General features: G+C 58.0%; 99 protein-coding genes, 2 tRNA genes, 3 other RNA genes and 3 pseudogenes (1 of these 107 running past the window's edge). 32 read left to right on the forward strand and 75 right to left on the reverse strand.

Features of this window, described 5'->3' with window-relative positions:
- The first annotated feature begins 162 nt into the window (after positions 1-162).
- Positions 163-741, forward strand: coding sequence for a YceI family protein (locus FHW76_RS00825; protein WP_008804418.1), 579 nt, complete (start codon positions 163-165; stop codon positions 739-741).
- Between the two features lie 468 nt (positions 742-1,209).
- Here FHW76_RS00825 and FHW76_RS00830 read toward each other — a convergent pair whose 3' ends face one another.
- Positions 1,210-1,383: a YciY family protein gene (locus tag FHW76_RS00830; protein ID WP_023290120.1), complete on the reverse strand. Its 174-nt coding sequence runs from the start codon at positions 1,381-1,383 to the stop codon at positions 1,210-1,212.
- 143 nt (positions 1,384-1,526) lie between these two features.
- On the opposite strand from FHW76_RS00830, the gene cls reads away from it, so the two are divergent.
- Together cls and FHW76_RS00840 are read left to right on the forward strand one after the other, a co-directional pair.
- Positions 1,527-2,987 carry a cardiolipin synthase gene (gene cls, locus FHW76_RS00835; protein WP_008804416.1) on the forward strand — a complete coding sequence of 487 codons (1,461 nt, stop codon included), beginning with the start codon at positions 1,527-1,529 and terminating at the stop codon, positions 2,985-2,987.
- Between the two features lie 34 nt (positions 2,988-3,021).
- Positions 3,022-3,351, forward strand: a complete 330-nt coding sequence (locus tag FHW76_RS00840; RefSeq protein WP_002910079.1) for an HI1450 family dsDNA-mimic protein — start codon at positions 3,022-3,024, stop codon at positions 3,349-3,351.
- Positions 3,352-3,414: 63 nt separating this feature from the next.
- On the opposite strand, the gene FHW76_RS00845 is transcribed toward FHW76_RS00840, so the two are convergent.
- The 8 genes from FHW76_RS00845 to FHW76_RS00880 all read right to left on the reverse strand — a co-directional run bounded on the left by FHW76_RS00845 (position 3,415) and on the right by FHW76_RS00880 (position 11,679).
- A complete protein-coding gene (locus FHW76_RS00845) occupies positions 3,415-4,242 on the reverse strand; it encodes an ion transporter (RefSeq protein ID WP_032730668.1) in 828 nt (275 codons plus the stop codon).
- Between the two features lie 54 nt (positions 4,243-4,296).
- Positions 4,297-5,301, reverse strand: a complete 1,005-nt coding sequence (gene oppF / locus FHW76_RS00850; protein WP_008804414.1) for a murein tripeptide/oligopeptide ABC transporter ATP-binding protein OppF — start codon at positions 5,299-5,301, stop codon at positions 4,297-4,299.
- Positions 5,298-6,311 (reverse strand): ABC transporter ATP-binding protein, encoded by a 1,014-nt coding sequence (locus tag FHW76_RS00855; protein WP_004151853.1) that lies wholly within the window; start codon positions 6,309-6,311, stop codon positions 5,298-5,300. Before FHW76_RS00855 ends, oppF begins: the two co-directional genes overlap by 4 nt.
- An 11-nt stretch (positions 6,312-6,322) precedes the next feature.
- Positions 6,323-7,231, reverse strand: coding sequence for an oligopeptide ABC transporter permease OppC (oppC, locus tag FHW76_RS00860; protein WP_004145396.1), 909 nt, complete (start codon positions 7,229-7,231; stop codon positions 6,323-6,325).
- 14 nt (positions 7,232-7,245) lie between these two features.
- Positions 7,246-8,166, reverse strand: coding sequence for an oligopeptide ABC transporter permease OppB (oppB, locus tag FHW76_RS00865; RefSeq protein WP_002910089.1), 921 nt, complete (start codon positions 8,164-8,166; stop codon positions 7,246-7,248).
- An 85-nt stretch (positions 8,167-8,251) separates the two neighbouring features.
- A complete protein-coding gene (oppA, locus tag FHW76_RS00870; RefSeq protein WP_008804413.1) occupies positions 8,252-9,886 on the reverse strand; it encodes an oligopeptide ABC transporter substrate-binding protein OppA in 1,635 nt (544 codons plus the stop codon).
- Between the two features lie 746 nt (positions 9,887-10,632).
- Entirely contained in the window at positions 10,633-11,280 is a 648-nt protein-coding gene (locus FHW76_RS00875; protein WP_008804412.1) for a YchE family NAAT transporter, read from the reverse strand.
- A 183-nt stretch (positions 11,281-11,463) separates the two neighbouring features.
- Entirely contained in the window at positions 11,464-11,679 is a 216-nt protein-coding gene (locus FHW76_RS00880; RefSeq protein WP_012541357.1) for a hypothetical protein, read from the reverse strand.
- Between the two features lie 77 nt (positions 11,680-11,756).
- On the opposite strand from FHW76_RS00880, the gene adhE reads away from it, so the two are divergent.
- Entirely contained in the window at positions 11,757-14,432 is a 2,676-nt protein-coding gene (adhE, locus tag FHW76_RS00885; RefSeq protein ID WP_008804411.1) for a bifunctional acetaldehyde-CoA/alcohol dehydrogenase, read from the forward strand.
- Positions 14,433-14,569: 137 nt separating this feature from the next.
- On the opposite strand, the gene tdk is transcribed toward adhE, so the two are convergent.
- A complete protein-coding gene (tdk, locus tag FHW76_RS00890; RefSeq protein WP_008804410.1) occupies positions 14,570-15,187 on the reverse strand; it encodes a thymidine kinase in 618 nt (205 codons plus the stop codon).
- Positions 15,188-15,194: 7 nt separating this feature from the next.
- On the opposite strand from tdk, the gene FHW76_RS26555 reads away from it, so the two are divergent.
- Together FHW76_RS26555 and hns are read left to right on the forward strand one after the other, a co-directional pair.
- Positions 15,195-15,326, forward strand: a complete 132-nt coding sequence (locus tag FHW76_RS26555; protein ID WP_048271801.1) for a hypothetical protein — start codon at positions 15,195-15,197, stop codon at positions 15,324-15,326.
- Between the two features lie 421 nt (positions 15,327-15,747).
- Positions 15,748-16,155 (forward strand): histone-like nucleoid-structuring protein H-NS, encoded by a 408-nt coding sequence (hns, locus tag FHW76_RS00900; protein WP_002910103.1) that lies wholly within the window; start codon positions 15,748-15,750, stop codon positions 16,153-16,155.
- Positions 16,156-16,277: 122 nt separating this feature from the next.
- On the opposite strand, the gene galU is transcribed toward hns, so the two are convergent.
- The 3 genes from galU to rssA form a co-directional block, all read right to left on the reverse strand.
- Positions 16,278-17,180: a UTP--glucose-1-phosphate uridylyltransferase GalU gene (gene galU / locus FHW76_RS00905; protein ID WP_008804409.1), complete on the reverse strand. Its 903-nt coding sequence runs from the start codon at positions 17,178-17,180 to the stop codon at positions 16,278-16,280.
- A gap of 197 nt (positions 17,181-17,377) precedes the next feature.
- Complete coding sequence (gene rssB / locus FHW76_RS00910) at positions 17,378-18,391, reverse strand: two-component system response regulator RssB (protein WP_008804408.1); 1,014 nt, start codon at positions 18,389-18,391, stop codon at positions 17,378-17,380.
- A gap of 89 nt (positions 18,392-18,480) precedes the next feature.
- Positions 18,481-19,383 carry a patatin-like phospholipase RssA gene (rssA, locus tag FHW76_RS00915; RefSeq protein ID WP_008804407.1) on the reverse strand — a complete coding sequence of 301 codons (903 nt, stop codon included), beginning with the start codon at positions 19,381-19,383 and terminating at the stop codon, positions 18,481-18,483.
- Between the two features lie 112 nt (positions 19,384-19,495).
- On the opposite strand from rssA, the gene FHW76_RS00920 reads away from it, so the two are divergent.
- The 7 genes from FHW76_RS00920 (at position 19,496) to FHW76_RS00950 (ending at position 21,736) form a co-directional block, all read left to right on the forward strand.
- Positions 19,496-19,954, forward strand: coding sequence for a YchJ family protein (locus FHW76_RS00920; protein ID WP_008804406.1), 459 nt, complete (start codon positions 19,496-19,498; stop codon positions 19,952-19,954).
- Positions 19,955-19,996: 42 nt separating this feature from the next.
- A complete protein-coding gene (purU, locus tag FHW76_RS00925; protein WP_004203178.1) occupies positions 19,997-20,839 on the forward strand; it encodes a formyltetrahydrofolate deformylase in 843 nt (280 codons plus the stop codon).
- Between the two features lie 159 nt (positions 20,840-20,998).
- A tRNA-Tyr gene (locus FHW76_RS00930) sits at positions 20,999-21,083 on the forward strand.
- 43 nt (positions 21,084-21,126) lie between these two features.
- Positions 21,127-21,259: non-coding RNA, RtT sRNA (locus tag FHW76_RS00935), on the forward strand.
- A 39-nt stretch (positions 21,260-21,298) separates the two neighbouring features.
- Positions 21,299-21,383 (forward strand) — tRNA-Tyr (locus FHW76_RS00940).
- Between the two features lie 44 nt (positions 21,384-21,427).
- Positions 21,428-21,560, forward strand: a non-coding RNA gene (locus tag FHW76_RS00945) — RtT sRNA.
- Between the two features lie 43 nt (positions 21,561-21,603).
- Positions 21,604-21,736, forward strand: a non-coding RNA gene (locus tag FHW76_RS00950) — RtT sRNA.
- A 165-nt stretch (positions 21,737-21,901) separates the two neighbouring features.
- On the opposite strand, the gene FHW76_RS00955 is transcribed toward FHW76_RS00950, so the two are convergent.
- On the reverse strand, positions 21,902-22,345 hold the full coding sequence (locus tag FHW76_RS00955) for an Lrp/AsnC family transcriptional regulator (RefSeq protein WP_004152249.1): 444 nt from the start codon (positions 22,343-22,345) through the stop codon (positions 21,902-21,904).
- 107 nt (positions 22,346-22,452) lie between these two features.
- Between FHW76_RS00955 and FHW76_RS00960 the strand changes: the two genes are divergently transcribed.
- Positions 22,453-23,349: a DMT family transporter gene (locus tag FHW76_RS00960; RefSeq protein ID WP_012541354.1), complete on the forward strand. Its 897-nt coding sequence runs from the start codon at positions 22,453-22,455 to the stop codon at positions 23,347-23,349.
- Here FHW76_RS00960 and narI read toward each other — a convergent pair.
- From narI to FHW76_RS00985, 5 genes are all read right to left on the reverse strand, one after another.
- Entirely contained in the window at positions 23,346-24,023 is a 678-nt protein-coding gene (narI, locus tag FHW76_RS00965; RefSeq protein ID WP_002910189.1) for a respiratory nitrate reductase subunit gamma, read from the reverse strand. The genes FHW76_RS00960 and narI overlap by 4 nt on opposite strands.
- Entirely contained in the window at positions 24,023-24,733 is a 711-nt protein-coding gene (gene narJ, locus FHW76_RS00970) for a nitrate reductase molybdenum cofactor assembly chaperone (protein ID WP_012541353.1), read from the reverse strand. Before narJ ends, narI begins: the two co-directional genes overlap by 1 nt.
- Positions 24,730-26,265: a nitrate reductase subunit beta gene (gene narH / locus FHW76_RS00975; RefSeq protein WP_002910193.1), complete on the reverse strand. Its 1,536-nt coding sequence runs from the start codon at positions 26,263-26,265 to the stop codon at positions 24,730-24,732. Before narH ends, narJ begins: the two co-directional genes overlap by 4 nt.
- The gene (locus FHW76_RS00980) at positions 26,262-30,005 is read right to left on the reverse strand and encodes a nitrate reductase subunit alpha (RefSeq protein WP_012967818.1); all 3,744 of its coding nucleotides are present in this window, start codon (positions 30,003-30,005) and stop codon (positions 26,262-26,264) included. Before FHW76_RS00980 ends, narH begins: the two co-directional genes overlap by 4 nt.
- Positions 30,006-30,408: 403 nt before the next feature.
- The gene (locus FHW76_RS00985) at positions 30,409-31,797 is read right to left on the reverse strand and encodes a NarK family nitrate/nitrite MFS transporter (RefSeq protein ID WP_032733224.1); all 1,389 of its coding nucleotides are present in this window, start codon (positions 31,795-31,797) and stop codon (positions 30,409-30,411) included.
- A 311-nt stretch (positions 31,798-32,108) separates the two neighbouring features.
- Between FHW76_RS00985 and narX the strand changes: the two genes are divergently transcribed.
- Complete coding sequence (narX, locus tag FHW76_RS00990) at positions 32,109-33,887, forward strand: nitrate/nitrite two-component system sensor histidine kinase NarX (RefSeq protein WP_008804401.1); 1,779 nt, start codon at positions 32,109-32,111, stop codon at positions 33,885-33,887.
- Between the two features lie 10 nt (positions 33,888-33,897).
- Positions 33,898-34,548, forward strand: a complete 651-nt coding sequence (gene narL / locus FHW76_RS00995) for a two-component system response regulator NarL (RefSeq protein ID WP_002910198.1) — start codon at positions 33,898-33,900, stop codon at positions 34,546-34,548.
- On the opposite strand, the gene FHW76_RS01000 is transcribed toward narL, so the two are convergent.
- The 7 genes from FHW76_RS01000 to nasR form a co-directional block, all read right to left on the reverse strand.
- A complete protein-coding gene (locus FHW76_RS01000; RefSeq protein ID WP_183476142.1) occupies positions 34,545-35,927 on the reverse strand; it encodes a YchO/YchP family invasin in 1,383 nt (460 codons plus the stop codon). The two genes, narL and FHW76_RS01000, sit on opposite strands and share 4 nt — an antisense overlap.
- 151 nt (positions 35,928-36,078) lie before the next feature.
- On the reverse strand, positions 36,079-38,685 hold the full coding sequence (locus tag FHW76_RS01005) for a nitrate reductase (protein ID WP_032741177.1): 2,607 nt from the start codon (positions 38,683-38,685) through the stop codon (positions 36,079-36,081).
- Complete coding sequence (gene nirB / locus FHW76_RS01010; protein WP_110184951.1) at positions 38,685-42,752, reverse strand: nitrite reductase large subunit NirB; 4,068 nt, start codon at positions 42,750-42,752, stop codon at positions 38,685-38,687. The genes FHW76_RS01005 and nirB overlap by 1 nt, the downstream gene beginning before the upstream one ends.
- Before the next feature lie 10 nt (positions 42,753-42,762).
- Positions 42,763-43,551 carry an ABC transporter ATP-binding protein gene (locus FHW76_RS01015; protein WP_004145418.1) on the reverse strand — a complete coding sequence of 263 codons (789 nt, stop codon included), beginning with the start codon at positions 43,549-43,551 and terminating at the stop codon, positions 42,763-42,765.
- 9 nt (positions 43,552-43,560) lie between these two features.
- On the reverse strand, positions 43,561-44,445 hold the full coding sequence (gene ntrB, locus FHW76_RS01020) for a nitrate ABC transporter permease (RefSeq protein ID WP_008804396.1): 885 nt from the start codon (positions 44,443-44,445) through the stop codon (positions 43,561-43,563).
- Between the two features lies 1 nt (position 44,446).
- Positions 44,447-45,703, reverse strand: a complete 1,257-nt coding sequence (locus FHW76_RS01025; RefSeq protein WP_032432117.1) for a CmpA/NrtA family ABC transporter substrate-binding protein — start codon at positions 45,701-45,703, stop codon at positions 44,447-44,449.
- Positions 45,704-45,945: 242 nt separating this feature from the next.
- Positions 45,946-47,127 carry a nitrate regulatory protein NasR gene (gene nasR / locus FHW76_RS01030; RefSeq protein ID WP_012967812.1) on the reverse strand — a complete coding sequence of 394 codons (1,182 nt, stop codon included), beginning with the start codon at positions 47,125-47,127 and terminating at the stop codon, positions 45,946-45,948.
- A gap of 68 nt (positions 47,128-47,195) precedes the next feature.
- Between nasR and FHW76_RS01035 the strand changes: the two genes are divergently transcribed.
- Together FHW76_RS01035 and FHW76_RS01040 are read left to right on the forward strand one after the other, a co-directional pair.
- Positions 47,196-47,549, forward strand: coding sequence for a DsrE/DsrF/TusD sulfur relay family protein (locus FHW76_RS01035; protein ID WP_012541343.1), 354 nt, complete (start codon positions 47,196-47,198; stop codon positions 47,547-47,549).
- 238 nt (positions 47,550-47,787) lie between these two features.
- Positions 47,788-48,030, forward strand: a complete 243-nt coding sequence (locus FHW76_RS01040) for a DUF1883 domain-containing protein (RefSeq protein ID WP_002910387.1) — start codon at positions 47,788-47,790, stop codon at positions 48,028-48,030.
- A 218-nt stretch (positions 48,031-48,248) separates the two neighbouring features.
- Here FHW76_RS01040 and FHW76_RS01045 read toward each other — a convergent pair whose 3' ends face one another.
- Both FHW76_RS01045 and chaB read right to left on the reverse strand, forming a co-directional pair.
- Positions 48,249-48,929 carry a gamma-glutamylcyclotransferase gene (locus FHW76_RS01045; protein WP_004203203.1) on the reverse strand — a complete coding sequence of 227 codons (681 nt, stop codon included), beginning with the start codon at positions 48,927-48,929 and terminating at the stop codon, positions 48,249-48,251.
- 136 nt (positions 48,930-49,065) lie between these two features.
- Positions 49,066-49,296: a putative cation transport regulator ChaB gene (gene chaB, locus FHW76_RS01050; protein WP_008804392.1), complete on the reverse strand. Its 231-nt coding sequence runs from the start codon at positions 49,294-49,296 to the stop codon at positions 49,066-49,068.
- 263 nt (positions 49,297-49,559) lie between these two features.
- On the opposite strand from chaB, the gene chaA reads away from it, so the two are divergent.
- Positions 49,560-50,660: a sodium-potassium/proton antiporter ChaA gene (gene chaA, locus FHW76_RS01055; RefSeq protein WP_064170561.1), complete on the forward strand. Its 1,101-nt coding sequence runs from the start codon at positions 49,560-49,562 to the stop codon at positions 50,658-50,660.
- An 87-nt stretch (positions 50,661-50,747) separates the two neighbouring features.
- On the opposite strand, the gene kdsA is transcribed toward chaA, so the two are convergent.
- The 6 genes from kdsA to hemA are packed head-to-tail and all read right to left on the reverse strand — an operon-like array spanning position 50,748 to position 56,079.
- Entirely contained in the window at positions 50,748-51,602 is an 855-nt protein-coding gene (gene kdsA / locus FHW76_RS01060; protein ID WP_183476145.1) for a 3-deoxy-8-phosphooctulonate synthase, read from the reverse strand.
- 39 nt (positions 51,603-51,641) lie between these two features.
- On the reverse strand, positions 51,642-52,454 hold the full coding sequence (gene sirB1 / locus FHW76_RS01065) for an invasion regulator SirB1 (protein WP_008804390.1): 813 nt from the start codon (positions 52,452-52,454) through the stop codon (positions 51,642-51,644).
- 3 nt (positions 52,455-52,457) lie between these two features.
- Positions 52,458-52,850 carry an invasion regulator SirB2 gene (gene sirB2 / locus FHW76_RS01070; RefSeq protein ID WP_008804389.1) on the reverse strand — a complete coding sequence of 131 codons (393 nt, stop codon included), beginning with the start codon at positions 52,848-52,850 and terminating at the stop codon, positions 52,458-52,460.
- The gene (gene prmC / locus FHW76_RS01075) at positions 52,850-53,698 is read right to left on the reverse strand and encodes a peptide chain release factor N(5)-glutamine methyltransferase (protein ID WP_032735945.1); all 849 of its coding nucleotides are present in this window, start codon (positions 53,696-53,698) and stop codon (positions 52,850-52,852) included. The genes sirB2 and prmC overlap by 1 nt, the downstream gene beginning before the upstream one ends.
- The gene (gene prfA / locus FHW76_RS01080; RefSeq protein ID WP_008804387.1) at positions 53,698-54,780 is read right to left on the reverse strand and encodes a peptide chain release factor 1; all 1,083 of its coding nucleotides are present in this window, start codon (positions 54,778-54,780) and stop codon (positions 53,698-53,700) included. The genes prmC and prfA overlap by 1 nt, the downstream gene beginning before the upstream one ends.
- A gap of 42 nt (positions 54,781-54,822) precedes the next feature.
- Positions 54,823-56,079, reverse strand: a complete 1,257-nt coding sequence (gene hemA, locus FHW76_RS01085) for a glutamyl-tRNA reductase (RefSeq protein ID WP_012541339.1) — start codon at positions 56,077-56,079, stop codon at positions 54,823-54,825.
- 271 nt (positions 56,080-56,350) lie between these two features.
- Between hemA and lolB the strand changes: the two genes are divergently transcribed.
- From lolB to dauA, 4 genes are all read left to right on the forward strand, one after another.
- A complete protein-coding gene (gene lolB / locus FHW76_RS01090; RefSeq protein WP_023340365.1) occupies positions 56,351-56,962 on the forward strand; it encodes a lipoprotein insertase outer membrane protein LolB in 612 nt (203 codons plus the stop codon).
- Positions 56,962-57,810, forward strand: coding sequence for a 4-(cytidine 5'-diphospho)-2-C-methyl-D-erythritol kinase (gene ispE / locus FHW76_RS01095; RefSeq protein ID WP_012541338.1), 849 nt, complete (start codon positions 56,962-56,964; stop codon positions 57,808-57,810). The genes lolB and ispE overlap by 1 nt, the downstream gene beginning before the upstream one ends.
- Positions 57,811-57,993: 183 nt before the next feature.
- A complete protein-coding gene (prs, locus tag FHW76_RS01100; RefSeq protein WP_002910407.1) occupies positions 57,994-58,941 on the forward strand; it encodes a ribose-phosphate diphosphokinase in 948 nt (315 codons plus the stop codon).
- Positions 58,942-59,191: 250 nt separating this feature from the next.
- On the forward strand, positions 59,192-60,871 hold the full coding sequence (gene dauA, locus FHW76_RS01105; RefSeq protein ID WP_071582957.1) for a C4-dicarboxylic acid transporter DauA: 1,680 nt from the start codon (positions 59,192-59,194) through the stop codon (positions 60,869-60,871).
- Here the strand turns inward: dauA and FHW76_RS01110 are convergent, their stop codons facing one another.
- Positions 60,872-61,918 carry a MerR family transcriptional regulator gene (locus tag FHW76_RS01110; RefSeq protein WP_110209356.1) on the reverse strand — a complete coding sequence of 349 codons (1,047 nt, stop codon included), beginning with the start codon at positions 61,916-61,918 and terminating at the stop codon, positions 60,872-60,874.
- A 220-nt stretch (positions 61,919-62,138) separates the two neighbouring features.
- Positions 62,139-62,414 (reverse strand): stress-induced protein YchH, encoded by a 276-nt coding sequence (ychH, locus tag FHW76_RS01115; RefSeq protein ID WP_002910437.1) that lies wholly within the window; start codon positions 62,412-62,414, stop codon positions 62,139-62,141.
- Positions 62,415-62,686: 272 nt separating this feature from the next.
- On the opposite strand from ychH, the gene pth reads away from it, so the two are divergent.
- Positions 62,687-63,271: an aminoacyl-tRNA hydrolase gene (pth, locus tag FHW76_RS01120; protein ID WP_004180389.1), complete on the forward strand. Its 585-nt coding sequence runs from the start codon at positions 62,687-62,689 to the stop codon at positions 63,269-63,271.
- 117 nt (positions 63,272-63,388) lie between these two features.
- Positions 63,389-64,483, forward strand: coding sequence for a redox-regulated ATPase YchF (gene ychF, locus FHW76_RS01125; protein WP_008804380.1), 1,095 nt, complete (start codon positions 63,389-63,391; stop codon positions 64,481-64,483).
- An 82-nt stretch (positions 64,484-64,565) separates the two neighbouring features.
- On the opposite strand, the gene FHW76_RS01130 is transcribed toward ychF, so the two are convergent.
- The 22 genes and pseudogenes from FHW76_RS01130 to tssK all read right to left on the reverse strand — a co-directional run bounded on the left by FHW76_RS01130 (position 64,566) and on the right by tssK (position 91,874).
- Positions 64,566-64,895 (reverse strand): DUF1869 domain-containing protein, encoded by a 330-nt coding sequence (locus FHW76_RS01130; RefSeq protein ID WP_008804379.1) that lies wholly within the window; start codon positions 64,893-64,895, stop codon positions 64,566-64,568.
- 83 nt (positions 64,896-64,978) lie between these two features.
- Positions 64,979-65,893 carry a sugar ABC transporter substrate-binding protein gene (locus FHW76_RS01135; RefSeq protein WP_183476148.1) on the reverse strand — a complete coding sequence of 305 codons (915 nt, stop codon included), beginning with the start codon at positions 65,891-65,893 and terminating at the stop codon, positions 64,979-64,981.
- A 131-nt stretch (positions 65,894-66,024) separates the two neighbouring features.
- Positions 66,025-67,427: pseudogene (locus FHW76_RS01140) on the reverse strand (VasL domain-containing protein).
- Between the two features lie 19 nt (positions 67,428-67,446).
- The gene (gene tssE, locus FHW76_RS01145) at positions 67,447-67,890 is read right to left on the reverse strand and encodes a type VI secretion system baseplate subunit TssE (RefSeq protein WP_022066213.1); all 444 of its coding nucleotides are present in this window, start codon (positions 67,888-67,890) and stop codon (positions 67,447-67,449) included.
- 2 nt (positions 67,891-67,892) lie between these two features.
- The gene (gene tssJ / locus FHW76_RS01150) at positions 67,893-68,429 is read right to left on the reverse strand and encodes a type VI secretion system lipoprotein TssJ (protein WP_183476152.1); all 537 of its coding nucleotides are present in this window, start codon (positions 68,427-68,429) and stop codon (positions 67,893-67,895) included.
- On the reverse strand, positions 68,410-69,426 hold the full coding sequence (gene tssG / locus FHW76_RS01155; RefSeq protein WP_162993298.1) for a type VI secretion system baseplate subunit TssG: 1,017 nt from the start codon (positions 69,424-69,426) through the stop codon (positions 68,410-68,412). The genes tssJ and tssG overlap by 20 nt, the downstream gene beginning before the upstream one ends.
- A 29-nt stretch (positions 69,427-69,455) precedes the next feature.
- Complete coding sequence (tssF, locus tag FHW76_RS01160) at positions 69,456-71,219, reverse strand: type VI secretion system baseplate subunit TssF (protein ID WP_122533576.1); 1,764 nt, start codon at positions 71,217-71,219, stop codon at positions 69,456-69,458.
- Between the two features lie 134 nt (positions 71,220-71,353).
- Positions 71,354-74,749 (reverse strand): annotated as a pseudogene (locus tag FHW76_RS01165) (ImcF-related family protein).
- Between the two features lie 105 nt (positions 74,750-74,854).
- Complete coding sequence (locus FHW76_RS01170; RefSeq protein WP_040968635.1) at positions 74,855-76,000, reverse strand: hypothetical protein; 1,146 nt, start codon at positions 75,998-76,000, stop codon at positions 74,855-74,857.
- A 119-nt stretch (positions 76,001-76,119) separates the two neighbouring features.
- A complete protein-coding gene (locus FHW76_RS01175) occupies positions 76,120-76,383 on the reverse strand; it encodes a PAAR domain-containing protein (RefSeq protein WP_016532068.1) in 264 nt (87 codons plus the stop codon).
- A gap of 90 nt (positions 76,384-76,473) precedes the next feature.
- The gene (locus FHW76_RS26340) at positions 76,474-76,701 is read right to left on the reverse strand and encodes a hypothetical protein (RefSeq protein ID WP_224230839.1); all 228 of its coding nucleotides are present in this window, start codon (positions 76,699-76,701) and stop codon (positions 76,474-76,476) included.
- Positions 76,694-77,452, reverse strand: a complete 759-nt coding sequence (locus FHW76_RS01180; protein WP_224230838.1) for a hypothetical protein — start codon at positions 77,450-77,452, stop codon at positions 76,694-76,696. Before FHW76_RS01180 ends, FHW76_RS26340 begins: the two co-directional genes overlap by 8 nt.
- 214 nt (positions 77,453-77,666) lie before the next feature.
- The gene (locus FHW76_RS01185; protein WP_228705948.1) at positions 77,667-78,503 is read right to left on the reverse strand and encodes a sel1 repeat family protein; all 837 of its coding nucleotides are present in this window, start codon (positions 78,501-78,503) and stop codon (positions 77,667-77,669) included.
- 265 nt (positions 78,504-78,768) lie between these two features.
- On the reverse strand, positions 78,769-79,965 hold the full coding sequence (locus tag FHW76_RS01190) for a sel1 repeat family protein (RefSeq protein WP_260182180.1): 1,197 nt from the start codon (positions 79,963-79,965) through the stop codon (positions 78,769-78,771).
- 74 nt (positions 79,966-80,039) lie between these two features.
- Positions 80,040-81,911, reverse strand: a complete 1,872-nt coding sequence (locus FHW76_RS01195; RefSeq protein ID WP_040968640.1) for a phospholipase D-like domain-containing protein — start codon at positions 81,909-81,911, stop codon at positions 80,040-80,042.
- A 169-nt stretch (positions 81,912-82,080) separates the two neighbouring features.
- A complete protein-coding gene (locus FHW76_RS01200) occupies positions 82,081-83,145 on the reverse strand; it encodes a sel1 repeat family protein (RefSeq protein ID WP_040968641.1) in 1,065 nt (354 codons plus the stop codon).
- On the reverse strand, positions 83,145-85,025 hold the full coding sequence (locus tag FHW76_RS01205) for a phosphatidylserine/phosphatidylglycerophosphate/cardiolipin synthase family protein (protein WP_040968642.1): 1,881 nt from the start codon (positions 85,023-85,025) through the stop codon (positions 83,145-83,147). The genes FHW76_RS01200 and FHW76_RS01205 overlap by 1 nt, the downstream gene beginning before the upstream one ends.
- Complete coding sequence (locus FHW76_RS01210) at positions 85,022-87,721, reverse strand: type VI secretion system Vgr family protein (protein ID WP_110209359.1); 2,700 nt, start codon at positions 87,719-87,721, stop codon at positions 85,022-85,024. Before FHW76_RS01210 ends, FHW76_RS01205 begins: the two co-directional genes overlap by 4 nt.
- A 150-nt stretch (positions 87,722-87,871) precedes the next feature.
- Positions 87,872-87,996, reverse strand: a pseudogene (locus tag FHW76_RS01215) (hypothetical protein).
- 186 nt (positions 87,997-88,182) lie between these two features.
- A complete protein-coding gene (locus tag FHW76_RS01220; RefSeq protein WP_110209360.1) occupies positions 88,183-89,880 on the reverse strand; it encodes an OmpA family protein in 1,698 nt (565 codons plus the stop codon).
- Between the two features lie 3 nt (positions 89,881-89,883).
- Positions 89,884-90,537 (reverse strand): type VI secretion system protein TssL, short form, encoded by a 654-nt coding sequence (gene tssL, locus FHW76_RS01225; RefSeq protein WP_012541320.1) that lies wholly within the window; start codon positions 90,535-90,537, stop codon positions 89,884-89,886.
- Positions 90,534-91,874, reverse strand: a complete 1,341-nt coding sequence (gene tssK / locus FHW76_RS01230) for a type VI secretion system baseplate subunit TssK (protein WP_110209361.1) — start codon at positions 91,872-91,874, stop codon at positions 90,534-90,536. Before tssK ends, tssL begins: the two co-directional genes overlap by 4 nt.
- A 632-nt stretch (positions 91,875-92,506) precedes the next feature.
- On the opposite strand from tssK, the gene FHW76_RS01235 reads away from it, so the two are divergent.
- The gene (locus FHW76_RS01235; protein WP_183476158.1) at positions 92,507-92,836 is read left to right on the forward strand and encodes a gamma-glutamylcyclotransferase family protein; all 330 of its coding nucleotides are present in this window, start codon (positions 92,507-92,509) and stop codon (positions 92,834-92,836) included.
- Positions 92,837-92,893: 57 nt separating this feature from the next.
- Here the strand turns inward: FHW76_RS01235 and FHW76_RS01240 are convergent, their stop codons facing one another.
- The 6 genes from FHW76_RS01240 to dgoR form a co-directional block, all read right to left on the reverse strand.
- Positions 92,894-93,841 (reverse strand): 2-hydroxyacid dehydrogenase, encoded by a 948-nt coding sequence (locus FHW76_RS01240; protein WP_110209362.1) that lies wholly within the window; start codon positions 93,839-93,841, stop codon positions 92,894-92,896.
- Positions 93,838-95,151 (reverse strand): MFS transporter, encoded by a 1,314-nt coding sequence (locus FHW76_RS01245; RefSeq protein WP_043875087.1) that lies wholly within the window; start codon positions 95,149-95,151, stop codon positions 93,838-93,840. The genes FHW76_RS01240 and FHW76_RS01245 overlap by 4 nt, the downstream gene beginning before the upstream one ends.
- A gap of 94 nt (positions 95,152-95,245) precedes the next feature.
- The gene (gene dgoD, locus FHW76_RS01250; protein ID WP_110209363.1) at positions 95,246-96,394 is read right to left on the reverse strand and encodes a galactonate dehydratase; all 1,149 of its coding nucleotides are present in this window, start codon (positions 96,392-96,394) and stop codon (positions 95,246-95,248) included.
- A complete protein-coding gene (locus FHW76_RS01255) occupies positions 96,391-97,008 on the reverse strand; it encodes a 2-dehydro-3-deoxy-6-phosphogalactonate aldolase (protein WP_012967806.1) in 618 nt (205 codons plus the stop codon). Before FHW76_RS01255 ends, dgoD begins: the two co-directional genes overlap by 4 nt.
- Entirely contained in the window at positions 96,953-97,870 is a 918-nt protein-coding gene (locus FHW76_RS01260; RefSeq protein WP_183476161.1) for a 2-dehydro-3-deoxygalactonokinase, read from the reverse strand. The genes FHW76_RS01255 and FHW76_RS01260 overlap by 56 nt, the downstream gene beginning before the upstream one ends.
- A complete protein-coding gene (gene dgoR, locus FHW76_RS01265) occupies positions 97,867-98,556 on the reverse strand; it encodes a D-galactonate utilization transcriptional regulator DgoR (RefSeq protein WP_022066201.1) in 690 nt (229 codons plus the stop codon). The genes FHW76_RS01260 and dgoR overlap by 4 nt, the downstream gene beginning before the upstream one ends.
- Positions 98,557-98,924: 368 nt before the next feature.
- Between dgoR and FHW76_RS01270 the strand changes: the two genes are divergently transcribed.
- Entirely contained in the window at positions 98,925-99,464 is a 540-nt protein-coding gene (locus FHW76_RS01270; protein ID WP_044613699.1) for a DUF2058 domain-containing protein, read from the forward strand.
- 24 nt (positions 99,465-99,488) lie between these two features.
- On the opposite strand, the gene FHW76_RS01275 is transcribed toward FHW76_RS01270, so the two are convergent.
- Positions 99,489-100,187, reverse strand: coding sequence for an RluA family pseudouridine synthase (locus FHW76_RS01275; RefSeq protein ID WP_070612255.1), 699 nt, complete (start codon positions 100,185-100,187; stop codon positions 99,489-99,491).
- A 191-nt stretch (positions 100,188-100,378) separates the two neighbouring features.
- Between FHW76_RS01275 and FHW76_RS01280 the strand changes: the two genes are divergently transcribed.
- Both FHW76_RS01280 and FHW76_RS01285 read left to right on the forward strand, forming a co-directional pair.
- Positions 100,379-100,861, forward strand: a complete 483-nt coding sequence (locus tag FHW76_RS01280; RefSeq protein ID WP_012541308.1) for a cold-shock protein — start codon at positions 100,379-100,381, stop codon at positions 100,859-100,861.
- A gap of 112 nt (positions 100,862-100,973) precedes the next feature.
- On the forward strand, positions 100,974-101,873 hold the full coding sequence (locus FHW76_RS01285) for a LysR family transcriptional regulator (RefSeq protein WP_008804348.1): 900 nt from the start codon (positions 100,974-100,976) through the stop codon (positions 101,871-101,873).
- Here FHW76_RS01285 and FHW76_RS01290 read toward each other — a convergent pair.
- From FHW76_RS01290 to FHW76_RS01300, 3 genes are all read right to left on the reverse strand, one after another.
- Positions 101,848-102,657, reverse strand: coding sequence for a substrate-binding domain-containing protein (locus FHW76_RS01290; protein WP_008804347.1), 810 nt, complete (start codon positions 102,655-102,657; stop codon positions 101,848-101,850). The genes FHW76_RS01285 and FHW76_RS01290 overlap by 26 nt on opposite strands.
- An 11-nt stretch (positions 102,658-102,668) precedes the next feature.
- Entirely contained in the window at positions 102,669-103,964 is a 1,296-nt protein-coding gene (locus FHW76_RS01295) for an MFS transporter (RefSeq protein WP_032432118.1), read from the reverse strand.
- Positions 103,965-104,269: 305 nt separating this feature from the next.
- Positions 104,270-105,202, reverse strand: a complete 933-nt coding sequence (locus tag FHW76_RS01300) for a LysR family transcriptional regulator (RefSeq protein WP_110209364.1) — start codon at positions 105,200-105,202, stop codon at positions 104,270-104,272.
- Positions 105,203-105,300: 98 nt separating this feature from the next.
- On the opposite strand from FHW76_RS01300, the gene FHW76_RS01305 reads away from it, so the two are divergent.
- On the forward strand, positions 105,301-105,777 hold the full coding sequence (locus FHW76_RS01305) for a GNAT family N-acetyltransferase (RefSeq protein WP_012541306.1): 477 nt from the start codon (positions 105,301-105,303) through the stop codon (positions 105,775-105,777).
- A gap of 49 nt (positions 105,778-105,826) precedes the next feature.
- Here FHW76_RS01305 and pckA read toward each other — a convergent pair whose 3' ends face one another.
- On the reverse strand, positions 105,827-107,470 hold the full coding sequence (pckA, locus tag FHW76_RS01310; protein WP_044614093.1) for a phosphoenolpyruvate carboxykinase (ATP): 1,644 nt from the start codon (positions 107,468-107,470) through the stop codon (positions 105,827-105,829).
- Between the two features lie 283 nt (positions 107,471-107,753).
- Here pckA and FHW76_RS01315 point away from each other — a divergent pair, with 283 nt between their 5' ends.
- Positions 107,754-108,647: a LysR substrate-binding domain-containing protein gene (locus FHW76_RS01315; RefSeq protein ID WP_008804342.1), complete on the forward strand. Its 894-nt coding sequence runs from the start codon at positions 107,754-107,756 to the stop codon at positions 108,645-108,647.
- Positions 108,648-108,652: 5 nt separating this feature from the next.
- Here the strand turns inward: FHW76_RS01315 and FHW76_RS01320 are convergent, their stop codons facing one another.
- The 5 genes from FHW76_RS01320 to FHW76_RS01340 form a co-directional block, all read right to left on the reverse strand.
- On the reverse strand, positions 108,653-109,372 hold the full coding sequence (locus FHW76_RS01320) for an ABC transporter ATP-binding protein (RefSeq protein ID WP_008804341.1): 720 nt from the start codon (positions 109,370-109,372) through the stop codon (positions 108,653-108,655).
- Positions 109,369-110,244, reverse strand: a complete 876-nt coding sequence (locus tag FHW76_RS01325; protein WP_004148803.1) for an ABC transporter ATP-binding protein — start codon at positions 110,242-110,244, stop codon at positions 109,369-109,371. The genes FHW76_RS01320 and FHW76_RS01325 overlap by 4 nt, the downstream gene beginning before the upstream one ends.
- On the reverse strand, positions 110,241-111,527 hold the full coding sequence (gene livM / locus FHW76_RS01330; protein WP_012967797.1) for a high-affinity branched-chain amino acid ABC transporter permease LivM: 1,287 nt from the start codon (positions 111,525-111,527) through the stop codon (positions 110,241-110,243). Before livM ends, FHW76_RS01325 begins: the two co-directional genes overlap by 4 nt.
- 9 nt (positions 111,528-111,536) lie before the next feature.
- Positions 111,537-112,451, reverse strand: a complete 915-nt coding sequence (locus tag FHW76_RS01335; RefSeq protein ID WP_008804338.1) for an ABC transporter permease subunit — start codon at positions 112,449-112,451, stop codon at positions 111,537-111,539.
- Positions 112,452-112,560: 109 nt separating this feature from the next.
- Positions 112,561-113,619, reverse strand: a complete 1,059-nt coding sequence (locus FHW76_RS01340) for a branched-chain amino acid ABC transporter substrate-binding protein (protein ID WP_162493310.1) — start codon at positions 113,617-113,619, stop codon at positions 112,561-112,563.
- A gap of 289 nt (positions 113,620-113,908) precedes the next feature.
- Here FHW76_RS01340 and FHW76_RS01345 point away from each other — a divergent pair, with 289 nt between their 5' ends.
- The gene (locus tag FHW76_RS01345) at positions 113,909-114,055 is read left to right on the forward strand and encodes a hypothetical protein (RefSeq protein ID WP_032431965.1); all 147 of its coding nucleotides are present in this window, start codon (positions 113,909-113,911) and stop codon (positions 114,053-114,055) included.
- A gap of 51 nt (positions 114,056-114,106) precedes the next feature.
- Here the strand turns inward: FHW76_RS01345 and pflB are convergent, their stop codons facing one another.
- A protein-coding gene (gene pflB, locus FHW76_RS01350) for a formate C-acetyltransferase (RefSeq protein WP_012541300.1) crosses the window boundary here: on the reverse strand, positions 114,107-115,343 show its 3' portion. It continues 1,058 nt past the right edge of the window; the window shows 1,237 of its 2,295 coding nt (coding positions 1,059-2,295); its start codon lies off the right edge, out of view; the stop codon is at positions 114,107-114,109.

Here is a 115,343-nt window from a genome sequence, read left to right on the forward strand (position 1 = left end):
TTTTAACTTCTATTAATTGCCTTGCGTAAAGTTCACGCCGCGTTACTGTAGGGTTATTCGTGCTTGATTAAAAATTTTGAAAGGGAATAACAAATGTTTTCAATAAGACTTCCCTCTTTTTAAGCTACCCTTTGTGTACTTGCCCATTTTGAGGAATTTTTTGTGAACGTTCTGAAAAAAACAGCATTTCTTTCTCTGCTTGCCTTATATATCCCTGTATCACAAGCTGCGGCGACGGAATATAACCTGGATCCGCAGCACACGTCGGTGGTTATTGCCTGGAACCATTTCGGTTTCTCTAACCCTACCGCCTATATCTCTGATGTTTCAGGGAAATTATCTTTTGACAAAGAAAATCCTGAAAAATCTTCTGTTAGCGTTACTCTGCCGGTAAAAACCATTGACACGCATGTCAAAGCGTTAACCGATGAATTTTTAGGCAAAGAATACTTTGATGTCAAAACGTTTCCCGAGGCTACTTTCCGGAGTACCAAAGTGGAAAGCAAGGGCGACAATAAATATGATGTCGAAGGTAACCTGACCATTAAAGGCATCACCAAACCGGTAGTTCTGCATGCAACCCTCAATAAGCAGGACATGCATCCAATGGTGAAAAAAGAGGCGATTGGATTTGATGCAACAGGGGTAATCAAACGTTCAGACTTCAAGCTTGATAAGTATGTGCCCGCGGTAAGTGATAACGTGACCATCACTTTATCCACTGAAGCCTATGCAAAATAAAGTAATGCACGCGTAATAGCGTGCATTTTATTCAGGCGCGTTATCCAGACAACCGTTCTGAAAGGCAAACAAACAGGCGCAGATTATTTAAGACCAGGAGCGGCACGCTTAGCCTCATGCGCCATGATCTGACTGCGCCTGTTTCATCATTCTTCTCAACTTACTTCAGGCTGCATCTGCTGGCCAGTGTGGGCATGCATTCGACAGCGCCGCACCTGTCTGGGTAACAATAAATACTGCATGGCAATTAATTCCTGTGGCGGCAGGAATAGGTTCTGCCTGAAACAAACCGCCCGGAATAACGTGACATGCCTATTTTAATGAGACGTGAAAGCAAGCCAGGCGCAAACTGTCGTTGCACCGCAGTCGAGCAAAATAATGATGTCAAGATGGCAATGATAACGATAATTCAGCGCAGGGCTGAGAAAACGACAACGGCACCGCGTACGGTGCCGTTAGCCTGCTCGCTTAACAGTCGGGAAAAATAAACAGCAGAGCATGACGCTGCCGTTTCACCAGTCCCTTCCTGATAGCAAGGATCCGCATATTGCGGCGCGATTGGGCTTCCAGCCAGCGCGCTTTACGGCGATTCACCTGTCTCAGCATGCGCCAGCGCCCTACTTCCGTTCTACTACGCTTCATTGCAACGACTCTACGAGTGAAAACAGCCTCCATTATAAACCTCTGCCAGCAACTGACTACCGCTTTCGCTGCGTTTTTATTTGCCAGAAAAATACTGATGCGTAAACTCATCACATAACGTCATTCAAAAGGATTTTACATCTATGACAACCTTTTACACGGTGGTGAACTGGCTGGTCATTCTGGGGTACTGGCTGTTGATCGCCGGTGTAACATTACGAATTCTAATGAAACGCCGCGCTGTCCCGTCCGCCATGGCATGGTTGCTGATCATTTATATCCTGCCGCTGGTGGGGATTATCGCCTATCTCTCCTTTGGCGAACTGCATCTCGGCAAACGCCGGGCGGAACGCGCCAGGGCGATGTGGCCCTCGACGGCCAAGTGGTTAAACGACCTCAAAGCCTGCAAACATATCTTCGCGGAAGATAACAGCCCGGTGGCAGAATCCCTGTTCAAGCTGTGTGAACGGCGTCAGGGCATTGGTGGCGTAAAAGGCAACCAGCTGCAGCTGCTGACGGAATCTGACGACGTGATGCAGGCTCTGATCCGCGATATTCAACTGGCCCGCCACAATATCGAGATGGTCTTTTATATCTGGCAGCCAGGCGGTATGGCCGACAGCGTCGCCGAATCGCTGATGGCCGCCGCGCGTCGTGGGGTTCACTGTCGGCTAATGCTCGATTCTGCGGGCAGCGTGGCCTTTTTCCGCAGCCCATGGGCGGCGATGATGCGTAACGCCGGTATTGAAGTCGTCGAGGCCCTCAAAGTTAACCTGATGCGTGTGTTCCTGCGCCGGATGGATTTGCGTCAACATCGCAAGATGGTGATGATCGATAACTATATTGCCTATACCGGCAGCATGAATATGGTCGATCCGCGCTACTTTAAGCAGGACTCGGGGGTCGGCCAGTGGATTGACCTGATGGCGCGGATGGAAGGCCCGGTGGCGACCTCGATGGGCATCGTCTACTCCTGCGACTGGGAAATCGAAACCGGAAAGCGCATTCTGCCGCCACCACCGGACGTCAATATCATGCCGTTCGAAGAGGCCAGCGGGCATACCATCCACACGATCGCCTCCGGCCCGGGCTTTCCGGAAGATCTGATCCATCAGGCGCTCCTCACCGCCGCCTACGCGGCGAAAGAGCATCTGATCATGACGACACCTTACTTCGTGCCCAGCGACGACCTGCTGCACGCAATCTGTACCGCCGCCCAGCGCGGTGTCGACGTGAGTATTATTTTACCGCGCAAGAACGATTCACTGCTGGTGGGCTGGGCCAGCCGGGCCTTTTTCACCGAGCTGCTGGCGGCCGGGGTCAAAATTTATCAGTTTGAAGGCGGATTGTTGCATACCAAGAGCGTGCTGGTGGATGGCGAACTGAGCCTGGTGGGGACGGTGAATCTGGATATGCGCAGCCTGTGGCTCAATTTTGAGATTACGCTGGTCATTGATGACGCCGGTTTTGGCAGCGATCTGGCGGCGGTCCAGGATGACTATATCTCGCGTTCGCGCCTGCTTGACGCCCGTCGTTGGCTAAAACGACCGCTCTGGCAGCGGATCGTCGAGCGACTGTTTTACTTCTTCAGCCCGTTGCTGTAAAACGTGCCCATCAGATACCGAATGAGTAGCAATCATGGATATGGATTTAAACAACCGCCTGACCGAAGACGAAACGCTTGAGCAGGCTTACGATATCTTCCTCGAGCTGGCGGCCGACAACCTCGACCCGGCGGACATCATTCTGTTTAACCTGCAGTTTGAAGAGCGCGGGGGCGCCGAACTGTTCGACCCGTCCGCAGACTGGGAAGAGCATGTGGATTACGATCTGAATCCGGATTTCTTCGCCGAAGTGGTGATTGGCCTGGCGGATACCGATGGCGGGGAAATTAATGACATTTTCGCCCGTGTTCTGCTGTGCCGCGAAAAAGATCATAAGCTGTGTCATATTTTGTGGCGTGAATAACGCTCACTATCCAGTGAAAAGCCTGCCGCGGTTCACCCGGCAGGCTTTTTTTATGCTGGCAGCTTATTTCGGCAACGCATGGCCGCAGGCGTGACAAAAACGGGCGTTATCGTCATGGTCGCCCTGCTGACACTGCGGACACAGGCGACGCTGACGCCGACGGTTCAGGGCGCTGGTCATATGGGTAGTGATAAGCCCGGTCGGTATCGCAATAATGGAGTAGCCGATCAGGATGAGGATCGACGCCAGAATGCGGCCCAGTGGGGTATGCGGGGTGATATCGCCATAGCCAACGGTGGTGATGGTCACGATGGCCCAATAGACCGAGGCGTTGAGCGTTGTAAAGCCGTACTCCGGCCCCTCGATCAAATACATTAGCGAACCGAAAATCACCATCACAATGGCGATAAACGAATAGAACAGAATCAGCTGGTGACGCGCACTGACGATTGCTCGCCAGAACACGTTGAGCGAAGGCATAAAGCGCAACAGTTTGAGAATACGCAGCGCGCGGATCGCTCGCATTGCTCGCCAGGCAAAGACATAATTCAGGCTAATCTCCGGCCACAGCCACATCACATACAGCGGCAAAATCGTCGCCAGGTCAATCAGTCCCCAAAAGCTAAAAATATAGTGGAGCGGATTGGGCCAGGTGGCGATACGCAGCAGGTACTCCACGGTAAAAACCGCGGTCACCAGCAGCTCCAGCCAGACGAAAACATGCCATTCATCTAATGTCAGATGATATTGCGTGCCCAGCCCCGACTCGATAAAAATCACCAGCACGCTGAGCAAGGCGAAAAGTCCGCACAGCCCTTCGAAGCGGCGGCCGGAACGTCGGTTCTGATCGAAAAGTAAATGATAAAGCCGCAGACGAGCGGCAGAAAGCATACCCACTTCGTTAACCTCGCAAAAAAAAGGGCTGACCTGCGTCAGCCCCTGAGATTATAACGGGTCTACCTTAAGGCAGGAAACCGCATGGCGGAAACTGCCCTCCAGTACGGGGCGGGTTTTCGCACACTCTGGCCCGGCGAGCGGGCAGCGGGTGCGGAACACGCAGCCCGACGGAGGGTTAATTGGCGAGGGTAATTCGCCCTCCAGCAACTGAATAGTTTTCGCTTTCTCGAGATCAGGATCGGGGATCGGTACCGCCGACATCAGCGCTTTGGTATAGGGATGCAGCGGATTATGATACACCTCGTCGTAGGTGCCCAGCTCCACCGCATGGCCCAGATACATCACCAGGACGCGGTCGGAGATATGTTTAACCACCGCCAGATCGTGGGCGATAAATATCAGCGACAGCCCCATCTCACGCTGCAGCTGCTGCAGCAGATTGACCACCTGAGCCTGAATCGACACGTCAAGCGCAGATACTGGCTCATCGCAGATAATCAGCTTCGGCTCAAGGATCAACGCCCGCGCGATGCCGATACGCTGGCACTGACCGCCGGAGAACTCATGCGGATAGCGGTTAATCAGATTAGGCAGCAACCCGACCTTCATCATCATCGCTTTGACGCGATCACGAACTTCCTGACGCGACATCTTCGGATGATAGGTGCGCAGCGGTTCAGCGATAATCTCCCCGATGGTCATGCGCGGATTCAGCGAGGCCAGCGGATCCTGGAAGATCATCTGGATATCGCTGCGCACATCGCGCCACTCTTCCTGCTTCATACCCAGCAGATCTTTCCCAAGCCAGGCCACTTTGCCATCGGTCGCTTTCACCAGGCCAATAATGGCGCGGGCGAAGGTCGATTTGCCGCAGCCTGACTCCCCTACCACACCGAGGGTTTCCCCCTCATAGAGGCGCAACGTCACGCCATCCACTGCTTTCAGCGTTTTCGACGGCTGCCAGAACCACTGCTTGCCATCTTTGATATCGAAGTGCACCTTCAGGTCGGCAATTTCAAGCAGGACTTTTCGTTGTTCAGTTACGGCGTTCATAGCAGATCCCCCACCGGTTTAAAGCAGGCGCGCAGGCGGCCTGGCGCGAACGACTCCAGCGGCGGTGCGCTGCTACACTGCTCCATGGCGTGCGGGCAGCGCGGCTGGAATGGACAGCCTTTCGGCAATCGCAGCAGGTTTGGCGGGTTGCCAGGGATGGTTAACAACGCATCGCCCTCGGCATCCAGACGAGGAACTGCATTCAACAGGCCAATAGAGTATGGATGTGACGGTTGATAGAAGACATCGCGCGCCTGACCGTACTCCATGGTGCGCCCGGCGTACATCACCAGCACTTTATCGCAGATCCCGGCCACCACCCCGAGGTCGTGGGTGATCATGATGATTGCCGTATTGAATTCGCGTTTAAGCTCATTCAACAGCGTCATGATCTGCGCCTGCACGGTGACGTCCAGCGCGGTGGTGGGTTCATCCGCAATCAGCAGCCGCGGCCGACACAGCAGCGCCATGGCAATCATCACGCGCTGGCGCATCCCGCCGGAAAACTCGTGCGGAAACATCTTCATGCGCTTGCGCGCTTCCGGCATTTTTACCGCATCGAGCATCTTCACCGACTCTTCAAACGCTTCGGCTTTGCTCAGTCCTTTATGCAACATCAGGACTTCCATTAACTGCTCGCCCACCCGCATATACGGGTTAAGAGAGGTCATCGGATCCTGGAAAATCATCGAGATTTGCTCGGCGCGCAGTTTGTTCAGTTCACGCTCGGGCAAATTGAGGATCTGCCGACCGTTAAAGGTGGCGGATCCTCCGATGCGGCCGTTGGCCGCCAGCAGCCCCATCAGAGCGAAGGCGGTTTGCGATTTACCGGAGCCAGATTCGCCCACAATGCCGAGCGTCTCGCCCGCCTGCAGGGTGAAGTTCAGGTCATTGACGGCAGTGACATCGCCATCCGGCGTTTTAAAGGTGACGCGGAGATCTTTCACGTCCAGCAGCAGGCCGCTGTGACTCTGCGCTTGCGGCGCCTTTGCCGTTTCAATCATGGTCATGGCAGCGCTCCTTAGCGGTCTTTCGGGTCGAGGGCATCACGCAGACCATCGCCGATAAAGTTGAAACAGAACAGGGTCACCACCAGGAAACCCGCCGGGAACAGCAGCAGCCAGGGCGAGACTTCCATTGAGTTGGCGCCATCGCTGAGCAATGCTCCCCAACTGCTGAGCGGCTCCTGGGTTCCCAGCCCGAGGAAGCTAAGGAAGGATTCGAAGAGGATCATGCTGGGGACCAGCAGCGAGGCGTACACTACCACCACCCCCAGTACGTTGGGGACGATATGGCGCAGCACGATGCTGGCCGTGGAGACCCCACCGACCTGCGCGGCTTCGATAAACTCTTTACGCTTCAGGCTCAAGGTCTGTCCGCGCACGATACGCGCCATATCCAGCCAGGAAACCATGCCGATGGCAACAAAGATCAGCAGGATATTCTGACCAAAAAAGGTCACCAGCAGGATGACGAAGAACATAAACGGGAAGGAGTTGAGGATCTCCAGCAGACGCATCATCACCGAGTCCACTTTGCCGCCGAGATAACCGGAAAGCGAACCGTACAGCGTGCCGAGGATCACCGCCACCAGCGCCGCTGCCACCCCGACCATCAGCGAAATACGCCCGCCGATCGCCACGCGCACCAGCAGGTCGCGCCCGGAGGAGTCGGTTCCGAAGTAGTGCCCTGAAGCCATATCCGGGGCATTGGACATCATGCCCCAGTCGGTATCGAAGTAGGAGAACGACGACACCATCGGCGCAAAGGTGACAAACAGCGCAATAAGCACCAGCATGATCAGGCTGGTCACCGCGGCGCGGTTGTGCATAAAGCGGCGACGCGCATCCTGCCAGAGGCTACGCCCCTCCACTTCCAGCTTCTCACTGAAGTTTTCCAGCGCCTCGCTATTTTTCTTACTTAACATCATGGCGAACTCCGGCTTCAGTAGCGAATCTTCGGATCGATAACGGCGTACAGCACGTCAACGATGGCGTTGAACAGGATAGTCAGGGCGCCAACGAGGATCGTCAGGCTCAGCACCAGCGAGTAGTCGCGGTTAAGCGCCCCGTTAACGAACAGCTGGCCGATCCCCGGCAGGCCGTAAATGGTTTCAATGACCATTGAGCCGGTGATGATGCCCACGAAAGCTGGCCCCATATAGGAGAGCACCGGCAGCAGCGCCGGCTTCAGCGCATGGCGCAAAATAATGCGGCGCATCGGCAGCCCTTTTGCCCGCGCGGTGCGGATAAAGTTAGAGTGCAACACTTCTATCATCGAGCCGCGGGTGATACGGGCGATACTGGCGATATAGGCCAGGGAAAGCGCCACCATCGGCAGGATCATAAATTTCAGCGCTCCGCCGTTCCAGCCGCCGCCCGGCAGCCAGTGCAGGGTAATGGCAAAAATCATCACCAGCAGCGGCGCCACCACAAAGCTCGGAATAACCACGCCGGTCATGGCTACCCCCATCACCGCGTAGTCCCATCGGGTGTTTTGCTTCAGAGCGGCTATCACCCCGGCGGCTACGCCGATCACCACCGCGAGTAAAAAGGCGGCGAAGCCCAGTTTCGCAGAAACCGGGAAGCTGGCGGCCACCAGATCGTTGACCGAATAATCTTTGTATTTAAAGGAGGGACCAAAATCGCCATGCGCCAGTTGCTTCAGATAATTGAAGTACTGCGTCATGATAGGGTCGTTTAAATGGTATTTTGCTTCAATATTCGCCATGACTTCCGGCGGCAGGGTGCGCTCCCCGGTAAAAGGACTTCCCGGTGCCAGACGCATCATGAAGAATGAGATGGTAATAAGAATAAATAGCGTCGGAATCGCTTCCAGACAGCGACGTAAGATAAATTTTAACATTGCCCGTACCTTCTGGCGTGTGCCTTTGCACTGCTCTCAAATAAGACACGATGGAGCGAGCACAGGCCCGCCCCACGTATTGCCATTAATGTTTGATAACGTAGAGATCTTTGGTATAGACGTTATCCATCGGGTCTTTACCGGTATAGCCCCCAACCCACGGTTTCACCAGGCGGGCGTTGACGTAGTAATAGACCGGTACGATCGCGCTGTCTTTGTCCAGCTGCTGTTCCGCTTTCGCATAGGCTGCCGTACGCTGCGCTTCATCAGACGCTTTTACGGATTCAGCCATAATCTTGTCGAACGCCGGGCTCTTATAGTGCGCAGTGTTCATTGAGCTGTCAGAGAGCATGGTATTCAGGAAGGAAGTTGGCTCGTTATAGTCGGCGCACCAGCCTGCGCGTGCCACGTCATAGGTGCCCTGGTGACGGGTATCGAGGAACGTTTTCCACTCCTGGTTAACCAGCTTCACGTCAATGCCCAGGTTTTTACGCCACAGCGAGGCGGCGGCAATCGCCAGCTTCTTGTGCAAATCGGAGGTGTTATACAGCAGGTTAAAGGTCAACGGTTTATCCGCGGTATAGCCGGCTTCGGCCAGCAGTTTCTTCGCTTCTTCGTTGCGTTTTTCCTGCGACCACGTAAACCATTCCGGCTCGCTCAGCTTCGCGCCATCGGTGTACGGCGGCGTGTAGCCGTAGGCCGGCAGATCGCCCTGTCCTTTCACTTTATTAGCAATAATGTCGCGATCCAAACCCAGCTTCAGCGCGGTACGGACGCGTACGTCGGTAAACGGCGCTTTCTGGTTGTTGATTTCGTAATAATAGGTACACAGATACGGGTCGACGTGCAGCTCGTTGGGGATCTCTTTTTTCAGCTTCTGGAAGAGTTCGATCGGCAGCTGGTTATAGGTCATGTCCAGTTCACCGCTGCGATAGCGGTTAACATAGGTCACTTCGGAAGAGGTCGGCAGCCAGGTAACGGTGTTAATGACGGTTTTAGCATTATCCCAGTAGTGCGGGTTGCGCTCCATCACGATACGTTCGTTGACCACCCAGTCTTTCAGAGTATACGCCCCGTTGGTGACGATGTTGCCAGGCTGTGTCCATTTCTCGCCAAATTTTTCAATAGCCGGTTTGTAGACAGGAGACATCGCCGGGTTAACCAGCAGCTTATAAAAATAAGGGACTGGCTCGCTGAGGGTAACTTCCAGCGTGTGGTCGTCAATGGCTTTTACGCCCAGTTCGCTCGGCGCTTTCTTGCCATCAATGATGTCGTCGACGTTAACGATATGACCATATTGCGGATAGCTGGCATAAGGAGAAGCGGTTTTCGGATCCACCAGACGCTGCCAGCTGTAGACGAAGTCCTGAGCAGTAACCGGCTCGCCGTTAGACCATTTCGCATCTTTACGCAGATGGAAGGTCCAGACTTTAAAATCTTTATTATCCCAGCTCTCTGCTACGCCAGGGATCGGGTGGCCATCTTTCGGCGAAGTATTCAGCAAGCCTTCGAAGAGGTCGCGGCTAATATTGGCCTCGGGTACCCCTTCAATTTTATTCGGGTCCAGCGATTGCGGCTCAGCGCCGCTATTTCGCACCAGCGTTTGCTTATCCGACAACTGCACACCGGCCGGGACATCCGCTGCCATAGCCATATTGCCGGCAAGCAGTGCGGATAGCACTCCCGCGGCGATCAAACGTTTTTTAGTGATGATGGTCATTGTGTTGTAACTCCAGTCATTATAATTACTGGTTTTTTAACCAGCCTGTTTTTTTCCCGTTTGCGGGGATCTGTCCAACGCAGGAGCGTTTGCGATTGGCAGATTGCTATCACCGACTTATTTATTACGACCGCTCGAACGGCAGCCTTAACGTCGATTCTTTGCCCCCTCGCTGGAGGGCAGTTCCGGCGCAGTGAGATTATTAATAATAATTCTCATTTACGCATATAATTCAGCAGACGATAACGGCGGAAATTACCAAAAGGTAAACACCTCCGCCAATGCAATTTGCAAATATGTTACCGGATTCTCTTTTATCGCCGATATTGCCCGCGATGCTCAAGATCTTCGCGGACTACCGACAAAAAAATATCATTGTTAATCATAGTGATATGATTTTTTAATCGCGTTGAGAATCGAGTATCGGCTAAAAGATGCTTTTTTGTACAAAAATTTAACAACAGGTTACTTTTTAGCACATTCATCTACTGCCTTGTTAAAATTACTAATATCATTTCGATGATCCGACAGCAAGTGCCAGAGAATGATGTGAAGAAAATAACATCGCAGGCAGGAAGAGCGTGAGGGGAAAACAATGAACAAAAACAGATATCTTAATGAAAAATATGGATTTAAAGATATTATCGCAAAACGTTATCTCAACAGCCGATCTCGCGCTGGTTAATAGGTTTTGCTAATAATCGCGCAAGCGCGAAGTGAAGCCTCCACGCTTGCATGGTGTTCCACTAATTAAGCAGTCCGGGGAACAGCGCTTTAATACCGGTTACGATAAACTCGATCCCCAGGGCCATCAGCAGCAACCCCATGATACGGGTGATGACGTTGATTCCCGTCTGTCCCAGCAGACGAACCAGCCACGGCGCCATTCGGAAAATGCCCCAGCAGCAAAGAGCGAATACCGCTATCGCCAGTGAGAACCCGACCAGGTGCACCCAGGAATGATATCGGGTGCCCCAGACAATAGTTGAACTGATTGCCCCCGGTCCGGCCATTAAGGGGAGCGCGAGAGGCACGACGCCGATGCTCTCCCGGACCGCCGTCTCCGATTTCTCCTGCTTGTTCTGCTTATCTTCGCCGAGCTTGCCGCTGATCATCGACATCGCAATGGTCACCACCAGGATGCCGCCGGCAATGCGGAAGGAATCAATCGAGATGCCAAAAATCTGCAGAATGCCATCGCCGAGAAACAACGACGTCAGGAGGATGATCGCCACCGACAGGTTTGCGGTCAGGTTGGTCTTGTTGCGCACCGCTGCCGGTTGGTAGCTGGTCATACTGATAAACACCGGAATGATGCCGACCGGGTTGACCAGGGCAAATAAGCCAATGAAAAACTTGAAATAGGTAGCAAAATCGAACAGTGGTTGAGTCACAATGGGCTCCGCAGCATCATCAAAATTGGCGGTTGACTATTAACAGCATAAAATAACTGCGCGAAACATACGCTTTTTGCATGCAATATTCATTATAAATATGCATAACCCGGTGATATGTATCGAATGTTAGTTATTTGTAGCTTTAATGCTAATCGTTTTTTTAATTTCAAAACCCTTCCATTACACTTGATCGAATCGGTTAAAAAGCAGCCAGCTGAAAGGTATCAGCCACGCCAATACTTGATCTAAATCACGTATTTTGTACTCAGAAGTGAGTAATCTTGATGACACCAACAGAGTGGAAGGCAGCATGACCTGAAAGTTAAAGTAATAGAGCTTTTTTAGTAAATCGGTAAAACAGTGTCCTGATTTTTCTACATAAACATTTACATGCAAGCTGTTAACAGCCTGTCTATAATGTCGAATCGAGCGACTGATTTACTAAAAAAGTTTAACATTATCAGGAGAGCATTATGGCTGTTACTAATATCGCTGAACTGAACGCGCTTGTTGAGCGTGTCAAGAAAGCCCAGCGTGAATATGCCAGTTTCACTCAAGAACAAGTCGATAAAATCTTCCGCGCTGCCGCTCTGGCCGCTGCAGATGCTCGAATCCCTCTCGCTAAAATGGCCGTTGCCGAATCCGGCATGGGCATCGTTGAAGACAAAGTGATCAAAAACCACTTCGCTTCCGAATACATTTACAACGCATATAAAGATGAAAAAACCTGTGGCGTCCTGTCAGAAGACGACACCTTTGGTACCATCACTATCGCTGAACCGATCGGCATCATCTGCGGTATCGTACCGACCACTAACCCGACTTCAACAGCCATCTTCAAATCGCTCATCAGCCTGAAGACACGTAACGCCATCATTTTCTCTCCGCACCCGCGTGCAAAAGAAGCCACCAACAAAGCGGCTGATATCGTACTGCAGGCTGCCATCGCGGCTGGCGCGCCGAAAGACCTGATCGGCTGGATCGATCAGCCGTCCGTAGAACTGTCTAACGCGCTGATGCATCACCCGGACATCAACCTGATCCTTGCGACCGGTGGTCCAGGTATGGTGAAAGCGGCGTACAGCTCCGGTAAACCAGCTATCGGCGTTGGTGCCGGTAACACCCCGGTGGTCATTGATGAAACGGCTGATATCAAACGTGCTGTTGCTTCCGTTCTGATGTCTAAAACCTTCGATAACGGCGTTATCTGTGCTTCTGAGCAGTCTGTTGTCGTCGTTGATTCAGTGTATGACGCGGTTCGCGAACGTTTCGCCAGCCACGGCGGCTATCTGCTGCAGGGTAAAGAGCTGAAAGCGGTTCAGGACATCATCCTGAAAAATGGCGCGCTGAACGCTGCTATCGTTGGTCAGCCAGCGGCAAAAATCGCGGAACTCGCAGGCTTCACCGTTCCGGCTACGACTAAGATCCTGATTGGCGAAGTGACCAACGTTGACGAAAGTGAACCGTTTGCTCACGAAAAACTGTCTCCGACGCTGGCGATGTATCGTGCGAAAGATTTCGAAGACGCGGTCACCAAAGCAGAAAAACTGGTTGCCATGGGCGGTATCGGTCACACCTCTTGCCTGTACACCGACCAGGACAACCAGCCGGCTCGCGTGGCTTACTTCGGCCAGATGATGAAAACCGCACGTATCCTGATCAACACCCCGGCTTCTCAGGGTGGTATCGGTGACCTGTACAACTTCAAACTCGCGCCTTCCCTGACTCTGGGTTGTGGTTCCTGGGGTGGTAACTCCATCTCTGAAAACGTTGGTCCGAAACACCTGATCAACAAGAAAACCGTTGCTAAGCGAGCTGAAAACATGTTGTGGCACAAACTTCCGAAATCTATCTACTTCCGTCGTGGCTCCCTGCCAATCGCACTGGATGAAGTGATTACTGATGGTCACAAACGCGCGCTGATCGTGACTGACCGCTTCCTGTTCAACAACGGCTATGCCGATCAGATCACTTCCGTACTGAAAGCAGCGGGCGTTGAAACCGAAGTCTTCTTCGAAGTTGAAGCTGACCCGACTCTGACCATCGTACGTAAAGGTGCCGATCTGGCGAACTCCTTCAAACCAGACGTCATCATCGCGCTGGGCGGCGGTTCCCCGATGGATGCGGCGAAAATCATGTGGGTCATGTACGAACATCCGGAAACCCACTTCGAAGAACTGGCGCTGCGCTTTATGGATATCCGTAAACGTATCTACAAGTTCCCGAAAATGGGCGTCAAAGCCAAGATGGTCGCCATCACCACCACCTCCGGTACCGGTTCTGAAGTGACGCCGTTCGCCGTAGTGACCGATGACGCAACTGGTCAGAAATATCCGCTGGCAGACTACGCGCTGACCCCAGATATGGCCATCGTCGATGCCAACCTGGTGATGGATATGCCGAAATCGCTGTGTGCGTTCGGTGGTCTGGATGCGGTGACTCACGCCCTGGAAGCTTACGTTTCCGTGCTGGCTTCCGAGTTCTCTGACGGCCAGGCTCTGCAGGCGTTGAAACTGCTGAAAGAGTACCTGCCGGCTTCCTACCACGAAGGTTCCAAGAACCCGGTTGCCCGTGAGCGCGTACACAGTGCTGCGACTATCGCCGGTATCGCGTTTGCGAACGCCTTCCTCGGGGTGTGTCACTCCATGGCGCACAAACTGGGCTCTCAGTTCCATATTCCGCACGGTCTGGCCAACGCCCTGCTGATCTGCAACGTTATTCGCTACAACGCGAATGACAACCCGACCAAGCAGACTGCGTTCAGCCAGTACGACCGTCCGCAGGCTCGTCGTCGCTACGCTGAAATCGCCGATCACCTGGGTCTCTCTGCACCGGGCGACCGCACCGCAGCGAAGATCGAGAAACTGCTGGCATGGCTGGAAAGCATCAAAGCTGAGCTGGGAATTCCGAAATCTATCCGCGAAGCTGGCGTTCAGGAAGCTGACTTCCTGGCTAACGTTGATAAGCTGTCTGAAGATGCCTTCGATGACCAGTGCACCGGCGCTAACCCGCGCTACCCGCTGATCTCCGAACTGAAACAGATTCTGCTGGATACCTACTACGGCCGCGAGTTCGTCGAAGGCGAAACTGCTGCGAAAACCGACGCGGCTCCGGTGAAAGCTGAGAAAAAAGCGAAGAAATCCGCTTAATCAACAACGGTAAACATACTGCAAGCCCCGTCAGATGACGGGGCTTTTTTATGCCTGCTTGTCAGCCAATCCCGAGCTCCAGCCTTCCAGAGTATAAAAAAGGCGCCCACAGGCGCCTGTATGAGCTTCTGAGCAACTCAGCAGGAATAACGCTGGTTTTGTACCTGGGTTAAAGAACCCACGCTCAGCGCCTCTTTATAATGCTTACGACAGACGGACACATACCGCTCATTGCCGCCGATGACAACCTGCTCGCCTTCATTATAAGGTCGCCCCTCTTGATCGAGACGTAGCACCATGCTCGCCTTACGGCCGCAGAAGCAAATGGTTTTCAGCTCCACCAGTTTATCGGACCATGCCAGCAAATACTGGCTACCGGTAAAGAGCTCGCCGCGAAAATCCGTCCGCAGTCCATAGCACAGCACCGGAATATCCAGTGTATCGACAACTTCGGACAGCTCATGAACCTGTTCGCGCGTCAGAAACTGGCTTTCATCCACCAGCACGCAGTGAATCGGCTTAAGCTTGTGCTCTGCCGCAATATCGTTAAATAGCGACGTCTGCGGATTATACAACCGGGCCGGCGAGGAGAGGCCGATACGCGAGCTGACTTTTCCAGCACCGAAGCGGTCATCTATCTCAGCGGTATAAACGATGGTACGCATCCCCCGCTCCTGGTAATTGTACGAAGATTGCAACAGAGCGGTCGACTTACCTGCATTCATTGCAGAGTAGTAGAAATAAAGTTGTGCCATCGGCTGCGTGACCCCAATCAAAGTGTTTTATCGCGGCGGCGATTGTACCATATTTTATGCGTACAGCCGCCCTTTCCGCAGGGGTATTGTCGCAGCGCTGAAGGGCATGGAAACGGAAAGGGTGACGTGGATGAATTGAATTTACAGGGCCATTATTTGTACGCCCCGTTACGCTATCGGTGAGGTAACCATTGTCTTTTCGTGCTTATAGGACCAGTATCCATGCACTATAAGCGGGCTTGCGGGTTGTTTTATATTAAGGCGCGTAACCAAAAATGCGCTAATACTGACGAGGGTTATTTACCCATGCAACGGATAATTTTTCTCACTGGACCTCAGAAAAAGCATATGGTCTCAGTGTTTTAGCTGGCCCCCTGCTCATGGCTATAAGGAGCAAAGATGTGAAGCGGCACGAGAATTTTAACTTAAATTAATTAATTCCCGCGACAAATAACCAGTAATTTTGAATTCCTTACATTCTCCCCTATTGCACAACGCATTTTATCGCTCTATTATTAGTTCAACAAACCACCCCACAATATAAGTTTGAGATTACTACAATGAGCGAAGCACTTAAAATTTTGAACAACATCCGTACTCTTCGTGCGCAGGCAAGAGAATGCACCCTTGAAACGCTCGAAGAAATGCTGGAAAAATTAGAAGTCGTTGTTAACGAGCGCCGTGAAGAAGAAAACGCCGCCGCAGCAGAAATTGAAGAGCGTACGCGTAAGCTGCAGCAATACCGTGAAATGCTGATTGCTGACGGTATTGACCCGAATGAACTGCTGAGCACTATGGCTGCCGTTAAAGCCGGTACCAAAACTAAGCGTGCTGCACGTCCGGCTAAATATAGCTATGTAGACGAAAACGGCGAAACCAAAACCTGGACTGGCCAGGGCCGTACTCCTGCGGTGATCAAAAAAGCAATGGACGAACAAGGTAAATCACTGGACGATTTCCTGATCTAATCTCCGTTGTCGCAATATTAAAAATCCCGCTCCGGCGGGATTTTTTTTGCCCTCAGGCTCGATAAACAAAACCGGGAGTCGCTGACGCGCTCCCGGTTTCTGGCTTTTAATCGCGCTGCGGATTACTTCGTCACCGCGGTTTCCAGCCAGGCTTTAAAATCGTCACCAAGCGTCTTGTGACGAATACCATATTCGACAAACGCCTGCATGTAGCCAAGCTTATTGCCGCAGTCATGGCTCTTGCCCTTCATATGATAAGCTTCAACCGTTTCTTTCTCGATCAGCATATCAATCGCGTCAGTCAGCTGAATTTCATCACCGGCGCCCGGAGGGGTCTTCGCCAGCAGCGGCCAAATATCTGCGCTGAGGACATAGCGCCCGACTACCGCCAGGTTGGACGGCGCAACGTCAGCTTTTGGCTTCTCGACCACGCCCACCATCGGCACGCTTTCGCCCGGCTTCAGGGATTCGCCTTTGCAATCGACCACGCCATACGCGGTCACATCCTCGACAGGCTCAACCATAATCTGGCTGGCGCCAGTCTCATCAAAACGAGAGATCATCTCCGCAAGGTTATCACGGCTCAGATCGGACTCAAATTCATCCAGAATAACGTCTGGCAGAATAACCGCTACCGGCTCATCACCCACTACCGGATGGGCGCACAGCACGGCGTGACCAAGGCCTTTCGCCAGGCCCTGACGAACTTGCATAATTGTCACGTGCGGCGGGCAAATAGACTGCACTTCTTCCAGAAGCTGGCGTTTTACACGTTTTTCCAGCATCGCTTCCAGCTCAAAACTGGTATCGAAATGGTTTTCGATAGAGTTTTTCGATGAGTGCGTTACCAGAACAATTTCAGTAATTCCTGCAGCGATACATTCATTAACAACGTACTGAATTAACGGCTTATCTACCAGCGGCAGCATTTCTTTTGGAATTGCTTTGGTGGCAGGCAGCATCCTGGTGCCTAATCCCGCTACCGGGATAACCGCTTTTCTGACTTTAGAATTAAGGGCAGCCATTGAAATCTCCTGGACTGTTTGTTTTTTAAACTTCTCGTTACAAATAACGTGTCGAGTATATCAGTCAACCGCGTATTCACTGGTCTGAAAAGGTTCCGATAGCCTCGAATTAGGACTTTTACGCATAAAACTGCTCGATGGTACCACCAGTATAGGGCTGCAGGTAATGCCGTCTGCTTAGATATAAACGCAATTGCTCATTCCGCAGACAACATTAAGCGTAAACGCCCCCCGGCCCCCCAAATTTGGCACTGCCATGAGGCGCAGCGCTGGCTAATTTGGTTAAGATAGGCATCGCCCAGCGTCCCTAAAGGAACGCCATTACTTATCTGAATTTGATGCTCACCGGTATTCAACGTGCCATTGAGCCCTGCGGACACCAGAATTAAATTTTTCAGTCCACTGTGGTAATAACCCACCAGCAAAGGGAACTGACCGGGAAGATTCGCCTGGCGGAGTAACTGATTGACCTGTTTTAACAGACTCCCCATTTCAGGTAGCCGTTGCCCCTGATGCGCCAGTTGCTCTTGCAGCAGGCTATTGAATAGCGCGCGCAGTAATAATGCCGCCAGCACGCCATTATCCCCTGCTCGTGTGACATCCAGACAATAGAAAGCCAAATCATTTTCCGAGAGCGGCGCAATATCGAGCACCAGCCCCGGCTTATCCGCCGATACCAGCTGTCGATAATGAATACGGCAATGTGACATTTCCTGTTGCACCGGAGGCTGTAGCTCCTGCAGCAGTCTCGATGCGGCGGTCGGATTACTGACCAGCGCGTCCCAGTCCTCAAATAAACGCTCTTCCTCTTCCACACGTGAACTAAACATCGCGGGATACAGGCAGGCATAAACGGTCTCACGCAGGCGATCGAAATCTTTCACCGGTTTTAACAGCACATCCTGGACGCCCAGCCGTAACGCTTTGGCAATATCCGCCATGTTTTCGGTGGCGGAAATCATCAGTATCGGTAGCTGCTCGCCGCGGTTACGCAGCGTCTCGACCAGTTCCAGACCGTTCATTCTCGGCATTGAAATGTCGCAAATCATCAGGTCCGGACGCACCTCAGTCATTTTATGCAGGGCATCCATGCCATCTTCCGCCAGCCAGGTCGTTGCTCCCAGCGAGGCCAGCCATCCATGCAAGAGTGAGCGGAAAACGGGTTCGTCTTCAACTATCAGAATCTGTTTTCCCGCCAATGGCTGCGTCATGATATCTCCCCTGGCTGACGATAATTCAATAGTGGCACGCTATTCTCACTATCGCCTGTCAGATTTTACTTAAGTCAGGTACTTGTACGTCAAACCGCTGTACGCACTAAGGGTAATAGTTCATCCATTTTCTTTTCCACGGCCAATTGGCCCGCGGCAATCGCCTCTCCTGCGCGATGGAAGTCGAGCGTCGACACTTGCGGACAGTATGGCTGCAGCAGGATATCCGGCGGGTCACCCGCCATGCGGTTGCGTTTAAGACGGTTCTCCAGAACCTGGATAGACGTGGTCATGATCTCCATCGCCGTCGGCGTCACGGCCGTACGACGGGAGCTCATTTGCGTCAATCGCGCGCGCAGACGAGTATGCCATGGGCCCTCCTTCTCTTCAGCTTCCGGCCGCGGCGTTTCGAGGGAAAATAAATCTTGCTGCATGAGATGGGCATCATGTTGCAGGTCAACGGCAATCACGATATCGGCCCCCATTGCCCGCGTCAGCGACACGGGAACCGGGTTGACCACTGCGCCATCGACCAGCCAGTAACCATTATGCCTCACCGGCGCCATCAGTCCAGGCATGCTGCAGGAGGCTCGAACGGCTAAATGCAGATCGCCTTCAGTAAACCACAGTTCCCGGCCGGTACTTAAATTGGTCGCGACGGCAGCAAACCGACGCTCGCAGCGTTCGATATCGGTCACCGGCATAATACGACGGTAATGATTGAATACCTTTTCACCGCGCAGCAGGCCCCCACGTCGCCAGGAGAGGTCCATCAGCTTCAGGACATCCCAGTTGCTGAATGAGCAGATCCATGACTCGAGCGCCGGGAGCCGGTTGCAGGCATACGCCGCCCCTACCAGCGAACCGATAGAACACCCCGCGACGATATCAATCTCGATACCAGCCCGACGGAGGGCGTTGATGACGCCAATGTGCGACCATCCTCGGGCAGCTCCCGCCCCTAACGCCAGACCAATTTTAAGCTTTCTCATTATTACTGATAACTATCCTTCCACTCTGAGCGTGGCAACATTGTCACGGCTCAGTTAACATAAACACCTTTGGCGTTGAAGCGCCGTAATTCTTTCTTCCATGGAGGCAGTTTTGTCGCAATTATGCCCCTGTGGCAGCGCACTGGAGTATAGCTCATGTTGCCAGCGATATCTGTCCGGCGCAGAGCTTGCGCCAGGCCCGTCACAGCTTATGCGCTCCCGCTATAGCGCGTTCGTCATGAAAGATGCCGACTATCTGATCAAAACCTGGCATCCGTCCTGTCAGGCGCAGACGTTTCGCGCCGAGCTGGAGAAGGGGTTCAGCCAGACCGAGTGGCTGGGTTTAACCCTGTTCGCCAGTGATGAAGGGCGAGTCCCAAATGAAGGCTTTGTCAGCTTTGTCGCCCGCTTTAATGACAATAACCGTCCGGGCGCCATTATTGAACGTTCCAGATTCTTAAAAGAAAATGGACAGTGGTACTATATCGACGGGACACGACCGCTGATTGGTCGTAATGACCCCTGCCCTTGCGGCTCAGGTAAAAAATTTAAAAAATGCTGCGGCCAGTAACGCTGCCGTAGCGCTTGCAAACACTACAGGATTTTCCTCGCGATGCATTCATTACAACGTAAAGTACTACGCACTATTTGCCCTGATCAGAAAGGCCTCATCGCGCGTATCACCAATATCTGCTACAAACACGAACTTAACATTGTGCAGAACAATGAATTTGTTGACCACCGTACCGGGCGTTTCTTTATGCGCACCGAACTGGAGGGCATTTTTAACGACGCTATTCTGCTGGCCGATCTGGATAGCGCCCTGCCGGAAGGTTCCATCCGCGAACTGAATCCGGCAGGCCGTCGCCGGGTGGTCATTCTGGTGACCAAAGAGGCGCACTGCCTCGGCGATCTGCTGATGAAAGCCAACTACGGCGGACTGGATGTCGATATCGCCGCGGTTATCGGCAACCATGACACGCTGCGCCCGCTGGTGGAGCGTTTTGGTATTCCGTTTGAGCTGGTCAGTCACGAAGGGTTAAGCCGCGAAGAACACGACAAGCAGATGGGGGATGCCATTGCGGCACATGAGCCGGATTACGTGGTACTGGCCAAGTATATGCGCGTCCTCACCCCGGAGTTTGTCGCCCGCTTCCCGAACAAAATCATCAATATTCACCATTCATTTTTGCCGGCGTTTATCGGCGCCCGTCCTTATCATCAGGCCTATGAGCGCGGCGTAAAGATCATTGGCGCCACCGCCCACTATGTGAATGACAATCTTGATGAAGGCCCAATCATCATGCAGGACGTGATTCATGTCGATCATACCTATACTGCAGAAGATATGATGCGCGCTGGCCGCGATGTCGAAAAAAACGTCTTGAGCCGGGCGCTGTATCAGGTACTGGCGCAGCGCGTCTTCGTTTACGGTAACCGGACGATTATTCTTTAATCGACTGAGAAATGAATTGGTTAGCTTTACGGCGTTACGCGTAAAAATCAGGCAACCAGTTTATTTTTGTCAAACGAATGCTTTACAGGGGCGCATCATTTGGTATGATGCGCCCCGCTTCCCGAGAAGGAAGCAGGCCAGTACCAAGCATTACCCCGTGGTGGGGTTCCCGAGCGGCCAAAGGGAGCAGACTGTAAATCTGCCGTCATCGACTTCGAAGGTTCGAATCCTTCCCCCACCACCATTATTCACTACAGTGATATGGTTTCCCCGACAAGCGTAAACGATGTTTGCACTTAGCGGGAAGGGTAAGAACCTTCGACTAAGGTTCGACTCGAGCGCCAGCGAGAGAGCGTTGCCACAGGCAACGGCCCGAAGGGCGAGGAGCGATAGCGACGAGTTATCCTTCCCCCACCACCATTCATTTTGCTGAATAGCCTACAATGTGATTTTACCCCTGGTGGGGTTCCCGAGCGGCCAAAGGGAGCAGACTGTAAATCTGCCGTCATCGACTTCGAAGGTTCGAATCCTTCCCCCACCACCATCCTCTTAAAAAACACCGCAATCCAATTACTCTACGATATTCTATATTCTACCCTACGGGGAAGGATGAGAAGCTTCGACTAAGGTTCGACTCGATCGCCAGCGAGAGAACGTTGCCAAGGGCAACGGCCCGAAGGGCGAGGAGCGATAGCGACGAGTTATCCTTCCCCCACCACCATCCTCTTAAAAACACCGCAATCCAATTACTCTACGATATTCTAGATTCTGCCCTACGGGGAAGGATGAGAAGCTTCGACTAAGGTTCGACTCGAGCGCCAGCGAGAGAACGTTGCCGCAGGCAATGGCCCGAAGGGCGAGGAGCGATAGCGACGAGTTATCCTTCCCCCTCTATTCTCGCGCTCTCTGCAACCACCTGTACTGCTACCTCCTCGCTCGCGCTTCGCTTAGCGAGGCTACAAGCACTGTTTTGCTACCCCCTCGCTCGCGCTTCGCTTAGCGAGGCTACAGGTGGCGCCGTCTGGTAGCCCGGACAGGTGCGCAGCACCGCCTCCGGGAAACTCACAGCGGTGGCAAACGCCTTTTTACCGGCGAGCTTTTCACCACCGAGGTGTTACACTGCGCATACTCGGCCAGACCGTCCAGCAGGGTATCCAGCTGGGCAATATCGCGCACCACGAGGCGCATCACGAAACAATCTTCCCCGGTCACTTTGTCACTTTCAATGCATTCCGGCATCGCCTGGATATATTTATCCACTTTCTGCAGCAGCCCAGGCAGCGGCCGGACCCGCACCAGCGCCTGGAGGCTGTAGCCCAGCGCGGCGAGATTCACCCGCGCACCATAGCCCTGAATGACGCCCCGCTCCTCCAGGCGCTTCACCCGCTCGGCCGTGCTCGGCGAGGTCAGCCCTACTCGCGCGCTCAATACCTTTAGCGAGACTCTGGCATCCTGAGTCAGGCAAGTGAGGATGGCCCGGTCAATTTCATCAAGTACGTCATTCATGTTTTTCACCTAATTATAAAAGGCATTCGCGTCTTTCTACCTTAATTCAGCCATATCACCCTGTCAGGGTTTTTCGCACAATAACTGAAAAATGATGGAGGTGAAAAATGCAACTTACCCGCGGCGTCTGGCAAATGAGCCTGGCAATGATAATCTCCGGCTCGATCGGCGCGTTCGTGCTGCTCTCTGGTTTGCCGGTGATGGATGTGGTGTTCTGGCGCTGCCTGATTGGCGCGCTAACCTTACTGGTGTTTATCGTGTTAAGCGGCCAGCCCTTCAGCCGGCTAACGCGTTTCACTCTCGCTCTGGCAGTAATTGGCGGCGCGGCGCTGGTCGTCAACTGGCTGCTGCTGTTTGCCGCCTATTCGCGGATCTCAATCGGTATGGCCACCGTGGTCTATAACACCCAGCCGTTTATGCTGGTACTGATGGGGATGGTGCTGGGGGAACGGGTCAGCGCCGTGAAATGGGGATGGCTACTGCTGGCCTTTGGCGGCGTAGTGATCCTGTTGTCAAGCGAGCTGACGTCTGCGCATGGAGAGGGGCTTACCACCGGCGTTTTGCTGGCGCTGGGCGCGGCATTCTTCTATGCCCTGACCGCCATTATCGCGCGCAAATTGCATCCGCTCCCCGCGCAGCATATCGCCTTTATTCAGGTGCTCGTTGGCGTCGTGATGCTGCTGCCGCTGGTGCATGCCCCCGAATGGACGGCCAGCTTCCCCTGGCGCTATCTGCTGATCCTCGGCATCGTCCATACCGGGATCATGTATCAGCTTTTATATAGCGCGATACAGAAACTGCCGACGCCCATTACCGGTTCGCTCTCCTTTATTTATCCGCTGGTGGCAATGGTGGTCGACTATCTGGTCTTCCACCATGCGTTGACCCCTGTGCAGTTGATTGGCGGGATGCTTATTCTGTTTGCCGCCGCAGGGAATAACCTCGGCTGGGGCGAAAAAAAACCCCGCCGCGGCGGGGTCAGTGAGCAATCGCGGGCCAGTTAGCGACGGGCGCGGACAATCTGGTATTTGCGCGTCAGGTATTCGACCGGCGCGCTCCAGATATGAACCAGACGGGAGAACGGGAACAGCAGGAACAGGGTCATGCCCAGCACCAGATGAACGCGGAAAATAAATGCCACGCCATCCAGATGCTGTGACGCGCCGCCGTGGAACGTCACCACCGACTGCGCCCAGCCAACCAGCTTCATCATTTCACTGCCGTCCATATGCTGGGCTGAGAATGGGATCGTCAGCAGGCCGAGCGCACACTGCACCATCAGCAAGGAGAGGATCAGAATATCCGCTCCGGTGGTGGTGGCGCGAACGCGCGGGCTGAGCAGACGACGCTTGAGCAGCAGTAACCCGCCCACCAGGGTCATCACGCCGCAGGCGCCGCCGGCGATCATCGCCATCTTCTGCTTGACGTCGATCGGCAGAAAGGACTCATACATCCAGTGCGGGGTCAGCATGCCGAGGAAGTGGCCGGCGAAAATACCCAGGATGCCGATATGGAACAGGTTCGACGCCAGGTTCATCCCCTTACGGTCCAGCATCTGGCTGGAGGCGGCGCGCCAGGTGTACTGGCCATAGTCATAGCGCAGCCAGCTGCCGATCAGAAACACCGAGCCCGCAATGTACGGATAAATGTCAAAGAAGAACATATTCAGGAAGTGCATTATTGCTGTCCTCCGTTAGAGATATTCAGATATTGCGGGGCTACGGCTCCGGCAAAACGACGCTGGTGAGCGGAAATTTCCGACTCGCCGCAGCCCTGGTCGGCAAAGAATTTGACCTGTTCTTCTTCCCAGACCGCGTCCAGCGCCTGCGGCGTATCGTCGCGCGCCTCGTCGGCAATCTTCTCCGCCACCTTCTGACTGTCGACCTGGGTATTGGCCAGCTTCAGCAACAGCTCGAACAGCACCGCATAGCGACTTTCGCGCTGCTGCAGGCGCGCGCTGAGCAGGCCAAGGATCGGCGCGACGTCCCGCAGGCCGCCGAGCGCTTCCTCTTCCGGCAGTTGCGCCAGATACTCAAGGTACAGCGGCAGGTGATCCGGCAGCTCATGGCTATCAAGCAGCAGACCGTGGCGCTCATACTGCGCCATCAGATCCACCATCGCCTGCCCGCGATCGCGGGATTCGCCGTGGACATGTTCAAACAGCAGCAGCGAGGTGGCGCGGCCGCGGTCAAACAGTTCGCTATAGGCCGCCTGGGCGTCCAGCGGATCCTGAGCCACTAAATCGCGCAGGAAAACGCCCAGCGCGTGGGCATCCTCTTTGCTGAGTTTCTCTGATGACGCGAGCGCCTCGAACATCTCCTGCTGATGCTGCCATAAGGCAGCGTCAGGGTATTCGAGCAGACGCGACATAATCACGAGTTCAATCATGCGTGCGGCTCCGTTTTGCTGGTCACGTCGATAGCGTCGATGCGACGGCTGTTGAACAGGTTGAACTGGCTGTCCGAGCCGTGGCAGCCATCGCCAAAGCTGAAGCCGCAGCCGTTTTTCTCCGGAAACGCTTCTCGCGCCTGTTCACGGTGGCTGCTCGGCACCACGAAACGATCTTCGTAGTTAGCGATCGCCAGATAGCGGTACATCTCCTGGGCCTGCGCTTCGCTCAGCCCCACCTCTTCCAGCGCGCGGGTATCGACGACGCCGTCAACGGTTTCCGCACGTTTATAGTGGCGCATCGCCAGCATGCGTTTCAGGGCCAGCAGGACCGGCTGGGTATCGCCCGCGGTCAGCAGGTTCGCCAGGTATTGCACCGGAATACGCAGGCTTTCCACGTCCGGCAGAATACCGTTGCTACCCAATTCGCCAGCGTCCGCAGCCGACTGAATTGGCGACAGAGGCGGCACGTACCAGACCATTGGCAGGGTGCGATATTCCGGGTGCAGCGGCAGGGCCAGCTTCCAGTCCATCGCCATTTTGTAGACCGGCGACTGCTGCGCAGCCTCAATGACCCCCTGCGGTACGCCATCTTTTAACGCCTGTTCAATCACTTTTGGATCGTTTGGATCGAGGAACACATCCAGCTGGCGCTGATACAGATCTTTCTCGTTCTCGGTGCTGGCGGCGTTTTCAATCGCATCTGCGTCATACAGCAGTACGCCAAGGTAGCGGATACGGCCCACGCAGGTTTCGGAGCACACCGTCGGCATTCCGGATTCAATACGCGGGTAGCAGAAGATGCATTTCTCGGATTTCCCGCTCTTCCAGTTGAAATAGATCTTCTTGTACGGACAGCCGGTGATACACATCCGCCAGCCGCGGCACTTGTCCTGGTCGATCAGTACGATGCCGTCTTCTTCACGCTTATAGATAGCGCCGCTCGGGCAGGTCGCGACGCAGGCCGGGTTCAGGCAGTGCTCGCACAAGCGCGGCAGATACATCATGAAGGTGTTTTCGAACTGACCGTACATCGCCTTCTGCATGTTGTCGAAGTTCTGATCTTTGGCGCGTTTTTCGAACTCGCCGCCGAGGATCTCTTCCCAGTTCGGACCGCTGGTGATCTTGTCCATCCGCTGGCCGGTGATCAGCGAGCGCGGGCGGGCGATCGGCTGATGTTTGCTTTCCGGCGCGTTATGCAGATTCTGGTAGTCATAATCAAACGGCTCGTAGTAATCATCGATCCCCGGCAGATGCGGGTTGGCGAAGATTTTACCCAGCAGCATCGCGCGGTTGCCCATGCGCGGCTGCAGTTTACCGTTGATTTTGCGGATCCAGCCGCCCTTCCATTTTTCCTGGTTTTCCCAGTCGTTCGGAAAGCCAACGCCAGGTTTGCTCTCCACGTTGTTGAACCAGGCGTATTCCATCCCTTCCCGGCTGGTCCAGACGTTTTTACAGGTCACCGAACAGGTATGGCAGCCGATGCACTTATCGAGATTCAGCACCATGCCGACTTGTGAACGAATTTTCATTTTACGCTCTCCTGTACCTGGTCGTTGCCTTCGCCGTCTAACCAGTTAATGTTCTTCATCTTACGTACCACTACAAACTCATCGCGGTTGGAGCCGACGGTACCGTAGTAGTTAAAGCCATAGGCCAGGTGGCCGTAGCCGCCGATCATGTGGGTCGGTTTTGGCGTAATACGGGTGACGGAGTTGTGGATCCCCCCGCGCTGACCGGTGATTTCAGATCCCGGCAGGTTCACGATGCGTTCCTGCGCGTGATACATCATGGTCATCCCGGCCGGTACACGCTGGCTCACCACCGCACGCGCCGTCAGGGCGCCGTTGGCGTTAAACACTTCGATCCAGTCGTTATCTTCGATACCCAGATCTTTCGCATCCGCTTCGCTCATCCAGACGATCGGCCCGCCGCGCGACAGGGTCAGCATCAGCAGGTTATCGCTGTAGGTCGAGTGGATACCCCATTTCTGGTGCGGGGTCAGGAAGTTCAGCGCCTTCTCCGGGTTGCCGTTGGACTTCTCGCCCATCACCGCTTTCACCGAACGGGTGTCGATCGGCGGACGATAGACCAGCAGGCTTTCACCAAAGTCGCGCATCCACTGATGATCCTGATACAGCGATTGACGGCCGGACAGCGTCCGCCACGGGATCAGCTCGTGAACGTTGGTATACCCAGCGTTATAGGAGACATGTTCATCTTCCAGGCCAGACCAGGTCGGGCTGGAGATAATCTTCCGCGGCTGCGCCTGAATATCGCGGAAGCGGATCTTCTCGTCTTCTTTGTTCAGCGCCAGGTGCGCGTGCTCGCGACCGGTGATCTCGCTCAGCGCTTTCCACGCCTTCACCGCCACCTGACCGTTGGTCTCCGGCGCCAGGGTGAGGATCATTTCCGCGGCGTCGATGGCCGTTTCCAGCTTCGGCTGGCCTTTCGCCGGGCCTTCCGCCTTGGTGTAGTTGAGCTTACGCAGCAGGTCCATCTCGCTCTGGGTGTTCCAGGCGATGCCTTTTCCGCCGTTGCCGATGGTTTCCAGCAGCGGACCGATCGAGGTGAAACGTTCGTAAGTCGCCGGGTAATCACGCTCAACCGGAATAATATGCGGCGCGGTTTTCCCCGGGATGAGATCGCATTCGCCTTTTTTCCAGTCTTTGACATCCAGCGGCTGCGCCATTTCCGCGGCGGAGTCGTGCTGGATCGGCAGCGTGACGACGTCGGTTTCTTTGCCGAGGTGGCCCACGCAGACTTCAGAGAATTTCTTCGCGATACCTTTATAGATATCCCAGTCGCTCTTCGATTCCCAGGCCGGGTCAACGGCGGCCGACAGCGGGTGAATAAACGGATGCATATCCGAGGTATTCATGTCGTCTTTTTCGTACCAGGTGGCGGTCGGCAGCACGATGTCGGAGTAGAGACAGGTGCTCGACAGACGGAAATCGAGGGTCACCACCAGATCCAGTTTGCCGTCGAGGCCGTTATCCCGCCATTCGACTTCTTCCGGCTTCACGCCGCCCTGCTTGCCGAGGTCTTTGCCCTGAATGCCGTTCTCGGTACCCAGCAGGTACTTGAGCATATACTCATGGCCTTTACCGGAGGAGCCCAGCAGGTTGGAGCGCCAGATAAACAGGTTACGCGGGTGGTTTTTACCATTTTCCGGCTGCTCGGCCGCAAAGCGAATCGAGCCCTCTTTCAACGACTTCACGGTGTAATCCACCGGGGTCATGCCGGCTTTTTTCGCTTCATCAGCGATACGCAGCGGGTTCACCCCTAACTGCGGCGCAGACGGCAGCCAGCCCATGCGCTCTGCGCGCACGTTAAAGTCGATCAGGTGGCCGCTGTAACGGGATTTATCCGCCATCGGCGACAGCAGTTCCTGCGCGGTCACGGTTTCATAACGCCACTGGCTGGAGTGGTTATAGAAGTACGAGGTACTGTTCATGTGACGTGCCGGACGCTGCCAGTCAAGGGCGAATGCCAGCGGCTGCCAGCCGGTCTGCGGACGCAGTTTTTCCTGGCCCACATAGTGCGCCCAACCGCCGCCGCTCTGACCGACGCAGCCGCAGAAGACCAGCATATTGATCAGGCCGCGGTAGTTCATGTCGAGGTGGAACCAGTGGTTGAGGCCCGCCCCGACGATAATCATCGAGCGACCATGGGTCTTATCGGCGTTATCGGCAAATTCGCGTGCAGTGCGGATAATGTGCGCGCGGGAGACGCCGGTGATCTTCTCCGCCCAGGCCGGGGTGTAGGCTTTCATGTCATCGTAGCCGGTGGCGCAGTTTTCATCGTTCAGACCGCGTTCCAGGCCATAGTTGGCCATGGTCAGATCGTAAACGGTGGTCACCAGAGCGGTGGAGCCGTCGGCCAACTGCAGGCGTTTGGCCGGCAGTTTGTGCAGCAGAATATTTTCGAGGTCGACTTTGTTGAAGTGCTCAGAACCTTCGCCGCCGAAGTACGGGAAGCCGACGTTCGCCACTTCATCATGGCTGCCCAGCAGGCTCAGACGCAGCTCAATCTCTTCGCCAGTTTTACCGTCGCGCTGTTCGAGGTTCCATTTGCCTTTGTCGCCCCAGCGGAATCCGAGGGAACCGTTCGGTACGGTCATGTCGCCCTTCTCGTCAAAGGCGACGGTTTTCCATTCCGGATTGTTCTCCTGACCAAGGGAATCAACGAGGTCGGAGGCGCGCAGCGTACGGCCAGCGGCATAATAACCGTCGCGCTCCTCGAGCATCACCAGCATCGGCATATCGGTATAGCGGCGCACATAATCGGTGAAGTACTGGCTCGGTTTATCGAGATGGAACTCGCGCAGCATCACATGGCCCATCGCCAGCGCCATCGCAGCATCGGTACCCTGCTTCGGCGCCAGCCACAGATCGCAGAGTTTGGCGATTTCGGCGTAGTCTGGGGTGATCGCCACGGTTTTGGTGCCTTTGTAGCGGACTTCGGTAAAGAAGTGGGCATCCGGGGTACGGGTCTGCGGCACGTTGGAGCCCCAGGCGATAATGTAGCTGGAGTTATACCAATCCGCCGATTCGGGGACGTCGGTCTGTTCGCCCCAGGTCATCGGCGAAGCTGGCGGCAGGTCGCAGTACCAGTCGTAGAAGCTCAGGCAGGTGCCGCCGATCAGCGACAGATAACGGGCGCCGGAGGCGTAGGAAACCATCGACATCGCCGGGATCGGCGAGAAACCGGCCACGCGGTCCGGACCGTAAGTTTTGACGGTATAGACGTTGGAGGCGGCAATCAGCTCATTCACTTCCTGCCAGGAGGAGCGGACAAACCCGCCGCGACCGCGAGCCTGTTTGAAGCTTTTGGCTTTGTCGGCGTCTTCAATAATCGAGGCCCATGCCTCAACCGGATCGCTATGCTGAACTTTCGCTTCCCGCCACATCTTCATCAGACGTTTACGCATCAGCGGGTATTTCAGGCGGTTCGCGCTGTACAAATACCAGGAGTAGCTGGCGCCGCGCGGGCAACCGCGTGGTTCGTGGTTCGGCAGGTCCGGACGGGTGCGCGGGTAGTCAGTCTGCTGCGTTTCCCAGGTCACCAGACCGTTTTTCACATAAATCTTCCAGCTGCATGAGCCGGTGCAGTTGACACCGTGAGTGGAACGCACAATTTTGTCATGCTGCCAACGTTGACGGTATCCATCCTCCCAGTCCCGGTTGGTGTTTAGAAGCTGGCCGTGCCCATCGGCAAAGGTTTCACCCTTCTGTTTGAAGTAGCGAAACCGGTCCAGGAATTTACTCATCGGGTTTCTCCTGATATGGAGCCTGACGGCTCTCTGATAAATCGACATTGCTGGATTTGCAGCGAAGGTAACGCTATGAAAGAGGGCGAGAATTGATGGCGATCAATCCGGACTGGCTTGCTAAAGCGGAGGGAAACTGCAATTACCACCAAGGTGGTATGAGATACTATTTTTTAATTTTATGTTTTATAAGCTCTTTTTCCTAAAAAGCCGTCATCATGGAAGGATTTGTTAACAAAGGAGGTATTAAGGGGTAGAGCCGTTTCGCTGGCAAGCCGTCCCTTCCCGGCTCTGTGGCCAATATGAATCAAATCATCCATTAGTATGTTGTAACTAACGAGTAATGTAAAAAAAGGCGCCGCCCTGGAAGCGCGCCTTTTCACGTCATGATGAACGCGGCGGATTACTGACGCTTACGGCCGTATACCGCCCAGGTGATGATCACGCAGGCGATATAGAAGATCAGGAAGATTTTCATCGCGCCGGCCGGCGAACCGGTCAGATCCAGCGAGATACCGAATGCTTTTGGAATAAAGAAGCCGCCGATGGCGCCAATGGCGGAGATAAAGCCCAGCGCCGCCGCAGTATCGGTCGCCGCCTCGCGCATCGCCTGCGCTTCGCTGCCGCCCTGGGCCTTCACGCGGTCCATGGTCAGCTTACGGAAGATCACGGAGATCATCTGGAAGGTGGAGGCGCTCCCCAGCCCGGCGGTCAGGAACAGCACCATGAACACCGCGAAGAAGGCGATGAAGTTGCCGCCCTGGCCGTTAGTCGGCAGGGTCAGGAACAGCAGCGCGCAGAAGACAGCCATCACCACGAAGTTGACCAGCGTCACGCGAGTCCCGCCGAGACGATCGGAGATCGCCCCGCCCATCGAACGCGCCAGCGCGCCAATAAAGGGGCCGAAGAAGGCGTAGTGCAGGATCTGCACGTCCGGGAACTGGGTTTTCGACAGCATGGCGAAGCCGGCGGAGAATCCGATGAAGGAGCCGAAGGTGGCCAGATAGAGCAGCGCCATGATCCACAGGTGCAGGCGTTTGAGCACCGGCAGCTGTTCGCTCAGCGAGGCTTTAGAAGCCGACAGGTCGTTCATAAAGAACCACGCCGCCAGGGTGAAAATAATCAGGAAAGGTACCCAGATCCACGCGGCGTTTTCCAGATACAGCATTGAGCCGTCCGGCTGCTCGCTGCCGGTCCCGCCAAAAAAGGCAAACACTGAGACCGACACCACCAGCGGCGCGACCAGCTGCATCACGCTGACGCCCATATTACCAAGGCCGCCATTGACGCCGAGCGCCCCGCCCTGCTTCGCTTTCGGGAAGAAGAAGCTGATGTTAGCCATACTGGAGGCAAAGTTGGCCCCGGCGAAGCCGCACAGCAGCGAGATAATCACGAAGACGCTAAACGGCGTGGAAGTATCCTGGACCGCAAAGCCCAGCCAGACGCACGGAATAATCATGATCCCGGTGCTGAATGCCGTCCAGCGACGGCCGCCGAACAGCGGCACCATGAAAGCGTAAGGCACGCGCAATAAGGCGCCAGACAGCGCCGGCAGCGCGGTCAGCATAAACAGCTGATCGGTCGTAAACTGAAAGCCCACTTTGTTGAGATTAACGGCGACGGCGCTGAACAACATCCATACGCAGAACGCCAGTAACAGACAGGGAACGGAGATCCATAGATTACGGCTCGCCACACGGTGACCGCGCTGTTGCCAGAATTCAGGATCTTCAGGGCGCCAGTCGGTAATGACCGAGCGGTTAGCCTTCTCCGGGAGGGAAGATTGACTCATAGATACCTCTGATTATTCATATTTCCTGCCGCTACCTTAGGGGTTGCCCGGGGCGGTAAGTTGATATAAATCAAAGGAAAAGCGCGCACTAATTTGTGCAAAAATAAACCATGCTCCGAAGTGAGTAGAGAAAGGTGAGGAAAAAAGTGTGGTTTTTCACGCGGCTGCCGGGTTGCGTATAACCCCACCCCCAATAGCGCCTACCACCGACAATTAAGGAGTAACTCTTTAGGGGTATGGGTATACTCCAGGGGATAGCCGAGAATAAGCGCCACTCCCGGAGAGATCACCGGTCAGGAGCCACGCATTCCATGTTAAAACGTCTTTTTACTCCGCTGACGCTGGTCAATCAACTGGCGTTAATCGTGCTGCTCGCCACCATTATTGGCGTCGCCGGCATGGCGATCTCCGCGCGTCTGGTGAACGGCGTCCAGGGCAGCGCCCACGCGATTAACAAGGCCGGTTCATTGCGTATGCAAAGCTACCGGCTGCTGGCGGCGATCCCGCTGAATGAAAACGATCAAAAGCTGGTGGCGGACATGACCGCCACCGTCTTCAGCCCCGAGCTGCAGAATTCCGCCCGCCGCGACGGCCAGGAACAACAGTTAAAAGCGCTGCAGCAATACTGGCAGCAGGCGCTGGCCCCCGGCATGCAGCGTGCGGTTAACCAGGCTGAAGTGGCCCAGGATGTCGCCGACTTTGTCGATCGTATCGACCAGCTGGTCACCGCATTCGACCACACCACCGAGCAGCGTATCGAGCGGGTAGTCTGGATCCATCGCATTCTCGCCATTGGTATGGCACTGCTGCTGATTTTTACCATCATCTGGTTACGCGCGCGCCTGCTGCGGCCGTGGAAACAGCTGCTGGGCATGGCGCGGGCGGTCAGCCAGCGCGATTTCACCCAGCGGGCGCACATCAGCGGGCGTAACGAAATGGCGACCCTCGGCATGGCGCTGAATAACATGTCGGAAGAGCTGGCGGAAAGCTACGCGGTGCTCGAGCGGCGGGTGCAGGAGAAGACCGCCGGGCTGGAACAGAAGAACGAGATCCTTGCTTTCTTATGGCAGGCCAATCGCCGGCTGCATGCCAGCGCCCCGCTCTGCGAGCGGATTTCACCGGTACTGAATGGCCTGCAGGGGCTGACGCTGCTGCGCGATATCGAGGTACGGGTTTACGACCTGGAAGACGAAGATAATCACCAGGAGTTTACCTGCCACTCGGATGATGAGTGTGATGATAAAGGCTGCTACCTCTGTCCACGCAATCTGCCGCCGCTGCCGGATGGCGGAACAACGCTGAAGTGGCGGCTATCGGATGCGCATAATCAGTACGGCATTCTGCTGGCGACGCTGCCGGTTGGCCGCCATCTCAGCCACGACCAGCAGCAGCTGGTGGACACTCTGGTGGAACAACTGACCAGTACCCTGGCGCTGGACCGCCATCAGGAGAAACAGCAGCAGCTGATCGTCATGGAAGAGCGGGCCACTATCGCCCGCGAGCTGCACGACTCCATCGCCCAGTCGCTGTCCTGTATGAAGATGCAGGTCAGCTGTCTGCAGATGCAGGGCGACGCCTTACCGGCGGAGAGCCGCCAGCTGCTGGGGCAGATACGCAACGAGCTGAATACCTCCTGGGCCCAGCTGCGCGAGCTGTTAACCACCTTCCGCCTGCAGCTGACCGAGCCGGGACTGCGCCCGGCGCTGGAGGCCAGCTGTCAGGAGTACAGCGCCCACTTCGGCTTTACGGTACAGCTTGATTATCAGCTTCCGCCGCGCTTTGTACCGTCGCATCAGGCCATTCACCTGCTGCAGATCGCCCGCGAAGCGTTAAGCAACGCCCTGAAGCATGCCAGCGCGACGGAAGTGACCGTGACGGTGTCACAACGCGATAATCAGGTCCGTCTGGTGGTGGCGGATAACGGCCGCGGCGTGCCGGATCACGCCGAGCGGAGTAACCATTACGGTTTAATTATTATGCGGGATCGCGCCCAGAGCTTGCGCGGTGACTGTCAGGTACGACGCCGGGAAACCGGCGGAACCGAAGTGATCGTCACGTTTATCCCGGAAAAAACGTTTTCCATCCAATAAGGAGACCCCCATGAGTCAACAGGAACGGGCAACCATCCTTCTCATTGACGACCATCCGATGCTGCGCACCGGCGTGAAACAGTTGATCAGCATGGCGCCGGACATCCAGGTGATTGGCGAGGCCAGCAATGGCGCGCAAGGTATCGAGCTGGCGGAATCGCTGGATCCGGACCTGATCCTGCTCGACCTCAATATGCCGGGCATGAATGGCCTGGAAACGCTGGACAAACTGCGTGAGAAATCCCTTTCTGGCCGGGTGGTGGTCTTTAGCGTCTCCAACCATGAAGAGGACGTTGTCACCGCCCTGAAGCGCGGCGCCGATGGCTATCTGCTGAAAGATATGGAGCCGGAAGATCTGCTGAAAGCGCTGCAGCAGGCCGCCGCCGGAGAGATGGTATTAAGCGAAGCGTTAACCCCGGTGCTGGCCGCCAGCCTGCGCGCCAACCGCGCCACCTCCGATCGCGACATCAGCCAGTTGACCCCGCGCGAGCGCGACATCCTCAAGCTGATCGCCCAGGGACTACCGAACAAAATGATCGCCCGTCGCCTGGATATCACCGAAAGCACCGTCAAAGTACACGTGAAGCACATGCTGAAGAAAATGAAGCTCAAATCCCGGGTGGAAGCCGCGGTATGGGTCCACCAGGAGCGAATTTTCTAAGGCGAGTCCGTCCAGGAGACGCCAGGCGTGGTGAACTTGACCAGCGGCTCGGTCAGCGCCAGAGCGATCTCATTGGAGGAGACGCGCTGCCCCTGTTTATCCTCCACCACCACCGACAGGCGCCAGCGGTTCGCGGCGCCCGGTTCACTGTTCCACACCGGCATGATCACGCTCCAGCCATCCGCGCTGCTGGCATCCACCGGCGGCGTCAGGCTGAGGGCCAGGGTGTCACCCTGCCAGTGCAGCGCCTTGATGCCATGCAGACTATGGATCTGCAGCTTCAACTGCACCGTCTCCCCGGACTGCAGATCCCAGGGCGGCGTGGCCAGATAGACCGTCAGATTTTTGCGCTGACGATACTCCACCACCGGCAGATTATCCCGCTCCGGACTATCGAAGCGGCTCCCGCGCAGCGAATTGCTGATCGCTACCTCGTCTGCGGCCAGCTGCTGCTTAAGGGGGACGCCAAAGCGATAGTTTAGCTTCAGGCCCACATTGTTCTGGCTGACACCATTTTCCCCCTGCTTATGCTTAGCGGTAACGGTGACCAGCGGGACCGGGGTGTAATTGAGCCCAACGGAGACGGCTACCGGGTTATGGTAGCCGGTACCGGTGTGAAAAAGATCGACGCTATCGCCGAAGTACTGTTCGACGCTGACGCTGGTATTAATGTGCTGGTAGAACGGTAGCCGCGCCTGGGCGGTGACGTCATACCCCGCGGCCATCCGCTGCTCCTGAGTCTGATTATCGCGCAGTTGCCAGTCGCCCAGCGGATGGTAATAGTTTGCCGACAGGCGAAGATATTCTCCCCACGCCTCCGCGCCGACGCTGCCGCGCGCCAGGCTTTCGCTCAACACTTTGTCGTAAAACGAGTTATAGCCCAGCAGCCAGCCGCCGACCCGCCAGCGCTGACCAAGCCCGATGTTGCCCACCAGATCGTTCTCGCGCCGGGTCACCGAATACTGGTTCCACGTCAGGTAACGGTCGTTATCCTGCAACGGCACGAACCAGCTCCCTTTACTGCCGGTGAATTTGCCCTCTTTATCGACCAGCAGGTCGACATTGGCGTTGCCCCACGGCGAGAGCCAGCTCTCCAGCTGATGGCTCACTTCATTGCCGATTTTACTGATGGCGAACAGCTGCGCCTGCTCGCCCGCCGTCAGGCCGTTATCGCTCATGCTGGCCTCGCCAAACTTCTTCGCCACCTCAGCAAAGTGCCGGGCGTCGTCATCGACCTGGGGAGCAATCCCCATATCGGGCAGCGGATCTTGCGCTGGCGTGGGGCGAGTGGTGTCGCTGGCGGTCAGCGCCCAGACGGGAACGCCCGGCAGCAGCAGGAGAAAGGTCAACGTTGGCAACAAACGGAAGGACACAGGCATCAACAGATTTTGAGCAGGCTCACAAAAATGGGAAGAAATGATAGTTTATCGTTTTTTCCCTGCTCCCGCAGCCCTGTGGGCAATTCCAGGAATATACTGAGACCGGTTGGGCAAGGTGTCGCCCAACCGGAGCCGTCGCTGCGCGCCACCGTTACGCCTGGGTTCGGGTTCGTTGCGCCGCCAGCAGCGCGTTGAGTTCCGGCACGCAGGAGCCGCAGTTGGTCCCGCATTTCAGCTTTCCACCCAGCGCCCCGACGCTGGCGCAGCCGCTGGCGATAGCCTCGTTAATTGACCGTTCCCCCACGCCAAAGCAGCTACAGACGATCCGCCCCCGCGGGGCGACGGCGGCGCCCGGTCGGCCGCTAAGCAACGCATGTCGCTGGACGGCATCGGACGGCGGCGCGGCAAAGGCGGCGCTTATCCATACGCTATCCACCGCCGGCTCGCGCGCATCGCTCCACCAGCCGAGCATCAGACTCCCCTGATGCCAGGCCAGCAGGTTCCATACCGCGCCGCCGTCAGCCACCTGTAGCTGCCAGCCGCGCCGGGCGCACCACGCGCTGATCCACTGTCGGGCAGACGCCTCCCCGGCCAGCGAATAGTGCAGCACGCCAGGCGCTGCCCGCCGCCGCCAGTGCCAGGCCGCTGGAAACGGCAGCGGTTCGCGACAAAGCAGCTCGCTGTGCCAGGCCGGTTGCCAGGCGGCGATGGCCACCGCCGCCTGTTTACTTTCCGGCTGGCCGGAATACGGGTCGGTGACGGCGGCCAGCAGGTTATTCACCCGCCCCTGACGGGCAAACTGATTGTTCCAGTGCATCGGAACAAACAGCGAGCCGGGGCGCTGCCCTTCACTGATCGTCACTTTCGCCACCATCACCCCATGCCGCGACCAGATCCGCGCCAGCCCGTCGGCGGGAAGCTGGTAGCGAACGGCATCCTGCGGCGCCACCTCCACCACCGGCTCCGCGATGTGCTGCATCAGCCGCGGCACCGTGCCGGTACGGGTCATGGTGTGCCACTGATCGCGGATCCGCCCGCTGTTGAGGATCAGCGGATAAAAGACATCGGTTGTCGCCCGGGTCGGTTGAGGCGTCACCGGCACCATCCGCAGCCTGCCATCGCCATGCCAGCCGCGCGCGATATCCCAGGCGGCCTCGCTGCGGCTGACCGGCCAGCGCACCGGCGCCATGGCGTCCCACGCCTCACGGCTGAGATCCGCCAGCGCGCCGATATCAAAGGCCCGCTGACCGTCGTTTTCGAAACCGGACAGCGCCGCATGCTCGCGGAAGACGTCATGCGGATGCTGCCAGGCAAACGCCTCGCGATACCCCAGCGCCTGCCCCACTCTGGCGATGATCCACCAGTCCGCTTTCGCCTCTCCCGGCGGCGGCAGAAAGCTGCGCTGACGGGAGATCCGCCGCTCCGAGTTGGTGACCGTGCCATTCTTCTCGCCCCAGGCCAGCGCCGGAAAGCGGATGTGGGCGAAATGTCCGGTATCGGTCTGGGCGGCGACATCCGAGACGATCACCAGCGGACAGGCGGCCAGCGCCTGGCTCACCGCGTGGCTGTCAGGGAGCGACACCACCGGGTTGGTGCCCATGATCCACACCGCTTTCACCTCGCCGCGGCCAATGGCGGCAAACAGCTCCACGGCGGTCAGTCCCGGGGTCTGCGCCAGCCGTTCCGTGCCCCAGAAGCGGGCCAGCCGCTGCAGATCGTCTGGCACAAAATCCATGTGCGCCGCCAGCATCGTCGCCAGCCCGCCGACTTCGCGGCCGCCCATGGCGTTGGGTTGACCGGTCAGCGAAAAGGGGCCGCAGCCGGGGCGGCCATACTTCCCGCTGGCCAGATGGACGTTGATGATGGCGTTACATTTGTCGCTGCCGCTGGCGGATTGATTGATTCCCATGGTGTAGAGGGTGATCGCCCGCGGGGCGGCGATAAACTCGCGATAGAAGGCCGCCACCTCATCGACAGTCAGGCCGCAAAAATCCGCTACCGTCGCCACGTCCCAGCCTCTCGCCTCGGCCAGCGCCTGTGAGCCATCGCGAAAGCCGTCGATGCAGGCTCCGGCCTGCGCCACGGCGTTAAGCAGCCCCACGAACAGCCCACCGTCGCTCCCCGGGGCCAGCGCCAGATGGCGGTCGGCGATCTCGCAGGTGGCGGTGCGCCGGGGGTCGATCACCACGATCCGCAGTCGGGGATTATCCCGCTTCGCCTGCGCCAGCCGCTGGAACAGCACCGGGTGCGCCCAGGCGGCGTTCGAGCCGACCAGCACCACCAGATCGCTGTTTTCCACATCCTCATAGCTACAGGGCACCACATCGGCGCCAAAGGCCCGTTTGTAGCCGGTCACCGCCGACGACATGCACAGCCGCGAATTGGTGTCGATGTTCGCCGCGCCGATAAATCCCTTCATCAGCTTGTTGGCGGCATAGTAATCCTCGGTTAACAGCTGGCCAGAGGCGTAGAAGGCCACCGCCTGCGGGCCGTGCTGGTCGATAACCTGTTGCAGGCGCGCAGCGGTCTCCGCCAGCGCCTGAGGCCAGGCTACCTGCTGGCCGTCCACCTCCGGCGCCAGCAGCCGCCCCGCCAGGCCCGTGGTCTCCCCGAGGGCCGCCCCTTTGACGCACAGGCGGCCGAGGTTGGCCGGGTGCTGATCGTCGCCGCGCACGCTCACCTGCCCCGCATCGTCCACGCTCGCCAGCACCCCGCAGCCTACGCCGCAGTAGGGGCAGGTCGTTCGGATGGTCTGCATCAGGAGGCCTCCGCTCGGGCCAGCAGCTGCTGGCTGCCCACCCACACTTTGCCGTTTTCCACTTTCACCGGCCAGGCGCGTACCGCCTGTTCACTGCCGTCGCACGGCCAGCCGTCGCGCAGGCGGATCCGCTGTTTGTACAGCGGGGAGATCACCACCGGCTCGCCGCCGACGTCCCCTAACAGCCCGCGTGACAGCACGTTGGCCGCGCTGCCCGGCTCGCGGTTGTCCAGGGCGTAGACCCGATCGCCAAAGCGGAACAGGGCAATCTGCCGCTCCCCTAAGCGGGCGCCGATCCCCGCCTGCGCCGGGATGGCGTCAAGGTCGCATACCGCCTGCCACGGCCGGGATGGGAGTTCGCCCTCGGGCAACGTCTCAGTCAGCAACAGCTGCGGCTGACCACGCAGCTCGTGGCGCTGCACCGCCTCGTCCGGCTGGTCGCTGTTCACGAAGGAGCGGAACAGCGCCAGACGCTGCGGATCGTTGAGGGTGGTCTGCCACTCGCACTGGTAGCTGTCGACGATCCGGGCCATCTCCTGCTCCAGCTCCTCGCCAATGCCGAGACTATCCTCCAGCACCACCTGCCGCAGATAGGCGACGCCGCCCTCCAGGTTATCCATCCAGGTGCTGGTCCGCTGCAGGCGATCGGCGGTACGGATATAGAACATCAGCAGACGATCGATGCTGCGGATCAGCGTCGCTTCGTCGAGATCGCTGGCAAACAGGTCGGCGTGACGCGGTTTCATCCCGCCGTTGCCGCAGACGTACAGATTCCAGCCTTTATCGGTGGCAATCACTCCGATATCTTTTCCCTGGGCTTCGGCACATTCGCGGGTGCAGCCGGAGACCGCCATCTTGATTTTGTGCGGGGCGCGCAGCCCTTTATAGCGATGCTCGAGCCGCACGGCGAGCCCGGTGGAGTCCTGCACGCCGTAGCGACACCAGGTTGAGCCGACGCAGGATTTCACCGTGCGCAGCGACTTGCCGTAGGCGTGGCCGGTTTCAAACCCGGCGTCGGCCAGCTCGCGCCAGATAGCCGGCAGCTGTTCCAGCCGCGCGCCAAACAGATCGATACGCTGGCCGCCGGTCACTTTGCTGTAGAGCTGGTAACGTTTGGCGATCTGCCCGATAGCGATCAGCCCGTCCGGCGTCACTTCCCCCGCCGCCATCCGCGGCACCACCGAATAGGTTCCGTCCTTCTGAATGTTGGCGAAATAGCGGTCGTTGGTATCCTGCAGCGGCAGGTGCGCCGGCTTCAGCAGGTACTCGTTCCAGCAGGAAGCCAGCACCGAGGCCACCAGCGGTTTGCAGACATCACAGCCGTGCCCCTGGCCGTAGCGGCTAATCAGCTGCTCGAAGGTATGGATATGATTGACCCGTACCAGGTGGTAGATCTCCTGGCGCGACCACGGGAAATGCTCGCAGACGTCTTTTTTCACTTCGACGCCCTGCTCCGCCAGCTGGTACTCCATCACCTGTTTCACCAGCGCGCTGCAGCCGCCGCAGCCGGTGGCCGCTCTGGTGCAGCTTTTTATCGCCGCCATATCCCCCGCCCCATTGTTCACCGCCTGGCAGATATCGCCTTTGCTGACATTATGGCAGGAGCAGATCGGCGCGCTATCGGGCAGCGCCGCGACGCCGAGCGCCTTCGGCGCGGCGCCCTCCAGCGCGGGCAGGATCAGGCTCTCCGGACGCGGCGGCAGCGCCATGCCGTTCAGCATCATCTGCAGCAGCGTGGCATAGTCGCTGGCCTCCCCCACCAGCACGCCGCCAAGCAGGGTTTTGCCGTCCTGACTGACGACGATTTTTTTGTACACCTGCTGCGGACCATCGGTCCATTGATAGCTCTGGCAGCCCGGCGTACGCCCCTGCGCATCGCCAAATGAGGCGACGTCCACCCCCAGCAGCTTCAGTTTGGTACTCATGTCGGCGCCGCTAAAGCAGGCGTCTTCTCCCGCGAGGGTGGCCGCGGCGATACGCGCCATCTGATAGCCCGGCGCCACCAGACCGTAAATTTTATTGTCCCACAGGGCGCATTCGCCTATCGCCAGCACGTCCGGGTCAGAGGTGCGGCACTGGCCGTCGATGTGAATGCCCCCGCGTTCGCCCACCTGCAGCATGCAACCGCGGGCCAGCGCGTCCTGCGGACGGATCCCCGCCGAGAAGACCACCATGTCGGTCCGCAGCGCGCCGCCGTCGGCAAAGTTCAGCCGCAGGCCGTCGGCCTCGCGCACGATGGCGGTGGTCGCTTTGCTGGTATGCACCCCCACGCCGAGGGCGACGATCTTCTCCCGCAGCATCGCCGCCCCGCCGTTATCCAGCTGGACGGCCATCAGGTTCGGGGCAAACTCCACTACGTGCGTGTCCAGCCCCAGCTGTTTCAGGGCGTTAGCCGCCTCCAGCCCGAGCAGGCCGCCGCCGATAACCACTCCGGTCTTCGCCGCGGCGGCATGGGCGGCGATACGGTCGAGATCGTCAAGAGTGCGGTAGACAAAGCACCCGTCGAGATCGTTGCCAGGGATCGGCGGAACAAAGGGATAGGAGCCGGTCGCCAGCACCAGTTTATCCCAGTGGGTTTCATGTCCCTCGGCGTCTCGCACCAGCCGCGCGTCGCGGTCGATCGTCGCCACCGCCTCGCCGAGGCGGAGTTCGATGCCGTGCTGGTGAAAGAAATCATCGGCCACCAGCGACAGCGATTGAGCGCTGCGCCCGGCGAAATATTCGGAGAGATGGACCCGGTCGTAGGCGGCGTAACGCTCTTCGCCAAACACCACGATTCGATATTGCTGATGCAGGTTGCGGCTCACGCATTGTTCGAGAAAATGGTGGCCGACCATGCCATGTCCCACCAGCACTAATACAGGTTTCGTCATCGTCATTATTCCTGCAGCCTGCGGCTGCGTTGAAGAGGGGTCAAAAAGCCAGTCCGCGGTGGCGGGCTCGTCGCTTTCCAGGCGCGCGGTGAGCGCGGCGGCGGCGGTGCAGTCGCCCATCAGCAGCACGCCGCGCAGGCGGCCGTCGCGCAGCAGCAGGCGACGGTAGTGGCGATCGATGGGGTCCCAGCTGGTATAGATGTCATCCTGTTCGCCGGCCTGCTGCTCCCCGACGCTAAAGAGTTCAATGCCGGTAACCTTCAGGCGGGTCCCGGCGTCCTGCCAGACAAAGCCCTCACCGGGGGCGCCGCACAGGCGATCCGCCAGTACCTCGGCCTGGCGCAGGCAGGGAGCCACCAGCCCCCAGGTCTGGCCGTCAATTTCGCAACATTCCCCGACGGCGCTGATCCCCGGCAGCGAGGCGGCCATCTGGCGGTCAACCACGATCCCCCGCTGACACAGCACGCCGCTCTGCGCCGCCAGACGGCTGTTAGGCTGCACGCCGGCGGCCAGCACCACTCTGGCGGCACGGAAAGCGCGCCCGTCCGCCAGCCGCACGCCATCCTCTTCGATGGCGGCGATCCGGCATTCCAGCACACAGCGGATGCCGCGCGCTTCAAGCTGCTGCCTGAGCTCATCGGCGGCAAAAGCGTCGGTCAGCGGCGCCATTAATCCGCTGCCGCGATGCAGAAGAGTGACCTCCCCGCCGTGGCGACGCAGCGCCGCCGCCGCTTCCACACCCAGAACCCCACCGCCAATCACCACCGCCGGCCCGGGTATCGCCAAAATACGTTCCACGTCCGCCAGGGTGCGGAAGGGGATAACCTGCGGACGATCACGGCCCGGCAGCGGCGGGATAAAGGGCCGCGAACCGGTGGCGAACACCAGCTCGTCCCACGGTAGCCAGGTTTCCGCGATGCGCAGCCGCCGTTGCTCAACATCGACTTCATCGACCGCCTCGCCGGACCGCAGGCACACCCCGTGCCGGGTGTACCACTCCGCCGGCAACAATGGGAGCTGCGCCGCCGTTTTTTCGCCAGCCAGCAGCGGCGAGAGCTGAATGCGGTTATAGGCCGGATGCGGCTCGTCGCCGACGACAGTAATGGCAAACTGCGCGGGGTCGCGCTCAACCAGTCGCTGCACCAGTCGGGTGGCCGCCATGCCGTTACCGATCACCACCAGTCGCCGCGTCATGACCGCCTCCTCACGCCGCTTTCGGCTGTTTTTCATACAAAAAATGCAGGATCTGCTGGCGCAGATGGTGATACCGGCTGTCGTCCGCCAGCTGAACGCGGTGACGCGGACGCGGCAGATCGACCGCGAGGATCTCGCCGACCGTCGCCGCCGGACCGTTGGTCATCATCAGCACCCGATCCGAGAGCAGCACCGCTTCATCAACGTCGTGGGTGATCATGACGATGGTGGTATTAAGCTCCTGCTGGATATGCATCACCGTGTCCTGAAGGTGAGCGCGGGTCAGCGCGTCCAGGGCGCCGAAGGGCTCATCAAGCAACAGCACCTTCGGCTTCATCGCCAGCGCCCGGGCGATACCTACCCGCTGCTTCATACCGCCGGAGATCTCCCCGGGCCGTTTGTGCAGCGCATGCCCCATCTGCACGCGCGCCAGGTTGTGTTCGATCCACTCCCGGCGCTCACTCTTGCTCATGGTGCGACGGAACACCTGATCCACCGCCAGCGCCACATTATCGAAACAGCTCAGCCACGGCAGTAGCGAGTGGTTCTGGAAAACCACCGCCCGCTCCGGCCCGGGCCCGGCGATTTCCCGGTTATCGCACAGCAGTCCGCCCTCGGTGGGCGTCGTGATCCCGGCGATCAGATTCAGCAGGGTCGATTTTCCGCAGCCCGAGTGGCCGATCAGACTGATGGTCTCCCCTTCGACGATATCGAAGGAAACATTCTGCAGCGCCAGGAACTCGCCGCTGGCGGTGTTAAAGCGCTGGCTGACGGCCTGCACCTGAATTAATGGTTTCATGTTGGCTCCTTATTTGTCCTGCCAGCTAAAGCGGCGGGCGAGCAGCATCAGACCCTGCTCCAGCAGCAGGCCGACGACGCCGATAATGACGATGGCGATGATGATGTTTTCCACATTGAGGTTGTTCCACTCGTTCCAGATCCAGAAGCCGATCCCCAGCCCGCCGGTGAGCATTTCCGCCGCCACGATCACCAGCCAGGCGATGCCGATGGAGAGACGCACGCCGGTGAGCACCGCCGGCAGCACTGCCGGAAAGAGAATTTTGCGCATCACCGTCCACTCCGAGAGCTGGAGGACGCGGGCGACATTGAGATAGTCCTGCGGGATCCGCCGCACGCCTTCCGCGGTGTTGATCACCATCGGCCAGATGGAGCAGATAAAAATGGTCCAGCTGGAGGCCGGCTCCGCCTTCTGGAACAGCAGCAGGCCAATCGGCAGCCAGGCCAGCGGGCTGACCGGGCGCAGCAGGGCAATCAGCGGATTAAACATGCGGGCGAAGAACAGCGAACGGCCGATCAAAAACCCCAGCGGAATGCCCGCCAGCGCCGCCAGGCCGAAGCCCACCGCCACGCGCTGCAGGGAGGCCAGCACGTTCCAGCCGATGCCCATGTCATTGGGCCCGTCCTGATAGAACGGATCGGCAAACAGTGTCAGCGCCGAGTCCAGCGTGCTCAGCGGCGTGGGAAAACCTTTGCTGTGCATCGCCGCCAGCTGCCAGGCCAGCAGCAGCACCCCCAACCCCAACAGCGGGGGCAGCAGGCGCTGAATGAGCTCACGCAGCCAGCGCGTGACGGTTGGCGTGGTGCGCCGGACCTGCACCGGCGGCAGGATAATCACTTCGCCAGGCGCGTTCTCCACGCTGACGACCGGTTGCTTACGTTGTGCCTGCTTCATCTCATGCCCCCTTACGTTGAATGGCAAAATGGCGGGCGTAGCCTTCCGGGTCAGACCCGTTCCAGACCGTACCGTCCATCAGTGTGCTGTTACGCATCGTGGCTGCCGGGGTGCTGATCCCGCCGACCGCCTGGGCGGCAGCCTGCCAGACGTCGATGCGGTTAATGCGCGACGCCACCGCGAGGTAATCCGGAGCCTGCTTCAGCAACCCCCAGCGGCGGAACTGGGTGAGGAACCACATTCCGTCCGACAGCCAGGGGAAACTCACCTCGCCCCCGGCCCAGAAGCGCATCGGATGGGCATCCTGCCAGCGGCGGCCGAGACCGTTGTCATACTCCCCCAGCATCCGGCCGGTGAGGTACTGTTCCTTGGTATTGAGCCAGCCGCGTCTGGCGAGCAGGCGGGCCGTCTCCTGAGTGTTCTCCGGCGAGGCGGCGATCCAGCGCTGCGCCTCCATCAGGGCCGCCACCAGTGCGCGGGCGGTGTTCGGGTTACGTTCCACCCAGTCGCGACGGGTGCCCAGCACCTTTTCCGGATGCTCGGGCCAGATATCCTGGGAAGTGGCCGCGGTGAAGCCAATGCGGTCGTTAATGGCGCGCGCGTTCCACGGCTCGCCGACGCAAAAGCCGCTCATATTGCCGATGCGCATGTTCATCACCATCTGCGGCGGCGGCACCACGACGGTGCGCACATCGTTAAAGGGATCGATGCCGGCGCTCGCCAGCCAGTAGTAGAGCCACATGGCATGGGTGCCGGTGGGAAAGGTATGGGCGAAGGTGTAGCTGCCCGGCGCGCTGCGGTCGATCAGCCGTTTCAGCCCGCCGAGGTCGGTTACCCCTTTCTCCTGCAATTCACCGGAGAGGGTGATGGCCTGACCATTGCGGTTGAGGGTCATCAGATTAGCCATCGCCTGCGGCTTGCTGGCGATCCCCAGTTCAAGACCGTACAGCAGGCCGTAGAGAATATGCGCCGCGTCCAGCTCGCCGGCCACCAGCTTGTCGCGCACCGCCGCCCAGCTGGCTTCCTTACTCGCCACCAGGGTGATGCCATACTTTTTGTCAAACCCCTTCGCCGCGGCGATAGCCAGCGGCGCGCAATCGGTCAGCGGAATAAATCCGACCCGCACGCGGGTTTGCTCCGGTTTGTCCGATCCGCCGGCCCATGCGGCCTGCATCACCCCCGGCAGCAGCATCGCGCCGCCCAGCGCGGCCCCTGCCTGCAGCAAGCGCCGCCGGGAAATTGAAAACTTGTCGCTCATATCCGCTCCACCACGCGCAAAAAAAAAGCGTCCGACAGTGCATACGCACTGCAGGACGCCTTTATCCACGGACACCCGAACCGCCATTGGTTCGTTGTCCGGACTTTTATTCACTCAATAAGTAATGCAAACGGGATGCCAGCTTTGGCAATGGCGCGCTGGCAGGCTTTTTCCCAACGTTGGCCGGTTTTTCACGTAAAAGTGCACCGCCGGCAGGCAAAGAATGCCCATCGATTGTGCATCTACTCCTTTGGTGTTAGCGGCCAAATCGCCTTCACCATCAGCAGCGCGCGGGCTATCTCAACCATGCGCTGGTTTTTGTCCATGGCCATCTTGCGCAGCGTCTGCCAGGCCTGCTCCTCCTGCATTCCCTGGTGCGTCATCAGCAGGCTTTTCGCTTTTTCTATCAGCTTGCGTTCTTCGAGCGCGTCTTTCAGCGAGGCCAGCTGGCTGGAGAGCTGCTGTAGCTCATAGGCCTGCTGGCGCACCAGCGGCAGCAGCTGTTTATCCAGATGCGGCGTCAGGGTATCGACTTCCTCGCCGGGCAGCCAGCCAGGCGCGTCGTCCACTAACAGCGTGTCGGTGGCGTTCAGTAGATCGTCGATCAATTGCTCTTCCACTTCGCGCAGGTGTTCAAGCCGCTGGGTTTGCAGGCCAAACCAGCGCAGCGCCGTTTCCCCGCCGTCGGCGGCCGGCTGGCGGGTGCAGGCGATCCGCCGCAGCTGCTCAATGTCCAGGCCGGCCTGGCATTGGGTGATAAACAGCTGGACGGTCGCCGGGCTGCCCAGCGCCTGAAAGCTGTCGAAGCAGGGCTGCTGACCGTCAATACGGTCCACCAGCTGCTGGCGCAGGCTGTCGCTGAACTCGCCGCGGGTAAAGCCCAGAGCGCCCAGCGCGCGCTCCTGACCCACCAGCTCTTTACCCTGCATAAAGCTGTACAGCGCGACCATGCGGCCGGCCACCGGCGGATCGTCAATGCTGTCATTGAGCTGCGGGACGATATTCAGCAGATGGCGGATGACACGGCTGAACTGCTCCGTCGCGGCTTCCGCGGCAATCTGCCGGCGGGCGATCTGCTCACGCAGCGCCGGAAGCTGCAGCAGATCGCCAACCGCCCTGGCAATGCGCCAGCACAGCGCGCTGCCGGCGACCGTACGTGCCCGTTCGAGGCTGGCATAGAACAGCGCTAACCGCTCATCAACCAGCGCCCCGCCCGCCCGACACTCCGCCGCATACAGTTGGCCGCCCGAGCAAAGAAAAATATTCGATGCCCCGCGCTCACACTGCAGCATATGCACCAGCGCGCTGAGCTGGCTGGCCAGTTCTCCCAGTTGGCTAAGCTGCTGAAGCTGTTGTTTTTGCAGGCGACGCGCCAGCTGCAGCCAGGCCGTCTCATCGTGCGCGTGACCAGTCGTATTATTCATACCCCTCCTCCGGGTTAACGCTTTATACTGCGGTAAAGCAATAACCGTGCCTTTAAGAAGGAGTTTGTATGCAACGTATTGTGATTATCGCCAACGGCGCCGCCTATGGCAGCGAATCCCTGTTCAACAGCCTGCGCCTGGCCATTGCCCTGCGCGAGCAACAGTCCGACCTCGATCTCAAGCTGTTTCTGATGTCCGACGCCGTCACCGCCGGGCTGCGCGGGCAGAAGCCGGCGGAAGGATACAATGTGCAGCAGATGCTGGAGATCCTCACCGCCCAGCAGGTGCCGGTGAAGTTGTGCAAAACCTGCGCGGACGGCCGCGGCGTCAGCGCGCTACCGCTGATTGACGGCGTGGAGGTCGGTACTCTGGTTGAGCTGGCCCAGTGGACGCTGGCGGCAGATAAAGTGCTGACCTTCTGAATGTAGGCCGTCGAACGGGATGAAATGTCACGTATTGGCGCTTGAAGAGACAAAAAAAACGTTAGCTGAATGCTTTCAGGAACAACGTCATTTTTGTTTAATCTTTATCCCTTTTTTTGATCAAAATCAGCATCCCGGCCCGCGCCGTTTGGTGTGATGCACAGAGCAAAGTGTGAACAATATCACGCGAGGACTGGGTGGGCAGGATGCTGTAGCGGGACAGAAACGGGGTACAAAAATGGCGATGGTTAAAGCAAGTTTGACGTTATTTGGTGGTGACACACTGGTGGTGCGATGTTCAGAGCGCTGCCATATTCATCTAATGAGCGCGAAGGTCCCGGGCGATAGCCATGCGGATATTCTGAGCGTGCAGGATCGGGACAGCGCCTATCTGACGGTGCCCTACAGCGGCACCTGGAACGTGCTTATCGACAGTCACAGCCAGTCACTGGAGCACTCCATCAGCTACGTGCCAGCCTGACAGTTACTATCAGAACACACGCCCGGCCGTGCCGGGCGTGAGATTCATGACAAACCTCATGCAATCATTGTGCTTGCAGATTGCACCAGAAAAATAACAGGGAAAATCAATTTATTGATTTTCGGCTGATAGCCACCAGTAAGGAAAAACCACGCTTTTTCCTTACTGGTCAGCAATCGGACGCCCGGCCGTGCCGGGCGTTTTTCTTTTCCGCGCGCTCAGGCCAGGCCCGGCGTCGGACTCTCGCCCAACAGCGCGCGTACGCTGGCCACCAGGTCATCGAGACTGGCGTCGTGCATCCCCAACTTGCTTAGCGCCTGCTCGAGCGAAAACAGATACTGGGCGTTGGTGCCGAGCGGCCCGCTGGCCCGGGCGATCAGCGGGGCGATAACCTGGGCGCTGGTATCCGGTTCAAACAGTGGGTGGCGCGGATCCATAATAAACACCAGGGCATTCACCGTCCGTCCGTCATCCAGCTCCAGCTTGCACCAGGTAGGCAGATAGCAGCCGGTGATCATCTCCCGCTTCCACAGCAGGGTCAGTTCTTCTTCCAGCGTGTCGTCAGGCAAACGATAGGCGACGCCGGTGGTTCGGCCGCCCTCTTTGAGAGCCAGCATGCGTCCCGGCTGGCAGGCGCTACCGCGCCCGGCGGTCAACCGCAGGCAAAACGCACGATGCCAGCCCGGCAGCGTCCCGGTGCAGGACTCGCGATAATTGAGCGCCGGGTTCCAGATAAGCGAACCGTAGCCAAAGATCCACACTGAGCCATCATCCGGGCGGCAGGCCAGCGTCGCCGCCAGCGAGGCTGCACGTTGTTCTGCCGACCAGAGTAGCGATTCCTCAATAGCGCCAAACGCTGTCTTACAATCCGCATTCATTAAGAAATCACGAGTTAACACTGTTTACTACCTCCGCCACTGCCCGCTTCCCGGCGTTCGTCTCATGCATCCGTCAATATTGCTGAAATATTATCCAGCTTTATCCTTCAATAAGCAATCAGCGGGGCGCTGGCAAGCATAAAAGCGGCGTCAGCAATTATTTTTTCTTATGCCACTTATCATCATCGCCTTTCTCGTAGCTATTCTTCACCGCCGCCCAGGCGACTTTGTGCGCCGTCTCTTCGCGGCTGGCGTCATCGCGCCGCTCATCTTTATCTTTATATTGATCCCAGGCGCTGTTAAACGCTTCTTTATAAATTTCCTGCGCATGAGCAGGCAGAACATGCTGAACGCTGTCGGGGAGTTCTTGTTTATTGCGATAGGGCATACTGACCTCCTGTTTGAGCATTAAATTTAAGTCTGGTACGCAAGCGGCTGGCTATCAAGGTCAAAATGAGTAGAAAAATTATTTTAGTAATTATCTGAATAGTAAGAACTAAATAGTGGTAAACATAAATTATAATAAACTAATCAAGATATCACTCGATACCCGTAAATTTAAGTAAAAAACCAGCGGTAATTTATCAAAATCTGTTACTTTACCGCCCTACGTTTTTATAATTATAACACCTGCATAAATGGAGATGGTTCATGACCCATGCACATGAGGCGGTAAAAACCCGCCATAAGGAGTCTTCCCTCGTCTTTCCGGTGCTGGCGCTGGCGGTGCTGTTTTTCTGGGGCAGCAGCCAGTCACTGCCAGTGGTTATCGCAATTAATATCCTCGCGCTGGTCGGTATTTTAAGCAGCGCCTTCAGCGTGGTCCGCCACGCCGACGTCCTCGCCCACCGCCTGGGCGAACCCTATGGCTCCCTGATTCTCAGTCTGTCGGTGGTTATCCTTGAGGTCAGTCTGATCTCCGCCTTAATGGCCACCGGCGACGCCGCGCCGACCCTGATGCGTGATACGCTCTACTCCATTATTATGATCGTCACCGGCGGTCTGGTCGGTTTCTCTCTGCTGCTGGGCGGGCGTAAATTTGCCACCCAATATATGAATCTGTTCGGCATTAAGCAGTATCTTATCGCCCTGTTTCCGCTGGCGATTATCGTGCTGGTCTTTCCGATGGCGCTGCCGGGCGCAAACTTCAGCACCGGGCAATCGCTGCTGGTGGCGGTGATCTCGGCGGCCATGTACGGCGTTTTCCTGCTGATTCAAACCAAAACCCATCAGAGTCTGTTTGTTTATGAGCATGAAGACGACAGCGACGATGACGACCCGCACCACGGTAAACCGTCTGCCCACAGCAGCGGGTGGCATACCGCCTGGCTGCTGGTGCACCTGATGGCAGTGATCGCAGTCACCAAAATGAACGCCAATCCGCTGGAAACGCTGTTGACCAGCATGAACGCCCCGGTGGCCTTTACCGGCTTCCTGGTGGCCCTGCTGATCCTGTCGCCGGAAGGCCTTGGCGCCCTCAAAGCGGTGCTCAACAATCAGGTACAGCGGGCGATGAACCTGTTTTTCGGCTCCGTACTGGCCACCATCTCGCTGACGGTCCCGGTGGTCACCCTCATCGCCTTCCTGACCGGCAATGAGCTGCGCTTTGGCCTTGGCGCCCCGGAGATGGTGGTGATGGTCGCTTCGCTGGTGCTGTGCCATATCTCCTTCTCCACCGGGCGCACCAATGTGCTGAACGGCGCGGCCCACCTGGCGCTGTTCGCCGCCTATCTGATGACCATTTTCGCCTGACCCCGCTTACCCGCCCGGCGGAGTCCGGGCGAAAAAAAAGCCTGCCGGTGTTAACACCGGCAGGCTTTTTCTGTGATGCGGTCAGGCTTACTTGCTGGTATCCAGCTCGTCGAAGCTTTTCACCAGATCGTCAATCGCTTTCATCTGCTTGAGGAACGGCTCCAGTTTATCCAGCGGCAGCGCGGACGGGCCGTCGCATTTCGCGTGGTCCGGATCCGGATGCGCTTCGATAAACAGACCGGCGATACCTACCGCCATACCGGCGCGGGCCAGCTCGCTCACCTGCGCGCGGCGACCGCCGGAGGCAGCGCCAAACGGGTCGCGGCACTGCAGCGCGTGGGTGACGTCGAAGATAACCGGCGAGTTGTTGGAGGCTTTCTTCATCACGCCGAAGCCGAGCATATCCACGACCAGGTTGTCGTAACCGAAGTTAGCGCCGCGGTCGCAGAGGATCACTTTGTCGTTACCGCCTTCGATAAACTTATCGACGATATTGCCCATCTGACCCGGGCTGACGAACTGCGGCTTCTTGACGTTGATCACCGCCCCGGTTTTGGCCATCGCTTCCACCAGGTCAGTCTGGCGCGCGAGGAAGGCCGGAAGCTGGATCACGTCCACCACGTCAGCCACCGGCTGCGCCTGGCTGGCTTCATGAACGTCGGTGATGATTTTCACGCCAAAGGTCTGCTTCAGCTCCTGGAAAATCTTCATCCCTTCTTCCAGACCCGGACCACGATAGGAGTGGATGGAGGAACGGTTGGCTTTATCAAAGGAGGCTTTGAAGACGTAGGGGATGCCAAGCTTCTGCGTAACGGTGACGTAATATTCGCAGATGCGCATCGCCAGGTCGCGCGACTCCAGCACGTTCATCCCGCCGAACAGCACGAACGGCAGGTCGTTTGCTACGTTGATATCACCAATGCTAACCACTTTTTGTTTCATAAGTTCGCCTTATCAGGGTGTAACCGGAATGGTTCCAGACTAATGCAATGTAATTTGTTTGTGCGAAATCGTGTTGATCTGCGCGCGGATCATCTCACTGATCGGATCCTCCGGGCACTGCTCAACGAAATAGCTCAGATCCAACAGCGCCACGTGATCGCAGTCCAACTGGGCGTATATCAGCCCGCGGTCGCGGATCTCATACGGATCTTCCGGGTTAAACTGCAGCAGCGCTTCGCTGGCGCGCAGAGCCAGCTCCATCTGCCGCTCTTCCATCAGCGCCGACTTCAGGGTGTCCAGCAGCTTGCGGATCACCTCGGCGTTATCCGCTTCGTCGAGATCTTCATTAAACAGTTCCGCCACCGGCCCGATGTTGCCCTTCAGCCATACCTCCAGGGTATGTTCGTCGAGGGTCTCGCCGTTAAACGGATTAATCAGCCACATCTCTTCGCTGGTTTCCGGATCCGCACGCAACAGCATTTGGGTCGGGAAGATCACCGGCACCACCGGCAGCGCCAGGCGCTGGGCGATCCACAGCAGGATCGCGCCTAACGACACCGCGCTCCCCTGACGGTTGACCAGCACTTTATCCAGCCATAACGCGTCGGAAAGACGATAAATGCCCTGCGACGCGCCAAAGCCCCACTCGTCGTAAAACAGCGCCAGCAGGCGTTCTATCTGGCGCTCCTGGTCCCACGACGGCGCAATCTCCTCCTGCGCGAGGCGCAGCAGCCGCTGCAGCTCTTCCTCGACAAAACGCGACGGAAAATCGTCGCGGACCTGTTCAGAAATGAGGACCATGCCATCACACAATGGCGCTTTGTTAAATTCGAAATCCGCTAATGACCCCATGCCCTACCCCAGTATCGGTATTCTTGTGATGGCGAGTTGAATGATAATAAACAACACCACCAGCGCCAGCAGGAACGCGATAAAACGGCTCTGCTGGCTGCGCGGACGACGGCGGCCCAGCGCGATAAAACCTAATGCGATGTAAATGATAACGCCAAACAGCTTTTCAGTCAGCCATGCGCCGTCTTCGGTGAACGGCAGGTAGTGCGTTATCGCCATTAAACCCGCACCGCTGAGAAACAGCAGCGTATCGCTGCAGTGCGGCGCAATTCGCACCCACCGCTGGTTCAGCAGCGGGCTCTGATGATACATCCACCAGTAACGTAAAACGAACAATCCTACCGACACCACCACGCTGGCGATGTGCAGGTAGAGGACAGCCGTGAATAAGTTCATCAGCCAACGTTCTCCATGTCGGGTAAACGTCCGAGAGTCAGACGTTCATTGTCGCCATAGTCGCGACAGGTCGCGACGTCGAGATAGCCCGCTTCGCGGAACAGGGCGCGAACCGCCTCGCCCTGGGTCCAGCCATGCTCCAGCAGCATCCAGCCGCCGGGCAGCAGATACTGCCGTCCCTCGCGGATAATCTGCGCCAGATCCGCCAGCCCCTGATCGGCAGCAACCAGCGCCGTCAACGGCTCAAAGCGCACATCGCCCTCGGCGAGATGCGGGTCGGCGGCGTCGATATAGGGTGGATTACTGACGATCATGGCAAAACGCTGCCCGGCCAGCGCGCTAAACCAGTCGCTTTGCCGTATCGTCACGTTAGCGATGTCCAGATGAGCGGCATTGCGCAGTGCCAGCGCCACGGCGTCCGGCATCACATCCACCGCGGTGACCTCGCAATCCGGACGCTCGCTGGCCAGCGCCAGAGCAATGGCGCCGGTCCCGGTGCCGAGGTCGAGAATACGGCACGGCGCGGCAGGCAGTCGCGCCAGCGCCTGCTCCACCAGACACTCGGTATCCGGTCGGGGGATCAGCGTCGCCGGGGAGACGAACAGCGGCAGCGACCAGAACTCACGCTGCCCAACCAGGTGGGCAATGGGTTCTCCGCGCTGACGTCGCTGCAGGAGCGCCTCCAGCGTCGTCGCCTCGTCAGCGGACAGCGTCGTTTCGCCGAAGGCCAAAATCCAGGTGCGCGCCCGGCCGGTAACATGTCCCAGCAGGATCTCGGCATCGCGTCGCGGGCTGTCGCTTTCACGCAGGCGGGCGATCGCCTGCTGCAGCCAGGCCTGAAAGGTCATCATTCCTGCTCGGACAGCGCCGCCAGCTGATCGGCCTGATATTCCTGAACAATTGGCTCAATCAGCATATCGAGTTTGCCTTCCATGGTTTCATCCAGACGATAAAGCGTCAGGTTGATGCGGTGGTCGGTCACGCGCCCCTGTGGGAAATTGTAAGTGCGGTTACGGTCGCTACGATCGCCGCTGCCCAGCAGGTTACGGCGCGTGGAGGCTTCCGCCTGCTGACGCTTGGCCACTTCGGCGGCGCGGATACGCGCCCCCAGCACTGACAACGCCTTGGCTTTGTTTTTATGTTGGGAACGTTCGTCCTGACACTCCACCACGATGCCGGTCGGCAGGTGAGTAATACGGATAGCCGAGTCGGTGGTGTTGACGTGCTGACCGCCCGCGCCGGAGGAGCGGAAAGTATCGATGCGCAGATCCGCCGGGTTAATGTCCGGCATTTCGGCTTCCGGCAGCTCCGGCATCACCGCCACGGTGCAGGCGGAGGTATGAATACGCCCCTGCGATTCGGTGGCCGGCACACGCTGCACGCGATGGCCGCCGGATTCAAATTTCAGCCGACCGTAAACGCCGTCGCCGCTGAATTTGGCGATCACCTCTTTGAAACCGCCGTGTTCACCTTCGTTGGCGCTGAGGATCTCCACCTGCCAGCGACGCGATTCCGCATAGCGGCTGTACATGCGGAACAGATCGCCGGCAAACAGCGCCGCTTCGTCACCGCCGGTTCCGGCGCGCACTTCCACGAAAGCGTTACGCTCGTCATCGGGATCTTTCGGCAACAGCAGCACCTGCAGCTGTTGCTCCAGCTGGTCGCCTTTTTCTTTGGCGTCACGCAGCTCTTCCTGCGCCATTTCGCGCATCTCCGGATCGTCGAGCATCATCTGCGCAGTTTCGATATCCTCCTGCACCTGACGCCAGTCGGTATAGCAGCGCGCCACATCGCTCAGTTGAGCATATTCCCGCGACAGCGCGCGGAATTTATCCTGATCGGCAATCGTCGCGGCATCGCCGAGCAGCGCCTGCACTTCTTCATGGCGCTCGTACAACGCTTCCAGTTTGGCAACAATAGAAGACTTCATAGGCGTGAATTCACCCTGTCCTGAAAATAAGAGAAAGGTGCGCTATTCCAGCCCGAGGCTGTTGCGCAGAATATGCAGGCGTTCGTCGTCCCCGTCACGGGCGGCCTGCTGAAGAGATTTGGTTGGCGCGTGGATCAGGCGGTTGGTCAGCTTGCGGGCCAGATCCTGCATAATTTCCTGGGCATCACCGCCCTGCTCCAGCGCGGCCAGCGCCTTCGCGGTCAGCTCCTCACGGACCTGCTCAGACTGAGAACGGTATTCGCGAATCGTCTCGCTGGCGCTCTGCGCGCGCAGCCAGGCCATAAATTCGCTGGTCTCCTGCTCGACGATCGATTCCGCCTGCACCGCCGCGGCTTTACGCTGCGCCAGGTTATGCTGAATGATGTTTTGCAGATCGTCGACGCTGTAAAGGTAGGCGTTGGCCAGTTTGCCGACCTCCGGTTCGACATCGCGCGGAACGGCGATATCCACCAGCAGCATCGGCTGGTTACGCCGCGCCTTAAGCGCGCGCTCCACCATGCCTTTGCCGATGATCGGCAGCGGGCTGGCGGTGGAGCTGATAATAATGTCGGCCTCTTTCAGCCGTTCGTCGATATCGCTGAGGGCAATCACCTCGGCGCCCACTTCGTCCGCCAGCGCCTGGGCGCGTTCGCGGGTGCGGTTGGCAATCACCATTTTGCGCACGTGATGTTCGCGAAGATGGCGCGCCACCAGTTCGATGGTTTCACCGGCGCCGACCAGTAACACGGTGACGCTGGAGAGCGATTCAAAGATTTGCCGCGCCAGGGTACAGGCGGCGAACGCGACGGAAACGGCGCTGGCGCCGATATCGGTTTCGGTACGCACACGCTTTGCCACCGAGAACGATTTCTGGAACATCCGCTCCAGTTCGCTGACGTTAAGATGACCGCGGCTGGAATCAGCAAACGCTTTTTTCACCTGGCCGAGGATCTGCGGCTCGCCCAGCACCAGCGAATCGAGGCCGCTGGCGACGCGCATCAGATGGCTGACGGCGTCATTATCCTGGTGCCAGTAGAGGCTCTTACGCAGGTCTTCTTCGTTGAGGCCGTGATAGTTGCACAGCCAGCGGATCAGCGCTTCCTGCAGATTGTCCTGCTCTTCGACGCTGAGATAGAGTTCCGTGCGGTTGCAGGTCGACAGCACTACCCCACCCTGCACCATCGGCTGAGCCAGCAAGCTCTCCAGCGCCTGATCGAGCGTTTCCGGCGAAAACGTCACGCGTTCTCGCAGGTCGACCGGCGCTGTTTTGTGATTGATGCCAAGAGCTAAAAGGGTCATTGTGAGGGAGTAGTACCAGCGTTGCTAAGGTTAGTCTGAGTGCATCATACAGGATGCGCGTAATCAATAAAAGAGAGGCTCCCCTTTTGGAGTAATAGCCAAAGCAAGACCGCCATTAACGTTAATTTTTTGATTTCAGACAACTTGAACGTAGACGCTATCGCCCGGCGACGCTAGCATTAAGGGTTATAAATGTAACCTGCTACACAAATCGGCCCGCTATTCCCCTGCCGCCGTTTTTCCCTGTAGACATCAAGGATTTGTCATCATTATGAATCGACTGTTCCGCTTGCTGCCGCTGGCCAGCCTCGTCCTCACCGCCTGTTCTCTTCATACGCCGCAAGGGCCTGGCAAAAGCCCGGATTCGCCGCAGTGGCGTCAGCACCAGCAGGCTGTTCGCAGCCTCAACCAGTTCCAGACTCGCGGGGCGTTTGCCTATCTTTCCGATGAGCAAAAAGTCTATGCTCGCTTCTTCTGGCAACAGACCGGCCAGGACCGCTATCGCCTGCTGCTGACCAACCCGCTGGGCAGCACCGAGCTGTCGCTGACCGCGCAGCCAGGCAGCGTGCAGCTGATCGATAACAAAGGCCAGACCTACACCGCCTCCGATGCCGAAGAGATGATCGGCCGCCTGACCGGGATGCCGATCCCGCTGAACAGCCTGCGCCAGTGGATCATCGGCCTGCCGGGCGACGCCACCGACTATTCGCTGGACGATCAGTACCGTCTGCGTGAACTTAACTACACGCAAAATGGCAAAACCTGGCACGTCACCTACGGCGGCTACACCAGCGATACCCAGCCAGCCCTGCCGTCTAATGTCGAGCTGAACAATGGCGCTCAGCGCATCAAGCTGAAGATGGATAACTGGATCGTGAAATGATGAGCCGCTGGCCCTCTCCTGCAAAACTGAATCTGTTTTTATATATCACCGGCCAGCGGGCCGATGGTTACCATACCCTGCAGACGCTGTTTCAGTTTCTCGACTATGGCGACACCTTGACCATCGAACCGCGAACTGACGGTCAACTGCGCCTGCTGACGCCGGTGGCCGGCGTGCCGGACGAGGAGAACCTGATCGTTCGCGCCGCGCGTCTGCTGATGCGTGCCGCCAGCGAAAGCGACCGCCTGCCGGCGGGTAGCGGCGCCGATATCAGTGTCGACAAGCGCCTGCCGATGGGCGGCGGCCTGGGCGGCGGCTCATCCAATGCCGCCACCGTGCTGGTGGCGCTCAACCATCTCTGGGGCTGCGGTCTCTCGGAAGAGGAGCTGGCGACCCTGGGCCTTCAGCTGGGGGCCGATGTGCCGGTCTTCGTGCGCGGTCATGCCGCCTTTGCCGAAGGGGTCGGCGAAATTCTGACGCCGGTGGAGCCCGAGGAAAAATGGTACCTGGTGGCGCACCCGGGGGTCAGTATTCCGACGCCAGTCATTTTTCGCGATCCGGAGCTACCACGAAATACCCCGCGCCGGTCAATTAATACGTTATTAAATTGTGAATTCAGCAACGATTGCGAGCTTATCGCAAGAAAACGTTTTCGCGAGGTTGATGCAGCGCTTTCCTGGCTGTTAGAATATGCGCCGTCACGCCTGACCGGCACAGGGGCCTGTGTGTTTGCTGAATTTAACACCGAATCCGCTGCCCGTCAGGTGCTGGACACTGCCCCGGCATGGCTAAACGGCTTTGTGGCGCGCGGAGTTAACCTCTCGCCGCTCAAGCAGGCCCTGCTCTGAATCCTGCGCCGTGATGGCGCAACGATAACGAGTCAACCGGGGAAATTGAGTTACGGTGACAACGTCACCCTGTTCCAGACGTTGCATCGTGCTCTTTAAATACACCGACTGGATCGAATGGCGCCAGCCCGCACATTATTGGCCCACTCATCCACCACTGGACGCATGCCTGAGGTTCTTCTCGTGCCTGATATGAAGCTTTTTGCTGGTAACGCCACCCCGGAACTAGCACAACGTATTGCCAACCGCCTGTACACTTCTCTTGGCGACGCCGCTGTAGGTCGTTTTAGCGACGGCGAAGTCAGCGTACAAATCAATGAAAACGTACGCGGTGGTGATATTTTCATCATCCAGTCCACTTGTGCTCCCACCAATGACAACCTGATGGAACTGGTTGTTATGGTTGATGCTCTGCGTCGTGCTTCGGCAGGTCGTATCACCGCCGTTATCCCTTACTTCGGTTATGCTCGCCAGGACCGTCGTGTTCGTTCTGCTCGTGTGCCAATCACCGCGAAAGTGGTGGCAGATTTCCTGTCCAGCGTCGGCGTTGACCGCGTGCTGACCGTTGACCTGCACGCAGAACAGATCCAGGGCTTCTTCGATGTGCCAGTTGATAACGTGTTCGGCAGCCCAATCCTGCTGGAAGATATGCTGCAGCTGAACCTGGACAACCCGATTGTGGTTTCTCCGGACATCGGCGGCGTCGTGCGTGCCCGCGCTATCGCTAAACTGCTGAATGATACCGATATGGCTATCATCGACAAGCGCCGTCCGCGCGCCAACGTCTCCCAGGTGATGCATATCATCGGCGACGTGGCTGGTCGTGACTGCGTGATGGTCGACGATATGATCGACACCGGCGGCACCCTGTGTAAAGCGGCAGAAGCGCTGAAAGAGCGTGGCGCGAAACGCGTATTCGCTTACGCCACGCACCCGATCTTCTCCGGTAACGCTATCCAGAACATCAAAAACTCTGTGATTGATGAATTTGTCGTTTGCGATACCATTCCGCTGGCACCCGAAATTAAAGCGCTGGATAAAGTGCGTACTCTGACGCTCTCCGGTATGCTGGCTGAAGCTATTCGCCGTATCAGCAATGAAGAATCTATCTCTGCTATGTTCGAACATTAATCGAGCCGAGCATAAAAACCCGCTGCGGCGGGTTTTTTTGTCTCTGAATTTTTAATTCTTCCACAAAATCATTCGGCATGCGTCAAGGCGGCAAGTGAATGAATCCCCGGGAGCGTACAGGCAGTACGTGACCGGGGTAAATGAACGCAGCCAACACAGAGGCATCCCGAAGGATGACGTGGAAATGACCAATGCCTCCTTCACCTGCCATTTAGTTGACAGATGATGCGCTCATGGATGAAACATTATTGTGAACAGATTATTTTCCTCACATGTGATGCCTTTCCGCGCCCTCATCGACGCTTGTTGGAAAGAAAAGTACACCACCGCCCGCTTTACCCGCGACCTGATCGCCGGGATCACCGTCGGGATCATTGCGATTCCGCTGGCGATGGCGCTGGCGATTGGCAGCGGTGTGCCGCCGCAGTACGGCCTCTATACCTCAGCGGTGGCAGGGATTGTGATCGCCATAACCGGCGGGTCGCGCTTTAGCGTTTCCGGCCCGACCGCCGCCTTTGTGGTGATCCTCTATCCGGTTTCCCAGCAGTTTGGTCTGGCGGGGCTACTGGTGGCGACGCTGATGTCGGGGATCTTTTTAATTCTCTTTGGTCTGGCGCGCTTTGGCCGTCTGATCGAATATATCCCGCTGTCGGTGACTCTCGGTTTCACCTCCGGGATCGGTATCACCATCGGTACCATGCAGATTAAAGACTTCCTCGGCCTGCAGATGCCCCATGTGCCGGAGCATTACCTGCAGAAAGTGGCAGCGCTGGCGATGGCCCTGCCAACGATTAACCCCGGCGATGCCGCCATCGGCGTCGTCACTCTCGGCACTCTGATCCTCTGGCCGCGGCTGGGTATCCGTCTGCCGGGCCACCTTCCGGCGCTGCTGGCCGGCTGCGCGGTGATGCTGGTGGTTAATTTGCTCGGCGGCGATGTCGCCACAATTGGCTCGCAGTTCCACTATCAGCTGGCAGACGGCACTCAGGGCAACGGCATTCCACAGCTGCTGCCGCAGCTGGTACTCCCCTGGGATATGCCGGGTTCAAACTTTACCCTGAGCTGGGCCTCGCTGCAGGCTCTGCTGCCTGCCGCCTTCTCCATGGCGATGCTCGGCGCCATTGAGTCTCTGCTGTGCGCGGTGGTGCTTGATGGCATGACCGGTACCAAGCATAAAGCCAATAGCGAGCTGATTGGCCAGGGGCTGGGCAACATCGTTGCGCCGTTCTTCGGCGGGATCACTGCCACCGCGGCGATTGCCCGCTCGGCGGCGAACGTCCGCGCCGGCGCCACATCGCCGGTTGCCGCCGTGATCCACGCCCTGCTGGTGATCCTGGCGCTGCTGATCCTCGCCCCGCTGCTCTCCTGGCTGCCGCTGTCGGCGATGGCCGCCCTGCTGCTGATGGTGGCATGGAACATGAGCGAGGCGCATAAAGTGATCAACCTGCTGCGCCACGCGCCGAAAGACGACATCGTGGTGATGCTGATGTGCATGTCGCTGACGGTGCTGTTTGATATGGTGATTGCCATCAGCGTCGGGATCGTGCTGGCCTCGCTGTTGTTTATGCGCCGTATCGCGCGCATGACCCATCTGGCGCCGGTCAACGTCGAGGTGCCAGACGATGTGCTGGTGCTGCGGGTGATTGGGCCGCTGTTCTTTGCCGCCGCCGAAGGCTTGTTCAACGACCTGGAGACCCGGATCGCCGGCAAGCGCATCGTGGTGCTGAAATGGGACGCGGTGCCGGTTCTCGACGCCGGTGGTCTGGATGCCTTCCAGCGCTTTGTGAACAAGCTGCCGGAAGGCTGTGAATTGCGCGTATCTAACCTCGAGTTTCAGCCGCTGCGCACGTTAGCGCGCGCCGGCGTCAAGCCGCTGCCCGGACGCCTGAGCTTCTACCCCGATCGTCAGGCCGCGCTGGCTGACCTGTGATCACCCGGCGGCAGGCCCCTGCGCCTGCCGCATCAAGGCTCCGGTCGCCTGCTGCAGCCAGCTCAGCACCGCCAGCGTCATCCAGGTGCCCTTCATCAAATGCGGCTCCTGCTCCATTGCCCGACGAAACTTCTGCAACGTCTGCGGCCGGGTACCGGCATAGGACTGAAACAGTTCAAGCCACGCCCGGGCCAGCGCCTGACCCGACGCCGAGTCCGGCGCTACGCCCTCCCGGCACGCCTGATGCAGCTTCGCCACCAGCGCAGGCCACTCCTGTAGCCGGTCGAAATAGTGCCGGCGGGTGAACGCCATCTCCTCGTCGTCGAGGTAACGCGCCCAGATGGCCAGTTTGCTTTCGGCAAAGGCCTCGGTGATAAAGGCGATGATGGCCGGGGTGACGCCGGTCTGTTCAACCATTTGCGGCTCGGCGGCATGCATCTCGTTCAGGCGGGTCAGAAACTCCGGGCGCCCTGCCGTATCCTGCTCCAGGCGCTCCATCCAGCGCGTCGCCAGACTCATCGCCTGCGGACTGTCCGTCGGGCAGCCGCTCGCCATCAGCGTCTGCACCTCCTCTGTTAGCTCGCGCCACGCCTGCGCGCGCTGTTCATCCTGTGCCGCAAACGGCAGCGCGGCTAACTCCTGTTGACTAAACCAACGATCGTACATTTTCATTAACTCCAGCGTCTGTAGCCAGGACTCCAGATCGGGTTCATTGCCGCCCGCCAGCGCCTCGCGCAGCACCAACAGCCGGTCGCGCAGCCTGCCGACATCGCGCAATTGGGCGTTGAGCGTCTCTATCTGCTGCGTCAGCAGCTCGGGTAGCGACAGCGTTTGCCGATCGAGATAGTCCTTGATGGTGGCGAGCGTCAGCCCGGCCTGCGCCAGCGCCTTTATCATATGCAGGCGCTGAACCGCGGACAGGTTATAGAGCCGATAGCCCGCCTCGCTTCTGGCCGAAGGCGTTAACAGCCCCGTCTGTTCATAATGATGCAGCGTACGCACCGTCATTCCGGCGCGCTTCGCCAGCTCTCCCACCTGAATTAACATGACTGCTCCTCTCTGTGGCCAGGTCCGCTACTCTGCTGCCTGACGTAACGTCAGGGTCAAGCGAAAACCTCATTTGCTATTCATTTTGGCAGCAACCTTAGCAGCACGGAGGTCAGGACGGAATGGGGTCGTATGGTGATGGGGAAAAGAGGAGGAAATAACGAGAGTCACAGGAAAACGCATCGGCCTTCAGGGGCCGATGCGGGAAATCATGCTACGGTTAGCTGTGGCGATGCTGATTACGACGGCAGCGTTTATCATAGTGGCGCACCCACCAGTAGCGGTCGCTGACCTGCTCGTGGCCGCCAATACGGGCACCGGCCAGCCAGAGCACGGCGCCAACGAAGATGCTTAAGATTGCGCCATGTGCAAAGAATTGCGGCAGGTTAAGCTGCGGAAGCTGGTTCAGAATGGAGTAACCTACCCCCACAACCATCACCACCAACCCTAACCCCATGAGTACGTTACCGAGTAACGAAGCGTTTTTGCGTTTCATGTGTCACCTCCGGACTTTGGGTTGCCAGGGAATATCCCCAAATCTTATAGGTGTAGTATAGACAGGGTCCCTGCCCTGGAGTGCGCCCACGATCACATTAGTGAACACCGATTAGACAAATATTTACAAATAAGCCTCTGAACAATATCAAATTCTAATGATTCAGGTGGGTAATCATCAATGCTGGTATTGTCTCGTGGGCAGAACTTTGTCAAGCGCGCCCGCAGACAGTACACTACGCGGCAGAGAATGCCCCATGCAGGAAAGAAAACGTGACCATTAAACTGATTGTCGGCCTGGCCAACCCCGGTGCGGAATATGCCGCCACCCGGCACAACGCTGGCGCCTGGTATGTAGATTTACTGGCGGATCGCCATCGTGCGCCGCTGCGCGAAGAGAGCAAGTTCTTCGGCTACACCTCGCGCATCAATCTGGCGGGCGAAGACGTTCGCCTGCTGGTTCCTACGACGTTTATGAACCTCAGCGGTAAAGCAGTGGCTGCAATGGCGACCTTTTATCGCATTAACCCGGATGAAATTCTGGTCGCCCATGATGAGCTGGATTTGCCGCCCGGGGTGGCGAAATTCAAGCTTGGCGGTGGCCATGGCGGCCACAACGGCCTAAAGGACATCATCAGTAAGCTCGGCAATAACCCGAACTTTCACCGCTTACGCGTCGGGATCGGCCATCCGGGTGACAAAAACAAGGTTGTCGGCTTTGTACTCGGCAAACCGCCGGCCAGCGAGCAGAAACTGATTGATGATGCTGTCGACGAAGCGGCGCGCTGCACCGAAATCTGGTTAAAGGACGGGCTGACCAAAGCCACCAACCGCTTACATGCCTTTAAGGCGCAATAAGCCGTTGTCGTGCGGCATTTTTGCCGCGCACCGTGTATAATAGGCAAAGCTATTCAATTTTCTGCAATCTGTTGCTTATAACAGATTGATTATCCAAAGATTAAGGTGATTTAAATCATGGGATTCAAATGCGGTATCGTCGGTTTGCCCAACGTCGGCAAATCCACCCTGTTCAATGCGCTCACCAAAGCGGGTATTGAAGCGGCCAACTTCCCCTTCTGTACCATTGAGCCGAACACCGGTGTCGTACCGATGCCCGATCCGCGTCTGGACAAGCTGGCTGAAATCGTCAAACCGCAGCGCATCCTGCCGACGACGATGGAATTCGTTGATATCGCGGGCCTGGTGAAAGGCGCGTCCAAAGGTGAAGGTCTCGGCAACCAGTTTCTGACCAACATTCGTGAAACCGAAGCTATCGGCCACGTGGTTCGCTGCTTTGAAAATGACAACATTATCCACGTTAACAACAAAGTGGATCCGGCTGACGACATCGACGTTATCAACACCGAGCTGGCACTTTCCGATCTGGACACCTGCGAGCGCGCTATCCACCGTGTGCAGAAGAAAGCTAAAGGCGGCGATAAAGACGCTAAAGCTGAGCTGGCGGCGCTGGAAAAATGCCTGCCGCAGCTGGAAAATGCCGGCATGCTGCGTTCACTGAAAAACCTGACCGACGAAGACAAAGCAGCGATTAAATACCTCAGCTTCCTGACGCTGAAGCCGACCATGTATATCGCCAACGTCAATGAAGACGGCTTTGAGAATAACCCTTATCTCGATAAAGTCCGTGAAATTGCCGCCGCCGAAGGTTCTGTGGTCGTCGCCGTTTGCGCCGCCGTTGAGTCCGATATTGCCGAGCTGGACGACGCTGACCGCGACGAGTTTATGGCCGAGCTGGGTCTCGAAGAGCCAGGCCTCAATCGCGTGATCCGCGCCGGTTACGAGCTGCTGAATCTGCAGACCTACTTCACCGCAGGGGTGAAGGAAGTTCGCGCATGGACCATCCCGGTCGGGGCAACCGCGCCGCAGGCAGCCGGTAAGATCCACACCGACTTCGAAAAAGGTTTTATCCGCGCGCAGACCATCGCCTATGAAGACTTTATTACCTACAAAGGCGAACAGGGTGCAAAAGAAGCCGGTAAAATGCGTGCAGAAGGCAAAGACTACATCGTGAAAGATGGCGATGTGATGAACTTCCTGTTCAACGTCTGATCCCGCTGGCTGGCGTTTTCGCCACCACCACGCCATAAAAAATCCACGCTCCGGCGTGGATTTTTTTTACCCGGACGACACGCTACTCCACAATATGGGTCTCTTCAGCCGCCTCATAGCCATCAACGATCTGCACAATTTTCTTTAATTCGCCCTCGATGAAAGCCGGGGTGGCGCTTTCCCCTGAGGCCGGGTGATGAAGCTCGACCGAGATGCCGCTGGCGGCATTGGTCAGTGACAAGCTGATCTCCTGCTGGCTCGCTGCGGACGATGGTCGCCCGATTTGCTGCACGATGGCCGCCGCCGCCGCGCGCGTATCAACGTCTGCGAGATGCCCCCACCTCATTTCAACATGTCCCTGCTGCCCTGCCTTTATCACCTGCAGCGTATAGCCGCTTCTTGCCGTTGCCATGTCTTTTCCTCCGGTTTCGTTGCCCGGGCGTCACATTATCAGCCCGGTTCTATCAGCAAAGTTCGTTCACGTGCGCCTTGCCGTTAATGACTCTTTTCCACATAGGTCTGCATGTTTTCTTTGGTCACTAACTCAAACGGGATCCAGACATGAGACTCGACCTTTTCTCCTTTAATCAGCTTCAGCGCTACCGCTAAGGCCGTTTTGCCCTGACCGACGGCGTCCTGGAAGACCGTCACCTGGATCTTATCGCTGGCCAGGGCTTTCAGCCCGTCCGGCGTGGCGTCGATCCCACCGATCAACAGCTTCTTCTGGCTCTTCTCCAGCGCCATCGCCGCGCCAATCGCCATCTCATCGTTGTTCGCCGCCACAATATCAATCGCTTCCCCGTTGCCTGTCCAGTTCTGCATCAGATCCATTCCCTCGCTGCGGGAATAGTTGGCCGGCTGTTTCTGCACCACTTTCATTGCCGGATATTTGGCCACCACCTGCTCGACGTCTTTGGTGCGCTGCAGCGCGCCGGCGTCAGTGAGATTGCCGATCATGATGGCGACATTGCCTTTGTAGTTCGCCAGCTTCGCCAGCGCCTCCATCTGCAATGTGCCGGACTCCCGCTCGTCCGAACCGACAAACACCACGCCAGGCGGTAACGTTTTATCCCCCGGCGTCCGGTTCACATACACCAGCGGCATTTTGGCCTGCTGCGCCATCTTCGTCAGCTGCGGGGTGCTGGCGGAGTCCACCGGGTCGACGATGATCGCGTCCACGCCGGAGGCGATAAAGCTCTGCACCTGATCGGCCTGGCGTCCGGTGTCGCCGCGGGCGTCTTCAAACTGCACGTCGACATGACGGGCGCGGGCCTCTTTCTCAATGGACTGGCGGATAATGGTGAGAAAGTTTTGATCGAAGTAGGCCATTGAGACGCCGATCTTCTCCGCCAAAGCCGAGGTGGAACTGGCCAGTAACCCCACTAACAGGATGATTTTACAGTGCTTCATAGCATGCCCTCAGAGGTCGAAATGAAATTTTCAATATAAACACAAATGGTATATTTAAATCATTTTCAGACTACGAAGGGCGTTCGGTTCTTGCAATAAGGATGTAAAGAAAATGTTGCCATGCGCACACTTTATTTCACCGCCTCACTCACCGAGGGCTTACCGGTAGGGGGATCTCAGCGGGCGGCGACTGCTTTCGCTTCAGCAGGGCATACTCCACGATCAGTTGTTGCAGATGCAGCTCCGCGAGGCTTCCCCGGGCGGCAGGCCAGGGTTGCTCAACGGGAAGCACGGCCAGCTGGCGTAGCTCCTCCTCCAGCGGAACGGCGCGGTTAAACGACTGCATGATGGCAAACACTGCGGTTTTCAGTTCGCTCACCGTGAGGTATCTCCCCTTCTGCTCGTCGAGGGCATTGAGCTGGCCGGCGAGCCGCTGCAGCTGCTGCATTCCCTCGGACCAGCCGGTGAGGTTTTCCGCGGGCAATGCGGCAGCGCTCAACTGCTGCCGCCACTGCTGCGCCAGCGGTTGTGCTTGATCCGGCCAGCGACTCAGGGCCTGCCGGACCAGCTGGTCGCCGTAGCTTACCGCCCAGTCCGGCGCCAGGCGGGCGAGCTCGCCAAGCTGGCGCTGCGTCTGAGGCAGATCCACCGGCATCAGGGGAGATGCCCCCGGCAGGCCCGGTATCACATTTTGGGTCACCGAAATGGGCGGTAAATCGAACTGACGCAACGCCAGCCATCCACCGACGGCGATGCCCGTCACCGCCAGCATGGTGACCATCCCGGCGACAAACGGCTTCCAGCGCGGCGCGGTTGCCGGAGAAGACGCCACCACTGGCGCGGGCCGCTTTGCAGGTAAAGGCGGCGCAAGCGGCTCAGCCTTTGGTCTACGTTTTAGTTCTGGCACTGGTTCAACCTTCGCCGCATCCTCTTCGCTGACCAGAGCGCCGGGAAGTTCCGCGTCAGACACCGCCACCGGCGGCGCGGTGGGGAGCGCTGGCGCAGGGTCGAGATTCTCGAAGCGGCTTACCGTGCTGTGCAACAGCGCCCGCAGGTCGCTCAGCGAGTTTTCAGGCGCGATCTCAAGGCGCTGGAGCACTGCGTCGAAGCTTTGCAGCGAACGTTCAGCCTGACCAAGCGACTCGAGATCCGCCGGGGCGAGACTGAGAGTGCGGAGCACCTGCCGCAGCCGCTTGCTCAGGGTGCGGAAGATCTCTGTCCGGGCCGGGAGCGCCTGCGGCCACAGGTTTTTCCCCTGGTGGGCCAGCAGCGACTCCATTAGCGACAGCCCCTCGTGGATCCCTGCCAGCCCGCCCAGCCTGGCGCGGGCCAGCGTATACCAGGCGACAGTCTGCAGATCCGCGCCGTGATGCTCCAGCAGCGAGCGGGCAAGCTGCTCGGCATACGGCCAGTTAATATCCGGCCGCGCCGGGTGGCTGAGCTTGTTCATTTCCGCACGCAGGGCAATAAAATCAGCCAGCGTGCGCGGGTCGCCACCGGTTTTATAGTGGCGTTCGTCGTGTGTTGTCATCATGATGTCTTTCAGCGAGAGATTAGAGGGCGGAGCGGGCGTCAAGATACTGCTGGCGTTTGAGGTGGCGGATCAACACCCTGCCCTCGGGCATAAACTCTGTGCCGTAACGCACCAGGCCAATATTTTTCAGCTCCGCATCAATGGCATAGCGCAGTTCGCCGGGCGCATGCTGATCGAGCATCACCACCGCGATCCGCTGCAGGCGCGGTTCGTACTTCAGCAATACCGCCGACAACGTGCTCATCAGCTGATGCGCCGACGCCGGCATCCCCTGGAGGATAGCGGTCATATCCGGCAGGCCGTAGTCCGGCAGATGCGCCAGCGTTCCGGCCCGACAGTTAAGGATGCGCTGCATGTTATCGAGCACCGACAGGATGACCTGATCCGTTTCGCTGACAGTATTCAGGTCAAGCCCGCCGGCGAAATTGCCGTACAGGATGTCATACAGGGAGGGACGAGGCATTTTCACTTCTCCTTAAGCGGGTGCAGCGTCAGTTGATTTTGGCTGGCTTCGATAATGCGCGGCCTCGCCGGGTCAAGATCGTCCCGGGTGAGTACCAGCCGCCAGCTGTTTTGCGTCAGGTCTGGATCGATAAACATGGCCGCCACCGCCACAAACTGCGCGCTGGTTTCCATAGGCATATCGACGGTCACCGATTCGCCCGGACGCAGGCGAACATCTTTTTCCGCCATCCGGTCCGCCTGCAGCGCCTGGCCATCGCCAGCAAATAGCGACGGGTAGTCAGTATTGTCGAACGCCTGCCGGTCCTTAAGCTGGTAAATACGCACCACCGTCGCCAGGGAGGCGCCTTTGGCGTTGTTATTTACCCCTTCCCGGGCGCGAAGATCCAGATGCAGGGTTTTCACCTGGGGGTAAAAAATGGACTGGGTCACGGAAACGGCGCCGTCTTTTACGGTCTGCGTCAGGCCGCAGCCGGTTAAGACGGTAACCATAAGGAATGCCAGCAACCTGGCGGAGGGTTTAACTGCGGTAATCGCCATCTTCATCGCTCTCCCTGCGGTGGATATTTTCCCGGACGCGCTGATAGCGCCCCAGATAAATCGTGATCCTGTCGTCAGCCTGTTTTTGCGCATCCAGCGGACGCAGCACAGCGGTACGGCCAAGCTGGACGGCATGCGCCTGCTGGCAGCAAAGTTGCGCATCCGGCAGTAAATGGCGGGCGACGCAAAGCTGCAGCCGCACGTCGAGATGAGATCCGAGCCAGACGTGCAGGAGCGCCATCAGGTCGCTGAACAGTTCGCCGCCGGGCAGCCAGCCGCGAACCTCATCAGGATTCTCCGTGGCCAGCTGCAGCAACACCTGACTGTTCACATCCGTGGCGTGAGTTCCCATCACTGGCCTGTGTTGCAGGCTAACCGGCTGGCGGATGCTCATCGTTAACGGCTGCGACAAGGGGATCCGGGAGGGATCGTGGTGGTACACCGTCGCCCGGGTCCCCGGGGCCAGGAGCGCCACCAGCGCCTCCATGCCTTCCCCGGATCTCCCCGGCAGCATCATCACCGGCAGCAACGCCAGAAATCGCGACAGCGGCGCTGCGGCAACGGCGGCACATCCCGGTATGCCCAGCCCCGCCAGGCCCAGCAGATACTGCGAGGTGTTGTCCGTGCCACCCGCCCGAAAGGTTGCCGGGTAGGAATATTTGCGCCAGATACGGTAATACTGGGCGATCAGCCGATGGTTAAAGATATCGAGAAAATCCTCGGTCGCCTCGACGCCTTCCCGCCGTTGCGCAATGTCATCGCTATAGTGGGTCGGCAGCGGGGATTCCACGCCGTAGAGTCCCATAAAAGCAACGCGCACCGTCGGCAGCCGGGACGGTTCAGGATCGTCCATTCCACGGATTTCGCCAGCCGGGAAACCCATCCCCGGATGCGGGCGAAAGCGTATGGGTTCATCACCTAATAGCCAGCCGCTGCCGATGATCGGCGCCTTCGGCTGGATCTCCTCCAGCAACTGGCAGAAGCGGTAAAAATTCATGTACGGCAACTGAGGCCGGAGCTGCGCCATCAGCCGGGCAGGCGCAGACTGTGATTCTCTTTCCACCGGATACATTTCCCTTCAGGTTGAACAATGAGCGTTAGCTGGTTGAACTGATTCATATCGGCATACAGCGCGAAAAAGCGGTTGAGCATGTCGCCAAACAGGTGGACATCGCCCGCGCCGGTAAATCCGCTACCGTCGAGCGTCACTTCGATATCCAGCCCGCGCAGCAGGAATCCCTGTTCGAAACGCTGAATTCGGTGATGGCTGACCGCCAGAATAGCGTCCAGACGACGGTTATTGAGCTCATCCTCCCGCCAGTTGTAGAGCGACAGCGTACCGCGCAGTACCTCGGCGCTGCTCATCATGTTGAGAAAACGGGTGCCCAGATGGCTCATGACCCGCCAGTGGTAGCGGTCTTCCGCCGGGGGATATACTGGCAATGTGGGCTTACAGAGATTGCGGACGGTAAGCGGCGTGGCTGATATCGACTCACAGCGATCCAGCAGCGTGCTCTGTAGCGCCCGGCGCGGCAGCTGGCCGTTAGTGCCGGTGATGCGCAAGGAGACCGTTTCCCGCGCCAGCGCCCGGTCGGCCTCCCATTGCTGTCCGCCGAGGATAAGCCAGGTGTCGTGCATACCGGTAACGCCCCGCTTGACGCGGGTGTGGTAGTAGCGCTCCGGCGCATGGCGACGCATCATTCCCCCCTGGTGACGAAAGCGGGTGAAAGGCACATAGCGCGCCTCCCCGGTGCGCCCGGAGCCGGTCACGCTGTCGACAGAATAGATTTCGGTATGCCCGTCCTGCAGGCGCTTCGGACGCAGGAGGTATTCGCTCTCCAGCCCGCTGATGGTCAACGGATCGGCCTCAAGGGTAAACAGGTTAATCACTGGCACACAGTGCAGGCGCAGGCTGCTTGCGCTGACGGGTAAATCGCTTTGCCAGACCTCGCTGAACACCACCTCAAGCGTGAAATGCGATATCCCCGCCGGCAGGGTGATGTTTTCCAGGCCATTTAGCTGCACGAACATAAATTTTTCGCGAAAGGTGAAATACTCGAGCAGCAACTGATAGCCGCTGAAAGCGCTCTCCCCCTTCGGCCATAAACGATCCTCCTCGCTGAATCCCCCCGGGGAAAAATAGCCGTCGAGGCTTATCCGCTCTGTCTGACCCGGCAGGCGCAGGTACAGCGCGGCCTGGCGTCGGGTCAGCCACAGATGGAGGGCGCTGCCGGTAACGGCGTCTTCCCCCAGGTACAGCGGCAGGCGGCGGAGATCGGTCTGCGACCAGTCCGCCAGCTCGCTACAGGTGAAGCGTAGCCGCAGGACCGAACGTCCGTCCGGCTCCGCCGTCATCACCGCCTCCTCTATCGCCAGCGGATTAAGCGTCAGATCGCGGGTGGTTCGGTACCGGCACACGGTATTTTTCGGCCCCAGTGGGCGGGAGCTAATCTCAAACCCGGCGGGCACCGTTTCCGCCATCTTCATCGCCGGCAGCGTTGGGGTCAGCGCCACGATCGATAGCGATGGAATGGTGCGCAAATAGTGCGGCCACAGCATGCTGACCAGCCCCTCGGTCAGCTCCGGCAGATCATCATCAATTTTTTCGCGCAAGCGACCTACGGAAAAGGCAAAGCCTTCAAACAGGCGCTCAACGTAAGGGTCCGGCGTACCGGCTTTATCGAGATCCAACATCGCCGCCCGATCGGGGTGAGCCTGCGCGAACGCTTTTGCCGCCTCGCGCAGGTAGCGCATTTCAGCGTCAAAATATCGCAGGGTTAAATCGTCCATTATGAATATTCCATTATTCGTCTACAGGGAGACACGCAGCATGGCTGCGCGGTCAGATTAGTTGGCCGTCGGGCGACCATGAGCGAAGGAGGCCTGGCGTTGCAGGTCAACGCCAATCAGTCTGGGAGGCGGTTTCAGTATCCCTCTTCTCCGGGTATATCGTCGGTCAGCGGAACACGCTCAGCAGGCGCGCGCGCGCTGAATATCGTCTCCGGTAGCGTAAAGTTTCGCAGAGACAGCAGCGCCAGCGGTCCTTCCCCCGCCTCGGTACGCAGCGTGTAGTTCAGCAACAGACCATCCGGCGCTTTCCAGCTCAGGCTCCAGCTGCTGCTCGTTCCGGGATAAGCGCTGACTACCGCCTTATCCAGCAGTCGGATCCACCCCCAGGCGCCCGGGAAATCGCCATACTGGCGGGTGCCCGCCCGGGTACTGATCCAGCTCAGACTGGCGCCCGGCGCTTCGGTGTCGGCGGGCCAGCTGAACCGCCGCCAGGTCGGCATCTGGTTCATATAGACAAGTTTCTGACTGTCGATGACCAGCTCCGTCTGCATCACGCCGTCCGCCGTGCCGGGGCGAAGCGCAAAATGCAATCCCGCTTCGCCGTTGGCGAACGCGACGTCGGAGAGATGGCTCAGGGTATTCATCGCCTGCAGAAAGGCCGGGTTAAATGTCAGTCCCTGAGCATTGATACTGTCCGCCATCCAGCGGCTCCCCTCTTTATGCAGCACACCGTTCAGCCGGGTCTGCAGAAAGCGGGCGATGCGCCCGGTCTCGCTATTAAGATATTTTGCCAGCAGCGGCAGAGAGACTTCACTGCTGGTATTTTTAAAGGGGTAGCGACCGCCAAAAGCGCTATTCCAGTCCTCCACCACCGCACTGCGCCACTGGGCGTTGAGACTTTCCGCCGCCGGGGTCAATACCTGCTGCCAGGCCTGCTCCATCGGGTGAACAAACAGCGTCTGCCCAAATCCACTCCACTCCTGGCCCAGTCCCGCCGCCACCAGGCTGCCGTAGTCGCGCGTTTCGGTTAGATCCACAGCCTTGCCCTAGAACACCGTCTGCGCAAGCAGGCGGGTCATCGCCTGCGGGTCGGTGGCGTTGGTGACCTGCTGCAGGCGCAGACGCACCTGAGTGACGCGGGTCAGGAAGGTCTGCAGGCTAAGGCGGCTGGTGGGCGTCCCGCCGTCGCGATTGTCCAGCAGCGCCAGCACGGGCCCGAAGGTGGCATCCAGAGGACCGCGCGCGCCGGACCGTTGATCGATGACGGGCGAGTTATCACGGTTAAACAGCTGCCTGGCCGATTTGACCAGCGAATCGGCGATGGCTTCCCCGGTCTGGCCGGTTCGCCCCTGCACGCTCAGGGTGTTCATCAGCGCCACCAGCGGCGACTGGCGCACATCGGCCATCAGGGTCAGCTGGTCAATGGCATCGGAGAGGGTCGCCGCGCGCTGCCAGCGCAAGCTGTTGAGAAAATCCAGCCAGGCGCCGCTAAAATCAGCGAAATAACGCTCCGCCAGCCGGGCTCGCAAGGCTTCCGGCGACGTCGACTGTGCGGCAGGTTGCTTCGTGTCGCTCAGCACCCAGTCCATTTCATCGCGGCGCTCCGCGACCACTTTCTCAATGGCCGGCTGCACGGCCTGCTCCCAGGCCTGACGGGTAAACATTCCCGGCACCACCTCATCAGTGCTGAACAGACGCGAAGCATCGGTGTCCGCAGTCATATCCGCCAGGCGCATATCGGCATACTGATTCGCCACCTGCGCGAGCATCTTCTGGTAAAGCGTGGACTCACTGTTGCGCTGGCCCAGTTGGCGAATTAACCGTGTGCGCACCTGACTGACCAGCACGTCGTCGGTATGCAGACGCCACTGCGGATGCGATGCCAGGCTGGCGGCATAAAATGCCAGCAGCGAAGGGCCGCTGCCCTGCCAGACGGCGTCGGCGATGCCTGAGCGCTGCGACCAGTCCTGCATTAGCGTGGTAGCGAACCACGCGGCGTCCATTTTTTCCGGGCGGGTCAACATCAGATATTGTTTCAGTTGTCCGTAAGCGGTCTTCGTCATCTTCTCACGCAGCGGGCTGTCCGGCGGCAGCTGTACGAAGGCGTTCAATTGCCGCTGAAGATGTTCAGCCGCCGCATCGCGCAGCAGCGGCTGCGCCCTCTCTCCGTAGCGCGGGAACAGCGCCGCCAGCAGGTCATCATTCTGGCTGAGACCACCGCGGGCATACCACGGCGCGCCGTGCTGTGAGCGGTATTCCAGTTTAGAAAGCGTTTTCTGTAACGCGGAGAGCGCATGCAGGCGTACGGCCAGCGGCTGTTTCTCCGCTGAGGCCTGCTGCACCTGCTGCTGTGCGGTCGCCACCAGCTCGCGGTTGGCGATAAAAGAGACTGTCATTGAGGCGGCCCAGAGTAACATCAGGGCGGCAGCGGAGGCAGAGACAGCTCTTCGCCAGGGAAAGCCGATCTTTCGTGCTTTTAAGCCGGATGCCCTGAGAGATTCCAGTAGCACGTCCCAGCGTTTATCGTGGCGCCAATGATGCTTCAGGCTGTGCGACGCCTGCGGCGATGACGGGCTGAACACAACGCCGGCTAACGGTAACGCACGATGAGGTTCCAGAAACGTCGACAGGGGAACACTAATCCGCTCCGGCTGCCGCGTGAGTTGGTCCGCCAGGCCCAGAAGAAAATGATGCTGCGGGTTACCCGCGACCTGTTGTACTCCACTCTCTAACAGTCTTGAAGGCAACGCCGACAGTAACTGGCGCATCTGCGACGACTGACAGTCTGGCGGGAAGAGACTGCCGACAGATTGCACGATGCGCCCGGCTTGGTCATCCGCCTGGGGATGCAGCGACCAGACGTACAGTGGTACAGCCCACCCTAGCAGTGAGAAACGTTCAGCCAGATCATGGGCAATGTTATCCATATCCTCCATGGACAACAAAGCGGGGTATGCGTGCTGATTGGCTGCGGGCAGATGATCAAACGCAGAAGTGACCCACACCAGCCCATTCACAGGGGGGCGAAAGCGTTTACGCAAAGCAAAAAGCCAGTCATTATCCGACGCGCTCTGGGGTTCCCCACCCCAAAGCAATAATGTGTCTCCATTCTCCTGCCAGTACTGGCTACTCAGTCCCGGCGCAAGGCGTTCAACATCCGCCACGCTTCCCGTGAGCATCAGAATGGTCATTTTGCCAGCCCCAAAGCGACCATACTGGCGACGCAATGTCTGCCTCATCTCAATAACAGCGCGATGACTCGGGGAAGCCGGCTTCAGATGCTGACCACTTGTCAATGGCGCCCCCTGCCCCTTCAGATGGCGGCCGAGTATGAACTGCACAATACGGCCGCCATAACGAAAAAGCAGAATAAGGATCCCTAAGCCCAGGCAGAAATAGAGTTTCGTTTGCAGCGTATTCAATCCAATCTTGTCGCCATAGTGATATATCCCCCACAACATTGCGCCAGCTATCAGCATCAGCACCCCAAAACGGCTACCTAAGCGCAATATGCTATCCGTTGCATTCATCCTTATTTCCTGCAGTAAGAAGATTCGAGAAAGATTCAGACCCACCACAAGGGGCTGATATGACCGTCTGATGAGATAGTGTGTAGTCACGAGGCTTGCCGCCTCTCAGGCAGCGCGAACGGGCCTGGCCTGGTGAAGCTCTGATGATAGTGGTAATGGGGTGATCACCGTGGCCCATAATGGTTGGTCGGCAAAACCGTCGCCACTCACAATGAGTTGAGATTTATCGTCACCGCACCGCACGATTGCTCCAGCGATCGCGACCCAGGGTGCTGCGACGCCTGGATAACCCAGGCTACTGTCCAGGTTGTAGAAATCACGACCGATATTGATCGGGCTCGACAACGCGATCAATCCCGTTGCGATGGGCTGATGATAGTTCATCTTGATACCCACCAACCAACCGGCAGGCACGGCCTCCGCGGGTAACGCGGCCCAGTCAAACGCGCGCGCAAAGGCATAATGAAACGCCTCGTGGCTTATCCCCTTCACCTGCTCTGGTCGGTGGAGACGCGCCAGTGGCATGAGATCCGCCGCGAACTGAGGGCTGGCAAGCAACAGGCTAACCACCGTTTCTGCCGTCCCCTCAACCTGCTTGGGAGCAACCTGTAGTGCCACAATCAGCATCAGGGATGGCTCAGTCATCGGCTGATCCAGCCAGTGGTCTATCATCTGCAGCCCTTTGCCTTCCAGATACGTCACCGGTTGCCGGATGTGACTGCTCGCCAAACACTGACGCCAGATCGACTGTATCTCGCTGACGGACAGACTGCTGTCGCTCTCTATGATTAATGACAGCGGTATCTCTGCAGGAACAGATGCCAGTACAGAAGTCAGCTCATTCAACGTATTGCTCATGATGCGCCTAACCAACTGTTCGGGCGTTTCGTCGCCGATACGTATCAGCCGACTATGTCGTATACCTTCGTCACTCCACCAGGAAGGCTGCGTTTTTAAAGCAGGAGTATTGTTTCGTAACGCCTCTCGCTGCCCCTTACCATCTCGATCATCCGGGAGACGTAATGCGGTGTGTAAGCTCACGCCCAGGATTGCCAGGTGGCGCCGCCCTCTCTGGATTTCACGACTCAAAATCTGTTCACGATCGTTATCCCAGCCATCAGCCATTGACTGTAACCCTTTATACCAGGCGATACGCAACGCCAGCAGAATAAGCCAGAGTAATGCCGGTAATATCAACGCCGTTTGCCAAAAATCCGCGGTGTGTATTTGGAGTTTATCTGTATTGCTCATAATGGCCCAGCAGGTGCCTGCTGCCAGCCAACACAGCAAAAACAGCAACCAAACCCACCATACCGGTGCTCGAGGCCGTTGAGCAGGCGGGGGAATACGTTTTAAATCGACAGGCATCGTTAGCGCACCCTGGCTTGTGGCAGGCTCGACAGCAATATGCAACCACAAGCACAACGGTGGCCATGGAACGCAACCGGTATACCATGATCGCTAAAAGTGGGGTGTCCTTCGGCAATCACCGTCGGACCATGGCCTTTGATCGGACAACTGACGGGATCGCCCAGCCGCGCCACGCCGATACCACCAAATTTCATATTACTGGAACCACGGAGCACTTTCCCGCCCCCGGTATGCGTATCGCCTGTACGGATAATTCCTTTCATAACTTTATTTTACCTTGCTGCATTTAAGGAAAATAAATAGCTGCAATCATTAGCGAAATTATTTGCGCAGCCATTTCCTGAGTTTCAGAGTTACAACATGCGAGAAAATTTTTCCAGCTTAAGCAGACTTAAAAGTTCGGAATCGTTTAGATGGAAAATCAGTTCATCCGGCAGACGACGATAGAAATCTGGCAATTCAGTCAATTGATAGAAGAAATTATTATCATTGAATTCTTTAATCCTTGTGAGTTCGGGCATCAACTCCATCATCGACACATCCGCAGAATAACCATGCCGAACTTTAGCGAGATTACTCATTTTTTTTGATGCAGCCTTCACATCCTTCGTTAATGCCTTTCTCCCACAAACGATAGGCATCTACTCTCCTGCCTTCCATATCGGCAAGCAAGCCAAGATGATCATAAGCCTCTGCATAACCTTGCCCTACCGCACATTCCAGTAACTGCTTACCTAATGGGTGCAGTTCCTGAACCCTGACAACAATAGTTCCCCCTACTGCTGACATGGCCTGTGGACTACCACGCTTGATGGCTTCAGCATACAAGTAGTACATTGTTTCATAATCGCGACCAAACAAATACGACGCATATTTATAGGCAGCAATAGGGATGCCCTGAGAAACGAGTTCGTGGAGTTTGGTGGAAGCAACCTCTATCGGAGTCTCCGCACTCGGATATTTTATTGCCCAGACACTATTTACATATGCGGCCTTCCAGCTTCCAGCTTTTATTGCTGTTGCAAGCAGCCCTTCACGTTTTTGCTTATGTTCAGGACTGTTCCAGAAACCCTTTATTTGATCTCCCTCAGAAGTATACTGAACCAGTTCACTGAACGCCTTTGCAGCAATCTTATTTTCTTTAGGTGTAAATCCAGACGCGTTATGACAGACAAAGTTCATATTCTGAAAATACTTCATCAACCCCGGATCAGGATTTATTTGCCCAGCCGAATCCACCCACTTCGGCGAATGATTAAAATCTTCTAAATTAGACTGCCCCGTTGCTATTCCTGAGAAGAAAATAAAAAAGCCGATTAAAAATTTACGCATATGATTTTTCCTTAAACTTATAGGTATTAATGCCAGCGATAACTCGCCGTAAGAGGAGATTTATGCCTCGCCAGCCAGTCGCCAGAACACCAGCCTCTCTCCCCGCAGCCATTTCTCGCCAAGCGAGCAGGAGCGCAGGCGGACAAGATTTATCTTCTCCACCGGTATGATGTCTCCCTCGCGGAAGAAACGGATGGCACGTTCGTTCAGCCCTTCACGGGGCCGCCATGCTGTCCTTCTCAAAGTCCGGTGACGTCGGCAGCGGCCTGCCCGTCGCCGGGTTCAGCTGTTTCGCTTTCGCCAGTTTCTCTATCAGCGCCGCGCTGGGTTCTGGCGGCGGGATATTGGCCTCCCGTTCTTCCAGCCACTTCAGCTTGCCGTCCCACTCCGGCAGCGGGGCCGGCGGCAGCGGCGCGATATCGTTGATTTCCGGGACGACAGGCTGGGCCCATGAGTATTTCGCCAGGACCTTGACTATCTGCTCATAACGACGGGCACGCTCGGGATCCTTTTCCAATGCCAGATAGAACAGCCTGTCCGTTGGTTCAGGTCCGGAAAATCCGTGCATCAGGAAACCGGCTGAGGTTGAATCTCCTGCTGCAACGCCCAGTTGGAAAACCTCAACTGCCTCCGGATATTTTTTGTAAATTGCAAGCATATTTCCTAACGAATTAGCTGCTTTCCCTTCCCCCTGTTCAGCGGCACATTGAAACATCTGCATGGCCACTTGTGGTGCCATTTTGGCCGGAAACAGTTTTTCACCAACATAAGCCTGGGCCTGGGGATTCCCTTCATCTGCCGCCTTACGATAGTAGCGCAGCGCCATCTCTGGATCCTTCGCCAGTCCTGCCGCACCGTGCTCCAGGAAAATGGCAATAAAGTAGTAGCCGGCGGCAACCTTCGCATCAATCAGTTGTTGGCTCAGACGCAAAAGTTCAGTGCTGCTCAGCGAAAAACGCCCGCGCAGCGCACCATTCTGCAGATTAATACTGGCTTTATAATGACCGTTCTCTGCCGCTATCCGGTACAGACGGGAAATTTCCGCATCCACTGTTTTATCCCGGTTAATCAGATTATTTTTTTGCAGCCAGCGGGCATATTTAAACAGGACATCGGTACCAGCAGACGCCTCAGGAATAATCTGGTGTTTACAGGTAAACGCCAGACGGGCATTAATATCAGTCAGCGGGTTCACCGGCACATCCTTGTGGATGCTTTTCTGGTCGCAGCCCGACAGCAGTAGGCTGCCCAGCACTATCCATGTCGTTATCCCTTTCATTCCCTGACGCTCTCCTTTTCCTTTTCATCTGCAGAGCTTATGCCTCGCCGACCCGGCGCCACACCGTCTCCTGCTCCTCCACGACCAGTCTGTCGCGCAGCGGCCAGGGACGCGGGCGAACGAAGGTCACCTTTTCCACCGGCATCATGTCTCCCTCGCGGAAATAACGGATGGCATGTTCGCTCATCCCCTCACGGGGCCGCCACGCCGGCTGCCAGTAGCCGCTTTGCGGGCAGGGTTCACCGCTGCGGCACTGCAGCCGCGCCACGCTGTCCTTCTCAAAGTCCGGTGACGTCGGCAGCGGTCTGCCCGTTGCCGGGTTCAGCTGTTTCTCTTTCGCCAGTTTCTCTATCAGCGCTGCGCTGGGCTTCGGCGGCGGCACATTCGCCTCGCGCTCTTCCAGCCATTTCAGCTTACCGTTCCACTCCGGCAGCGGGGCCGGCGGCAGCGGCACGATATCGTTGATTTCCGGGACGACAGGCTGGGCCCATGAGTATTTCGCCAGCACAGCGCCTATCTGTTCATAACGACGGGCACGCTCCGGGTCTTTCTCCAGTGCCAGATAGTACAGCCTGTCGGTCGGTGCCGGGCCTGCAAATCCTTTTTCCAATGCATAGGAAGATGTTTCATCACCAGCAGCGACTCCTAACTGAAAGGCTTCTACAGCTTCCTGATATTTCTGATCAATTGTTAGCATAATTCCTAACGAATTAGCCGCTTTTCCCTCGCCTTGTAGGGCAGCGCATCGAAACATCTGCATGGCTACCTGAGGAGCTCTTTTGGCCGGAAATAGTTTTTCGCCTAAAAAAGCCTGCGCCTGGGGATTCCCTTCATCTGCCGCCTTACGATAGTAACGCAGCGCCATCTCCGGGTCCTGCGCCAGTCCTGCCGCACCGTGCTCCAGATAGATGGCAATAAAGTAGTAGCCGGTGGCCACCTTCGCATCAATCAGTTGCTGGCTCAGGCGCAGACGTTCAGGACTGCTCAGCGCAAAACGCCCGCGCAGCGCGCCATTCTGCAGATTAATACTGGCTTTATAATGACCGTTTTCCGCCGCTATCCGGTACAGACGGGCAATTTCCGCATCCACCGTTTTATCCCGGTTAACCAGATTATTTTTTTGCAGCCAGCGGGCATATTTAAACAGGACATCGGTATCCACAGACGCCTCAGGAATAATCTGGTATTTGCAGGTAAACGCCAGGCGGGTATTGATATCGGTTAGCGGGTTCATCGGCGCGTCCTTGTGGGTATTGTTCTGGTCACAGGCGGTCAGTAACAGATAACATACAATTAAAAGTCTTTTCATCAGTCCAGATCGCTCAGTGTTGATTTGTTGTACAGAAACTTAATCAGTGGAGCTTCAGGTCTGTCTTTTCCTGTACCCTGTAGTTTTTCATTGGTGTTAATAAGATATCCCCAGGCCTTAAAAGCATCCTTCGCCTCATCCTGCCCCCCTCGTCCGTTAGTATGCATATTCCATAACCGCCGTCGTAAATCCCGCGTCACGCTGGCCCATTCATGGGCAATATTCATTTCACTGTCCACCTGCATACTGCGCGTGTTGATATTCGCTGAACCGTGGGTGGTAAATACATCATTCACAATCATCAGCTTCGAGTGAATATACACCGGCATCCATTCCTCCGGTGGTGAGTCCGGAGCCACCAGCGAGCAGATATGAACCTTCAGTCCGGGGCGTTCCTCCGGCAGGATTTCACTGCTCTGAATTTCATCGGCCTTCTTTTTAAAATCAGCAATTTTCTCACTCATCTCGCGATTACGTTTATTGGTATCTCCGGGGTCGATATAACCAACAGAACCACCGAACATTGCGTTGCTAAGTTGTCCGATCTTACGCAGTTTAGTCACTTCAGGGATAATGTTTGCCCGACCCAGCACCTCAAGCATCCGCTGGGTATTCACCGTACCCGCCCCAATGCCTTCATCGGTTACGTTAGTCACAACAAACAAATGCAGTTCGCGTCCCACTTTACTCTGTCTTTCCGCAACCTGATTAATTAACTCTGCCAGCGGCGGCCAGCGAAAATACTGATTTTCAATATAGATAAACTGCGTCGCATTATTTACGGCCTGCAGATAAAGCGTTTCAATATCATGCTTTCCTGCCTGCGCCTGAGTGCGCAACAGTTGCGCCATCACCGGCGTACCGTGTACCGCACGCAGTTTCAGCTTTTTCGCGATGGACACGCTATCACGAATAGTCAGCAGATCCTGACCGGTTTCCTTCTCCCACGCCATGGCAAAATTATGATGCAGATGCTCCAGAATCGGGCCGGTTACCCGACTGGAGATATCCTGCCGCGGCAGCTTACCGTTAGCGCCTAAGCGGGGATCCATATTATTGCCCGGGCGAAACAGTGCAGAATGTTTATCCGTATCCCAGTACTCATCAAGCATGTTGTGACCCATAACAAAACCAACCGCAGACTCCGGCAGTTCGTAGTCAACCAGCACCGTTTTTTGATGATGGGTCACGGTACCCGCAAGAGTAAGCATCGTGTCAGGGCTGATATCCGGATCAAGCGCCATATTCGCAGCGCGATAGGCAATTTCAGCTCTCTCCAGGAAATTAAACCCGCGCCCGACAAACAAAGGAGAAAGTGAGCTTAATTTTTCTTGTCGTTGCGCTATGGGTGCGGCAGCAATTTCCGCTATCCCGGCCTGTCCCTTTTTTAACTGATGATCGGACCATTCGCCTGACAGAGAATACTGACGGAACCATTGTCGGTCATAGGCATAACGTTCATCCGTAGTACTCTGGCCTTTCCGGTCCTTATAACGAATGACTCCCTTACCCGGTAAATTGGCCTCTCCTCCTCCACCTGCGGCATTACAGGGCATTTCCCAGCCCAGAATACGCACCTGGACTTTTTTTGTTTCTGCAATCTTGCAAAGTAATTCGCCGATACACAGCGACTGACCATCACGGATAAAGTACATCGAAGGCTGAAATCCCCAGCAAATAATATCCACCGTTTTCTGTGCATTCATGATGGCATGATAAACGGCAGCAAACGCTTCTTCCCCGTTTACCAGCGGCTTATAGGTCGCCGGCATCGGTGAGTATTCTGTATTCTGCACAAACCAGGGAGAGGTGATCATACATTGGCGGGTGTCAACCGTGGCAATCGGGGTAATAATGTCTTCCTGAGTCATTATATTTCATCCTTTTAAGTGAGACTTTTGCCATTCAGCGAGGAAATTACCGTACGTGGCAGTCTCCTTATTTTTATCTTTCCGTTATAAGTTTTGGTTTCAGCGTGTTTATTGCAGGACTTTCTTTCTGTTTGTGATGGTTCAGGGACCGGGCAGGAAAAAACGCTTTTTACTGGCCAGCTGACCCGCTGTATTTCGCGGAGTCCGGTGACGTCGGCAGCGGCCTGCCCGTCGCCGGATTCAGCTGTTTCGCTTTCGCCAGTTTCTCTATCAGCGCCGCGCTGGGTTCTGGCGGCGGGATATTGGCCTCCCGTTCCTCCAGCCACTTCAGCCTGCCGTCCCATTCCGGCAGTGGGGCCGGCGGCAACGGCACGATATCGTTGATTTCCGGGACCGTGGGGCTGGCGTAGGAATAATTGCTCAGGATCTTCGTTATCAGTTTATAGCGCCGGGCACGTTCCGGATCCTTCTGCTGAGCCAGATAATAAAGTTCATCCGAAGGTTTAGGACCGTTAAACCCATTTGCTAAAAATCTTGCTGAACTTCCATCACCAGCCGCCACACCCAACTGGAAAGCTTCAACTGCTTCCCGGTACTTTCCACCAATAGCTAACATATTGCCCAACCCATTAGCAGCATCCCCTTCCCCTTGCTCCGCAGCGCAGCGCAACATTTGTAGGGCAACCTCTGGAGCCATTCTTGCTGGGGATAGTTTGTACCCCACATATGCTTGAGCCTGAGGATTCCCCTCATCCGCCGCTTTACGGTAGTAACGCAACGACAGTTCTGGATCCTGCTTCAGACCGGCGGCACCACGTTCCAGATAAATTGCGATAAAGTAGTAACCGCTCGCCACTCCCGCATCGATCAGCCGCTGGCTCAGACGCAGACGCTCATGGCTGTTCAGCGAAAACTGCCCCCGCAGCGACCCGTTCTGCAGATTGATACTGGCTTTATAGTGCCCGTTTTCTGCCGCTATACGATACAGACGCTCCGTTTCCGTATCCACGGCCTTGTCCTGCTTTAACTGGTTATTCTTCTGTAACCAGCGGGCATACTTAAACAGCATATCGCTGTCAGCCGATGCTTCAGGAATGGTTTCATGTTTGCAGGTAAACGCCAGACGGGCATTAATATCAGAAAGAGAGTTCACAGATAAATCCTTTTCAGCAGACAGTACGCTGTGCTGGCTACTCGCCATCAGCAACAGGGACAACAGCATTACCCGGCGCATCAGTCCAGATCCTTCAGTTCATTGTTGGTGTAACGAAACTCAACCAATGGCGCTATAGGCTTATCTTCTCCTGTATCCTGAAGTTTTTTATTTCTTTTTAGAATATCCTCCCAGGCGTCAAACGCATCTGAAGCATTATCCTGTACGCCCATACCATTGGTATGTAGTTTCCACAGACGTTTCCGCAGCGCCTTCGTCACACTGCCCCACTCATGTGCAATATTCATTTCACTGTCCACCTGCATACTGCGGGTATTAATATTCGCCGAACCATGTGTTGTGAAAACGTCATTAACGATCATCAGCTTGGAGTGGATATAAACTGGCATCCAGTTATCCACGGGAGAGTCCTGAGCCACCAGTGAGCAAATATGTATTTTCAGGCCGGGTATTGGCACCATCGGAATATCGCTATCTTTTAACTCTTCTGCTTGTTTTAGCTTTGCTTCATATTCTTTCTGCCGGCGGATAAACTCTTCATTAATCTGCGCCTGGGTGGCCGGATTGCGGGACCAGGCGAGAGAGGCGAATTTGCCTGGGTCTTCCTCCCTGATCTTCTCTATCATTCGGGCCCGAGTCACGCCTGGAATCGTATTGGCGCGCCCCAGGCTTTCCAGCATACGCTGGGTATTTACCGTACCCGCCCCAATCCCCCCTTCCGTGACATTGGTGATAACAAATAAATGTAACGATCCGTCTTTTTCTGGCGTTCGTCCTTTGTCAATCTGCACGTGTGCCGCTTTTTTTATAACTTCCGCCAACGGTGGCCAACGAAAGTACTGGTTCTCAATATAGATAAACTGCGTGCTATTGTTGACTGCCTGCAAATAGAGTTTTTCGATATCACGTTTATTCTCCTGCGACTGCGTGCGCAGGAGTTGGGCAAGTATCAGGGTACCGCACTCTTTCCGCGGTTTAAGGCGTTTCGCCATCTCACGGGCCTGACGCTTTTTGATAAGGTCCTCCCCGGTTTCCTTACACCATGCTTTGGCAAAATTTTCGTGCAGATGTTCAAGAATGGGTCCCGTCACCTGACTGGAAATATCCTGCCGGGGTAAAAAGCCGCGAGCGCCTTGATCAGGTCCCCAGGGGGCCGGGCCCCCGAGCCGATTCTGGGAAGAGTGCGCATCGGTATCCCAGTACTCATCGAGCATATTGTGTCCCATGACAAAGCCGATGGCGCTTTCAGGTAATTCATAATCCACCAGCACCGTTTTCTGATGGTGGGATGGCGCTAGCGTCATTATCCCCACCGCGCTGGCACTGAGCCCTTTATCGAGAGCCTGATATCTCGCCCGCCAGGCGATTTCCGCACGTTCTACTTTATTAAACCCGCGGCCCACAAATAGGGGATTGACAGTCCACTGATTGAACTGCTTATTGATTGTGCTGGCTAAAAAGTTGCTGGAATCCAGCAGATCGTCACTATATGAATGACGGGCAAACCAATCGAGATCAAAAGCATATTGTTCGTCTGTCGCGCTCTGCCCGGCGCGATCTTCAAGATGCAGGATCCCCTTCCCGGGAAGGTTTGCCTCGCCGACAACCCCGGCGGTATTAAAGGGCGCCTCCCACCCCAGTATACGCACCTGAACCTGTTTTTCCGCAAGCAGACAGAGCAATTCCCCGATGCGCAGCGCCTGTCCGTCACGAATAAAATACATGGATGGTTGAAACCCCCAGCAGATAATATCCACCGATTTTTGTGCCTTTTCGATGGCTCGATATACCGCCGCAAAGGCCTCCTCGCCGTTTACCAGCGGCTTATACGTCGCCACTGCCGGTGGGTATTCCGTATTCTGAACAAACCAGGGCGAGGTGATCATACATTGGCTGGTATCAACCGTAGCAACCGGGGTAACAATATCATTGTGACTCATTGACTTTCGTCCTGTTCAATATGGTCATCGAGCAAATCCGCGTAAGTATTACGATGCTCCGTATGTGAGGAGGGGGGGTTAATATCAGATGCAGCCTGCGAGGTATGGTGGTGAAAGCCGCGATTAGCGAGTTCACCCTGTTCAGGGCGACTGTACGCTTCGGCAACGGGTATCTGATAGCTGACGCCATTAGCCATCTCCAGCTTGTAACTTCTGGTCACGACCTGGTGATCGACTGATATCTGGCCTCTTTCATCCAGCACCCCTTGTTTCAACAGGGCGCCATCGGCATACAGGGTATATGGCATCCCGGCCCAGCTGCTGTCCGACGCATTTGGCGACTGTGCCACGTTCAGATTCAGCGATTGCCTTACCGTGGACTGAAGTGGCGGATAATCTGGATGATCGGCCTTCATGCTGGCGGGTCCGCTATAGGAAAAATCCGCGGCCTTGACGTCGACATCACCACCAGTACCGAGCTCAATCCGATAGGGATCGAGGGTGATATAGCTTCCTCCAGCGTTAATGACGATTTTTTTCTTTGCCACAATGTGAATTTCGCTATCAGTACTGACAATCTCAAGATCCTTGCGCGCCAGGAGCTGCAACTGATCGTTTTGCGCCTGAATCGCCACGGGCCCCTGATTGGCGATTAATTTCATCCCCAGCTTGCGGACAAACAGGCTAAGCCCTTCCCCTACGCCAATAAACAGCCGTTTCATTACGCCCATATCGGCATTCGCCCCGGCATTGATCATCAGATTGCGACGTGCGGTTAGTTGCAGATGCTTGCCACTGGCGAGAGCCACACCATTTGGTGCGCTGAGCACGGCAACCGCCTCCCGTAGCTGATCAATTTGCTCACGCATAAAAGCTAACTGTTGTTCTACCTGGGCTGGGTCGGCTTTAGCCGACTGGGCATCACGCGATAGAGAGTCCATCTCATCACCTGCCTGCTTAAGCCTGTCCAAGGTGTCCTGCATTGCAAGTATCTTGCCGCTGGCGGTTGACTGTTTATCTGCGGTGATAAAGATCCCTTTCCCCGCCCGTATCGCCCCCCATTTATCCGTCCGGAGCTCAAACCCCTCGCCCCGCAACTCCCTCTGCGCATTCACGTTATGCCCCAGGTTCAGCTGCGTCTTGCCGCCGTACTCGGTGCTGAGCTTAATATGCTCCTCGCCGCGCTTATCCTCCATTCGCAGCTTATTATTGGCCGGAGTACGAATCACATTGCGGGTGCTGTTTTTCTCCGTCACAGGGTCGACATGCCGCGAGTCGTGCAGCGCATGCGCAATATACGGCCGGTCGGGATCGCCTTCGTGGAAAGCAATCGCCACCTCCGTGCCCTGGATCAGCGGGAAGTGAAAGCCGTACACGTCGCCGCCGTAGGGTTTGGCGAGACGCACCGGCATGCTTTCCTGACCCTGCCCTTTCTCCTCTCTGTCAGCGTCAAATTTCACCCGGTACAGGCCGGACGCATCCTGCCAGGCGTAGATATCATTCGCCTTCGCGCTGGTCACCCGCGCCGTCATGGTGCCAGTCACCTTCGGGCGCGGCAGCAGCGGCGGACGCCAGCACAATGTTTCGCTGTAGGGCACCGCCAGCAGGGACACCCGCAGCGCCTCCCGGCGACTGGCGGTAAAACCTGTGCCGGTGATTAACAGCGGATCCTGCACGGGCGCAGGCAGGGTCGGTGGGAGGCTGTCGGTAACGGTCAGCACCTGAGCCGGCGCCAGCCAGGCTGCAGTACTGCTCGCGGTAATAAGCGTCTGGTGAGCCAGAAAACGCTCATGGTCGAGACGGGCATAGAAGTTGGCGGTCTCCGTCTGCGGGTCGATTTTATCGCCACGCTCCCGGTGACGAAGCTTATAGTGGTATACCTCACCGTAAGTGAGGCCTTCCCCATTTCCCCGGGTCATATCCGCTGTCGCCGACTGGAGAACGCTCTGCGCATCGCGGGGGTTATAATCCCGGGTAGTAACGTTCGCCTCTACGACGTTGTGGGTGATGTTCAGACCCCATATCGATTCCGCACCGCTGTCGCTCATCCCGGACGGGCTGTTTACAGGGAGTGTTTTATCGAACATCAGCGCCCGCTGCGCGTCGGCGAAGTGGACCACTTCGCTCTGGGCCTCTTCCTGCAGGGTGAAGAAATAAAATATCCCCACCTCTGCCAGCAGGCGCTGGATAAACGCCAGGTCGCTCTCCTGATACTGATTAATTTGCTCACGCCGCGGATAGTGTTGCTTGAGATTAAACTCATACTCCCAGTCATGCAGGTGATGTTCCTGCAATACCTGCTCCACCACCTCCGGCACCGATTTATTCACGAAAAAACGGTGGCTGCGAAACTGTTTATCCAGTAAGGAGAGGAAGGGTTCGAGGGTTATCTGATATTTCGACTGATCTTCTGAACTGCTGATACGCCGGAAGGCAGTCACCACGCCATGGACGCGTTTGCAGTCCGCCAGCTGCTGCAGTGCGCCGCCGCCCATCGTCAGCATGGCGGGTTTGCTCAGGAGCTGTGCGGCATCAATGTTTTTCTCTGCGCTGGTAAACGTAATGGTGTAATAATAAAGTTCACTCAGCTTTTCTGCACCACTGAATTCTTCTACATCCAGCGATGCGGTACATGAAGGAATATCCAGCTGGTAACGGTTAAGGGTGGTGCCGGTAATCATTGAAAAGGTATCCATTATATTCCTGTTTTACTCCGCAGTAATGACCACCAAAAATCAATTAACAGGATGCACTGTTTAATTTTTTTTAATGATAATCATCTCATTCATCATAAATATATTTATGTGCATATCGATATCTCAGATACCCCACCAGGAATTTCATAACTAAAAGGAAACCCCAGAGATATTTATATTCACTGACTGAGAAATAAAAAAAGCAGCCAGAAACCGGAACCTTCAACGTTTATCGCCGCCAGCATTTCTCTGGCACTGTCCTTAGCGCTATCCATGCTGATCTCCTTTATCCATCCCCTTTCCTGCGCTTCATCCCCGCAGAGGCCCCGCTTTGCCGACAAGATTGACTGGCTGCAGGCACGCTACCGCCCATCGCTGTTTCCTGTTTATCAGGAACCCGTAGCGCACAGGGTCAGGCAGGCATAATGTTGTTGTTCAACGTCCGCGATCGGGTTCGCGGGTTACTCGGTTTCGTTTTTTAAGGCGTCAGCCCCGGCTCCTGACGTATTAGCCGTGCCCGGCGTCAGACAGGCGTCCTTCTGCGGGACCAGACTGATCTCCACCCGGCGATTTTGCGCCCGCCCGTCTGGCGTCTCGTTGCTGGCGACAGGACGACTTGCGCCGTAGCCCTGCACCGCAAAACAACTCTCCGGCACATCGCCGGTATCGCGCATCCAGTCGCGGACCGCCTCGGCACGCTTCAGGGAGAGTTGTTGATTGGATTTATCGTTGCCGATGCTGTCGGTATGGCCTGCCACCACGATCAGCCAGCCGGGTTTGGCCTTAATGCCCAGCAGCGAGTTCACCAGCAGCTTTGTCGAACCCGGTTTCAGCGTCGATTTGCCGGTATCGAACAGCGCCATGCTATCGAGGCGGATCGTCTGCGGCCCCTGCACAACCTGCTTAATGACCGGACGCGGCGGCGGGGGCGGCGCCCAGTCATTGATAGCGGCTTCCACGAAGGGGATCAGCTGCATCCCCTGATACAGCCCCAGCCGGTAACGCAACGGCTCTCCCCGGCGCAGCCAGTCATCCAGCTGGCGGCTGTCGGTACGCAGACGCTGCTGCGCCTGCAGCTTCGGCATCGGCGGCGTGCCGCTGAGGCGGTAGTACACCGCCAGATGATCGCCGACGCTGCGCACCAGGCGCTGGTTGTTGATAAAGGAAGCCAGCATCGCCAGCGCCAGAAAGAGGAAGCCCACGCCAGCGGCAAGACCGGCATCGCGCATCCGGCGGCTGACCCCGTGGCGGTGCGGCAGTGACGACAGAAGAAGATCCGGCAGCGGGTGAGGACCTGGCGCCGCGGCGTTGCCCGGGGAGAGCGTGGTGATCCCGGCGATTTGCTGTTGCCAGAGGTTATTTGCCGCCGCTACCATCGGTGTCAGGCAGATGCCCGCGGCACACAGGTTCAGCGGAGGAAGTTCCGCCTGCCGGGCGCGGAATGGCCGGAAAAGAGCGTTTTCGGCCAAGGTCAGAATGCTCTCCAGCCACAGCGTCTGATGCAGGCGTGAGGCAGGGCTGCCCTCCCGCTGCCACTCGGCAACCGACTGGGGCGCTTGCCCCTTCTGCTGCACCTGGAGACCAGGCCTCTCCGGCGTGACGGTAAACCAGCGGCTTTCCCCTGCCTGGCCGCCAGGCGGCGTCACCCAGAACACGCTCCACACCGGCGGCAGACCGTTTAGCCAGGTTCGGCACTGAACGATACTCCGTCGCCAGTCGCGCAGCGACTGCGCCAGTTGCTCCCCGGAGGGGTGGTGCTCCGGTACCACCGCCAGCAGCACGGAAACCTGCGATACCAGCGCCGGACGCGCCGCCGCCAGGTACTGCGCCAGCAGCGGCAACTGCTCCGCGCTGTCTCCCCGTAGATACCAGCCGTGACGGGTTTCGCAGTGCGCCGAACGCCCGGGAAACAGACTGTCGGTATCCCCGCAGACCAGAACCACCGCCCCCTGAAAATCCTCGGGCGGCAGGACGATTTCCGATCGCTGACGGCTGACTGCCCGGCGACGCTGACGCCAGAGCGCCGCGCCGCCCGCCAGCAGGATGCACAGACTGACGATCACCTGGTTGCCGATGGACAGCGGCCAGAAGCCCAGCACCAGCCACAGGGCCAGGATGACGGTCAGTAGCGTAAGCAGACGACGGGCGTTATCACGCATCTCTTATCCCTGCCCTGCTATCTTCGCCACCATCTGTGACAGCACGGCGGAGAAGGTCAACCACAGCGCGGCCAGCGCCACAATGCCAACCGCCCAGCCGCACCAGTACATCCGCCGTCCGCTGCGCAGCCGGGAGGCACGAACCACCACCGGCGCCTCCTGGGTCAGGCTGAACGGCGGGACCCGCGCGCCAAGCGCATGCGCCACGTCCTCACGCCGTTCGTCATCCTGGGCGCGGTACTGCCCGACAAACCCCAGTTGCAAAGTACGATAGAAACAAGTCAGCACTGCCGCATCCGCCGTGGGCTCTCGCAGCAGCTGGCGGATCCGTTCCCAGAGCTCTTCCCCGGCGTTGAGAGTGCTGAAAAAACGCGCCTGCAGCGGATCCTTGCGCCACCTGCGGTAGCCATCATCCTGACTGGCGCGGTTGAGGACGCTCTCATCCAGCAGCGCGCAGTAGGCATAGAGCATCTGCTCAGCGCTGGTGTCACTGATTCCTGCCGCCGTCAGCGCCTCGCGCGCCTCGGTCACCCATCGACAGGCCTGACGATAGAGCGCCTCGCCATCGGTCACCGGCTGGCCGCAGCGTAACTGGCTGACCATCAGCCAGCCCGGGTAAAAAGTTTTGTTGATCAGATCGCTTTCAGAGGTATTCATGAGCGCAGTACCGCAAAGAGTTCAAGTTTCACGTCGCCAAGCGATTCCGGGGTATAGAAGGTGCAGTTGCCGGCCTCCAGCATCGCGCGGGCGGCATCGGTGGAGAGATCCAGAGCGAAATATTGGTTTTCCAGACGTAGCGGAATCGCCGCCGGCACGTGGCTCAGCGGTTTGATCGCGATGCCGCTGAGGGCAATGTTGACGACCTCGGCGACATCATCATGGCTACCCGCCTTACAGAGCTGCGGAAAGCGGCTCTGTAGCTGGTGAGGGGGGAGTGAAGAGCGCACCGACAGATAAAAATCCGCCCCCTCGCGCAGTCGCGCATCGTGTAGCCTGCCCCGCCAGATCTCCCGGTCGGCGCCCTGCTCCAGAGCGATGGCGATCACCCTTGAGGGCAGGCTGACTTCGAGCAGCGTATCCAGCAGGGCAAACAGCGGCGGGAATACCTGCTCTGGCGAGGCATGCCGGTAGCGGGGGATTGCTTCCAGATGATGTTCAAGGGAGAAAGTCAGCAGACTGCCGGCCAGCCTGGCCAGTTCACGATAGAGCAGCTCCGGATGGCGCGAAGGGTCCTGATGCAGCTCGCTGAGCACCGGCTCGGCGCTGTTCAGCGCGTTGAGCAGCCAGAACAGGGAAACATCCGCCACGGCAAAATCAGCCATCCGCGCATTGCTTTCACGGCGCATGGCCATCAGGCGTCTGCGTCGGGCCTGCAGGCGATGTAACAGCTCGCCCAGCTCGCTGACCAGCGTCGGGCTTGCCGCCAGCGACAGCAGCGGCGGGATGAATTCCGGGTCAACGATCCACTGTCCCTGGGCGTCGCGCACCAGACGCGCTACCGGGCAGGTAAGGAAGGCCGCGTTTTCTTCGGTGGAGAGACGCAGCGTCAGCGCGTGCCGCAGGACGGCCAGCTCGCTGCGTTCATGGCCGGCCAGCTCCTGCACGGTCACCTGCTCGGCGCGCCAGCGGCGCGGGCGGGCGCTCTCCTGGCCGTCATCAAGATTGCCGCCGCTGGCGCTGAGCAGCGGCAGAGCAAGCACAACCTCCACGCTGTCCAGCATCACGCCCGATACATCACAGACCGGTGGCAGAGTATCCGCCAGCTCGGTGTCAATCAGCGTTCCGTCGGCGAAACGAACGATCAGCCGGGTGGCGTTGAGCCGGGAAAGGGTGAGCGCGCTGGCGTCAAACTCCGCGCGCAATACCCCCCACGGGTGGGCGAGCGCCATGCGGGAGACCGTATCGGCGACGTGCGCATCCCAGCGAGCCTGTTGCTGAAACTGCTGCGGGACCAGAAAAGCCCCGTCGCGCCATAATGGGCGGAAAATCTTCATTGCACCTCCTGTGCCTTTCGCTTTCATCTGTCTGCAGACAGGACCAAATGCCCGGTCGGATATCCTTCATCCGCCGTACGTTCGCCTCAGCCTCTGCCTTTGCTCTGGCCTGTTCATCACTAGCGGTTTTTCTCCCGAACGTCGTTCGGCTCGATTTATTGCCTGCCGCTTCAGGGAAAGGAAATATCAACTCTGCCCGCGAGGGTTTAGAAGTCAGATGGTATTCTTTGTACAAGGGAGGTTTATCATAAAGCGAAAAAGCCAGGGGAGGTAACGCCTGGCCCTAAATAATATCTGAATTCAACCTACGGCTGCTTTTATGGCTCTTGTTTAATCCATTGAGAAGGAATATTCCATAAGCTATCGTTTTATTATTTCCCCATTGAATGTTAATTAGCGAATTAGTCTCTCCGTCAGGCTTATTTATATTGATCTTAAATATAAATAATAATAAAAATATCATCGCAATCGATATAGCTTCATTAGCGCCGAGGCCAAAGCCTCCCCCGGCATCAGAGAGATGCCCGGAGGAGTGCCCCGCCCCACCCGGCCATTGCCAGGCGCTGAATTACCCCGTATTTTGGTTTTCCGCTCCGCTGTGGGCGGGTATCAGGGCGAACGAGAGAGAGAAAATGAAACCGCTATTTGTCTATGGGACGCTCTGTCCCGGTCGCAGCAATGCGCACATTCTGGAGGCGATCGGGGGCGAGTGGCGTCCCGGCTACGTCACCGGCACCTTTTACGCGCGCGGCTGGGGCGCAGCCGCCGATTTTCCGGGGATCGTCCTCAACGCTCACGGGCGACGGGTCAACGGCTATCTGTTCCTGTCCGATCGTCTGGCGGCGCACTGGCCCATGCTGGACGACTTTGAGGAGGGGTACGATCGGGTGCCGGTGGAGGTGACCACCGACGATGGACAACAGGTCAGCGCCTGGATTTATCAGCTTCAGCCCCGGGAGTAATCCCCGCCGCGAACGCGCTGTACAATACAGCAGCCCAGCGCGTTCACGGCTTTGCGGTCAGTCCGCCAGGCTTTCCGCCACTGGAGTCACCAGCGCCTTCTTCTCAGCCCAGCAGGCAACGTTATCGAGCACCAGTTGCGCCATCGCCGCGCGGGTACTCCAGGTGGCGCTGGCCATATGCGGTGTGACGACCACATTACTGCGCTGCAGCAGCCCGGCCGGTACCGCCGGTTCATGGCTGAAGACATCCAGCCCCGCCCCGGCGATAATCCCGCTCTCCAGCGCGGCAACCAGCGCGGGCTCATCAATCACGCTGCCGCGCGAGATATTGATGAGGATCCCTTTCTCCCCCAGCGCCGCCAGCACCGGCTGGTTAATGAGCCCCTGGTTTGCCGCCGTTCCCGGCGTGCAGATAACCAGAAAATCACTCTCCGCGGCCAGGGTCAGCAGATCTTCCCGCCAGGCATAATTTAGCGCCGGGAGACGCTTGCGGTCATGATAAGCAATCTGCATGGCGAACCCCTCGCAGCGCCGGGCGATGGCCTGGCCGATGCGCCCCATGCCCACGATGCCGACCCGCGAACCGGAGACTTTTTGCGTCCACGGAAAACCGCCCGCCGCCCACTCGCCCGCTTCGATAAACTTGTGGGCGGCGACGATCTGCCGCGAGGTCGCCAGCATCAGGCCCAGCGCCAGATCCGCCACATCGTCGGTTAACACCCCCGGCGTATGGCTGACCCGCACCTGGTGCTCTGCAGCCGCCTGCACATCCACGCCTTCATAGCCGACGCCAAAGACGGCGATCAGCTCCAGCGCGGGCAGGCTGGCGATCAGCGCTCGCGTCACGGTGGCTTCGCCGTTGGTGATGAGCACGGTAAAGGTGCCGGCCAGCGCGCGAAAGTCGGCGTCAGTGAGTGCGGTCAGCTCCACGAGGTGATAGCGTCGCGCCAGTTCCGCAGTCAGGGCATCCGGGAGCGACGCCTGTTTTAACACGTTCAGTTTCATAGCTTATCTTCTTTCAGAGTGTGGAAGGCGGAGGGTTTCTGGCCGCTCCGGGAGACGATGATGCCGATAATCCCGCCAAGGGCCAGCGCCACGGCGACGATCAGCAGTCCGGAGTGATAGCTGTTGGTCAGGTCCTTAATCTTCCCGAGCAGCGGCGGCAAGCCTAAGCCGACAAAATTGGCGATGGTGTTGATAAATGCAATGGAGGCCGCGGCCGCCACGCCCGCCAGCTTCTCGGTGGTCACCGCCCAGAACACCGGCGTTAGCGCGAAATTAAAGCCCACGGTGAGCACCAGCAGCAGATAGGCAACCAGCAGGTTGCCGGCATAGATGGCGACAGCCAGCGAGAGACCGGCCAGAATCAGCGGCAGCCCCATATGCCACGCCCGCTCGCCGGTCAGATCCGAATGACGGCCATTGAGGTACATAAACAGGCAGGCGAAAATAAACGGCACCGCGGACAGCAGACTAATAACCACATCGCTCTGCTCGCTGGCCATACTTTTGAGGATCAGCGGTAAGAAAAGCGTGATGCCGATGGAGCCGAACGCCTGCAGAAACCAGACCAGACTCAGCAGGAGTACCACTTTATTTTTCAGCGCACTGAACCAGGAGGCGTGTTGATTAACTACCGCGCCGCGGTTATCAGCGGCAATCTGCGCCGTCAGCCAGCCTTTCTCCGCCTCAGAGAGCCAGGCCGCCTTTTGCGGGCTGGAAGGTAGCAGCCAGAGCACCAGCGCCCCCAGCACGATGGCGGGAACGCCTTCAATGGCGAACAACCAGCGCCAGCCGGCGACATCGGCAATGCCATGCATATTTAAAATCAGCCCCGAGACGGGCAGCCCGATGATCGACGCCAGCACCGATCCCATATAAAAGAACGACATCGCCCGCGCCCGGTTGCGCTTCGGAAACCAGCAGGAGATATAGTAAATAATCCCTGGGGTGAATCCCGCCTCCGCCATGCCGAGTAAAAAACGCATAATATAAAGCTGGGTCGGCGTCTGGACGAACGCCATGCCGGCGCTCACCATTCCCCAGGTGATCATTATTCTGGCGATCCAGATCCGCGCCCCCACCCGGGTCATGATCAGGTTGCTGGGAATTTCGAAAATAATATAGGAAATATAAAACATGCCGACCCCAAGGCCGTACATGCTGGCCGTTAATCCCAGATCGGCGTTCATTTGCAGCGCGGCAATTGAAATATTGGTTTTATCAAGATTGGCGACAAAATAGCAGATAATAATAAAGGGGATGATTTTGCTGTTTAGCTTTTTTAATGTAGAAGTACAGAGTTCAATGCTCATAATAATAACCCCATGACTTTGCCTCGGGCAGGGGAAGACCGCCCGCGCCAGGCAAAGATTGATATTAAGAATCGCAGCAGGTATTAACCGGGGACTACCACTCGGCGACCACGCCATCGGCAAGGCGCCAGACGGGGTTCCGCCAGTCAGGAGCGCGTCGGCTCATCTCAATCACTTTCTCTTCGTCGATATCGACCCCCAGCCCCGGCTTCATTAACGGCTTAAAGTACCCCCCCTCCATATTGAAATCGGCTTTGTTTTTCACGAAGTCGAGTAACTCGGCGCCCTGGTTATAGTGGATCCCCATGCTCTGCTCCTGGAAGACAGCGTTGTAGGAAACAAAGTCTACGTGCAGACAGGCGGCCAGCGCGATGGGGCCTAACGGGCAGTGCGGAGCCAGCGACACGTCCGCCGCTTCCGCCATACCGGCGATTTTGAAGCATTCGGTGATGCCGCCAGCGTGAGAGAGATCGGGCTGCAAAATAGCCAGGCCGCCGGCCTCCAGCACCCGCTTGAACTCAAAGCGCGAGAACATGCGCTCGCCGGCGGCCAGCGGGATCGCGGTTTGCGCCGCCAGCCGCGGGTAGTACTCCGCCTGCTCGGCCAGCACCGGCTCTTCGATAAACAGCGGCCGATAGGGTTCCAGCTCTTTAATCAGCAGTTTCGCCATCGGCGCGCTGACGCGGCCATGAAAATCGAGGCCAAATTCAATGTCGTTACCAAATGCTTCGCGGATCTGCGCCACCGTGTTCACCGCCGCATCCACCGTGCGCGAACTGTCAATCATCCCCATTTCCTGACAGCCGTTGAGTTTGAAGGTATCAAACCCCATACCGCGCAGCGTGTTAATCCCGGAAATGACCTCGGCAGGCCTGTCTCCTCCCACCCAGCTGTAGGCTTTGATTTTATCGCGCACCAGGCCACCCAGCAGCTGCCAGACCGGCGCATTCAACGCCTTCCCTTTGATGTCCCACAGCGCCTGGTCAATACCGGCGATCGCGCTCATCAGGATCGGCCCGCCGCGATAAAAGCCAGCGCGGTACATGACCTGCCACAGATCGTTGATCCGTGCCGGATCCTGGCCAATCAGATAGTCCCCCAGCTCATGTACCGCCGCCTCCACGGTGCGCGCCCGGCCTTCGACGATCGGCTCGCCCCAGCCGACTATCCCCTCGTCGGTTTCAATCTTGAGGAACATCCAGCGCGGGGGTAAACGCCAGGTGGTCAGTTTGGTTATTTTCATTTCACAGCCTCTTGATACGCCCTAACAAATGCGGCGGCCTGCTCTGCGGTCCGCGCTACCGGCTGACCGGCGCGATAGAGATCGCTGCCCAGCCCCGCGCCCGCACAACCGGCCTCGATCCATTGCGCCAGGTTTTCCGGCGTGACGCCGCCGACGGCAAATACCGGCACCGACGCGGGCAAAACCGCTTTCAGCGCCCTGATGTAGTCGGGGCCAAACGCCGAAGAGGGAAAAATCTTCAGCGCCTGCGCCCCGGCTTCCAGCGCGGTAAACGCCTCGCTTGCCGTCGCGCAGCCGGCGCAGACGGTCATCCCGTGCCCAACGGCCCGGCGGATCACCGCCGGCTGCACATTGGGGGTCACCACCAGCCGCGCCCCAAGCTGCGCCAGCCGATCGACCTGCGCTTCCTGCAGCACCGTTCCGGCGCCAATCAGCGCCTGCGCGCCGTAGGCCCCGACCACGGCCGGGATGCTCTGCTGCCATTGCGGTGAATTGAGCGGGATCTCCACGGTGTCGAACCCGGCGGCGATCGCCGCGCCGACGTGCGCCAGCGCCTCGTCAGGGGTGATGCCGCGCAGAATAGCGATCAGCGGAAGTGAGGTTTGCCACTGCATGTACGATGCTCCTTATACCAGCCAGAAAGGCATCGTCGCCCGACACTGTCGTCACCTGGCGGCCCAGCAGCTGAAATGCCTGCTGATAGCGCGCGGAGAGGGACGGGCCGGCAACGATCGCGATAGCCTGTTCGTCGGCAATGAAGGCGCGCATGCTGGCCACCTCCGCGCCAATTAACAGGCCGGATAGATACTCGCTCACCTGCTCCCGGGCCAGCGCCCCCAACAGGTGCGCGGCGCGGGTCTCAAAAAGCTGTGGCAACACCGCGGGCGCGGCCAGGCCGCGCGCCAGCCCGGCGTGAAACGCCGCCGGCGCAGCCTGCTGCTCGGGTAATCCCGCACCGATCAGGGAGTGCGTCAGCAGCAGATGGTGCAGTTCGCCGGTCATCACCGTGCGAAAGTCCTCAATCCGCCGGCCGTCGGTTTTGACCCATTTGCAATGGGTGCCGGGCATGACGTACACCGCCGCAGGGGCCAGCAGGCGTGCGCCGAGGAGCTGTGTCTCTTCGCCGCGCATGACGTTGTGGTGGTCTTCGCGGGAAGTGCAAAGCCCGGGGACAATCCAGATCCCTTCATCTACGGCGGTCAACTGGTTGCCAATGGCCGTGAAATCGGCGGGAAGCGGTAAATAGGGCGCGTTCTTCCAGCCCACGTTGCTGCCTACCATTCCCGCCATGACCACTGGGGTACGCCCCTCGCGCCAGCCATGGATTTGTGTCGCTAACACCGCTGCCGGCGATTGACCGTTCAGGCGGGTGATCCCCGCCGCCGACTGTCGGCTGTCGAGGCAGCGTTCGCCCTCAAACAGCCAGGCGCGAAAATTGGTCGATCCCCAGTCAACAGCGATGTAGCGAGATGTCATGTGATTTCCTTCAGTCTTCGTGTCGAGCTGGCGATCATGGTGAGCGCCGCCTGCTCTGCCGCGTTGCTGTCCTGATGGCGAATCGCATCGAACAGCGCTTTATGTTCCTGGAGCGTTTGCGGCATGTTGGCCTCATCCCCCATCCAGGTCCGTTCAAATATCGCGCGCTGCAGCGAGCTAATCGCCACGCTGAGCTGCTGCAGCACCGGGTTATGCACTGACGCCAGCACCGCTTCGTGATAGCGAATGTCGGCTTCATTAAAGGCATCGCGCTGCTGGTTGTTGGCGATCATGTCATTCAGCGCCGCCTCAATCTGCGCCAGATCGCTGGAGGTGGCCCGCTCTGCCGCCCAGCGGGCTATCGCCGGCTCCACCAGATTACGCACTTCGCTCATCGCCGCGATGAGCCCCGGGTCTTCATCCTGTTCCAGCGCCCATTGCAATACGTCGCTGTCGAGGAAATTCCACTGGCTGCGCGGCGCGACGAAGGCGCCGCGATAGCGTTTCATCTCAATCAAGCGCTTCGCCTCCAGCGAGCGAAAGACTTCGCGGATGATGTTGCGGGAGGTGGCAAACTCCTCGCACAGGTCAGCCTCCGCCGGCAGCGCCGCGCCGGGAAGATATTTGCCGCTCACAATCTGGCGGCCCAGGGTCACCATCAGCCGATCGGTTTTAGTCAGGTTCATAGCGTGTCCTTAACGGGGTTATGCCCGGTTACTTTACTCCGTTCAGCGCGTTTCCACCCAGTCTGGTAGTACAAACGTGAACCTGTTCATCCTTGCCTGTGACACATAGTAGTACTATTAATAAAAATTGTACTACAATCCAGATCACAAAAAAGACAATCCATCACAAAAAAGGATCGTCGACATGCCAAAAATGGTGGCGACGATCCTTCGCCGGGGACGGGAAAGATGGGCCTGCGAGGCTGGGTTAACGCGGCTTCGGCGGGGGGCTGTCAGGCTAATCGGGGTAACGAACAGTGGGTAGTCTGGCGTCGTTTCGGCCAATGCAGGTATACTTGGCAGATGTTTCCTCAGTTTCAGACACGCAGATGACAAAACTCACCTTACAAGAGCAGATGCTCAAAGCCGGCCTGGTCAGCAGCAAAAAAATGGCTAAAGTCCAGAGGACGGCGAAAAAATCCCGCGTTCAGGCCCGTGAGGCCCGGGAAGCGGTGGAAGAAAATAAAAAAGCTCAGCTGGAGCGCGATAAGCAGCTCAGCGAGCAGCAAAAGCAGGCGGTGCTGGCGAAAGAGTATAAAGCCCAGGTGAAGCAGCTGATCGAGATGAACCGCATTACGGTCGCCCGGGGCGATATCGGCTTTAACTTCACCGATAATAATCTGATCAAAAAAATCATGGTCGACAAGATCACCCAGACCCAGCTGATTAACGGCCGTCTGGCGATTGCCCGCCTGGCGGTGGATAACAAGCCCGAAGGTGAATATGCGATTATTCCGGCGGTGGTGGCCGAGAAAATCGCCCAGCGCGACGCCAGCAGCATCGTGTTGCACAGCGCCCTGAGTCAGGATGAGCAGGATGAAGACGATCCGTACGCCGACTTTAAGGTGCCCGACGATCTGATGTGGTAACCCCGGTTCTCTCGCCGCGGGCGATCAGAACGGGCTCGCCTGCTGGATATGCATCGGCTCATGGCTGACGGGGTGGACAAAGCGCAGTTCGCTGGCGTGCAGCATCAGCCGCGGAGCCTGTTCCGTGCCGGGCAGCTCCCGGCCACCGTACAAATCGCAGCCAAGGATCGGATAGCCCAGCAGCTGGCAGTGGATGCGCAGCTGATGGGTGCGCCCGGTCTCCGGGGTAAGCGCCACCCGGGTTAACGCCAGCGCCCTCTCCCCATCCCGTGACTGATACAGGCGGTCAATGACCCGATAGCGCGAACGCGCCGGTTTGCCGTGCCGGGCGCACAATGACATGCGCGGGAAACGGGCCGGATCTTTGGCGATCGCCGCCTCCACTATCCCCTCATCTTCCGCCAGATGGCCGCACAACAGCGCCGTATAGACCTTGTCCACCGTGCGCTGGCTGAACTGCTGGCACAGCAAGGCGTTAATGCCCTTGTTGCGGGCCACCACCATCAGACCGGAGGTACCGAAGTCCAGGCGGTGCACCAGGGTGCAGCCCGGAAAGCGCTGAACCAGCCGGTGATGCACGGAGTCAAGGTTGCGCGGATCTTTGCCCGACAGGCTCAGCAGCCCGGCGGGTTTATTGATCAACAGCAGGTGTTCGTCCTGATACAAGAGGGTGATCTGTTCGCGGCACGGCGGCGCGACAAAGGTATCGATAATGGTGGACATCAGGCGGCCCGAAGTAGGAGTGGCTGGCGATAGTACCCCATTTTGGCCGCCGGCACGATGCTGGCGCACAATCCGCCCTCGCGGCGGCGTCATTTATCACCCACACTTATCGCAAAGGCATGGCCTGCACAGGCAATGTGCTTTACACTGCGCGCTGCAAAATTTGAGTTAACCAACGAGTAAGAACGGTAATGGCGATGAACGGAACAATCACAACGTGGTTTAAAGATAAAGGTTTTGGATTTATCAAAGATGAAAACGGCGAAAATCGTTATTTTCACGTGATTAAGGTCGCCAATCCTGATCTTATCAAGAAAGACGCGGCGGTGACTTTCGAACCTACCACCAACAATAAAGGGCTGTCGGCCTACGCGGTGAAGGTCATTCCGGAGAGCAAATATATCTATATCGCCGGCGAGCGGCTGAAGCTGACCTCCATCAAATCCTATGTGGTGTACCATGAGGAGGAGCCGGTCGAGACCCGCGTCGATAAAGAAAACGCGGTGCTGTCGGTCGGGCTGCTGATGAACAGCATCCGGCCAAAATCCACAGTGCAGCCGGGAGAGATGCGTTCGGTGAAAAAGCTGGCGATCACCACCTTTCAGGGGACAACCCTGATCTTCTCGGAAGACGAAATCGATATCGATGCCACGGTAAAACTGCTTAAGGTGTAAGCCCCGGCGCGCGGTTTCCCGCGCGCCCGAAGACCTGCCCGATAGACTACCCGCCATCGCCCCTCGCCGGACGGGGCGATGGCGCCAGACAGCCGATAAGGATGCCGCCGCCATGCCCGTGAATTTTGACTTCAACGATCTCTACGCCTTTCGCGCCCTGATGGAATATGGCAGTTTTCGGCTGGCCGCTGAATCCATCTGCCTGTCGCAGTCGGCCCTTAGCCGACGCATCGAAAAGCTGGAGACGGCGCTGGGCAACCGGCTGTTCGAACGTACCACCCGGCGGGTGACCCTCACGCTGTATGGGCAAAATTTTGCCGAACGTTCGGAGCAACTGCTGGCCCATGTCGAGACGGTGCTGGCGGATATCAGCCAGGTCAGCAAGGCGCGCACCGGGCTGGTGACGGTGGCGACGGTGCCCTCCGCCGCCTACTACTTTATGCCGGAAATCATCCGCAGCTTTCAGGCGCGTTATCCCCAGGTGCGCATCCGGTTGATTGACAGCAGCGTCGGGAATGTGATCGAGGCCGTCAGCAGCGGACAGGCTGACTTTGGCCTCTGTTTTGCCAAAAACCTGCCAGCCAGTCTCGAATTCACGCCTCTTGCCGACGACCGCTATGTGGCCGCCTGTCGGTACGATCATCCGCTGGCGCGCAAGACGCACCTCAGCTGGCAGGCGTATTTTGAACAGGATTATATTGGCCTGGATCGGGTCTCGGGCAACCGGACGCTGCTCGACCGGGAGCTGGCGCATCTGACGCCGGCGCGGCCAAGTATCTGCGAAACCCGCCACGTCACCACGATGCTGGGGATGGTGGAAGCGGGCATCGGCATTGCCGCCGTGCCCGCGATGTCGATGCCCGCCGGGGAGCATTCCGTTCTCCGCGCTGTGCCGCTCACTGACCCGGTGGTCACGCGCACGGTAGGCCTGATCCGCCTCAGCGGCCGTATTCAGTCCTACGTGGCGGCAGAGCTGGAGAAGCTGATTATTGAACAGTATCCTTCTGGCTGACCGGCGTGGTGGCGGCCACGCTTCGCATGCCGGTGGCGTGGATGGTCTCCTGCGCCGCCGGTGAGGCCAGATACGCCAGCAGCGCCTTGCCTTCCTGCGGGTGGTCGGCGCTGATAGTCACCGCCCCGGCAAAGCGGGTGATGTACTGCAGGTTATCCGGCAGTTCGCCAACGAAGGTCACGCCGGGTACCGGCAGCAGTTCGCTCACCTGCTGAAAACCGATCGCATACCGTCCCTTCGCCACTTCCGAGGCTACCGGAATGCGCTCCACCATCTGCGCTTTGCTCTGCATCGCGTCATCAATGCCCAGGGTGTGGAACAGCGTCGAGCTAACATAGCGTCCGCTGGCGCTGTCGGAGTACGCGACCGACGGCGCCGCCAGCAGCGTCGCCCGCAGCTGGTCTGCGCTATGGATAGCCGGCAGCGGCGCCCCCGCCTTCACCACCACGCCGATCGGCGAGTCGGCCAGCTCCCGACGCGAACCCGGTTGCGTACGGCCCGCTTTTTCGAGGCTGGTTAGCGCATCCCCGACCATAATCACCACGTCCGCGTGTTCGCCCCGCGCCAGGCGGTTAGGGATCGCCTGCGGCGTTTTCCCCATCGACGGGCCGGGGATCACCACGAGGTGGTTGCCAGTTTGTTTTTCCCACGCCGGGGCCAGCTTTTCCAGCGCCGCTTTGAAGCCGCCGGAGATCATCACGGTGACCTCTGCGGCCAGCGCGCTGCCGCCGGTGGCGGCCAGCAGCAGCGTGGCCAGCAGTGTTCCTGTCGTTTTACGCATCATCTTCTCCCTGATTAACGTGCCGTCTGCAGCGCAACGGCGCTACGGCGATAGAGGTAGCAAGTGGCCAGCAGGCCGCAGATGGCGGCAAAGCTCATCCAGTAGCCGGGAGACGCTTTATCACCGGTATACTCGATCAGCGCCGTGGAAATCACCGGCGTGAAGCCGCCAAATACCGCCGTCGCCAGGCTGTAGGCCAGCGAGAAACCTGCCACGCGCACTTCGGCAGGCATAATTTCGGTCAGCGCCGGGATCATCGCCCCGTTGTACATGCCGTAGATAAACGACAGCCACAGCAGCACGCTCAGCATCATCAAAAAGCTCGGCGCGTTCGCCAGCAGGGTCAGTGCAGGCCAGGCGGTAGCCAGCGCCAGCAGGGTCATGGCAATCAGCACCGGCCGGCGGCCAAAGCGGTCAGACAGCGCCCCGCCCACCGGCAGCCAGAAGAAGTTGGAAATCGCCACCAGCAGCGTAACCAGCAGGCTGTCAGAGGCGCTGAGCATCAGCACCTTTTTACCAAAGGTCGGCGCATAGACGGTGATCAGGTAGAACGCGGTGGTGGTCATCGCCACCATCATCATCCCGGCGATAACCACCTGCCAGTTCGCCAGCAGCGTGGCGAACACCTGGCGCATCGCCAGATGATGGCGGCGGGCGGTAAACTCCTGGGTCTCCTCCAGCTTACGGCGCAGGATGAAAATGAACGGAACGATCAGGCAGCCGAAGACGAACGGAATGCGCCAGCCCCAGTCGCTGATGGCGCTCTGCTCCAGCACCGCATTGAGGGCAAAGCCCATCGCGGCCGCCACCATAATGGCAACCTGCTGACTACCCGACTGCCAGCTGGTGTAAAAGCCTTTGCGGCCCGGCGTGGCGATCTCGGCCAGATAGACCGACACCCCGCCCAGCTCGGCGCCAGCGGAAAAGCCCTGCAGCAGACGGCCGATCAGCACCAGCAGCGGCGCCCACAGGCCAATGGTCTGGTAAGAGGGGATCAGCACGATCAGGAAGGTGCCGGTGGCCATGATCGACAGGGTGACGATCAGCCCCTTGCGCCGCCCCACCTTGTCGATGTAGGCGCCAAGCACGATAGCGCCGATGGGGCGCATCAAAAAGCCGGCGCCAAAGACCGCGAAGGTCATCATCAGCGAGGCGAATTCACTGCTCGCCGGAAAAAAGGTATGTGCGATGTAGGTGGCATAAAACCCGAACAGGAAAAAGTCGAACTGTTCGAGAAAGTTACCGGACGTGACGCGCAGGATGGCGCCGATCCGGTCACGGGTACTCATCAGTGAGGTTGTCGAATGCATGCAGGTCTCCAGTTTGTTATCCACGCGTTGTCGCGCGCCTGTTGCTGAAGACTGAAACAGAACCGGGAACGAAATAAGCGTAATAAACGCATCCATTAATGCATTTTACGCATGAATAACATTTAACTAATTAACATTACTTTTACATACAATCATTTAACACATACCGTGCTAACCACGCTGCGGGTGACGGCGAAAAAGTCAGTTTTCCGTTTTGTGACCGAGGCCAGGGTGCGTCGCCGCGGGTTGACGGCATAAAAACCCTGGCCTGGGGTGAGGATACACGCTGCCGGCCGCAAAGCGCGTCATGAAACGGAAGCGGCAGACTCCCCCACCAGCGTCTGCAACAGAGCGATCAGCCAGCGGGTAGCCTCGCGTTTCCCGCTGCGTTGGTGGGCGTAAATCTTGACGTCAAACGGCGGAACCGGAAACGGCAGCGGGAAAATGGTCAGCCGGGCGGCGCGGGCCATCGTCTCCGCCGCTCGCCGGGGCAGCGCCATCAACAGGTCGCTCTGCTCAATAATGAAGGGCGCGCTCAGCATCGAGGGGGTTTTCATCGCCACCTGCCGCGAATAGCCCTGCCGCTCCAGCTCACAGTCCAGCACCCCCTGCTGCTCATTCCACGGGGTCACCACCAGATGACGGGCAGCAAGGTAGGCGTCCAGGGTCAGCGCCGTCCGGTCGGCCTGGCTGATGACCACATATTCGTCCCGCAGCCAGTTAATCTCCTCAAGATCGGGATGGGCTGGCTCGTCAGGGGTATTGAACCCGAGGGCCAGGTCGACCTCGCCCGCCAGCAGCTCGGTCAGCGCCGGGCTGTGGGGCAGATAACGGAGTTCAAACCGCAGCCCGGGCGCCTCACGCTGCAGGTGGTGCATCAGCGTCGGAAAGACGCAGAACGCGGTGAAATCGGTGATCGCAATCTGCATGCAGTCGGTGCTGGCGGCCGGCACAAACGCCGCCGGCGGCGTCAGCTCCTGGTTGAGAAACTTCAGCGCCGAAGCAATAGAGGGCGCCAGCTGGCTGGCATAGACGCTGGGGCACATCCGATGCCCTTCGCGATAGAACAGCGGATCGTTGAGGGCGCTGCGCAGCCGGGAAAGCGCATGGCTCAGCGCCGAGGTGCTCATTGCCAGCTCTTCCGCCGCCAGGCGCACCGAGCGGGAGCGATAGACCGCGTCAAAGACTGGCAGCAGGTTGAGGTCAATCCGGCGCAGGACAGGATGCATAATATTCATCGTTTGCTGATTTCATTGCACTTAATTCTTTTCACAATACCGCTTATCCTCAGGGTCAGCAATTTTGCTCTCTTTTGACTATTGATACAGGACGCCCCATGAGCATCACGATCCGCCAGGCCACCCCGGACGACGCCACCGCTATTTACGACATGATTTATGAACTCGCGGTCTACGAGAAAGCCCCTGAAGAGGTGGTGACGACGGCAGAGGAGATCAGAGAGACGCTGTTTGCCAGCGGCAGCAAAACCGAAGCGCTGATCTGCGAGGTGGCGGGCAAAGCGGTGGGCTACGCGGTGTTCTTCACCAGCTATTCCACCTGGCTTGGACGCAATGGTATCTATATGGAGGATCTGTACGTCACCCCCGACTTTCGCGGGATAGGCGCCGGAAAAGCGCTGCTGAAAACCATCGCGCAATATGCTGTACAGCGTCAGTGCGGGCGTCTGGAGTGGAGCGTGCTCGACTGGAACCAGCCGGCGATTGATTTCTATCTGAGCATTGGCGCGCAGCCGCAGGATGAGTGGGTGCGTTATCGCCTCACGGGCGATGCGCTGCGGGCCTTTGCGGAGTAAAGCGGCTCGCCAGCAGGTCGGCGCAAGGCGTCGACCTGCTGGCCGCGGATCAGGCTTCGACCGCGCTATTCTGCAGCTGCGGACCGGCCAGCGCCAGACGCGCGCCCGCTTCGGTATCGCTGTACTGCTTAAAGTTATCCATAAACAGCTGAGCCAGGCTCTCGGCCTTCTCCTGCCACTTATCCGCTGAGCTCCAGCCATTACGCGGATCCAGCACCGCGCTGTCTACCCCTGGAATGCTCTGCGGGATCGCAAGACCGAACACCGGGATGGTCTCATCGCGCAGCGGGCCGGTAGTGCCGTTGAGGATCGCGCTAATGATGCTGCGGGTATCGCGCAGCGACAGGCGTTTGCCCTCGCCGTTCCAGCCGGTGTTGACCAGCCAGGCTTCCGCACCGGATTCCGCCATCTTCGCCGCCAGGACGCTGGCGTACTGGGTTGGGTGAAGCAGCAGGAACGCCGCGCCATAGCAGGCGGAGAAGGTCGGCGTCGGCTGGGTAATGCCGCGCTCGGTACCCGCCAGCTTCGAGGTGAAACCCGACAGGAAATGGTACTGCATCTGCTCGGTGGTCAGACGGGAGACCGGCGGCAGGACGCCAAACGCGTCGGCGGCAAGGAAAATCACCTTCGACGGATGGCCCGCACGGGACACCGGCTTGACGATATTGTCGATATGCGACAGCGGATAGGAGACGCGGGTGTTTTCGGTTTTGCTGCCGTCGGCATAATCCACGCTGCCGTCAGCGCGCACCACCACGTTTTCCAGCAGCGCATTGCGGCGGATGGCGCCATAAATCTCCGGCTCCGCCTGCGGGTCGAGATTGATGGTCTTGGCGTAGCAGCCGCCTTCAAAGTTAAACACGCCGTCATCGTCCCAGCCGTGCTCGTCATCGCCAATCAGCTGACGATGCGGATCGGTCGACAGGGTGGTTTTGCCGGTCCCGGAGAGGCCGAAGAACAGCGCCACGTCCCCTGCTTCGCCACGGTTGGCCGAGCAGTGCATCGACGCGATGCCTTTCTGCGGCAGCAGGTAGTTCATGACCGAGAACAGCCCTTTCTTCATTTCGCCGCCGTACCAGGTGCCGCCGATGAGCTGAATACGCTCGCTGAGATTAAAGGCGACGAAGTTCTCGGAGTTCATCCCCTGCGCCTGCCAGTTGGCATTGGTGCAGCCTGCGCCGTTGAGCACCACGAAGTCTGGCGTAAAGCTGGCCAGCTCGTCGGCGCTCGGCACGATAAACATGTTTTTGACAAAGTGGGCCTGCCACGCCACCTCGGTGACGAAGCGTACGCCAAGACGGGTGTCCGGGCTGGCGCCGCACCAGGCGTCGATGACGTACAGTTTTTTGCCGCTCAGCTGGCCCGCGACCAGGCTTTTCAGGCTGCGCCACACGTCTGGCGATAACGGTTTGTTGTCATTGCGGCCGAGGCCTGAGTCTGCCCACCAGACGGTATCACGCGTCTGTTCGTCGCGGACGATGTATTTATCGCGCGGTGAACGGCCGGTGAAGATCCCGGTATCAACAGCCACAGCCCCAGACTCGGTCATCACGCCGCGGGCCGCGCCGGTCAGTTCAGGAGCGGTTTCATGTGCAATAAGCAAATCGTAATCAGGGTTGTAAAAGAATTCGCCGCTTGCATTAATCCCCAGCTCCTGCAGAGCCATTTTAACTGATTCAATTTGTTGTGACATGGAACTCCTGACAAACTATTTAAGGTAAGAGGCCTGGGTTATTCATTGCTTTCGTCATCGTCGCCGGCGATTTAATAAGATAAGTCCTGGACAATAAAATAAAGCAATAAATAACCGTGAGTCGCGATTTCATATCGTGCTCATGTAGGGTCGCCGATATGCATTCATAAATCTCAACTTTCCAAAAAATGTTAACACCTGTCGATAATTATGTTAATTGCATAGTTTCTATGCGCTATGCTAAAATTGCATAGCCTTTATTGCGTTTTTGAGGACTGGATCGGTGTTGGCAAATCTGGAAGTAAAATGGCTGTATGATGTGATTGCCCTTGAGGAGTCGCGCAGCTTTACCCTGGCGGCCAAAGCCCGCAACATCTCTCAGTCCTCGTTCAGTCGACGCATCCAGTCGCTGGAGGCCTCCCTCGGATTCAGCATCTTCGATCGTAGCGCCAACCCCCTGCAATTGACCAACCGCGGGAAAATTTTTGTCGGCTATGCGCGAAATATGCTCGATGACATGGATTTTCAGATCAGTCGTATTAAGGGTTTAAATAACACGACCCAGAAAATAAGAATCGACGCGGCCCCTTCGCTGTCGGTGTTATTACTGCCGGAAATCATCGCCGGTTACACCGACCGTAAAAATAAGACTTTTCATGTTGAATCGATTAACGTCAACGACGCCGTATTTAACCTGAAAGAGGGAAAAAGCGATTTTATCCTCTCCTTCTATAATGAAGAATTAATGAACTATCCGTTTATTAATCATAAAATTTTTGATTCTTACCTGCACCTGGTCTCCCCCTGCGACGAACATGGCCGCCCGCTGTTTCATTTACATCGCGGCGTGCTGCCGCTGATGAAATACGCCAACGACAGCTATATGGGGCGCCAGGTGAACCAGGTGATCGACCGTACGCCGGAGATCACCTTCTCCCTTACGTTTGTCTCTTCCATGAGCGAGTTGCTCAAGCGCATGATCCTCAATGGCGACGGCGTGGGCTGGCTGCCGCAATACTCTATTCAGCGCGAGCTGGACGAAGGCCGACTGACGATCCTCGATGACCGCCTGTCGCTGCCGATCGGCGCCTGGCTCTACCGCTCCGGCTCGCGGCTTAACCAGGCCGCCGAACGTTTCTGGCAGCACATTAAAACCCGTAACGAACCGCGGGAATAACCCCCTCAGCCGCTGATCCCCAGATATGCCTTACGCACCTCCGGGTCGTTGAGCAGCGCCTGGCCGCTGCCGCTCAGGCGGATCTGGCCGTTCACCATCACATAGGCGCGGTCCGACAGGTTAAGGGCATGGCGGGCATTCTGCTCCACCAGAAACAGCGTCATCCCCTGGGCCGTCAGCTCGCGCAGGATCTGAAAAATCTGCTTCACCACCAGCGGCGCCAGCCCCAGGCTTGGCTCATCCAGCAGCAGCAGGCGCGGTCGGCTCATCAGCGCCCGGGCGATGGCCAGCATCTGCTGCTCGCCGCCGGAGAGGGTCATCGCCCGCTGTCCCCGCCGTTCTTCCAGCCGGGGGAACAGCTGATACATCCGCGCCTTGTCTTCGGCCTGATAGCGGTTGCCAATGGCAATGGTCCCCATCAGCAGGTTCTCCTCGACGGTCATATCGGGAAAGATGCGCCGCCCTTCCGGGGCCTGGGCGATGCCGTTACTGGCGATAAAGTGGGTCGATTTCCGGCTGATCGCCTCCCCGCGATAGAAAATCTCCCCGCCGGCAATGCGCGGCTGGCCGAAGACCGACATCAGCAGCGTTGATTTACCGGCGCCGTTGGCGCCGATCAGCGCCACCGTCTCTCCCTCGTTGACGGTGAGGGAGACCTGCTTCAGGGCCTGGATCGGCCCGTAGAAGACATCCACCTCATTAAAGGCAAGCAATGGCTGGCTCATCGGCGCGTCTCCTCTTCCTCAGCGCCAAGATAGGCGGCAATCACGCTGGCGTTGGCCTGGATCGCCTGCGGCGCGCCGCGGGCGATGACGTCCCCGTGATCGAGGACGATAATATGATCCGAAATCTCCATCACCATCCCCATATCATGCTCGATCAGTAGTACCGTGATGCCGTGCTGCTGGCGCAGAAAGCGAATAATCCGGCTCAGCGCCTGGGTTTCCACCGGGTTGAGACCGGCGGCCGGCTCGTCCAGACAGATCATCTCCGGGCGGGTACACATGGCGCGGGCGATCTCCAGCCGCCGCTGCTGTCCATAGGAGAGGGTCCCCGCCAAACGGTTGGCGCAGTCCACCATCTCCACCACCTCCAGCCAGTAAAAAGCGCGATCCAGCGCCTGACTCTCCGCCTGCCGATACCCACGGGTATTGAGGATCCCGGCCAGAAGATGGCGGTTAACCTGGGTATGCTGGGCCACCAGCAGGTTCTCAATCACCGACATCTCGCGGAATAAACGTATATTCTGGAAGGTGCGCGCCAGGCCAGCGCGGTTCACCAGATGGGTGCCACCGAACATCTTGTAATAGATCCTCCGCCCCAGCTGCGCCGGGTGGAGAAAATCGTCCGGGTGAAGCTTCTGCCCCAGTACCTGAATGACATCGGTAACCTTTTCCCGCGCCCGCAGCACGATGCTCCCCCCCGTCGCCCGGTAAAAACCGGTCAGGCAGTTAAACACCGTGGTCTTGCCCGCGCCGTTGGGGCCGATCAGGGCGGTGATCGACCCCCGCTCCACCTCCAGATTGACATCATTCAGCGCTTTGATGCCGCCGAAATGCATCATCAGATGCTCAACGCGTAAGATGCTGTCGGTCATGGCGCGACTCCTTTTCGCAACGCAACCCCGCTGCGGCTGGTGCGCACCAGGCCGCGCGGCCGCCAGATCATCATCACCACCATCAGCACGCCGAACAGCAGCACCCGATATTCGTCAAAACCGCGCAGCAGCTCCGGGGTGACCGTCAGGACAAACGCCGCCAGCACCACTCCCAGGGTGGAGCCCATTCCCCCGAGCACCACAATCGCCAGGATCAGCGCCGACTCAAAAAAGGTGAACGACGTCGGGTTAACAAACCCCTGATAGCTGGCGAAGAACACCCCGGCGATGCCGGCGGTCGACGCGCCGAGCATAAACGCCGAGAGCTTCACCAGCACGTGGTTGAGCCCCATCGCCCGACAGGCGATCTCATCCTCGCGCAGCGCCTCCCAGGCGCGGCCGATGGGCATCCGCGTCAGACGATGTTTCACCAGCAGCACCAGCATCACCACCAGGCACAGCACGGCGTAGAGAAAGATGAATTTCAGGTTGGGGTTGTAGCTGACGTGGAAAAACTCATGGATGGGGATGCCGCCATCCCTGGCCCGGCGGGTAAACTCGAGGCCAAACAGCGTGGGCGACGGCACCGGTACGCCGTTGGGCCCCCCGGTGAAGCTCACCCAGTTGTTAAGCACCAGGCGAATGATTTCGCCAAAGCCGAGGGTGACGATGGCCAGGTAGTCGCCATGCATGCGCAGCACCGGAAAGCCCAGCAACGCCCCGGCGAGGGCCGCCATCACCGCCCCCAGCGGCAGCATCGCCCAGAAGCCGAGGCCCAGGTACTGGTAGCCCAGCGCCAGGCCGTAGGCGCCGATGGCGTAGAACGCCACATAGCCAAGATCGAGCAGGCCCGCGAGGCCCACCACAATGTTCAGCCCCAGGCCGAGCAGAACGTAGATCAGGCCGAGGATCGCCACGGTCAGCAGGTATTTGCTGGCGAGAAATGGAAAGGCAATGGCCAGGACCGCCAGCAGCGGCATTATCCAGCGCAGCCGCGAGCGGTATCCCGGCGGCCGGACGTACACCCCGTCATCCGCCCCCTCAAAGCGGGCAATAAAGGCTTTTCCCCGACGGCTCTGCAGCAGCAGGCTGAGCGCCAGCCTGCCGGCCATCACCACCGCCACGAGGATCGCCACCCGCGCGGGCGCGAGGGTAAAACCATACCCTTTGAGCACCACGCCGACGATCGGGCCAAAGACAATTAACGCGCAAAGACCGGCCAGCACGCTGTCGATCAGCGCGCTTTTGATATCCCGCGCAGGCTGGCGCGTAAATTCACCCATAAAGCCTCCTTAGACCTTGGCCACCAGCGGACGTCCCAGCAGCCCCTGCGGGCGAAAAATCAGGATCGCCACCAGCAGCGCAAAGGAAAAGACATCTTTGTAATCCGAATTCACCAGCCCGGCGAACTGGGCTTCGGCCACCCCGAGCAGCAGTCCGCCCAGCATCGCGCCAGGCAGCGAGCCGATCCCGCCCAGCACCGCGGCGGTGAAGGCTTTGATGCCGATAATAAATCCGATATAGAAGTCGAAGGTGCCGTAGTTCATGGTCACCAGCACGCCGGCCAGACCGGCCATCGCCGCGCCGATGACAAACACCAGGGAGATCACCCGGTCGGTATTGATGCCAAGGATCGCCGCCATACGCCGGTCCTGCTGGGTAGCGCGACAGATGCGCCCCAGCCGGGTGTACTGGATAATCCAGGTCAGGGTCAGCATCCCCACCAGCGCCGCGACGAGAATAAACACTTTGGTCCAGGTGATCTGCACCACCCCATCGCCCACCGTCATGCGCAGCGCGCCGCTGAGCAGCGTCGGGATCCCCTGCTGGTTCGGCCCCTGGCTCAGCTGGACATAGTTCTGCAGGATCAGCGACATCCCGATAGCCGAGATCAGCGGCGCCAGTCGCGTCGAGTTGCGCAGCGGCCGGTAGGCGATGCGCTCGATCGCCCAGCCATATACGCCAGTGACCACGATGGTGAACACCAGGGTGGCGAAAATCAGCAGCGGAAAGGAGTGGATCCCGAAGAAAGAGAGCAGCGCCAGGCCGATGGCGCACAGATAGGCGGAGACCATATACACCTCGCCGTGGGCGAAGTTGATCATGCCGATGATCCCATACACCATGGTGTAGCCGATGGCGATTAAGCCGTACACTGCGCCCAGCGTCAGCCCATTGATCAGTTGTTGCAGAAAAAACGCCGTCATAGCCCCTCCAGCCGCCAGGCAGACGGCCGCCGGGTTCCGTTCCCGGTCGACCGCCGTGATGTGACGATTCGCAAGTCAAAAGGACAGAGCGTCCTCAGGTCGTGGCCGATCAGAGCTGATGATATTTGCCCTTGTCGTCCCACTGATAGACCACGTAGTCGGACACCTTGAGGTCGCCTTTGCCATCCCAGGCTTTCTTACCCATTACCGTCTCGACGTCGTGGCTCTTCAGCCAGTCGCTGGCTTTGGCGTTATCGGTACCGACGGCGTTCCAGGCCGCGGCAATGGCCTGAATGGAAGCGTAGGCGTAGAGGGTATAGCCTTCTGGTTCAAAGCCGCTGGCGCGGAACTTCTCGATCACCGCTTTGCCTTCCGGGAGGGTGCGCGGGTCCTGACCAAAGGTCATCAGCACGCCGTTGGTGAACTGCGGCCCGCCGGCGGCCGTCACCAGCTCCTCGGTGACGATACAGTCGCCGGAGAAGAATTTAGCCTGCACCCCCTGCTCGCGCATCTGACGCACCAGCGGGCCCGCTTCCGGATGACAGCCGCCAAAGTAGACCACGTCCGGCTTGAGGGCGCCGATCTTGGTCACCAGGGCGTTAAAGTCTTTTTCACCGCGGGAGAGGCCTTCGTACAACACTTCTTTGGTGCCCCGCTTCGCCAGCGCCGCGCGGGTGGCATCGGCCAGCCCCTGACCATAGGTGTCTTTATCGTGGATGACGGCAATTTTCTTCGCCTTCAGCACATCCAGCATATAGTTGGCGGCAATCGCCCCCTGCTGATCGTCACGACCACACATGCGGAAAAGATCCTTCATGCCGCGCTCGGTGATCTGCGGGTTGGTCGAGCCGGGGGTAATGGTCAGGATCCCGGCTTCGTCATATACCTCGGAGGCCGGCATCGTTGAGGAAGAGCAAAAGTGCCCCACCACGGCAGAGACTTTCGCTTCGTCCACCAGCCGGTTGGCCACCGCCACCGCCTGCTTCGGTTCGCACGCGTCATCCCCCTGCACCAGCACAATCTTTTCGCCTTTGATACCGCCGGCGGCATTGATATCGGCCACCGCCTGTGAAGCCCCTTTCCAGTACTGGGCGCCGTAGGTGGCGTTGGGTCCGGTAAAGGGCCCGGCGACGCCGATCTTCACGTCTGCCTGGGCGTAAAAGGCCATGCTCATACAACCTGCTATCACAACATGAAGCGTCATTGTTTTCAGTTTCAAAGACATTCGGATATTCCTCAGCGATGTAAAGCCTGGCGTCATGGAATGACGCAGAAAATATCACTTACCGTGTGGTGCCGACGTTGGCGCAGCGCCAGGACGGCCAGGGTGGAAGAAGCAAAAATCCCGCCAGGTAGAGAGGTCGCGCCAGAGAGCGGACGCCCCGGTCAGTGCGCACGCGACGGCAACCCGTGCCGCATCCGGCAAGGGCGCATTCCCTTTCAGGTCAGGAGATCGGTTGCCATCACGTGGCGAGCCGGACAACGCGGTATCCGTACCGACCCGTGAGCTAAACATAGATGCAGTTAGCGGTCGCTGCGCGCCAGCGTGGTGCAAAAATGCGAATATGATCAACAGTGGTGATTATTTTGTTGCGGTAATGTGAAGATGATAACAGGAGAGCCCGTTAAAGGCTCTCCTGTGGCCTGGCGGCCGCTCAGAGTTGACTGGTGAACGTTCGGGAGATCACATCCTGCTGCTGCTCGCGGGTCAGCGCGTTAAAGCGGACCGCATAGCCGGAGACGCGGATCGTCAGATTCGGATACTGCTCCGGGTGTTCTATCGCATCGAGCAGCTTTTCCCGGTTCAGCACATTGACGTTAAGATGCTGTCCCCCCTCCACCGTCTCCTCGTGGTGGAAGTAGCCGTCCAGCAGCCCCACCAGGTTGTTTTCCTGCGCCGACGGGGCTTTGCCGAGAGCCGCCGGCACGATGGAGAAGGTATACGAGATGCCATCTTTGGCGTAGGTAAACGGCAGTTTCGCCACCGAAGTCAGCGACGCCACCGCCCCTTTGCGGTCGCGGCCATGCATCGGATTGGCCCCCGGGGCGAACGGCGTCCCCGCCCGACGTCCGTCCGGCGTGTTGCCGGTTTTCTGCCCGTACACCACGTTGGAGGTGATGGTCAGGATCGACTGGGTCGGCACCGCCTGACGCCAGGTGGGGAGCGCCTGAATTTTGCGCATAAAGCGCTCCACCAGGTCGCAGGCGATGGCATCGACCCGATCGTCGTTGTTGCCGTACTGCGGATAGTCGCCTTCAATGACAAAGTCCACCGCCAGCCCGTGGTGATCGCGCACCGGCTTCACCCGGGCGTACTTTATCGCCGACAGCGAATCCGCCGCCACCGACAGGCCGGCGATGCCGCAGGCCATCGTGCGGTAGACGTCGCGGTCGTGCAGGGCCATCAGCGCCGCCTCGTAGCTGTACTTATCATGCATACAATGGATGATGTTCAGCGCGCTGATGTACTGCACCGCCAGCCAGTCCATAAAGTGGTCGAGGCTGGCCATCACGGTGTCATAGTCCAGCACCTCATCACGCAGAGGGTCGGTTTTCGGCCCCACCTGGATCTTCAGTTTCTCATCCACCCCGCCGTTAATCGCGTAGAGCAGCGTTTTGGCGAGATTGGCGCGGGCGCCGAAGAACTGCATCTGCTTGCCGATCACCATCGGGCTAACGCAGCAGGCGATGGCGTAGTCGTCGCTGTGAAAATCGCTGCGCATCAGATCGTCGTTCTCATACTGCAGCGACGAGGTGGCGATAGAGACCCGGGCGGCATATTTTTTAAACGCCACCGGCAGCGCCTGCGACCAGAGCACGGTCAGGTTCGGCTCCGGCGCCGGCCCCATGGTGTGCAGGGTATGCAGGTAACGGAAGGTGGTTTTACTGACC

It is taken from the genome of Klebsiella sp. RC2, assembly GCF_014192815.1.
Lineage (GTDB): Bacteria > Pseudomonadota > Gammaproteobacteria > Enterobacterales > Enterobacteriaceae > Klebsiella > Klebsiella variicola.

Excerpts from the sequence above, each read along its gene's own strand:
- FHW76_RS01195 (WP_040968640.1), bottom strand. The coding sequence starts at position 81,911 with ATGACTCAGGAAGACATTATTACCCCGATTGCCACGGTTGACACCCGC.
- FHW76_RS01295 (WP_032432118.1), bottom strand. The coding sequence starts at position 103,964 with ATGCATTCGACAACCTCACTGATGAGTACCCGTGACCGGATCGGCGCC.
- FHW76_RS01200 (WP_040968641.1), bottom strand. The coding sequence starts at position 83,145 with ATGCGCCGGGTAATGCTGTTGTCCCTGTTGCTGATGGCGAGTAGCCAG.
- FHW76_RS01035 (WP_012541343.1), top strand. The coding sequence starts at position 47,196 with ATGCAACGTATTGTGATTATCGCCAACGGCGCCGCCTATGGCAGCGAA.
- FHW76_RS01025 (WP_032432117.1), bottom strand. The coding sequence starts at position 45,703 with ATGAGCGACAAGTTTTCAATTTCCCGGCGGCGCTTGCTGCAGGCAGGG.
- FHW76_RS01135 (WP_183476148.1), bottom strand. The coding sequence starts at position 65,893 with ATGAAGCACTGTAAAATCATCCTGTTAGTGGGGTTACTGGCCAGTTCC.
- FHW76_RS01260 (WP_183476161.1), bottom strand. The coding sequence starts at position 97,870 with ATGACATCTCGCTACATCGCTGTTGACTGGGGATCGACCAATTTTCGC.
- FHW76_RS01340 (WP_162493310.1), bottom strand. The coding sequence starts at position 113,619 with ATGGCCTTTTACGCCCAGGCAGACGTGAAGATCGGCGTCGCCGGGCCC.
- cls (WP_008804416.1), top strand. The coding sequence starts at position 1,527 with ATGACAACCTTTTACACGGTGGTGAACTGGCTGGTCATTCTGGGGTAC.
- prfA (WP_008804387.1), bottom strand. The coding sequence starts at position 54,780 with ATGAAGTCTTCTATTGTTGCCAAACTGGAAGCGTTGTACGAGCGCCAT.
- FHW76_RS00840 (WP_002910079.1), top strand. The coding sequence starts at position 3,022 with ATGGATATGGATTTAAACAACCGCCTGACCGAAGACGAAACGCTTGAG.
- FHW76_RS01040 (WP_002910387.1), top strand. The coding sequence starts at position 47,788 with ATGGCGATGGTTAAAGCAAGTTTGACGTTATTTGGTGGTGACACACTG.
- tssG (WP_162993298.1), bottom strand. The coding sequence starts at position 69,426 with ATGAATTTTTACCGCTTCTGCCAGTTGCTGGAGGAGATCCAGCCGAAG.
- chaA (WP_064170561.1), top strand. The coding sequence starts at position 49,560 with ATGACCCATGCACATGAGGCGGTAAAAACCCGCCATAAGGAGTCTTCC.
- ispE (WP_012541338.1), top strand. The coding sequence starts at position 56,962 with ATGAGCCGCTGGCCCTCTCCTGCAAAACTGAATCTGTTTTTATATATC.
- oppC (WP_004145396.1), bottom strand. The coding sequence starts at position 7,231 with ATGATGTTAAGTAAGAAAAATAGCGAGGCGCTGGAAAACTTCAGTGAG.
- tssL (WP_012541320.1), bottom strand. The coding sequence starts at position 90,537 with ATGAATACCTCTGAAAGCGATCTGATCAACAAAACTTTTTACCCGGGC.
- pckA (WP_044614093.1), bottom strand. The coding sequence starts at position 107,470 with ATGTCACAACAAATTGAATCAGTTAAAATGGCTCTGCAGGAGCTGGGG.
- FHW76_RS01320 (WP_008804341.1), bottom strand. The coding sequence starts at position 109,372 with ATGAGCCAGCCATTGCTTGCCTTTAATGAGGTGGATGTCTTCTACGGG.
- chaB (WP_008804392.1), bottom strand. The coding sequence starts at position 49,296 with ATGCCCTATCGCAATAAACAAGAACTCCCCGACAGCGTTCAGCATGTT.
- tssJ (WP_183476152.1), bottom strand. The coding sequence starts at position 68,429 with ATGGCGATTACCGCAGTTAAACCCTCCGCCAGGTTGCTGGCATTCCTT.
- narJ (WP_012541353.1), bottom strand. The coding sequence starts at position 24,733 with ATGATTGAACTCGTGATTATGTCGCGTCTGCTCGAATACCCTGACGCT.
- galU (WP_008804409.1), bottom strand. The coding sequence starts at position 17,180 with ATGGCTGCCCTTAATTCTAAAGTCAGAAAAGCGGTTATCCCGGTAGCG.
- dgoR (WP_022066201.1), bottom strand. The coding sequence starts at position 98,556 with ATGAACCTGACTAAAACCGATCGGCTGATGGTGACCCTGGGCCGCCAG.
- hemA (WP_012541339.1), bottom strand. The coding sequence starts at position 56,079 with ATGACCCTTTTAGCTCTTGGCATCAATCACAAAACAGCGCCGGTCGAC.
- FHW76_RS01255 (WP_012967806.1), bottom strand. The coding sequence starts at position 97,008 with ATGCAGTGGCAAACCTCACTTCCGCTGATCGCTATTCTGCGCGGCATC.
- tssK (WP_110209361.1), bottom strand. The coding sequence starts at position 91,874 with ATGAAGATTTTCCGCCCATTATGGCGCGACGGGGCTTTTCTGGTCCCG.
- FHW76_RS01170 (WP_040968635.1), bottom strand. The coding sequence starts at position 76,000 with ATGAGCAATACAGATAAACTCCAAATACACACCGCGGATTTTTGGCAA.
- narL (WP_002910198.1), top strand. The coding sequence starts at position 33,898 with ATGAGTCAACAGGAACGGGCAACCATCCTTCTCATTGACGACCATCCG.
- FHW76_RS00855 (WP_004151853.1), bottom strand. The coding sequence starts at position 6,311 with ATGACCATGATTGAAACGGCAAAGGCGCCGCAAGCGCAGAGTCACAGC.
- FHW76_RS01000 (WP_183476142.1), bottom strand. The coding sequence starts at position 35,927 with ATGCCTGTGTCCTTCCGTTTGTTGCCAACGTTGACCTTTCTCCTGCTG.
- oppF (WP_008804414.1), bottom strand. The coding sequence starts at position 5,301 with ATGAACGCCGTAACTGAACAACGAAAAGTCCTGCTTGAAATTGCCGAC.
- rssB (WP_008804408.1), bottom strand. The coding sequence starts at position 18,391 with ATGACGCAGCCATTGGCGGGAAAACAGATTCTGATAGTTGAAGACGAA.
- FHW76_RS01335 (WP_008804338.1), bottom strand. The coding sequence starts at position 112,451 with ATGACGGCGTTTTTTCTGCAACAACTGATCAATGGGCTGACGCTGGGC.
- prmC (WP_032735945.1), bottom strand. The coding sequence starts at position 53,698 with ATGACCTTTCAGGCCTGGCTGCAGCAGGCGATCGCCCGCCTGCGTGAA.
- narX (WP_008804401.1), top strand. The coding sequence starts at position 32,109 with ATGTTAAAACGTCTTTTTACTCCGCTGACGCTGGTCAATCAACTGGCG.
- FHW76_RS01300 (WP_110209364.1), bottom strand. The coding sequence starts at position 105,202 with ATGAATATTATGCATCCTGTCCTGCGCCGGATTGACCTCAACCTGCTG.
- narH (WP_002910193.1), bottom strand. The coding sequence starts at position 26,265 with ATGAAAATTCGTTCACAAGTCGGCATGGTGCTGAATCTCGATAAGTGC.
- sirB2 (WP_008804389.1), bottom strand. The coding sequence starts at position 52,850 with ATGAACTTATTCACGGCTGTCCTCTACCTGCACATCGCCAGCGTGGTG.
- tssE (WP_022066213.1), bottom strand. The coding sequence starts at position 67,890 with ATGCCTCGTCCCTCCCTGTATGACATCCTGTACGGCAATTTCGCCGGC.
- FHW76_RS01220 (WP_110209360.1), bottom strand. The coding sequence starts at position 89,880 with ATGCGTGATAACGCCCGTCGTCTGCTTACGCTACTGACCGTCATCCTG.
- FHW76_RS01325 (WP_004148803.1), bottom strand. The coding sequence starts at position 110,244 with ATGACCGACAGCATCTTACGCGTTGAGCATCTGATGATGCATTTCGGC.
- FHW76_RS01290 (WP_008804347.1), bottom strand. The coding sequence starts at position 102,657 with ATGATGCGTAAAACGACAGGAACACTGCTGGCCACGCTGCTGCTGGCC.
- oppA (WP_008804413.1), bottom strand. The coding sequence starts at position 9,886 with ATGACCATCATCACTAAAAAACGTTTGATCGCCGCGGGAGTGCTATCC.
- narI (WP_002910189.1), bottom strand. The coding sequence starts at position 24,023 with ATGCACTTCCTGAATATGTTCTTCTTTGACATTTATCCGTACATTGCG.
- purU (WP_004203178.1), top strand. The coding sequence starts at position 19,997 with ATGCATTCATTACAACGTAAAGTACTACGCACTATTTGCCCTGATCAG.
- FHW76_RS00830 (WP_023290120.1), bottom strand. The coding sequence starts at position 1,383 with ATGAAGCGTAGTAGAACGGAAGTAGGGCGCTGGCGCATGCTGAGACAG.
- oppB (WP_002910089.1), bottom strand. The coding sequence starts at position 8,166 with ATGTTAAAATTTATCTTACGTCGCTGTCTGGAAGCGATTCCGACGCTA.
- FHW76_RS01205 (WP_040968642.1), bottom strand. The coding sequence starts at position 85,025 with ATGAGTCACAATGATATTGTTACCCCGGTTGCTACGGTTGATACCAGC.
- FHW76_RS26340 (WP_224230839.1), bottom strand. The coding sequence starts at position 76,701 with ATGAGTAATCTCGCTAAAGTTCGGCATGGTTATTCTGCGGATGTGTCG.
- FHW76_RS01235 (WP_183476158.1), top strand. The coding sequence starts at position 92,507 with ATGAAACCGCTATTTGTCTATGGGACGCTCTGTCCCGGTCGCAGCAAT.
- lolB (WP_023340365.1), top strand. The coding sequence starts at position 56,351 with ATGAATCGACTGTTCCGCTTGCTGCCGCTGGCCAGCCTCGTCCTCACC.
- adhE (WP_008804411.1), top strand. The coding sequence starts at position 11,757 with ATGGCTGTTACTAATATCGCTGAACTGAACGCGCTTGTTGAGCGTGTC.
- FHW76_RS00980 (WP_012967818.1), bottom strand. The coding sequence starts at position 30,005 with ATGAGTAAATTCCTGGACCGGTTTCGCTACTTCAAACAGAAGGGTGAA.
- ychH (WP_002910437.1), bottom strand. The coding sequence starts at position 62,414 with ATGAAACGCAAAAACGCTTCGTTACTCGGTAACGTACTCATGGGGTTA.
- FHW76_RS01015 (WP_004145418.1), bottom strand. The coding sequence starts at position 43,551 with ATGAAACCATTAATTCAGGTGCAGGCCGTCAGCCAGCGCTTTAACACC.
- livM (WP_012967797.1), bottom strand. The coding sequence starts at position 111,527 with ATGGGTGAATTTACGCGCCAGCCTGCGCGGGATATCAAAAGCGCGCTG.
- FHW76_RS01210 (WP_110209359.1), bottom strand. The coding sequence starts at position 87,721 with ATGGATACCTTTTCAATGATTACCGGCACCACCCTTAACCGTTACCAG.
- FHW76_RS00845 (WP_032730668.1), bottom strand. The coding sequence starts at position 4,242 with ATGCTTTCTGCCGCTCGTCTGCGGCTTTATCATTTACTTTTCGATCAG.
- FHW76_RS01245 (WP_043875087.1), bottom strand. The coding sequence starts at position 95,151 with ATGAGCATTGAACTCTGTACTTCTACATTAAAAAAGCTAAACAGCAAA.
- FHW76_RS00985 (WP_032733224.1), bottom strand. The coding sequence starts at position 31,797 with ATGAGTCAATCTTCCCTCCCGGAGAAGGCTAACCGCTCGGTCATTACC.
- FHW76_RS01305 (WP_012541306.1), top strand. The coding sequence starts at position 105,301 with ATGAGCATCACGATCCGCCAGGCCACCCCGGACGACGCCACCGCTATT.
- FHW76_RS01285 (WP_008804348.1), top strand. The coding sequence starts at position 100,974 with ATGCCCGTGAATTTTGACTTCAACGATCTCTACGCCTTTCGCGCCCTG.
- ntrB (WP_008804396.1), bottom strand. The coding sequence starts at position 44,445 with ATGAAGCAGGCACAACGTAAGCAACCGGTCGTCAGCGTGGAGAACGCG.
- rssA (WP_008804407.1), bottom strand. The coding sequence starts at position 19,383 with ATGAGAAAGCTTAAAATTGGTCTGGCGTTAGGGGCGGGAGCTGCCCGA.
- FHW76_RS01005 (WP_032741177.1), bottom strand. The coding sequence starts at position 38,685 with ATGCAGACCATCCGAACGACCTGCCCCTACTGCGGCGTAGGCTGCGGG.
- FHW76_RS01270 (WP_044613699.1), top strand. The coding sequence starts at position 98,925 with ATGACAAAACTCACCTTACAAGAGCAGATGCTCAAAGCCGGCCTGGTC.
- FHW76_RS00960 (WP_012541354.1), top strand. The coding sequence starts at position 22,453 with ATGCAACTTACCCGCGGCGTCTGGCAAATGAGCCTGGCAATGATAATC.
- tdk (WP_008804410.1), bottom strand. The coding sequence starts at position 15,187 with ATGGCACAACTTTATTTCTACTACTCTGCAATGAATGCAGGTAAGTCG.
- nasR (WP_012967812.1), bottom strand. The coding sequence starts at position 47,127 with ATGAATAATACGACTGGTCACGCGCACGATGAGACGGCCTGGCTGCAG.
- FHW76_RS00955 (WP_004152249.1), bottom strand. The coding sequence starts at position 22,345 with ATGAATGACGTACTTGATGAAATTGACCGGGCCATCCTCACTTGCCTG.
- FHW76_RS01240 (WP_110209362.1), bottom strand. The coding sequence starts at position 93,841 with ATGAAACTGAACGTGTTAAAACAGGCGTCGCTCCCGGATGCCCTGACT.
- FHW76_RS01190 (WP_260182180.1), bottom strand. The coding sequence starts at position 79,965 with ATGAACCCGCTAACCGATATCAATACCCGCCTGGCGTTTACCTGCAAA.
- nirB (WP_110184951.1), bottom strand. The coding sequence starts at position 42,752 with ATGACGCGGCGACTGGTGGTGATCGGTAACGGCATGGCGGCCACCCGA.
- dgoD (WP_110209363.1), bottom strand. The coding sequence starts at position 96,394 with ATGAAAATAACCAAACTGACCACCTGGCGTTTACCCCCGCGCTGGATG.
- FHW76_RS01110 (WP_110209356.1), bottom strand. The coding sequence starts at position 61,918 with ATGTTAATTCAGGTGGGAGAGCTGGCGAAGCGCGCCGGAATGACGGTG.
- FHW76_RS01280 (WP_012541308.1), top strand. The coding sequence starts at position 100,379 with ATGGCGATGAACGGAACAATCACAACGTGGTTTAAAGATAAAGGTTTT.
- FHW76_RS01180 (WP_224230838.1), bottom strand. The coding sequence starts at position 77,452 with ATGCGTAAATTTTTAATCGGCTTTTTTATTTTCTTCTCAGGAATAGCA.
- kdsA (WP_183476145.1), bottom strand. The coding sequence starts at position 51,602 with ATGAAACAAAAAGTGGTTAGCATTGGTGATATCAACGTAGCAAACGAC.
- FHW76_RS01130 (WP_008804379.1), bottom strand. The coding sequence starts at position 64,895 with ATGGCAACGGCAAGAAGCGGCTATACGCTGCAGGTGATAAAGGCAGGG.
- FHW76_RS01275 (WP_070612255.1), bottom strand. The coding sequence starts at position 100,187 with ATGTCCACCATTATCGATACCTTTGTCGCGCCGCCGTGCCGCGAACAG.
- tssF (WP_122533576.1), bottom strand. The coding sequence starts at position 71,219 with ATGGACGATTTAACCCTGCGATATTTTGACGCTGAAATGCGCTACCTG.
- sirB1 (WP_008804390.1), bottom strand. The coding sequence starts at position 52,454 with ATGGGGTCATTAGCGGATTTCGAATTTAACAAAGCGCCATTGTGTGAT.
- hns (WP_002910103.1), top strand. The coding sequence starts at position 15,748 with ATGAGCGAAGCACTTAAAATTTTGAACAACATCCGTACTCTTCGTGCG.
- FHW76_RS01175 (WP_016532068.1), bottom strand. The coding sequence starts at position 76,383 with ATGAAAGGAATTATCCGTACAGGCGATACGCATACCGGGGGCGGGAAA.
- ychF (WP_008804380.1), top strand. The coding sequence starts at position 63,389 with ATGGGATTCAAATGCGGTATCGTCGGTTTGCCCAACGTCGGCAAATCC.